Origin of the sequence: Candidatus Filomicrobium marinum, from assembly GCF_000981545.1 — a bacterium.
Classification (GTDB): Bacteria; Pseudomonadota; Alphaproteobacteria; order Rhizobiales; family Hyphomicrobiaceae; genus Filomicrobium; species Filomicrobium insigne.
The window spans coordinates 2,228,090-2,343,432 of sequence record NZ_LN829119.1 but is presented as its reverse complement, the minus strand read 5'-3'; the positions used below and the strand labels follow the sequence as shown (position 1 = coordinate 2,343,432).

General features: G+C 57.7%; 95 protein-coding genes and 3 tRNA genes (1 of these 98 cut by a window edge). 50 read left to right on the top strand and 48 right to left on the bottom strand.

Annotation, left to right across the window (positions count from 1 at the left end):
• The 3 genes in view from YBN1229_RS10985 to YBN1229_RS10975 are tightly spaced (at most 10 nt apart) and all read left to right on the top strand, a layout consistent with a single transcriptional unit that may run on beyond the window.
• Positions 1-232, top strand: partial view of a CoA pyrophosphatase gene (locus tag YBN1229_RS10985; protein WP_046480692.1) — the final stretch only. Its footprint begins 437 nt before the window's first position; 232 of the gene's 669 nt are visible here — the last part of the coding sequence; the start codon falls outside the window, past its left edge; it ends in the stop codon at positions 230-232.
• Positions 229-516, top strand: coding sequence for a DUF6111 family protein (locus tag YBN1229_RS10980; RefSeq protein ID WP_046479250.1), 288 nt, complete (start codon positions 229-231; stop codon positions 514-516). The genes YBN1229_RS10985 and YBN1229_RS10980 overlap by 4 nt, the downstream gene beginning before the upstream one ends.
• Positions 517-526: 10 nt before the next feature.
• A complete protein-coding gene (locus YBN1229_RS10975; protein ID WP_046480693.1) occupies positions 527-1,810 on the top strand; it encodes a CCA tRNA nucleotidyltransferase in 1,284 nt (427 codons plus the stop codon).
• A gap of 76 nt (positions 1,811-1,886) precedes the next feature.
• Here YBN1229_RS10975 and groL read toward each other — a convergent pair whose 3' ends face one another.
• The 3 genes from groL to YBN1229_RS10960 form a co-directional block, all read right to left on the bottom strand.
• A complete protein-coding gene (gene groL, locus YBN1229_RS10970; protein WP_046479251.1) occupies positions 1,887-3,521 on the bottom strand; it encodes a chaperonin GroEL in 1,635 nt (544 codons plus the stop codon).
• A 56-nt stretch (positions 3,522-3,577) separates the two neighbouring features.
• A complete protein-coding gene (locus YBN1229_RS10965; RefSeq protein WP_046480694.1) occupies positions 3,578-3,892 on the bottom strand; it encodes a co-chaperone GroES in 315 nt (104 codons plus the stop codon).
• A 453-nt stretch (positions 3,893-4,345) separates the two neighbouring features.
• A complete protein-coding gene (locus YBN1229_RS10960; RefSeq protein WP_244464948.1) occupies positions 4,346-4,729 on the bottom strand; it encodes an H-NS family nucleoid-associated regulatory protein in 384 nt (127 codons plus the stop codon).
• Positions 4,730-5,762: 1,033 nt separating this feature from the next.
• Here YBN1229_RS10960 and YBN1229_RS10955 point away from each other — a divergent pair.
• Both YBN1229_RS10955 and YBN1229_RS10950 read left to right on the top strand, forming a co-directional pair.
• Complete coding sequence (locus YBN1229_RS10955) at positions 5,763-6,356, top strand: superoxide dismutase (protein ID WP_046479252.1); 594 nt, start codon at positions 5,763-5,765, stop codon at positions 6,354-6,356.
• Positions 6,357-6,735: 379 nt separating this feature from the next.
• On the top strand, positions 6,736-7,971 hold the full coding sequence (locus YBN1229_RS10950) for a patatin-like phospholipase family protein (RefSeq protein ID WP_244464949.1): 1,236 nt from the start codon (positions 6,736-6,738) through the stop codon (positions 7,969-7,971).
• Positions 7,972-7,991: 20 nt separating this feature from the next.
• Here YBN1229_RS10950 and YBN1229_RS10945 read toward each other — a convergent pair whose 3' ends face one another.
• Complete coding sequence (locus tag YBN1229_RS10945) at positions 7,992-9,482, bottom strand: helicase HerA-like domain-containing protein (protein ID WP_046479253.1); 1,491 nt, start codon at positions 9,480-9,482, stop codon at positions 7,992-7,994.
• Positions 9,483-9,749: 267 nt separating this feature from the next.
• On the opposite strand from YBN1229_RS10945, the gene YBN1229_RS10940 reads away from it, so the two are divergent.
• The 3 genes from YBN1229_RS10940 to YBN1229_RS10930 all read left to right on the top strand — a co-directional run bounded on the left by YBN1229_RS10940 (position 9,750) and on the right by YBN1229_RS10930 (position 15,438).
• Entirely contained in the window at positions 9,750-11,717 is a 1,968-nt protein-coding gene (locus YBN1229_RS10940) for a methylmalonyl-CoA mutase family protein (protein WP_046479254.1), read from the top strand.
• Positions 11,718-11,835: 118 nt separating this feature from the next.
• Positions 11,836-13,998 (top strand): methylmalonyl-CoA mutase, encoded by a 2,163-nt coding sequence (gene scpA, locus YBN1229_RS10935; protein ID WP_046479255.1) that lies wholly within the window; start codon positions 11,836-11,838, stop codon positions 13,996-13,998.
• 639 nt (positions 13,999-14,637) lie between these two features.
• The gene (locus YBN1229_RS10930) at positions 14,638-15,438 is read left to right on the top strand and encodes a 2OG-Fe(II) oxygenase (RefSeq protein WP_046479256.1); all 801 of its coding nucleotides are present in this window, start codon (positions 14,638-14,640) and stop codon (positions 15,436-15,438) included.
• A 14-nt stretch (positions 15,439-15,452) separates the two neighbouring features.
• On the opposite strand, the gene YBN1229_RS10925 is transcribed toward YBN1229_RS10930, so the two are convergent.
• From YBN1229_RS10925 to YBN1229_RS10915, 3 genes are all read right to left on the bottom strand, one after another.
• On the bottom strand, positions 15,453-16,040 hold the full coding sequence (locus tag YBN1229_RS10925) for a hypothetical protein (RefSeq protein ID WP_046479257.1): 588 nt from the start codon (positions 16,038-16,040) through the stop codon (positions 15,453-15,455).
• A 104-nt stretch (positions 16,041-16,144) separates the two neighbouring features.
• Positions 16,145-16,546 (bottom strand): hypothetical protein, encoded by a 402-nt coding sequence (locus YBN1229_RS10920; RefSeq protein ID WP_046479258.1) that lies wholly within the window; start codon positions 16,544-16,546, stop codon positions 16,145-16,147.
• Between the two features lie 73 nt (positions 16,547-16,619).
• Positions 16,620-18,488 (bottom strand): alpha/beta hydrolase, encoded by a 1,869-nt coding sequence (locus YBN1229_RS10915; RefSeq protein WP_052743869.1) that lies wholly within the window; start codon positions 18,486-18,488, stop codon positions 16,620-16,622.
• 276 nt (positions 18,489-18,764) lie between these two features.
• Between YBN1229_RS10915 and meaB the strand changes: the two genes are divergently transcribed.
• The 3 genes from meaB (at position 18,765) to YBN1229_RS10900 (ending at position 21,841) form a co-directional block, all read left to right on the top strand.
• Positions 18,765-19,766 (top strand): methylmalonyl Co-A mutase-associated GTPase MeaB, encoded by a 1,002-nt coding sequence (meaB, locus tag YBN1229_RS10910; protein WP_046479259.1) that lies wholly within the window; start codon positions 18,765-18,767, stop codon positions 19,764-19,766.
• 57 nt (positions 19,767-19,823) lie between these two features.
• Positions 19,824-20,441, top strand: a complete 618-nt coding sequence (locus tag YBN1229_RS10905; protein WP_046479260.1) for a pyroglutamyl-peptidase I — start codon at positions 19,824-19,826, stop codon at positions 20,439-20,441.
• Between the two features lie 65 nt (positions 20,442-20,506).
• Entirely contained in the window at positions 20,507-21,841 is a 1,335-nt protein-coding gene (locus YBN1229_RS10900; protein WP_046479261.1) for a TIGR03808 family TAT-translocated repetitive protein, read from the top strand.
• An 80-nt stretch (positions 21,842-21,921) separates the two neighbouring features.
• Here the strand turns inward: YBN1229_RS10900 and YBN1229_RS10895 are convergent, their stop codons facing one another.
• On the bottom strand, positions 21,922-22,932 hold the full coding sequence (locus YBN1229_RS10895; RefSeq protein WP_046479262.1) for an asparaginase: 1,011 nt from the start codon (positions 22,930-22,932) through the stop codon (positions 21,922-21,924).
• A gap of 321 nt (positions 22,933-23,253) precedes the next feature.
• Between YBN1229_RS10895 and YBN1229_RS10890 the strand changes: the two genes are divergently transcribed.
• From YBN1229_RS10890 to YBN1229_RS10875, 4 genes are all read left to right on the top strand, one after another.
• Positions 23,254-25,569 (top strand): Tex family protein, encoded by a 2,316-nt coding sequence (locus YBN1229_RS10890; RefSeq protein WP_046480698.1) that lies wholly within the window; start codon positions 23,254-23,256, stop codon positions 25,567-25,569.
• 188 nt (positions 25,570-25,757) lie between these two features.
• Positions 25,758-27,167: a DUF1254 domain-containing protein gene (locus tag YBN1229_RS10885; protein ID WP_052743868.1), complete on the top strand. Its 1,410-nt coding sequence runs from the start codon at positions 25,758-25,760 to the stop codon at positions 27,165-27,167.
• 11 nt (positions 27,168-27,178) lie between these two features.
• A complete protein-coding gene (locus YBN1229_RS10880) occupies positions 27,179-28,204 on the top strand; it encodes a DUF1254 domain-containing protein (protein WP_046480700.1) in 1,026 nt (341 codons plus the stop codon).
• Positions 28,205-28,850: 646 nt separating this feature from the next.
• Positions 28,851-30,833 carry an acyl CoA:acetate/3-ketoacid CoA transferase gene (locus YBN1229_RS10875; protein WP_046479263.1) on the top strand — a complete coding sequence of 661 codons (1,983 nt, stop codon included), beginning with the start codon at positions 28,851-28,853 and terminating at the stop codon, positions 30,831-30,833.
• Between the two features lie 214 nt (positions 30,834-31,047).
• Here the strand turns inward: YBN1229_RS10875 and YBN1229_RS10870 are convergent.
• From YBN1229_RS10870 to YBN1229_RS10840, 7 genes are all read right to left on the bottom strand, one after another.
• A tRNA-Gln gene (locus YBN1229_RS10870) sits at positions 31,048-31,122 on the bottom strand.
• A gap of 167 nt (positions 31,123-31,289) precedes the next feature.
• Positions 31,290-32,240 carry a TIGR02186 family protein gene (locus YBN1229_RS10865; RefSeq protein ID WP_052743867.1) on the bottom strand — a complete coding sequence of 317 codons (951 nt, stop codon included), beginning with the start codon at positions 32,238-32,240 and terminating at the stop codon, positions 31,290-31,292.
• Positions 32,240-33,169, bottom strand: coding sequence for a sulfite exporter TauE/SafE family protein (locus YBN1229_RS10860; protein ID WP_046479264.1), 930 nt, complete (start codon positions 33,167-33,169; stop codon positions 32,240-32,242). Before YBN1229_RS10860 ends, YBN1229_RS10865 begins: the two co-directional genes overlap by 1 nt.
• A 51-nt stretch (positions 33,170-33,220) precedes the next feature.
• Positions 33,221-34,267, bottom strand: a complete 1,047-nt coding sequence (locus YBN1229_RS10855) for a 2Fe-2S iron-sulfur cluster-binding protein (protein ID WP_046480703.1) — start codon at positions 34,265-34,267, stop codon at positions 33,221-33,223.
• 86 nt (positions 34,268-34,353) lie between these two features.
• Positions 34,354-34,731: a Rieske 2Fe-2S domain-containing protein gene (locus YBN1229_RS10850; RefSeq protein ID WP_046479265.1), complete on the bottom strand. Its 378-nt coding sequence runs from the start codon at positions 34,729-34,731 to the stop codon at positions 34,354-34,356.
• 113 nt (positions 34,732-34,844) lie between these two features.
• A complete protein-coding gene (locus tag YBN1229_RS10845; protein ID WP_046479266.1) occupies positions 34,845-35,336 on the bottom strand; it encodes an aromatic-ring-hydroxylating dioxygenase subunit beta in 492 nt (163 codons plus the stop codon).
• Between the two features lie 186 nt (positions 35,337-35,522).
• Positions 35,523-36,794, bottom strand: coding sequence for an aromatic ring-hydroxylating oxygenase subunit alpha (locus YBN1229_RS10840; RefSeq protein ID WP_046479267.1), 1,272 nt, complete (start codon positions 36,792-36,794; stop codon positions 35,523-35,525).
• A 777-nt stretch (positions 36,795-37,571) separates the two neighbouring features.
• Here YBN1229_RS10840 and YBN1229_RS10835 point away from each other — a divergent pair.
• The 8 genes from YBN1229_RS10835 (at position 37,572) to YBN1229_RS10800 (ending at position 46,190) form a co-directional block, all read left to right on the top strand.
• Positions 37,572-38,708 carry a nitrate ABC transporter substrate-binding protein gene (locus tag YBN1229_RS10835; RefSeq protein ID WP_046479268.1) on the top strand — a complete coding sequence of 379 codons (1,137 nt, stop codon included), beginning with the start codon at positions 37,572-37,574 and terminating at the stop codon, positions 38,706-38,708.
• A 196-nt stretch (positions 38,709-38,904) separates the two neighbouring features.
• Entirely contained in the window at positions 38,905-39,792 is an 888-nt protein-coding gene (locus YBN1229_RS10830) for an ABC transporter permease (RefSeq protein ID WP_046479269.1), read from the top strand.
• Positions 39,793-39,827: 35 nt separating this feature from the next.
• On the top strand, positions 39,828-40,709 hold the full coding sequence (locus YBN1229_RS10825) for an ABC transporter ATP-binding protein (protein WP_090228642.1): 882 nt from the start codon (positions 39,828-39,830) through the stop codon (positions 40,707-40,709).
• Between the two features lie 27 nt (positions 40,710-40,736).
• Positions 40,737-41,603 (top strand): ABC transporter permease, encoded by an 867-nt coding sequence (locus YBN1229_RS10820; RefSeq protein WP_046479270.1) that lies wholly within the window; start codon positions 40,737-40,739, stop codon positions 41,601-41,603.
• A gap of 49 nt (positions 41,604-41,652) precedes the next feature.
• On the top strand, positions 41,653-42,540 hold the full coding sequence (locus YBN1229_RS10815) for an ABC transporter ATP-binding protein (RefSeq protein WP_046479271.1): 888 nt from the start codon (positions 41,653-41,655) through the stop codon (positions 42,538-42,540).
• 36 nt (positions 42,541-42,576) lie between these two features.
• A complete protein-coding gene (locus YBN1229_RS10810; protein WP_046479272.1) occupies positions 42,577-42,783 on the top strand; it encodes a hypothetical protein in 207 nt (68 codons plus the stop codon).
• A gap of 46 nt (positions 42,784-42,829) precedes the next feature.
• Positions 42,830-43,561, top strand: a complete 732-nt coding sequence (locus YBN1229_RS10805) for an ABC transporter ATP-binding protein (protein ID WP_052743866.1) — start codon at positions 42,830-42,832, stop codon at positions 43,559-43,561.
• 4 nt (positions 43,562-43,565) lie between these two features.
• On the top strand, positions 43,566-46,190 hold the full coding sequence (locus tag YBN1229_RS10800; RefSeq protein ID WP_046479273.1) for a Gldg family protein: 2,625 nt from the start codon (positions 43,566-43,568) through the stop codon (positions 46,188-46,190).
• A 119-nt stretch (positions 46,191-46,309) separates the two neighbouring features.
• Here YBN1229_RS10800 and YBN1229_RS10795 read toward each other — a convergent pair whose 3' ends face one another.
• The 5 genes from YBN1229_RS10795 to YBN1229_RS10775 form a co-directional block, all read right to left on the bottom strand.
• On the bottom strand, positions 46,310-46,888 hold the full coding sequence (locus YBN1229_RS10795; RefSeq protein WP_046479274.1) for a c-type cytochrome: 579 nt from the start codon (positions 46,886-46,888) through the stop codon (positions 46,310-46,312).
• A 73-nt stretch (positions 46,889-46,961) separates the two neighbouring features.
• A complete protein-coding gene (gene soxC, locus YBN1229_RS10790) occupies positions 46,962-48,227 on the bottom strand; it encodes a sulfite dehydrogenase (RefSeq protein ID WP_046480706.1) in 1,266 nt (421 codons plus the stop codon).
• 501 nt (positions 48,228-48,728) lie between these two features.
• Positions 48,729-49,637 (bottom strand): 3-methyl-2-oxobutanoate hydroxymethyltransferase, encoded by a 909-nt coding sequence (gene panB, locus YBN1229_RS10785; RefSeq protein ID WP_052743865.1) that lies wholly within the window; start codon positions 49,635-49,637, stop codon positions 48,729-48,731.
• Between the two features lie 182 nt (positions 49,638-49,819).
• Positions 49,820-50,815, bottom strand: a complete 996-nt coding sequence (locus YBN1229_RS10780; protein WP_046479275.1) for an aminomethyltransferase family protein — start codon at positions 50,813-50,815, stop codon at positions 49,820-49,822.
• Positions 50,816-50,827: 12 nt separating this feature from the next.
• On the bottom strand, positions 50,828-51,589 hold the full coding sequence (locus YBN1229_RS10775) for a sulfite exporter TauE/SafE family protein (RefSeq protein ID WP_046479276.1): 762 nt from the start codon (positions 51,587-51,589) through the stop codon (positions 50,828-50,830).
• 270 nt (positions 51,590-51,859) lie between these two features.
• On the opposite strand from YBN1229_RS10775, the gene YBN1229_RS10770 reads away from it, so the two are divergent.
• A complete protein-coding gene (locus tag YBN1229_RS10770) occupies positions 51,860-52,942 on the top strand; it encodes a LysR family transcriptional regulator (RefSeq protein WP_082101100.1) in 1,083 nt (360 codons plus the stop codon).
• 132 nt (positions 52,943-53,074) lie between these two features.
• Here the strand turns inward: YBN1229_RS10770 and YBN1229_RS10765 are convergent, their stop codons facing one another.
• The 4 genes from YBN1229_RS10765 to YBN1229_RS10750 all read right to left on the bottom strand — a co-directional run bounded on the left by YBN1229_RS10765 (position 53,075) and on the right by YBN1229_RS10750 (position 58,674).
• Positions 53,075-53,911 (bottom strand): hypothetical protein, encoded by an 837-nt coding sequence (locus YBN1229_RS10765; RefSeq protein ID WP_046479277.1) that lies wholly within the window; start codon positions 53,909-53,911, stop codon positions 53,075-53,077.
• Positions 53,912-53,972: 61 nt separating this feature from the next.
• A complete protein-coding gene (locus YBN1229_RS10760; RefSeq protein WP_046479278.1) occupies positions 53,973-54,920 on the bottom strand; it encodes a dimethyl sulfoxide reductase anchor subunit family protein in 948 nt (315 codons plus the stop codon).
• Positions 54,921-55,009: 89 nt separating this feature from the next.
• Positions 55,010-55,759 carry a 4Fe-4S dicluster domain-containing protein gene (locus tag YBN1229_RS10755; protein ID WP_046479279.1) on the bottom strand — a complete coding sequence of 250 codons (750 nt, stop codon included), beginning with the start codon at positions 55,757-55,759 and terminating at the stop codon, positions 55,010-55,012.
• Positions 55,756-58,674: a molybdopterin oxidoreductase family protein gene (locus YBN1229_RS10750; RefSeq protein ID WP_082101099.1), complete on the bottom strand. Its 2,919-nt coding sequence runs from the start codon at positions 58,672-58,674 to the stop codon at positions 55,756-55,758. The genes YBN1229_RS10755 and YBN1229_RS10750 overlap by 4 nt, the downstream gene beginning before the upstream one ends.
• A gap of 582 nt (positions 58,675-59,256) precedes the next feature.
• Between YBN1229_RS10750 and YBN1229_RS10745 the strand changes: the two genes are divergently transcribed.
• The 3 genes from YBN1229_RS10745 (at position 59,257) to YBN1229_RS10735 (ending at position 62,229) form a co-directional block, all read left to right on the top strand.
• Positions 59,257-60,933, top strand: coding sequence for a formate--tetrahydrofolate ligase (locus tag YBN1229_RS10745; RefSeq protein ID WP_046478303.1), 1,677 nt, complete (start codon positions 59,257-59,259; stop codon positions 60,931-60,933).
• A gap of 100 nt (positions 60,934-61,033) precedes the next feature.
• On the top strand, positions 61,034-61,936 hold the full coding sequence (gene folD / locus YBN1229_RS10740; RefSeq protein WP_046500801.1) for a bifunctional methylenetetrahydrofolate dehydrogenase/methenyltetrahydrofolate cyclohydrolase FolD: 903 nt from the start codon (positions 61,034-61,036) through the stop codon (positions 61,934-61,936).
• Positions 61,937-62,152: 216 nt separating this feature from the next.
• Positions 62,153-62,229: transfer RNA gene (locus YBN1229_RS10735), tRNA-Pro, on the top strand.
• A 390-nt stretch (positions 62,230-62,619) separates the two neighbouring features.
• Here YBN1229_RS10735 and YBN1229_RS10730 read toward each other — a convergent pair.
• Positions 62,620-62,844, bottom strand: coding sequence for a hypothetical protein (locus YBN1229_RS10730; protein WP_046480280.1), 225 nt, complete (start codon positions 62,842-62,844; stop codon positions 62,620-62,622).
• Positions 62,845-63,441: 597 nt separating this feature from the next.
• The gene (locus YBN1229_RS10725; RefSeq protein WP_046478301.1) at positions 63,442-64,218 is read right to left on the bottom strand and encodes an aminoglycoside adenylyltransferase domain-containing protein; all 777 of its coding nucleotides are present in this window, start codon (positions 64,216-64,218) and stop codon (positions 63,442-63,444) included.
• Positions 64,219-64,394: 176 nt separating this feature from the next.
• On the opposite strand from YBN1229_RS10725, the gene YBN1229_RS10720 reads away from it, so the two are divergent.
• Positions 64,395-65,375 (top strand): quinone oxidoreductase family protein, encoded by a 981-nt coding sequence (locus tag YBN1229_RS10720; RefSeq protein WP_046478300.1) that lies wholly within the window; start codon positions 64,395-64,397, stop codon positions 65,373-65,375.
• A 101-nt stretch (positions 65,376-65,476) separates the two neighbouring features.
• On the opposite strand, the gene YBN1229_RS10715 is transcribed toward YBN1229_RS10720, so the two are convergent.
• Entirely contained in the window at positions 65,477-66,289 is an 813-nt protein-coding gene (locus tag YBN1229_RS10715; RefSeq protein ID WP_046478299.1) for a cyclase family protein, read from the bottom strand.
• Positions 66,290-66,523: 234 nt separating this feature from the next.
• On the bottom strand, positions 66,524-66,934 hold the full coding sequence (locus YBN1229_RS19150) for a restriction endonuclease (protein WP_348270701.1): 411 nt from the start codon (positions 66,932-66,934) through the stop codon (positions 66,524-66,526).
• A 360-nt stretch (positions 66,935-67,294) separates the two neighbouring features.
• Between YBN1229_RS19150 and YBN1229_RS10705 the strand changes: the two genes are divergently transcribed.
• Positions 67,295-68,206, top strand: coding sequence for an MBL fold metallo-hydrolase (locus tag YBN1229_RS10705; protein WP_046480279.1), 912 nt, complete (start codon positions 67,295-67,297; stop codon positions 68,204-68,206).
• Here the strand turns inward: YBN1229_RS10705 and YBN1229_RS10700 are convergent.
• Together YBN1229_RS10700 and pdxH are read right to left on the bottom strand one after the other, a co-directional pair.
• On the bottom strand, positions 68,190-69,023 hold the full coding sequence (locus tag YBN1229_RS10700) for a DUF1499 domain-containing protein (RefSeq protein WP_160298703.1): 834 nt from the start codon (positions 69,021-69,023) through the stop codon (positions 68,190-68,192). The two genes, YBN1229_RS10705 and YBN1229_RS10700, sit on opposite strands and share 17 nt — an antisense overlap.
• 89 nt (positions 69,024-69,112) lie before the next feature.
• Entirely contained in the window at positions 69,113-69,793 is a 681-nt protein-coding gene (gene pdxH, locus YBN1229_RS10695; protein WP_046478297.1) for a pyridoxamine 5'-phosphate oxidase, read from the bottom strand.
• Between the two features lie 142 nt (positions 69,794-69,935).
• On the opposite strand from pdxH, the gene YBN1229_RS10690 reads away from it, so the two are divergent.
• The 5 genes from YBN1229_RS10690 to YBN1229_RS10670 all read left to right on the top strand — a co-directional run bounded on the left by YBN1229_RS10690 (position 69,936) and on the right by YBN1229_RS10670 (position 74,343).
• Positions 69,936-70,391 (top strand): RT0821/Lpp0805 family surface protein, encoded by a 456-nt coding sequence (locus YBN1229_RS10690; RefSeq protein WP_244464900.1) that lies wholly within the window; start codon positions 69,936-69,938, stop codon positions 70,389-70,391.
• A 163-nt stretch (positions 70,392-70,554) separates the two neighbouring features.
• A complete protein-coding gene (fabI, locus tag YBN1229_RS10685; protein WP_046478296.1) occupies positions 70,555-71,400 on the top strand; it encodes an enoyl-ACP reductase FabI in 846 nt (281 codons plus the stop codon).
• A 143-nt stretch (positions 71,401-71,543) separates the two neighbouring features.
• Positions 71,544-72,131, top strand: a complete 588-nt coding sequence (locus tag YBN1229_RS10680; protein WP_046480276.1) for a histidine phosphatase family protein — start codon at positions 71,544-71,546, stop codon at positions 72,129-72,131.
• Positions 72,132-72,686: 555 nt separating this feature from the next.
• Positions 72,687-73,781 carry a chorismate synthase gene (aroC, locus tag YBN1229_RS10675; RefSeq protein ID WP_046478295.1) on the top strand — a complete coding sequence of 365 codons (1,095 nt, stop codon included), beginning with the start codon at positions 72,687-72,689 and terminating at the stop codon, positions 73,779-73,781.
• Positions 73,782-73,803: 22 nt separating this feature from the next.
• Complete coding sequence (locus YBN1229_RS10670) at positions 73,804-74,343, top strand: hypothetical protein (RefSeq protein ID WP_046478294.1); 540 nt, start codon at positions 73,804-73,806, stop codon at positions 74,341-74,343.
• 3 nt (positions 74,344-74,346) lie between these two features.
• Here YBN1229_RS10670 and YBN1229_RS10665 read toward each other — a convergent pair whose 3' ends face one another.
• Entirely contained in the window at positions 74,347-75,753 is a 1,407-nt protein-coding gene (locus YBN1229_RS10665) for an ABC1 kinase family protein (protein ID WP_046478293.1), read from the bottom strand.
• 181 nt (positions 75,754-75,934) lie between these two features.
• Here YBN1229_RS10665 and YBN1229_RS10660 point away from each other — a divergent pair, with 181 nt between their 5' ends.
• Positions 75,935-76,396 carry a DUF411 domain-containing protein gene (locus YBN1229_RS10660; protein ID WP_046478292.1) on the top strand — a complete coding sequence of 154 codons (462 nt, stop codon included), beginning with the start codon at positions 75,935-75,937 and terminating at the stop codon, positions 76,394-76,396.
• A 206-nt stretch (positions 76,397-76,602) separates the two neighbouring features.
• Here the strand turns inward: YBN1229_RS10660 and YBN1229_RS10655 are convergent, their stop codons facing one another.
• Positions 76,603-78,435 (bottom strand): M3 family oligoendopeptidase, encoded by a 1,833-nt coding sequence (locus YBN1229_RS10655; RefSeq protein WP_244465065.1) that lies wholly within the window; start codon positions 78,433-78,435, stop codon positions 76,603-76,605.
• Between the two features lie 332 nt (positions 78,436-78,767).
• On the opposite strand from YBN1229_RS10655, the gene YBN1229_RS10645 reads away from it, so the two are divergent.
• The 3 genes from YBN1229_RS10645 to YBN1229_RS10635 all read left to right on the top strand — a co-directional run bounded on the left by YBN1229_RS10645 (position 78,768) and on the right by YBN1229_RS10635 (position 84,011).
• Positions 78,768-80,267, top strand: a complete 1,500-nt coding sequence (locus YBN1229_RS10645) for a sigma-54-dependent transcriptional regulator (protein ID WP_046478291.1) — start codon at positions 78,768-78,770, stop codon at positions 80,265-80,267.
• Between the two features lie 313 nt (positions 80,268-80,580).
• On the top strand, positions 80,581-82,362 hold the full coding sequence (locus tag YBN1229_RS10640; protein ID WP_052743861.1) for a L,D-transpeptidase family protein: 1,782 nt from the start codon (positions 80,581-80,583) through the stop codon (positions 82,360-82,362).
• Between the two features lie 257 nt (positions 82,363-82,619).
• On the top strand, positions 82,620-84,011 hold the full coding sequence (locus YBN1229_RS10635) for a DUF882 domain-containing protein (RefSeq protein ID WP_160298702.1): 1,392 nt from the start codon (positions 82,620-82,622) through the stop codon (positions 84,009-84,011).
• A 49-nt stretch (positions 84,012-84,060) separates the two neighbouring features.
• Here YBN1229_RS10635 and YBN1229_RS10630 read toward each other — a convergent pair whose 3' ends face one another.
• Positions 84,061-85,011: a hydrogen peroxide-inducible genes activator gene (locus tag YBN1229_RS10630; protein ID WP_046478290.1), complete on the bottom strand. Its 951-nt coding sequence runs from the start codon at positions 85,009-85,011 to the stop codon at positions 84,061-84,063.
• Positions 85,012-85,102: 91 nt separating this feature from the next.
• On the opposite strand from YBN1229_RS10630, the gene YBN1229_RS10625 reads away from it, so the two are divergent.
• Positions 85,103-86,608: a catalase gene (locus tag YBN1229_RS10625; RefSeq protein WP_046478289.1), complete on the top strand. Its 1,506-nt coding sequence runs from the start codon at positions 85,103-85,105 to the stop codon at positions 86,606-86,608.
• Positions 86,609-86,821: 213 nt separating this feature from the next.
• On the opposite strand, the gene YBN1229_RS10620 is transcribed toward YBN1229_RS10625, so the two are convergent.
• Both YBN1229_RS10620 and YBN1229_RS10615 read right to left on the bottom strand, forming a co-directional pair.
• On the bottom strand, positions 86,822-87,115 hold the full coding sequence (locus YBN1229_RS10620; RefSeq protein WP_046478288.1) for a DUF2312 domain-containing protein: 294 nt from the start codon (positions 87,113-87,115) through the stop codon (positions 86,822-86,824).
• A gap of 195 nt (positions 87,116-87,310) precedes the next feature.
• Positions 87,311-87,631, bottom strand: coding sequence for a DUF1244 domain-containing protein (locus tag YBN1229_RS10615; RefSeq protein WP_046478287.1), 321 nt, complete (start codon positions 87,629-87,631; stop codon positions 87,311-87,313).
• Positions 87,632-87,816: 185 nt separating this feature from the next.
• On the opposite strand from YBN1229_RS10615, the gene YBN1229_RS10610 reads away from it, so the two are divergent.
• From YBN1229_RS10610 to pyk, 3 genes are all read left to right on the top strand, one after another.
• Positions 87,817-89,112, top strand: a complete 1,296-nt coding sequence (locus tag YBN1229_RS10610; protein WP_046478286.1) for a glycerate kinase type-2 family protein — start codon at positions 87,817-87,819, stop codon at positions 89,110-89,112.
• Positions 89,113-89,194: 82 nt separating this feature from the next.
• Positions 89,195-89,665 carry a DUF1036 domain-containing protein gene (locus YBN1229_RS10605; RefSeq protein ID WP_046478285.1) on the top strand — a complete coding sequence of 157 codons (471 nt, stop codon included), beginning with the start codon at positions 89,195-89,197 and terminating at the stop codon, positions 89,663-89,665.
• A complete protein-coding gene (gene pyk, locus YBN1229_RS10600; RefSeq protein ID WP_046478284.1) occupies positions 89,662-91,107 on the top strand; it encodes a pyruvate kinase in 1,446 nt (481 codons plus the stop codon). Before YBN1229_RS10605 ends, pyk begins: the two co-directional genes overlap by 4 nt.
• 99 nt (positions 91,108-91,206) lie before the next feature.
• Here pyk and YBN1229_RS10595 read toward each other — a convergent pair whose 3' ends face one another.
• The 4 genes from YBN1229_RS10595 to cpdR all read right to left on the bottom strand — a co-directional run bounded on the left by YBN1229_RS10595 (position 91,207) and on the right by cpdR (position 92,876).
• Positions 91,207-91,866, bottom strand: coding sequence for a tetratricopeptide repeat protein (locus YBN1229_RS10595; RefSeq protein WP_052743859.1), 660 nt, complete (start codon positions 91,864-91,866; stop codon positions 91,207-91,209).
• Positions 91,867-91,964: 98 nt separating this feature from the next.
• Complete coding sequence (gene ykgO / locus YBN1229_RS10590) at positions 91,965-92,090, bottom strand: type B 50S ribosomal protein L36 (protein ID WP_076605315.1); 126 nt, start codon at positions 92,088-92,090, stop codon at positions 91,965-91,967.
• Positions 92,091-92,326: 236 nt separating this feature from the next.
• A tRNA-Val gene (locus YBN1229_RS10585) sits at positions 92,327-92,401 on the bottom strand.
• 115 nt (positions 92,402-92,516) lie between these two features.
• Positions 92,517-92,876 (bottom strand): cell cycle two-component system response regulator CpdR, encoded by a 360-nt coding sequence (gene cpdR / locus YBN1229_RS10580; RefSeq protein WP_046480271.1) that lies wholly within the window; start codon positions 92,874-92,876, stop codon positions 92,517-92,519.
• A 399-nt stretch (positions 92,877-93,275) separates the two neighbouring features.
• Between cpdR and YBN1229_RS10575 the strand changes: the two genes are divergently transcribed.
• The 3 genes from YBN1229_RS10575 (at position 93,276) to YBN1229_RS10560 (ending at position 96,942) form a co-directional block, all read left to right on the top strand.
• Complete coding sequence (locus YBN1229_RS10575; protein ID WP_052743858.1) at positions 93,276-94,175, top strand: N-formylglutamate amidohydrolase; 900 nt, start codon at positions 93,276-93,278, stop codon at positions 94,173-94,175.
• An 871-nt stretch (positions 94,176-95,046) separates the two neighbouring features.
• Entirely contained in the window at positions 95,047-95,871 is an 825-nt protein-coding gene (gene hisN / locus YBN1229_RS10565; protein WP_244464899.1) for a histidinol-phosphatase, read from the top strand.
• Positions 95,872-95,982: 111 nt separating this feature from the next.
• On the top strand, positions 95,983-96,942 hold the full coding sequence (locus YBN1229_RS10560) for an alpha/beta hydrolase (protein WP_046478281.1): 960 nt from the start codon (positions 95,983-95,985) through the stop codon (positions 96,940-96,942).
• 28 nt (positions 96,943-96,970) lie between these two features.
• On the opposite strand, the gene YBN1229_RS10555 is transcribed toward YBN1229_RS10560, so the two are convergent.
• Complete coding sequence (locus tag YBN1229_RS10555; RefSeq protein WP_046478280.1) at positions 96,971-97,429, bottom strand: hypothetical protein; 459 nt, start codon at positions 97,427-97,429, stop codon at positions 96,971-96,973.
• Between the two features lie 362 nt (positions 97,430-97,791).
• Here YBN1229_RS10555 and YBN1229_RS10550 point away from each other — a divergent pair, with 362 nt between their 5' ends.
• The 3 genes from YBN1229_RS10550 (at position 97,792) to YBN1229_RS10540 (ending at position 105,098) form a co-directional block, all read left to right on the top strand.
• A complete protein-coding gene (locus YBN1229_RS10550) occupies positions 97,792-98,247 on the top strand; it encodes an Hsp20 family protein (protein ID WP_046478279.1) in 456 nt (151 codons plus the stop codon).
• 575 nt (positions 98,248-98,822) lie between these two features.
• Positions 98,823-103,550, top strand: a complete 4,728-nt coding sequence (gene gltB / locus YBN1229_RS10545) for a glutamate synthase large subunit (RefSeq protein ID WP_046478278.1) — start codon at positions 98,823-98,825, stop codon at positions 103,548-103,550.
• Positions 103,551-103,658: 108 nt separating this feature from the next.
• Entirely contained in the window at positions 103,659-105,098 is a 1,440-nt protein-coding gene (locus tag YBN1229_RS10540; RefSeq protein ID WP_046478277.1) for a glutamate synthase subunit beta, read from the top strand.
• Positions 105,099-105,146: 48 nt separating this feature from the next.
• Here YBN1229_RS10540 and YBN1229_RS10535 read toward each other — a convergent pair whose 3' ends face one another.
• The 3 genes from YBN1229_RS10535 to galE form a co-directional block, all read right to left on the bottom strand.
• Entirely contained in the window at positions 105,147-106,535 is a 1,389-nt protein-coding gene (locus YBN1229_RS10535) for an SGNH/GDSL hydrolase family protein (RefSeq protein WP_052743857.1), read from the bottom strand.
• 146 nt (positions 106,536-106,681) lie between these two features.
• A complete protein-coding gene (locus YBN1229_RS10530; protein ID WP_052744118.1) occupies positions 106,682-107,953 on the bottom strand; it encodes a lytic murein transglycosylase in 1,272 nt (423 codons plus the stop codon).
• A gap of 117 nt (positions 107,954-108,070) precedes the next feature.
• On the bottom strand, positions 108,071-109,063 hold the full coding sequence (galE, locus tag YBN1229_RS10525; protein ID WP_046478276.1) for a UDP-glucose 4-epimerase GalE: 993 nt from the start codon (positions 109,061-109,063) through the stop codon (positions 108,071-108,073).
• 200 nt (positions 109,064-109,263) lie between these two features.
• Between galE and galU the strand changes: the two genes are divergently transcribed.
• On the top strand, positions 109,264-110,142 hold the full coding sequence (gene galU, locus YBN1229_RS10520; protein WP_046478275.1) for a UTP--glucose-1-phosphate uridylyltransferase GalU: 879 nt from the start codon (positions 109,264-109,266) through the stop codon (positions 110,140-110,142).
• Between the two features lie 19 nt (positions 110,143-110,161).
• Here galU and YBN1229_RS10515 read toward each other — a convergent pair whose 3' ends face one another.
• A complete protein-coding gene (locus YBN1229_RS10515; RefSeq protein ID WP_139165268.1) occupies positions 110,162-111,727 on the bottom strand; it encodes an outer membrane beta-barrel protein in 1,566 nt (521 codons plus the stop codon).
• Between the two features lie 228 nt (positions 111,728-111,955).
• Between YBN1229_RS10515 and YBN1229_RS10510 the strand changes: the two genes are divergently transcribed.
• A complete protein-coding gene (locus tag YBN1229_RS10510; protein ID WP_082101096.1) occupies positions 111,956-113,008 on the top strand; it encodes a KpsF/GutQ family sugar-phosphate isomerase in 1,053 nt (350 codons plus the stop codon).
• A gap of 63 nt (positions 113,009-113,071) precedes the next feature.
• Here YBN1229_RS10510 and YBN1229_RS18895 read toward each other — a convergent pair whose 3' ends face one another.
• The 4 genes from YBN1229_RS18895 to YBN1229_RS10500 all read right to left on the bottom strand — a co-directional run bounded on the left by YBN1229_RS18895 (position 113,072) and on the right by YBN1229_RS10500 (position 115,253).
• Positions 113,072-113,209 carry a hypothetical protein gene (locus tag YBN1229_RS18895; RefSeq protein WP_160298701.1) on the bottom strand — a complete coding sequence of 46 codons (138 nt, stop codon included), beginning with the start codon at positions 113,207-113,209 and terminating at the stop codon, positions 113,072-113,074.
• A gap of 209 nt (positions 113,210-113,418) precedes the next feature.
• Positions 113,419-113,568, bottom strand: coding sequence for a hypothetical protein (locus tag YBN1229_RS18890; protein WP_160298700.1), 150 nt, complete (start codon positions 113,566-113,568; stop codon positions 113,419-113,421).
• A gap of 140 nt (positions 113,569-113,708) precedes the next feature.
• Positions 113,709-114,194 carry an NfeD family protein gene (locus tag YBN1229_RS10505; protein WP_046478274.1) on the bottom strand — a complete coding sequence of 162 codons (486 nt, stop codon included), beginning with the start codon at positions 114,192-114,194 and terminating at the stop codon, positions 113,709-113,711.
• A 90-nt stretch (positions 114,195-114,284) separates the two neighbouring features.
• The gene (locus YBN1229_RS10500; RefSeq protein ID WP_046478273.1) at positions 114,285-115,253 is read right to left on the bottom strand and encodes an SPFH domain-containing protein; all 969 of its coding nucleotides are present in this window, start codon (positions 115,251-115,253) and stop codon (positions 114,285-114,287) included.
• Positions 115,254-115,343 lie beyond the last annotated feature (90 nt).

The window sequence follows — 115,343 nt, the reverse complement described above, 5'->3', positions numbered from 1 at the left end:
CGTCGCTCTGATCAAGCCCGGCTATACGCTCAAAGCTGATCCCGGCGAGGTGACGGACATTTTTGAAGTTCCACTGCCCTTTTTGCTGGATGTTGCCAATCACCAGCGCCACTCGAGAATATCCCGCGGCCGGCAGAAGCATTTTTATGCGATGACCTACGGCGAGCGATATATCTGGGGCGCCACCGCGGGCATTATCAAAAACTTGCATAAGAGGCTCACGGACTCATGATCCGCGTCGTTATCGAGAATATTCTGCTGCTTTTGCTGCCGACCCTCTTCTACGTGGCATATATCTTCCTAACGGTCGGCTCAAAGGGTGCAAAGCAGAAGATCAATGACGCGCCGTTCATGTGGCTCTTCGTGGCTGGCGTCGTTCTGGCTATCGCCGTTCTCGCAATATTCGGAAGCACTTCCGGCGGACGTCCGGGCGAAGCCTACCAACCTCCCGTTTTTGAAGGCGGTAAAATCGTTCCCGGCCATATCAAACGAGACGAACAGTCCTCAGGTGGATGAAGGCGCAAAAATGCAGGGTGATCGAGATCGGCCGAACTCCGACGCTGGTCTGCCCAACCTTGCTGGCGCTGACTGGTTGAACTCGGCCGGAATTCAAGCAGTGTTCGACGCCCTTGAGAGAGGAGGATATTCGGCGCGCGCCGTTGGCGGCGTTGTGCGCAATGCCCTGTTAGGTGAACCAATCCATGACGTCGATATTGCTACGACGGCCGAACCCGACCACGTGATGCGGCTGGTCCAGGCTGCAGGTCTCAAAGGCATCGCGACGGGTGCAGCACACGGAACAATTACAGTTATCTCCAGCCACGTGCCCTTCGAAGTCACGACGCTCCGGCGTGATGTGGAAACATTCGGCCGTCACGCAACCGTCGCGTTCACAACCGAATGGGAGGAAGACGCCCGTAGACGCGACTTCACCCTCAACGCGCTCTACTGCGATCGTAAGGGACAAGTTTATGATCCTGTCGGCGGCTACGCAGACCTCCTCGCACGGCGCGTACGTTTCATTGGGGATCCCGTCGCGCGCATCCGAGAAGATTATTTGCGCATTCTGCGATTCTTCCGTTTTCAAGCGACGTACGGCATCGGCGATTGCGACGGCGAAGGGCTGGCAGCATGTATCGCCGAGCGAGATGGGCTGACGCGCTTATCGGGAGAACGCGTCCGCTCTGAGATTTTGCGTTTGCTGGTTGCTGTTGGCGTGTTGCCCGTTGTCGATGTCATTGTTCGCTCGGGAATCGGCGAAATCGTTTTCGGCCGAAAGGGCGACGTCGCTTCTCTCTCACATGTCGCCGAGATCGAACGCGCCTTAGAGCGAAGTCCCGATGCTATCCTGCGTTTGGCGGCGCTCGCCTGTTCCACATTGGACGAGGCCAATGCCTTGGCTGACCGCCTAAGGCTCTCCAATTTAGAGCGCGGCCAACTTGAAGCCGCTGTGCTGACAGATCCAGCCCTTGGGCCCGAAGCTAATCTTGCGCGTGCGAAAGCCTGCCGCTTCCGGCTCTCACTCGATGCATTCCAACGAGCATACATTATGACATGGGCTCGATCCGCAGCCGGTGCGGCCGATGAAGCTTGGCACGTACGCTTCCATGAACTCTCGACGTGGAATGTTCCGGAGGTGCCTTTCAAAGGTTCCGACGTTGTCGCGCTCGGCGTGCCCCCTGGACCCAACGTCGGTATCGTCCTGCGGCAATTTCAGGACTGGTGGATCGCCGCCGATTTTCCGGATGATGACGCGCAGCTTCATCATCACCTCGCAACAGTCGCAAGGCCCTACATTGCGAATGCCTGAGTCAACAGATTGAGAAACTTAAAACATAAGGGCCGGCTTAATGCCGGCCCTTCTCAAATAGTATGACGGAGACGGGTTAGAAGCCCATCCCGCCCATGCCGCCGGGCATTGGACCTGCTGCGGGCTCCTCCTTCGGATGTTCGGCGATCATCACCTCGGTGGTGACGAGGAGGCCTGCCACGGAGGCTGCATCCTGCAGGGCGCACCGGACAACCTTGGCCGGATCGACGACCCCCGTCTGAATGAGGTCTCCGTAGCCATGCAGTTGGGCGTTATAGCCAAAACTATAGGCGTCGTTTTCCAGGATCTTGCCGATGATAACGGATCCATCTTCACCCGCATTGGTGAAGATCTGTCGCGCGGGCGCCTGCAGAGCCTTGCGAACGATATTCATACCGGTCTTTTGATCCTCGTTTTCAGGCGTCAACCGGTCAAGCACGGTAGCAGCGCGCAAGAGTGCAACGCCGCCGCCAGGGACAAGACCTTCCTCAACGGCCGCACGTGTGGCGTGTAATGCGTCGTCGACGCGGTCCTTGCGCTCTCTAACTTCCATCTCGGTAGCGCCACCGACCTTGATCACCGCGACACCGCCCGAGAGCTTGGCTAACCGCTCCTGCAGTTTCTCGCGATCATAGTCGGACGTCGTTTCCTCGATCTGGGCTTTGATCTGACGGCACCGGGCTTCGAGGTCGGCCGCGCTGCCACCACCGTCCACGATCGTCGTGCTGTCCTTGTCGACCGTGACGCGTTTGGCGGTTCCCAACATGTCGAGCGTCACGTTTTCGAGCTTGATGCCGACATCCTCGGAGATGACGGTGCCACCCGTCAAAACGGCGATATCGGCTAGCATCGCTTTGCGGCGGTCGCCAAAGCCCGGAGCCTTGACGGCGGCAACCTTCAGGCCACCGCGTAGCTTGTTGACGACCAGTGTCGCCAAGCCTTCGCCCTCAACGTCTTCAGCGATGATCAGAAGCGGCCTGGCGGATTGCGCAACAGCTTCGAGGACAGGCAGCATTGCCTGAAGACCTGAGAGCTTTGCTTCGTGGATGAGGATCAATGGATTCTCAAACTCGACGATCATCTTTTCCGCATTGGTGATGAAATAGGGGGAGAGATACCCGCGGTCGAATTGCATCCCCTCGACGATATCCAACTCGGTTTCGAGACTTTTCGCCTCTTCGACGGTTATCACGCCTTCATTGCCGACTTTCTTCATTGCTTCGGCGATAATACGGCCCACTTCTGAATCGCCATTCGCCGAAATCGTGCCGACCTGGGCAATCTCTTCGTTCAGCGTGACTTGCTTGGCCTTCTGCGCAAGTTCCGCAACAACGGCTGCTACCGCGGCATCAATGCCGCGCTTGATGTCCATGGGATTTGCGCCGGCCGTAACCGACTTTACACCCTCCCGGACAATTGCCTGGGCCAGAACGGTCGCAGTGGTCGTCCCATCACCGGCGAGATCTGCCGTCTTTGAAGCGACTTCGCGCAACATTTGCGCGCCCATGTTCTCAAACTTGTCTTCAAGTTCGATTTCTTTGGCGACCGTTACGCCATCCTTACTGATACGCGGCGCACCAAATGACTTTTCCATTACGACGTTCCGTCCTTTCGGACCGAGCGTCACCTTCACCGCATTTGCCAGGATATCGACGCCGCGGAGCATCTTTTCGCGCGCGTCCTGCGAAAACTTTACGTCTTTCGCTGCCATTTTGAACCACTCCTAAAATTGTCGCGAGTGTAAAATGATGGATGCTTGGAGATCGATCAGGCGGCCTGCTTTGCCGCTGCCGGCCCCTCGAGCACGCCAAGAATGTCATTTTCTTTCATGATCAGAAGCTCCTCGCCTCCGATCTTGACCTCAGTGCCAGACCATTTGCCGAACAGAATGCGATCTCCGACCTTGACGTCGAGCGAAACTACTTTGTTGTCGTCACCGCGCGATCCGGGGCCGACAGCAACAATCTCGCCGTGCTGTGGTTTTTCTTTCGCTGTGTCGGGAATGATAATGCCGCCGGAGGTTCTGGCTTCTTCGTCAATTCGACGAACCAGGACCCGATCATGAAGAGGACGAAACTTCATGGCGATAACCTCATTGTACGGTTCAATGTTTGCGTATTGATCGCGGCCTTTGAAATCAGGCTCGATCACGACGCTTCGTGAACCGTCAATGCCACGCAATACGAAATTGAGGTTCTCACGCGCCGCGCCAGCGATATGGCGAGCTGGATTAGCACTGTCAAGGGGAGAGTGCTAAGGCAAATTCAACCGCCTACAACGTCTTCAGGCCTGCCGTCTGGGATCCTACGGTTCCGAAGCCGCCGCGTTCTGAAACTGACTTTTCCTGTGGGGCGACCACTGCTCACGCCACACTGTTGGCGTGGCTCTCGGCCTGTTTTAGCGTTGGCGGGTACCTGCACCGGGAGGCCGGCATTTATCAAAAGGTCGTTACGTCAAAAAACAATGCCGGCCGCTTGTCGCGGCCGGCATTGTTGAAATGAACATATTAGATTCGAATAGAACCCATCATTCCTCTCAAAGCGCGAAATCTTCGAGCTTTGAACCCTTATTCAGCTTCGCGACGAGCCAATTTGGCTTACGGCCGCGCCCCGTCCAAGTTTCCGAACGATTATCGGGATTTACGTATTTGGCTGCCGAGATCGACGCTTTTCCTTTGCCACGCCCTTTGCCACCGACGAGCTCGTTGATAGAAAAACCAGCGTCTTGTGCCAGCTCTTCCATCTTGGCTAGGATTTCCTGACGCTCGCGTTGACGCGCGGCCAAAATCGCTTGTTCCACATCACTCTGAAGCGCGATGAGTTCCTTCAGAGACATTTTAGCCAGATTGACGTTGGCCATCTTAGGTGCTTTCCCCTTCTTGGTCACTGCGCGCTGTCTCGCCATATCGATCAAACCCACATCTGTGTTCCAGTTTCCATTCTAGGTCTTGCGCCAGCTGCGTGAATTAACCATTAACAATAGCGCAGATTCTATTGTGTTTTTGATCTCACCTGGAATTAGAAATTCTCTTCTTAATGAATTTCTTCAATCAAGGTCTGGCAAATAGCGAGTTATCGTATGCCAGAGCAGCCGTCAACTCGAAACTATAAGTGCTCACCACTACTCGCAACTTGTTTATTTCATTTTTTGAGTTTGGCTATTTGCTACTTCATCTCAATCCAACAATATTCTTTATGTTCTCAAGTCCGGGTTCGAAGAGTTTTCAGAGGGCGGAGATCACGGCGCCCCATCAGGCGCGAACACCAGTCGATGAATGGTAGATGAACAAGTCAAACAGGGAGCGTTCAGAGAGCGACACCTATGTTGGCCAAACCCTGAAGCCCATCTTCCCCGGCGTGATCAGGGGGTGCAGTGCTCAGGGTCGCTGCATCCCCACCTCTTCTTCTCTCTGATCTTAAAATTCCAGCTCAGTTCAAGCGCCTATTCGTAACGCCTAAATTTCTCAATTACAGGCATTGCGACAACCGGACGCGGAATATGCGGTCTTTTGCTCTCTCATGTCACGTCGTCAATTTCAATCATTCTAAACTTTAAGCTCGACTGTTGGCCCGCATTTACGAAGGCCAACTGCAATATCCCGCACTTCTCGTTTGTCAGTCTTCGCGTTATAGGCGCTTTCTATCCTAGACCCTAAAATCTCATAATGACTTCACGTTGCAGACCGGCAGCTGTAGCGACGCCAAAATCTCGCTGAACGGATTCCCCGGCCGACAATCTCTTGCTGATGCTGTCTGGTGCACAAGCACACGTGCGTCATACAGGACTAAAGTCAGACTTCCGGCTTTTTCATTTGTACGTATTTCGAGAATTTGCGGTTGCTGCAGCTCGGAACTTGGCGCAGCACGGCGCGTTGCACCCGCGCGTCCAAAGATATACGGTCTGCGCGCAAATCACCTATCGGAATGACCGACCAAGCCCCGGAGGCCTACTAATGTCGTTTTCCTTGCCCGCTCTGCCTTACGCGTACGATGCGCTTCAGCCATACATGTCGGCAGAAACCCTTCAGTTCCATCATGACAAGCACCACCAAGCCTACGTCGACAAGGGGAATGAGATCGCCGGCAAGGGTTCAAAGTACGACGGCATGAGCGTCGAAGATATCTGCCGCAAAGCCTTCGCTGATGGCGACCAAGCGGTCGTTAACCAAATCGGCCAGCACTATAATCACATTCATTTCTGGCAATGGATGAAGCCCAACGGCGGCGGCAGCAAATTGCCGGGCAAACTGCAAAGCCTCGTCGACGAATTCGGCGGCCTTGAAAAGGTACGTCACGAGTTCATTGAGGCCGGTAAAGGTCAATTTGGGTCGGGCTGGTGCTGGTTGGCTCTAAAAGACGGAAAGCTCATCGTCAGCAAGACGCCGAATGGCGAAAACCCGCTGATGCATGGCGCCCAGCCCCTGTTGGGCTGCGATGTCTGGGAACACAGCTACTACATCGACTATCGCAACGCGCGTCCGAAGTACCTTGAGGCTTTCTTCGACAATCTCGTCAATTGGGAGCACGTCGAATCCCTCATGGGGTGACGCATAGATTTTTCGGCCCTGGATAAGGCTGACTGACACTCATTTGATGGCGTGGGTTTTTCTCTCTCGAGAGAGATCCACGCCATTTCAGTTTCGGCACGGCAGAGGCGTTGGATATACCGTTTAGTTGTAGGAAGGCTGCGAAGTTCTGCCCAATATTTGAGCACCAAAGATCTTTAGCATCGAATTTCTGACAGATGATGCTGCCAAACTCTCGACGGAAGCTTGGCTTTAAGCCATAGATCATTGGCTTACGAAGCAAAAAGAACAAAACGGCTGCGTTGAGTTCTTGAGGGGCTTGGAAGCTGGCTGCGCTCGGCACGAGGTTGTGAAACGAGTTCAGTTTGTAACGGGGATTGCATGTCTTGGGGGCGTGCTCTTGCCAGATCGATTGTATGTCGTGCCGCTTTGGCGAGCTATCGGCGTCGCGCTGCTGATGATGGCAATCGCGGCCGCCGCGGGCGGCTGCGCTACGCTTGATTTGCGCGATGGCATCGATGATGCGCGCTTAGCCCGGCAAGCTGTCGTAGCCGGACTACCAGGCGTCCGCTTCTGGGGTGATGAAGTTCCCGCGGATATCGGTGCGGAAGTCAAACGACGCCTGCCCAATATGCCCGGTTTTTCACTCGCATCGGTGAAGCTGAAGGAACGTCCTGTCGTCGATATCCTCGCATTGTCGGGTGGTGGCGGTGACGGAGCATTCGGCGCTGGCCTGCTTGCCGGCTGGACGGCGCGAGGGGATCGCCCGGAATTTGAAGTCGTCACGGGTATAAGCGCCGGTGCGATCATTGCACCGTTCGCCTTTCTGGGCCCGCAATACGACAAAGACCTCGAAGAGATCTGGACCGGCTACAAGACCTCGCAGATCGCGACCGCGCAGATTCTGCCCGGCCTTCTTGGCGGCCCGGCGCTTGCAGATACCGCGCCGCTCAAGGCACTCATTGCACGCTACGTCGACCATCGGATGATGCGAGAAATCGCGCACGAATATCAGCGCAGGGGGCGTATCCTGCTCGTGGGCACGACGAACCTCGACGCCCAGCGCCCGGTGGTTTGGAACATGGGTGAAATTGCCGCCAGCAAGCACCCAAACGCCCTGCATCTTTTCAGAGACGTCATTCTCGCCTCAGCCGCCATTCCCGGGGCATTTCCGCCGGTCGATATCAAAGTGCAGGTCGACGGCAAAATCTATTCGGAGATGCATGTTGATGGCGGTACGACGCAGGAGATTTTCGTCTCACCGGTTAAAGTGCCTTTCCGAGCCTTTGACAGACTTTACAAGAAGCCTCCCGTGCGCCGCATCTACATCGTCAACAATGCCAAAATCGACCCCGAACAGAAGGTGATCCGCTCGCAAACGATACCGATTGCTTCTCGGGCAATCTCGACTCTTATCAAGAGCCAAAGCCAAGGCGAGATCTACCGCATCTACCGCATGGCTAAGGACGCTGGCGCCGATTTCAATTTCATTGCGGTACCCCGCGAGTTCGAGGTGCAGTCCGAGCAGTTCTTCGACCCGGTCTATCAGCGCGCATTATTTGACGAAGGCTACAAGGTCGGCAAAGCCGGAAACCGGTGGCTTAAACAGCCACCGGATACAATTGCGCAGAATTAAGAACTTTATTCTCGATCGGGTCAGCGCCCTCGCATGATCGAGCGCACCAGCGTATTTACGAGCCGACGCATGATCGACTTGCTTGCATAGCTGACGGCTTGTTCACCAAGCGACTTACCACCGCGTGGGCCGCGACCGAAAATGACGTTCCCCAGCCAGCTGCCTGTGCCTCCGGAGTTCGCCTGTTTTTGCAGTTCAGCCTCCTTGGCCGCGAGCTCTTCAGCACGCTTCGCCAAGATCTCATGGGCGCTTTCGCGATCAACCGCCTCATCATATTTGCCGTCGACGGGACTACGCTTCATGAGCGTTGCGCGTTCCTCGTCTGTGAGTGGGCCAATCTGACCTTCCGGCGGACGGATCAATGTCCGCTGCACCATTGACGGTTCGCCCTTATTTTCAAGCATCGAAACGAGCGCTTCACCGATGCCGAGATCAAGGATCGTGCGCTCGGTATCGATGTCCGGGTTTGGCCTGAAGGTTTCTGCCGCTGTCTTGACTGCCCGCTGTTCCTTAGGAGTGAACGCGCGCAACTGATGCTGAATGCGGTTGCCGAGCTGCGAAGAAACGCTGTCAGGGACGTCGAGCGGGTTTTGCGTAATGAAGTAAACGCCGACGCCCTTCGAACGAATGAGACGCGCGACTTGCTCAATGCGCTGGAGAAGGGGTTTTGGAGCTTCATCAAACAGCAGATGCGCTTCGTCGAAAAAGAAAACCAGCTTGGGCTTCGGCTGATCGCCAACTTCCGGCAGCGTCTGCCAGAGTTTCGTCAGCATCCACAGCAGGAACGTGCCGTAAAGCCGGGGCTTTTGCATGAGCTGATCTGCAGCCAGCAAATTCACTATACCGCGACCATCCATGCTGACGCGCATGAAGTCGTTTATATCGAGCGCCGGTTCGCCGAAAAATTGGTCGGCCCCTTGCTCCTCCAAAACCAGCAGACGCCTCTGGATCGCACCGATCGATGCGGTCGCAACGTTCCCGTACTTCATCGAGAGCTCTTTGCCGCGCTCGCCGATGTTGTGTATCTGCGCGCGCAAATCTTTCAGATCGAGCAGAGGAAGTTTCTCTTCTTCAGCGACACGGAACGCGACATTGAGGACGCCTTCCTGGACTTCATTGAGTTCCAGCATGCGCGAGAGAAGCAGCGGCCCCATGTCTAGGATGGTCGTGCGGATCGGATGCCCCGATTTGCCGAAGACATCCCAAAAAACGGTGGGATAGGCTTGATTCTGGTATTCCGTCAGGCCGATCTTTTCATTGCGTTTGACAATGAAATCCTTCGGCTCACCGGCTTTTGCTATGCCAGATAAGTCGCCCTTGATATCGGCAGCGAAAACAGGGACGCCATTCTTGGAGAAGCCTTCGGCCAACACCTGCAAGGTCACCGTTTTACCGGTACCCGTCGCTCCAGTAATCAAGCCGTGGCGGTTCGCCAATTTGAGATCGAGATACTCGGGCTTAACGCTGGTTCCGAGATAGATCTTGCCATCCTGGAGAACCGATTGGCTCATTGTTCATGACCTCGCGGGATTAGTGACGGTATCGAAGCGACTCAGCTTACGGACAGATCTGACCTCTATGCACGTACATCCGCGCTTTGCAAACCCAGTTGCATGACCGACTAACATCTTTGCAAGATATCTATTTGTGTGACACCACAATGACTATGCTGTGCTGCACAAAAGTGGTTGGAGCGACCAAACACCCAATTCCGCTTCGCTGCTTTTTCGTGCGAATTGAGATCTGCACTAAATCACTGGAATGGAGAGACACGCCCAATGACAACTGAAGCTCGCCCCCTCGCGGCCGACTTCGAGCCGGGAACACACGATGCCTGGGTCAAGCTGGTGGAAAAGGCGCTCAAGGGCGGCGACTTCGAAAAGCGTATGGTATCGCATTCCGCCGACGGTCTCCGCATTTTGCCGCTTTACGGGCGCGCCGGTGACAAGCCACGGGTCACGCGAACCGAGACGGAACGGCCATGGCGGATCTGCCAGCGTGTCGATCATCCTGATGCGCACGTGGCCTCGCAACTGATCCTCGATGACCTCCAGGGTGGAAGTGACGCGATCGCTATCGTGCCGCACGGCAGCCGCGCGGCACGCGGGTTCGGGCTGACAGCACAAACCGTCAGTGATCTTGATGCTGCTCTTGCCGGCGTGGCGCTAGACATGATCACGGTTCGGCTTGAACCTGCGCATGGCGGCCGAGCGAATGCCGCAATGCTGGCGGCCTTGATTACACAGCGCGGACACACGCCATCAGAATGTGCGGTCGACTTCGGACTAGATCCGATCGGCACCATGACCGCGACGGGAGTAATGTCGGCGCCTTGGGCGGCCATTTCCAAGCGTCTAGGCGATGCCGTAGTGGCACTCAAAGCGCAGGGCTTCACCGGTCCATTCCTCACATGTGACGTACGCGGGTACCATGAGGCCGGCGCCTCCGAAGTCCAGGAGTTGGCCATCGCGCTCGCTACGGGTGTTGCCTATCTTCGTGCGCTTAGCGATACGGGCCTGGACATTGATGATGCGACACGTGCCTTATCGTGGACGATCGCTGTTGATGCCGACCAGTTCCTAGGAATTGCGAAACTTAGAGCGTTGCGACGTCTCTGGGCGCGTGTCGAGGAGGCTTCCGGCCTCACTCCGCGTCCGATTAAAATCCACGCAGAAAGCGCTTGGCGCATGCTGACCCAGCGCGATCCCTGGGTGAATATGCTGCGTGGAACCATGGCTACGTTCACGGCCGGCATTGCAGGCGCGGACACCATCACCGTGCTTCCCCACACGGCTGCTCTCGGATTGCCGGATGGCTTCGCACGGCGCATCGCGCGCAACACTCATCTTATTTTGCAGGAAGAGTCGAATATCTGGCGTGTCGCCGACCCCGCCGCCGGATCAGGAGCCTATGAAGGTTTGACGGACGAGTTGGCTCAGGCCGCATGGACGCTCTTCCAGGAGATTGAAGCTGAAGGCGGTATCGTCGAGAGCCTCGTTGCGGGCAAAATCCACGATCGCATCGCTCAGGTTCGCGAGAAGCGCGCAAGCGATATCGCGACGCGTCGTGCCGCGGTCACGGGAACGAGCGAGTTTCCTTTGCTCAACGAAGCTCCAGTGAAAGTTCTCGATGTCGAACCTCGAGCAACCACACCGCCAACGGCTCTGCGTGAAGGCGATAGCGAGCTGACATTCGCGGAACTCATCTCAACCTTCAAGGAGCACGCGACGCGCAGCAAAGTGGTGCAAGCAGAAGTCGGCGCAACAACAGCAACCCCGTTACCCTGCGTTCGGCTCAGCGAGCCTTTCGAGGCATTACGCGATGCCTCCGATCGTTATCTTTCGGAGAAGGGACAGCGCCCACAAATCTTCGTAGCTGCTCTTGGTGCGATAGCGGAACACACGGCACGCTCATCCTGGATCCGAAATCTGATGGGCTCGGGCGGCATCGAAGCATTGATCTCAGATGGATATGCCAATGCCAATGAAGCGGCGGAAGCATTTGCGGCAAGTGGGGCTCGCTTGGCCTGCATTTCATCTAGCGATGCGAAATACGCTGATATGGGTGAAGCCGTCGCAAAAGCGTTGAAAGCGCAAGGTGCCAGCCATGTATACATGGCGGGGCGTCCGGGCGAACAGTCCGCTGCACTCGAAGCCGCCGGGGTCGATGCCTTTATTTATGCCGGCCAAGACGTCCTTAGCCTATTACGCAAGTTGCACGATCATCTCGGCATCCCTACCCAATAGGGTGTTCTCCGTTTGCGCAAACGCGTGTCAAATAGCTTTGCCAGCGGTACACTGTGAATTGTGCTAATTAATAACGAAGGCGACAGCCGTAGCGCTCGACCTCTCAAGGCCAAATAAAATGACGCGAATTCCTGATTTTACGAAGATCGATCTTGGTGCCGCTCAGGCTGCCGATGCCGCCGCAGGCGGCCCCGTCTGGCAGACGCCCGAGGGAATTCCCGTCAAGCCTGGCTTTTCCAACGCCGATATCGACGGGTTGGACTTTGTCGACAACGCTTATCCTGGGATCGCGCCATTTTTGCGCGGCCCCTATCCGGCGATGTACGTGACGCAGCCGTGGACTGTTCGCCAATACGCGGGCTTTTCGACAGCTGAGGATTCCAACGCATTTTATCGGCGCAATATTGCAGCCGGGCAGAAGGGCCTTTCGGTCGCTTTCGATCTGGCGACGCACCGCGGTTACGATTCCGACCATCCGCGGGTGCGTGGTGACGTCGGCATGGCGGGCGTTGCGATCGACTCCATCTACGACATGCGCACGCTGTTCTCGGGCATCGACCTGTCGCAGATGTCGGTCTCCATGACCATGAATGGCGCGGTCCTACCCGTTCTGGCTCTCTTTATTGCTGCGGGCGATGAACAAGGCGTTTCCCCGGACAAGCTTTCGGGAACGATCCAGAACGACATTCTCAAAGAATTCATGGTGCGGAACACTTACATCTACCCTCCCGCACCTTCGATGCGCATCGTCTCCGACATATTCGCTTACACCAGCAAGAAGATGCCGAAGTTCAATTCCATTTCGATCTCCGGCTATCACATGCAGGAAGCTGGAGCGACGGCAGATCTGGAGCTGGCCTACACGCTTGCTGACGGCATCGAGTATGCGCGCGCAGGCGTGGCGGCGGGTCTCGACATCGATGCGTTCGCGCCACGGCTGTCGTTCTTCTGGGCGATCGGCATGAACTTCTTCATGGAAATCGCCAAGATGCGCGCCGCCCGTTTGTTGTGGGCCGGCTTGGTCAAATCCGAGTTTGCGCCGAAGAATGAGCGCTCGCTTTCGTTGCGTACCCACTCACAAACCAGCGGATGGAGCCTTACGGCGCAGGACGTTTTCAACAACGTCGTACGGACAGCCGTAGAAGCCATGGCGGCGACGCAAGGGCACACGCAATCTCTGCATACCAACGCCTTCGACGAAGCGATCGCGCTGCCGACCGATTTCTCAGCCCGCATCGCGCGCAATACGCAGCTATTCCTGCAACAAGAGTCGGGTACAAGCCGGATCGCCGATCCGTGGGGCGGCAGCTATTACATTGAGCGGCTGACTTACGATCTGGCGCAACGCGCACTGAAGCACATCGACGAGGTCGAGAGCCTCGGAGGTATGGCGAAAGCCATTGCCGCCGGTATTCCCAAAATGCGCATCGAGGAAGCCGCGGCACGAACGCAGGCACGCATCGACTCTGGTCAGCAGACCATTGTTGGCGTCAACAAATACACAGTAGAAACAGACGCTGAGTTTGAAGTCCTAAAAGTCGACAACAAGGCGGTCCGTGAGCAGCAGATCGCCAAACTTGAGCGGTTGCGGGCCGAGCGAAGCGACGCAGAAGTCGCCGCGGCCCTTGAGGCCCTGACGTCCGGCGCTGCCGGCAACGCCAATCTGTTGGAACTCGCCGTAAACGCAGCCCGCGCAAAAGCGACCGTCGGCGAAATTTCGGACGCAATGGAAAAGGTGTTCACGCGACACCGGGCGGAGATCCGCGCAATTTCCGGCGTCTACGGCAAAGAGGCAAAATCGATGAACAAAGATGTTGGCCGTGTGCTGGCATTGGTTGAAGATTTCGAAAAGCACGATGGCCGCCGGCCACGTATTCTCATCGCCAAGATGGGCCAGGACGGACATGATCGCGGCCAGAAGGTGATTGCCTCTGCATTCGCGGATCTCGGTTTTGACGTCGACATCGGACCTCTTTTCGCCACCCCTGATGAAGCAGCGCGACAAGCCGTCGAAAACGACGTCCACATCATCGGTGTCTCTTCACTCGCCGCTGGCCATCTGACATTGGTACCGGAACTGCGTACAGCGCTAGAAAAGGAAGGACGCGGCGACATCATGATCGTCGTGGGCGGTGTCATTCCACCAGCGGACTACGATGAATTGTTCTCTTCTGGCGCCAAGGCTGTGTTCGGTCCAGGCACGAACATTCCGCAAGCGGCTGCGGGGCTCATTGCAAAGCTCAGTCAAAGCCTGGGTTATGCAAAGGAAGCGGCTGAGTAGTCGGCAACAGTGGGGCGTGCGGGCACTACGTCAGTCTGCTTTTTGATACTGGCGTGGTTGGCTGTCACGGCATCTCCAGGTGGGATACTCGTGTGGCACTCTTGGCCACGGCCTGCGCCCAATCACAATAAGCCGGTGCTCTACTGCACCTATTTTTCTGGGACCGGCTTTTTTGAGCGCGCCTTCCTGCACAATCGGTCTGACCAAGTCGGATATCGCATATGTCCGCTGTGGTCCCGGCCGATAGCTATTCCGATCCAATGAGGGAGGTCGTCGTTCAATTCTAATGCAAAAACGAGCTCCAGCGTTTCTGAGCATTTATCATGTCTTGCATATAGAATTTCAGCCGCCGCCTCAGCTTTATGTGTTCAAATTGTTGCAGCGATAAGCTCCCATTTTCGGAACTCCCTTGCCTGGCGCTTAATTGTGCGGCTCGCGTCCTTCCGCATATCTACGTGATATTTCTACTCTTTCCCTGTTGCGTCTCCATGATCGTCGCTTGCTATTATCGACCGCATTAGCACAACCTTGCTGTTGTGAACGCGCCGGAATGATCCGTCTTGAAACCATCGGCAAGGGAACCAATCTGCGCTAGAATGTTTTGAGTGATTTGTTCGCGACTTGAGGAGCCTTAACGTGATGTGGCTTACCCTTGCTGTGGGCTTTCTCTTATTCAGTGCCACTTTGGCCTATCTGCGCTACAGCAGAGTGCAGCTTTATAAGTCGCTGGAATCCGAAACCTCTGCTGTTTCAGAATTCCTCACTGGCGATGTGCTCAACTCCCGAAGCCAAGAACGCCTTCCGTCTTTCGACAGAAGGCTTGTCTACCTTGATGACGTATTGCCAGCCGACCAATTCGCGGCTCTGCGGTCTGAAATCGAGACGCTCGTCGAAACAGAGCGCAGCTATCTGCCCGCGCACAAGAAGGGTGGCACCGTTGCCTACGAGACGTTGATGGTGAAAGCGCCGCGTGTGGTCGCCCTCTACAGATCCCCTGCTCTTTCAAAGCTCGTATCTTCGGTCCTAGGCGATACTGCTCGTCCCACACCAATCAACGACCAGAGTTCCTGCTCCATCCTTTTTTATGACCGTCCCGGCGATCATATCGGCTGGCATTACGATCACAATTTCTACCGAGGGCGCCACGTCACCGTTCTCATTCCAATCATCAATCGGAATGCAACGGGCGATGGTCTTTCTGCCGCGCGCCTGGAAGCACGCTTTGGGCGGGACATCGACGTGGTCGAAACTCCACCGAACCGTTTCGTCATGTTCGAAGGGCAGAAGGTCCTGCACCGCGTGACGCCGATCGCCGCCGGAGAACGCCGTGTCATGCTGTCGATGACGTTCGCAACCGACACGCATTCGAGCGTCGCCCAGGGCATCAAACGCCGTATCAAAGACACAGCGTTTTTTGGCCTTCGTGCGCTTTGGACCTAAAGGAGACTCCGATTTTATCGGGGCTCAGTGCCTTGGATGCGATCGTACCAACGGGCTCCCGTCTGCGCTGACGGCTTCGACGCCTTTGGCTCGACCGTCGTCAGCCAGTTCATGGCGTCTGATCCAATGTCGCCTCCCGCAAAAGCCATTTGGGGTCCTGCATCGGTGTAGCATCCGCCGACGCAGACTGCTGCATTGCTCAGAAGCTCTATCATGGGTATTTCGCCGTTGCCCGCTGCTGGTTGGGCGGGACGACGTGGCGTGAGATCAACGACCCCAACGCGTCCGGAGCTACAACCGGCTTCGCACACGACAGCGAAATCGTTGGGGTAGTTTTCAGTCAGAGGGTGACGTTTGAAATGGACTTCGTTTTCTAGTTTGCTTCGCGACCAATCGGCGTAAGGGTCGCTTTCATCCCTATCGCCTGGACCCTTGGCGTTTTGGCTCGCGTCGGGAACCTCAGCCACTGCAAAGTCGCGTTCTGGAAATTTTGAAGCCTTTAGCGCCGGGTCGGCCTTTACAGGCTGAATTCCTGCGCAAAAACTCAAGAAGAAAACGCTTAGAGCCAGCCGCATTGGGCTCGCTGAGAAAACAGAACGCATGAAACACCCCCGCAGTTCGCGTACCGCTCAAGGCACGGCTCCTACGGACTTTGGCATATCCTACTTAACTGACAGTTTATCGGCGTATCGATGCCAAGCAAAAGCTAACGCTTGTGTTCAAAGAACTGCGCGGAACCGGGGCTTGCGTTGATGATGTGAACGTTCCGGTAGTCGGATTCGACTTCTTTCTTCGCTTTTGGTGCTGCGGCCTCTTGCCCCTCGGGAACGGCGAAGCCCGCAATTTCAACTTCTGGCTTGCGATCGGGGAGCGGCGCCTGCATCGGGGCCCAAGACGGTTGTGGTGCAGCTGGTTGCTGAGGCTGTGGCACGCCCCCGAAGTGGCGCGCGACACAGGGGTCGGTGCGCTTCATCAACTCCAATTGCCCGGGCAGAACCGTGACCTGGCTGCCATCTTCGCAGATAAAGGTCTGATTGGCGCGGGCTTTCGTCGCCGCTCCGATCAGTATGAGCGAAAGCAAGGTCAGCGCGCCAATTGCGCGAAACATGGAAGTCCTCCTAACGGGCGTACACTCGCAGGTCTGGTGTTAAACTGCACGACAGCCCGTCGAAACCCATCCCTTATTTCCCCGTTCCGGCTACGTCTGGGACGGCGATGGCCGGATAGCGCCAGTAGGTGCCACGGTCGATGGTTACGCGCTCAAGCGTCGGCACCCGTTTTTCTGGCGGTCGCAGGCCTGATGAGATCAATCTGCCAATATCCTCCAACAGCGCATTGTTCTCAGCGTAGCCGGAGTGGTTGATGCCGATGCTATCCATACTGCTAGCTGTCGCATCGATTGTGTCTACTCCTTCCAGGATAATGGGGCCATCATCGGGCACGTCTCCCGCACGCGGAACACCACCGTTGACGCGGCGGGAAATCTGCAGCGCCTGATCATTAGCAGCCGAATAAAGCGTGATCCCCTCTGCAATCCCCTGGATCGATCCTACGATGTATTCAAAGCTGTCACGGTCGACATCTGGTGCGGCCAATACCAGCTGACTGATTAGAACACCGTCGGGTAGAGAACGCTTGAGATCCTGCAATACACGGAGCAGAAGTTGGTTCCCCATTGAGTGGGCGATGATACTGACCTTCTTCGCGCCGGTATCGCTGACGACCATTTCAAGGAACTTGCGCAGATAGGGCTCCGCCTGCGCCGTGCTCTCCCGGTCATACGTATAACCTTGGAGCGTACCGCCGGACGGCCAGCTATAGAGGAACGGCGCACCGTCAAACTTCAGATCGTAAGAGATTTGAGCGGTACGGAAGATGGCGTTCTCGAAGGTCGTTTTATAGCCGTGCACGAAAACAAGAGCGTGCTCCTTGAAGCGCGTTGACCCAGCAAGGCGCATACGCACGAGATCCAGAAATTCTTCACGGGTGAGCGCCTTCAACTCCTTGATCGTGAAATGCTCTTTGGGGTCTTCTTCTGCCTCGTACAGAGTGACGTTGATGTAGGGAATACGGATGGCCCACGGCCGCTCGACCATCGGCACGACGTGATCCTTGGGGATCGTGACAAGCGCACGCCCCAACTCGAGACGTCGCCCCCGCTGCCAGTCGTAGGTAATCTTTTCCGTGGCCTCAGTGTTTGTGCTTTTCCGTTCGCGATCGGTTCCGTAGAAAACGGGAACAACACTCCAATCCTCGCTTTCAGATTCCGTTGCCGACTCTCTCGGTACAACGGCCATTTCAGCTTCTGGAGCAGCCATCTCCGTTTCGGGAGGGGGGGCAATTTGCGGTGTCGCCGTCGGCGGCGTCGCACTGGGAGGAGGCACGGCGGATGGCTGAAATTCCGGTCGGGCAGGTCTCGCCATTTTAGCACCAGGTGGTGCTCCTGATGCTTCAGGCCTACGGAAACTGCGGCTATATGATTTCTTCTGAGAACTTTCGCCCGTTGCTCGAGATCCGCGTGTCGCACCGCCAATTTCCGGAAGTTGGGTAAGTCCACCGGAGGAAGGCGCGGCCCCTGCACTGGGCTCTCTGCGCTCTTGTTCAAGTACTTCGCTTGATTGCGCCGTCGCGCCTTTTTCCGCCGCACCGCGCTCCATCTCCCCCTTCCTTTCTGCGGCCAGTTCCCCAATCCGGCGCTCGGCTTCCTCTTCTACGCGACGCGCCTCTGCGCGCGCCGCCTTTTCCTGAGCGGAAGCGGTAGCTGTGTCTTTCTCCGGTTCTACGCCTTCCGGTTTGGCAGCCTGCTTTTTCTCCGCAACTTCTGGCGTCTGCTGCGTGGGTGCCGCGACTTCTGGAAGTGGCGCGCGGAGCTCCATCTCGCTTGCTAAGAACAACAGTGCGAGGGAGACGAGAGAGGCGGTGCCAACAACAATTCTTGTTGCGATGCGTGCCATGGGAGGCGCGCGGCGGACAGCCCACCAAACCATGGCGCACAGAAAAAATACTGCGACGCCTAGCGCGATCATCGTGGTTGGAGAGAAATCCGACATCTGCAATGCTCCTCGGCGCCGGAAAATCCGATCGGCGCTTCGTCGTTAATACGTTTCGCGTGCGGCACCCTGATCCCAATACAGGCCATTTGACATGGTGACACGGGCCCTTTCTTGACTGAAACAGCCTTGGTAAGAGAACCGGGCGGTTTCGGGGCGTGGCGCGGCTCGTATGCATCACATTGTACACGAAGCGTCGCGCCTGATGCCGGGGTCACCGGTCCCTTGAGCCGCAGATCAAGGAAACGCAATGCAAGGTCATGGAAGGCCGTAGGAATGTTGAACCAGACGGCCAAGAGCCAGCCCAGCGCTGAACAATTTGCCGAAGGCGTCGCCGCAGGTGATCGCGCTATGCTGGCGCGCACCATCACGCTGATTGAAAGCACCAAGGCTGAACATCAAGCTCTCGCGCAACGGGTGCTGCAGCTTTTGCTGCCTCGCACCGGCGGTGCCGTCCGGCTTGGCATCACTGGTGTGCCGGGTGTGGGTAAGTCGACCACCATCGACCAACTGGGCATGAACCTCGTTAATAGCGGGCTGAAAGTCGCGGTGCTCGCGGTCGATCCGACGTCGCGGCGAACCGGGGGCTCCATCCTTGGCGACAAGACCCGCATGAGCCAGCTTGCGCAGAGCTCACAGGCCTTCATCCGACCGTCGCCGTCCTCGGGCACGCTGGGGGGCGTTACGCGCAAGACCCGTGAAACAATGGCTGTGGTCGAAGCGGCCGGCTTCGATGTCGTGATCGTCGAGACGGTGGGTGTCGGACAATCCGAAACCGCCGTTGCCGATATGGTCGACTTCTTCCTCGTGCTGTTGCTGGCCGGTGGTGGCGATGATCTGCAGGGGATCAAGAAGGGCATCATCGAGATTGCGGACATGATCGCGATCAACAAGGCCGATGGCGACAACGTGTTGCGCGCGAAGAATGCCGCTGCCGAATACCGCAACGCACTGCATATCCTCGCGCCGCAATCGACGACATGGTCGCCGCCGGTTCTTACGATTTCAGGCGCCACGAACAATGGTCTTGATGAACTGTGGGACAAAATCAAACAACATCGCGAATTGACGACGGCTTCCGGTGAGTTCGCCGAGCGGCGCCGTCATCAGGCTGTTGGCTGGATGCGTGACATGCTGGAAGCGCGGCTGATGGGAGCATTGCACTCCAATGCGAAGGTCGCTGCTGAGCTGCCTCAGATCGAAGCTGATGTTCGCAATGGACAACTGCTGCCAACGCTCGCTGTTGACCGGATCATGGCGCTGATGGGCATGTCCTGAGCCAATAGAGCCGTTCGGTAGCTTGTGAGTCTGCCCAAGCGGACTAAGTTTGCGAGAATGACCCAGATAGCGACGGCTCGCGTGCTCATTACCGGTTTTGGTTCGTTTCCAGGTGTACCTGAAAACGCCTCCGCGGTCGTTGTAGAGCGGTTGGCGCTCTCGATCGCAGCACTTCCAGGCGTGCGGCTGACTTGGCGTATCCTCCCCGTCGATTGGGAGGTTGCTCCCCGACAGGTCGCTGAATTGATTGCAGACGAAAATCCGCAAGTCATTTTGCATTTCGGGGTGTCACGCCGCGCGGAGGGGCTTGTTATTGAAACCCTCGCTCGCAATCATTGCCACAGCAGCGTTGATATCTGCGGGAGCTTTCCGTTGGCCCCGAAAATTGCGGCCGACGCGCCGGATGCGCTCCCTTCGACCTTTCCGGCGGCCTCCATCGTCGATCGGCTCCGCGCGGAGGGGTTTCCCGCGCAGCTCTCCGAGGATGCGGGCGGCTATCTGTGCAATAACGTGTTGTATACCTCGCTCAACCGTCTATCTGGAAACAACAGTTGCATCGGCTTTGTTCACCTTCCGGTCGACCTCAGCGGCAAGAACGGCAGGCTTTCCGTAGACGACATCGTTAACGGTGGCGTTGCGATCCTGCAGACTTGCCTCGAGGAGAGGGGCTTCTGAGGGTTTTATGGCCCGCTGTTTGCATGCTCATCCACGACTGATCATGACCGCGGAGCCGCTTCCCTATGGATTTCAATCGCAGAGCCGTTCTGGCGACGAGTACCGGCCTTGCCTTCGCTCTTGGCGCCACCTCGGTTGCCGCGCGCCCGACACAAGCGGCTGCCGTCGATGACGGATCTGCGCTCAAGTTGCGGTCCGGCTCCGCCCGAGATCAAGCCGCTGTTCTACAAGATGCAATCGACGTCGCGTACGCCGCGGGTCGCCCTGTCCTGCTTCCCGCTGGTCGCTTTGTCGTAGGCGGGCTGGAATTGAGAGACGGCACGCGGCTGATTGGAGCTCACGGCACGACGGCGCTCGTGGGCGCTAACGCCGAGAGCATCATCTCCGCACGCAACGTATCGAATATTGTCATTGAGGGGATACGGCTTGAGGGCAGTGGACAGGTTCAACACGTCGTATCGCTGGAGGACTGTCAGAACATACGGCTCGAAAATCTGGAGATTCAGGGAGCTTCAGGCTCAGCGCTTCGTGTTCGGGCCTGTGCGGGCCGCATTGAAGGTTGCATGATCTCAGAAATCGGCGCCGTCGGCATTTTCGCTTTGGATTCCGCGGGGCTTGAAATCACCCGAAACACCATTGCCCATTGCGGCAATAACGGCATTCAAGTTTGGCGCTCGCATGCGGGCGATGACAGCACGATGGTCTCCGGCAATCGCATCTCACACGTTACGGCCAGAGACGGTGGCGACGGGCCGAACGGCAACGGCATCAACGTCTTTCGCGCAAACAACGTGACTGTCGCCAACAACAAGATCAGCGATTGCGCGTTTTCCGCTGTACGGGGCAACGCCGCGTCGAACATTCAGATTGTCGGCAATACGTGCCAAAGGCTCGGCGAGGTCGCGCTTTACGCGGAGTTTGGCTTTGAAGGCGCGGTGATTTCGCAGAACCTCGTGGATACGGCGGCCACCGGTATCGCCGTCACCAACTTCAATGAGGGCGGACGGCTTGCGGTGGTGCAGGGCAATCTTGTGCGCAATCTATTCCGGCGTGAGCACGAGCCGGTCGACAAACGCGGCGAGGGCATCACCGTCGAGGCCGACGCGACCGTAACGGGCAATACGATCGAGGAGGCGGCGACCGCTGGTCTCGCAATCGGCTGGGGTGCTTACATGCGCAACGTCTCGGCGACGGGGAACGTAATCCGGGAGGCGAGCGTCGGCATCATGATTTCCGCAGACAAAGACGCCGGAGCCTGCCTTGTTTCCGGCAACATGATTTCAGGCTCGCGAAACGGGGCGATCCGCGCAATGGATCATGGCCGTGTGATCGGACCAGATCTTTCGACAACGACCACGCAAACGGGGCGCGTGTCGATCTTCGGCAATCTGGCCGTCTAGGGGCTTTGTTTGGTTGTGCTTCTTATCGGAAAACGTGTTTCCACTTTTCCGGAAGCACTTCGATTTGCCTGCTCGTGCTTCTAGATCTTCAACTGATCAAAGGCGCGCTCCAGCGCGGGGGCTGTGCGGATCGTTCCAACTTCAGCGCCCCGCCAGCTCTTCAAGACATTGCGCTGCATCAGGTCGGGCGTCTCGGGAATGACGCGTTCGACGAGCGCCAATGCCGTACCGGCTGACGCGCGTGTCGTGCCATCGTCGATCTTCAAAGCAAACCCTAGCCCAAGCTCAGGGAAGCCGCCGCAATACACACCTTCGGCGCCTGTCTTCATAAAGACACGTCCGGAGAGCTTGCGCATGACGACGCTATCGGCCCGCCCGGGACCTGCGACCAGTTCAGGTTCGCTCCAGCAGGCCGACATGATCGTACGAAAGGCCGAGGCGCGCTCGGAGGACAGACCTTCTCCCGTCACCAGCCGCGCAAACATGCCGGCCAAGGTCGACAGTGGCAGGGCCCAGTTCGGAACCGAACAACCATCGATTCCCATGACATCATTGCCCAGCGGAAGGTCGCTCATGCTTGCCATGATCTCGTGCACGCGTTTCTGTACGGGATGTTCCGGCAGCCAGTATCCGGTTATGTCCTCTCCGAGATGCTTTGCGGTCGCGAGCATGCCTGCATGCTTGCCCGAGCAGTTGTTATGCAGCTGATTTGGTTCGTTGCCTGATCGCCAAAGGGCTTTGGCGGCGGATGCGCCAAGCGGTGAATGCACGCCGCACCCAAGCGCATCCTCCCCCAGGCTGATCTTCTTCAGCATCGCGGCCGCCAGGCTGGCGTGACGCTCACTGCCGACATGGGACGCGCAGGCCAGAGCAATATCGGCGGCATCGAAGCCATAGTGTTCCGCCGCCCCCGATTCTATCAACGGCAGACACTGGATCGACTTGATGGATGAGCGTGGAAATACGGGACGTGTCACGTTCCCCAGGCTCAGGGCCAGGCTCTGATCCGTGCGGGCGATGGCCAACGCACCCGTGTGCGTGCTCTCGATCAAGGCACCACGGGTGACCTCGATCAGGATGGGATTGCTCATTGATGCCTCAACACTTTGAACGGCCGCTCGTGACATGGCAGGCTCATTTTGCCCGCAAACTCGCAATTCTCCGGGCCATGTCAAATGTTTTTGCCCCGTTCTAGGCCTTTCGCACTACGGCCAGACCGCCAATTTCTTGGTCAGGGACACTAAACCCCATTTTTGCTTCCGCCAGACCCGCTTATGTTCCGCGTCCGCGTGCCATCGATTCGGCTATATGAGCGCACCATTGTCGTGCCGCGGCCAGCCCCTATTTGGATCTAGGGATAACCGCGCTACTCCTTCGCGATCTCTCGTCGTTTGCTTGTTAAGGGACAGCTCTTGAACGCTATTAATGCCCGTATCGCCAAAGAACTGGATGTTCAACTTGCCCAAGTCACCGCAGCCGTCGACCTGCTCGGCGAAGGGGCGACTGTGCCATTTATCGCACGTTACCGGAAAGAGAAGACCGGCGGTCTCGACGACACGCAATTGCGCAAGCTTGAGGAACGCCTCGGTTATCTCACTGAGCTAGAGCAACGCCGGGCAACCGTGCTGAAAAGCATTACAGAGCAAGACAAGCTGACGCCCGAGCTTGAGCGCTCAATCCGCGCTGCGGAAAGTAAGGTCGAGCTGGAGGACCTTTATGCGCCCTTCAAGCCCAAGCGGCGCACGAAAGCCCAGATTGCACGCGAGGCGGGGCTTGAGCCTCTCGCCGACATGCTTATCAACGATCCAACACGCGATCCCTCGCAGGAAGCCACGAAATTCATCAACGCTGAACAGGGCGTCGTGGACGCCAAGGGCGCGCTCGATGGCGCGCGCGCTATTCTGATCGAACGCATTGCCGAAGACGCCGCGCTTGTGGGCGATTTGCGACAATGGCTGTGGAGCAACGGCGTTCTCACTTCGAAGGTCATCAAGGGCAAACAGGACGAGGGCGCCAAGTTCTCGGACTACTTCGATTTCAGCCAGCCTGTCCGTGACGTTCCTTCCCACAGAGCGCTGGCCCTTTTACGCGGTCAGAATGAGGGATTTCTCAGCCTTAACCTCGACGTTTCTGTCGAAGGGCGACAGCCCCACCCGGCGGACATGAAGATTAGGGCGGCGGCCAACATCGCCGACCGGAACCGTCCCGCTGATAGCTGGCTTGTCGAGACGGCCCGCCTCACCTGGAAGAAGCTACACGGCTCGCTTTCCACGGACCTGATGGTGCGACTGAAAGAAGATGCCGACACTGCCGCTATCGGAGTTTTCAAGTCCAACCTCAAGGATTTGCTCCTTGCTGCGCCTGCCGGCGCGCGGGTGACGATGGGGCTGGACCCCGGCATTCGCACGGGCGTCAAAGTTGCCGTCGTCGATCATACGGGCAAGCTGCTCGATACGGCCACGATCTATCCGCACGAGCCCCGCAACGATTGGGCTGGCTCTCTGGCGGTGCTCGCGGCGCTTTGCGCCAAACACAAAGTCAATCTCATCGCGATTGGAAACGGCACGGCCAGCCGGGAGACCGATAAGCTTGTCGGCGACCTGATGAAGAAACATGCGGAGCTCAAGCTCGCAAAAATCATGGTCTCGGAAGCTGGCGCGTCGGTTTATTCGGCATCCGAACTCGCTAGCCAAGAATTTCCCAATCTCGACGTGTCCCTGCGCGGCGCGGTCTCCATTGCGCGGCGACTGCAGGATCCGCTGGCGGAACTGGTCAAGATCGAGCCCAAGGCTATCGGCGTCGGCCAGTATCAGCACGACGTCAATCAGACCGCGCTTGGCCGCTCGCTCGACGCTGTCGTCGAGGATTGCGTGAACTCGGTGGGCGTCGACGTCAACATGGCCTCTGCTCCTTTGTTGGCGCGCGTTGCCGGTCTCAATGCCACCATCGCGCAAAACATCGTGCTGCACCGGAACGAGAATGGCGCCTTCAAGAAGCGCTCCGAGATCAAGAAAGTGGCGCGGCTCGGGCCCAAGGCCTTTGAACAAGCGGCCGGGTTCCTGCGCATCATGAACGGCGCGAACCCGCTCGACGCCTCTGCTGTTCACCCCGAGGCCTATGCCGTCGTGGAGCGGATCGCTGAGACGACCAAGCGGCCCCTCAAAGCCATGATCGGCGACGGCGCATTCCTGAAGTCTCTCGATCCCAAACAATTTGCTGACGAGCGCTTCGGTACGCCGACTGTCATCGACATCCTCTCGGAACTTGAAAAGCCGGGGCGCGATCCACGGCCAGAATTCAAAACCGCCGAATTCAAGGAAGGTGTCGAGAAAATCGCCGACTTGCGCCCGGGCATGGCTCTTGAGGGCGTCGTGACGAACGTCGCGGCCTTCGGTGCATTCGTCGATATCGGCGTGCATCAGGACGGGCTCGTGCACATCTCGGAATTGGCCGACCGGTTCGTGAAGGACCCGCGCGAGGTGGTGAAAGCGGGTGATGTCGTGCGCGTACGGGTAAAGGACGTCGATGTCGACCGCAAACGCATCGCGCTTACCATGAAGTCTGGTGCAATCGATGGGACATCGTCAGGACCGTCCTCGCAGGCGGGCCGTGATACGTCGCGAGGCGCGCAGCGCTCAACCTCACGGCCCCCGCAGACCGCTCCCTCCGGCGGCGAATCCGCATTTGCCGCTGCGTTCAAGCGTGCGCAGGGGCAGGAGAAGGGGTGAGGGGTGGCGGCGCGCTCTGCTCAGTTATGGCGGATCTTTCAGGGTTAAAGCGGACTTCATAATCCGTCGCCGCAAATTCTGCCTTTGCCCCAAGGCGGCTGTTGCTGGGTCTTTTAGATGCGGCGATGGCCATGTATTGGGGATTGTTCTAGGTTGGAAATTGCAACCGAACGGAGGGAAGTCGCGGGATGCAAAAAATGGTCCGCCGCATCTTTGGAGCCAGTCTGGTCTTCGGGGCATTGGTATTCACCGGCTCGGCGCTGAGCCAGACGATTTCGCCGAAGGAAACGCGGGCCATTGCAAAGGAGGCCTACACCTGGGGCGTCCCGCTGGTCGACAGCTACCGCATCCAGTATTCGTATTTCGTCGACAATGGCGGCGCTGAATTCAAGGCGCCCTGGAATACGATCTATAACAACGCCCGGGTCTACACACCCGAGGACAAGGCGATCCAGACACCTAATTCCGATACACCGTATTCCTATGTCGGCGCTGACCTTCGCGCCGAGCCTATCGTCCTGACCGTCCCGGCTGTCGAGGAGGCGCGTTACTACTCGCTGCAGTTCATCGATATGTACACCTTCAACTTTGCCTACGTAGGCAGCCGCGCGACCGGTAATGAGGCCGGTAGCTTTCTGCTGTCGGGGCCGAACTGGAGCGGCGAGACACCGTCGGGCATCAAGGCAGTCATCCGATCCGAGACGGACTTCGCCTTTATCCTGTACCGCACCCAGCTTTTCAGTCTGGAGGACATCGGCAGCGTCGAGAAGATCCAGGCGGGGTACAAGGTTGAGCCGCTCTCGGTCTTTGTCGGTGGGTCCGCGCCCCCGGCGGCACCCGCAATCGATTTTCCAAAGCCCATCTTGGCCGAAGAGGAAAAGTCCTCGCTCGCCTTCTTCAACCAGCTCAACTTCATCCTGCAGTTCTGCCCCACCAACCCCGCCGAAGTGGAGCTTCGGAAGCGCTTTGCCAAGATTGGCATCGAGCCTGGCAAGGCATTTGATGCGGCAGCGCTCTCGCCTGAGATGCGGAAGGCGATCGAGGACGGGATGGCGGACGCCTGGGCGGAGTTCGAGAGCTACAAGAAGAACGAGATCGACACCGGAAAAGTGTCGAGCGCCGATGGTTTCGGCACCCGCGCGTTCCTCGACGGCCGCTATCTCGATCGCATGGCAAGCGCTGTGCTCGGAATCTACGGCAACTCGAAGGAGGAGGCTCTTTATCCGGCCTACTTCGTCGATGCCGGCGGTCAGCCTCTCGCCGGATCCGATCGATACACGATCCGCTTTACACCCGGCGAGCTGCCGCCGATGAACGCCTTTTGGTCGCTCACGCTATACGAGCTTCCCGCAAGCTTGCTCTACGCGAACCCGATCAACCGCTACTTGATCAACTCGCCGATGCTTCCGAGCCTTAAAACGGATGCTGACGGCGGATATACTCTCTACGTGCAACACGAGTCTCCCGGCACGAGCGAGGAATCGAACTGGCTTCCCGCTCCCGCGGGGCAATTCTTCTTGGTAATGCGGCTCTACTGGCCGAAGCAGGAAGCGCTCGACGGTGCGTGGAAAACCCCGCCGCTCCAGCCGGCAAACTGAAGGAGTCTGAAGTGAAACGGAACATATACATCGCCGTGCTCGGCGCCGCTGCGCTTCTTGCTCTGCCTGCGGCGGCAGCGGAAGACGAACCAATTCCCGTCAGTGTCGATAACTTTGCCCGGGCCGAATCGGACCTTTATTTCAGCAACGTGGTGAAGGAGGGTGGCTTCGGGCAATTGACGCACCGCCGCGAGCCAGCCGACATCGACAATCAGTCCGTCATCCGGCTCAATCGCGATACTCTCTATTCCTCCGCAGTGTTCGATCTCGACGCCGGGTCGGTCACCGTTACCATGCCCGATGCCGGCAGCCGCTTCATGTCGCTCATGGTACTGACCGAAGATCACTATGTGCCGATGGTTCACTACGGCGCCGGGCCGGTGACGCTTGAAAAGGAAACAGTCGGCACCCGATACGCTGTCATCGCCATCCGGACGGTGGTCAATCCCTCAGACCAGGAAGACGTTAAAACTGTCCACGCGCTTCAGGATGCGATCAAGATCGATCAGGCGAGCCGCGGCAGCTTCGAGATCCCGAACTGGGATCAGGCCAGCCAGAAGAAAGTACGCGATGCGCTTCTGATTCTTCAGTCGACGCTTCCCGATTTCAAAAAGGCCTTCGGTTCCAGGGAAGAAGTCGATCCAATCCGGCATCTGCTGGGCACGGCCGCAGGGTGGGGCGGCAACCCGGACAAGGATGCTTTCTATCTAAACGTCACGCCCGACGGGAACGACGGCAATACCGTCTACAAGCTACAGGTGGGGGATGTGCCAGTGGACGGGTTCTGGTCGGTGAGCCTTTACAATGGGGACGGCTACTTCGAGAAGAACCACTACGACGCATATTCGGTCAACAACATCACCGCCGAGAAGAACGACGACGGGACGATCGAGATTCAGTTTGGCGGCTGCGACGGAAAGATCCCCAACTGCCTGCCGATTATGAAGGGCTGGAACTACACTGTTCGCCTCTATCGGCCGCGCGCTGAGATTCTGGACGGCTCCTGGACCTTCCCGGAGCCGCAGCCAGGCGGTTGAGATGTTATCGATTCATTGGCCGCGCCAACCTTTCGCGGATGAGCAGGCCCCCAGCCGATGGCCGCTTATGGCGCAAAGCGGACCGCGGCTCCGCTACATGAATCCGACGCTGCTGGTAAGATCCGATTTCTCGCCGTTTGTCGTCACGGATCGGAGCGGCTCCCTTACACCGCCAATTGACGATCCTCTTGGGCCAGGCCGCCATAGTCCCGGGCACTTGCAGCAGCCTCATGCACGACGACATAGGTGGCGACAGGCAGGCCGGTACCGCGCACGCTTCTCAAAAGGTCGTTTGCTGCCTTTACGAAGCGTGCCTTCTCAACGCGGACATAGAGCCCCAGCAGAGACGGTTTGACCTCTGGCGTCCGCCCACAACCCTGGCATGTGGCATGCCACTAAAGGCGCAGATTTTAGCAACTGCTACGCGAAACCGCACTCCATCAGAGCACAGACATGATCTATTCTTGACGTCCGTTTCATCGGCCTCGTTATCCTGCCCGGAGGACAAGCGCCGTGAGAATGGCCAGCGATGCATTATGTGTCGTTGGGAAAAAATGGGCGCTTGATCGGCTGCTAAAGACAAACGCGCGCGCCCTATAAAAAACGACCGCCGTGCCGACAGGTTGTGTCAGGGGAAACGCGAACAGTGTTGAAAAACAAGGTTATTACTGCTGAAGATGCCATTGCTCTGATCAACGACAACGATGTGGTGACCACCACCGGGTTCGTGCAGAGCTGCATTCCCGAAGCGCTGCATGCGGCGCTTGAAAACCGCTTTGTGCGTAGCGGCGGCCCACGCGGCCTCACTCTCATCATGTGCGCGGGCGCCGGAGACAGCAAAGGTCTCGGCACCGGCCGCCTGCACCACGAAGGGCTTTTGTCGCGCGTCATCGCGGCCAACTTCGGCCGCATGCCGAAGGTCGCGGAGGCCGCCCAGAACAACAAGATCCAAGCCTATAATCTGCCGCAAGGGATCATCGCCAAGCTTTACCGCTCGTGTGCTGCAGGTTCGCCCGGTCTCTTCTCCAAGGTCGGGCTGCACACCTACGTCGATCCGCGCCTTGGCGGCGGTAAGGTCAATGACGTAACGACTGAGGACATCGTCAATTTGATCGAGGTCGCCGGACAGGAGTGGCTCTTCTATAAGGCGACGCCCATCAACGTGGCCTTGATCCGTGCCACCAGCGCCGACCCCTCCGGCAACCTGAGCATGGAGAAGGAGGCCCTGACGCTCGACGTTCTCGCCCAGGCCATGGCTGCGCACAACAATGGTGGCCTCGTCATCGCGCAGGTTGAACGCATTGTCGCCGAAGGTTCGCTCAAGCCGAAGGATGTCAAGGTTCCCGGCGTTCTCGTGGATTGTGTCGTCGTCGCCGATCCGCCCGAGATGCACCGCATGAACTACGGGGTTGTTTACAATCCCGCACTCTCCGGCGAAACCCGCGTCCCCGTCGAGAACATGGCCAGGATGCCTCTCAATGAGCGCAAGATCATTGCCCGGCGTGCCGCGTTCGAGCTGCCGCCGAACGGTGTCATCAACCTCGGCGTTGGTGCACCTGATGGCGTCGCGTCGGTCGCCAACGAGGAAAAGGTCACCCCCTATATCGTCATGACGACGGAAGCCGGCGCTGTCGGCGGCGTGCTTGCCGGCGGCTCAAGCTTCGGCTCTGCGGCCAACGCGCATGCAGTCATCGACCAGAACCAGATGTTTGACTTCTATCACGGGGGCGGTCTGGACCTCACGTGTCTCGGCATGGCCGAATGCAGTGAGAGCGGAAACGTCAACACGAGCCGTTTCGGCGGCCGTCTGAACGGCTGTGGCGGCTTTATCGACATCTCGCAGAACTCCCGTGCTGTCGTGTTTGCAGGGACGTTTACGGCGGGCGGCCTGAAGATCGCGATCGAAGACGGCAAGCTGCGCATCCTGCAAGAGGGGCGCGCGCAGAAGTTCGTAAAGCGAGTCGAGCAAATCACGTTCTCTGGCACCTACGCCGCAATGCGCGCACAGCCCGTGCTCTATGTTACGGAGCGCTGCGTCTTCCGACTCACGCTCGAAGGGTTGGAACTCATCGAAGTCGCACCAGGCATCGACATCGACAAAGACATCCTGCCTCACATGGCGTTCACGCCCGTGATCAAAGCGCCGATCCTAATGAACGCGCGCATCTTCCGGGATGAGCCGATGGAATTGTTGGCGGAGCTCACCAACAGGAACCTGCCCGAACGGGTCAGTTACGATAAAGCCCGGAATATCCTGTTCCTCAACCTTGAGGGCTGGGCCATGCGCAAGCAGAGCGATCTGGCCGACCTCAGGCAGGTTCTGGTGGATGGGTGCGAGAAGGCGGGCAAGCGGGTTAATGCCGTCGTCAATCAGGATGGCTGCCGCATCGCGGACGACCTGCAAGATGATTATGCCGAGCTCGTCGATTTCATGATGAAGCGCTACTACGCGACCATGGCGCGCTATACCACGAGCGCGTTCATGCATCTCAAGATGCAGGATGCCGTATCCAAGCGCGGACTGCAGCCTCATATCTTCGAGAGTGGCGATGAAGCTCACGCCGCAAAGTCACCCGCCGGTCTTGAAGACGATTGGGATGGGCTCGTGAATTGGAAGGCTAAGGGGTAGGTCGCGAGGTGTTAGCTGGATCGCGGAGATTGCCCTGGCCGTCTCCGCATCCCCTGCCTCGGCACTGTGCGCAAAGCAGACAGAGCGGCAACGTCTGACGCCCTGTCACTCTTCATCCGTACGCGTGGCGTGAACAGCTGTGCAGGTTGGGGATGGCTGCCTGAAAGCGCTTTGGGAATGCGCGGCGCAGACGGTCGGGACCGACTGCAAATATTGGCTGGGGCGCCAGGATTCGAACCTGGGAATGGCGGTACCAAAAACCGCTGCCTTACCACTTGGCTACGCCCCATCAGACCGGATGGTCTTTTACAGCGTTTTCGCCGGGTTTCAAGTGCGGCAAACGCGAGGCTGGGCGCTAAAAAAGGGGAGAACTCCCAGCCTGTACTTCGTGTCGCACCTTGGCAGGCCCTTCGGCCGGCCCGCCAAGATGAAACCAATCAACTCGCCTGTGGCTTGTTAGTGACCCGACTTTCGGAAGACCATAGATGCGCCGATTCCTGCGGCGGCAGCCAGGGCAACGGCGAGTATGCCATACAAAAGCTGATGCGAGAATGCGAGCTGGTGCATGAGACGCATAAGGCCTTGGCGTTCCATCCTGATCTTTGAGGTATAGCTCGCCAGCATTTCCTCATCGCGGATCAAGTAGACACGAGCGATGAGATTGCCCACCAGAACGCTCGGCGGCAGATCGATCGTTGAGCGGAAAAGTACGCGCCCGTTGAAGGTGACGCTGTTTTCACGCTCAACATACAGGCCGTTTTTCTTTTTCAACCGCAGCAATGCTTCCGCATACCCTTTCCTCTCAGCCGCCGACAAGGCGCCGGCTCCGTTCGACGGGCTGCTGAGTAGGTTCTCGATGCCGATATTATGCTTGCTATAAAATGCACTTCCCGCAATCTCCGCTAGCGGGCGTGACGACTGAAGTGCATAGAAGCTAGGAACATCTTTAAAGCTCGCGGATTCCGTATTGATCCACATGCCCGCGACGTTGTTCTTTTTACGCAGAACGACCTGTTCGTCCCGGCCCTGAATGGCCACGACGACATCATAGGGCGCGTTGCCAATACGGGAGAAGTTGGAGTCGTCAATGGCACCGAACAGAACGATCTCCGCGCCATGGAAGGATGACGTCACAGCGACACTGCGAGCCGCGACATCGGCTTCCACGGAGATGCCTTCCACGTAGCTGCGCTGGACACCACGGGCAGCTTCAGTCGTGTCGCTGACCGCCGCTGGGGGGGTAGAAGGTTGGCTGATATTGGCGCGGTTCTGGGACCACCAGAAATAGAAGGCAGCTGCAAGAGCAGTCGCCCCCAGAACAAAGCCAACGACAGCATAAACCGCATAGCGGGAGAACGGGCGTCGCTCCGCTTCCAATCCGCTTGCCATATTCTGTGCCCGTTGCATCAGTGTCCCCCTCCGGCAATACCGCTCAGTGAGTAGAGCTCTTCCGGCGGGATAAAGAGATCCCAGCCCATACGGACACCCACAAGCAGCACGAGGCCCGCCAACAAGAAGCGAAGCTGTTCGCCCTTGAGCTTCTCGCCGGCCACCGCGCCGAACTGCGCGCCGATCACACCACCCGCCATCAGAAGCAGAGCCAGAACGATGTCGACGTTCATGTTGGTGATGGCGTGCAAGATGGTTGTCGCAGCCGTCACGAACACGACCTGAAAGAGTGAAGTACCCACAACGACCGAGGTCGGCATCCGCAGCAGATAGATCATCGCGGGAACGATGATAAAACCGCCACCAACGCCCATGATTGCAGACATGAACCCGACAAGGATACCGATGAGCAGCGGTGGCACCGCGCTGATGTACAGCTTCGATCTATGGAAGCGGATCTTGTAAGGCAGGCCGTGGATCCAGCTGTGCTGGCCCGGACGACGGGCCGAAACCTGTTTGCCCGCCTTAGCTTTTCGCATCGTGTTGAGGCTTTCGATCAGCATCAACGAGCCGATCAGGCCTAGAAACACAACGTATACGATCGAAACGAGTAATTCGAACTGGCCCTGAGCACGCAGGATCTTGACGACCTGTACGCCGACCATCGAACCCATGATACCGCCGACCAGCAAGATGACGCCCATCTTGATGTCGACATTCTTGCGTCGGTACTGGGCAATTGCACCAGATGCCGATGACGCCACGATCTGTGCGGCTTCCGTTCCAACAGCCACAGCCGGAGGAATTCCGGAAAAGATCAGAAGCGGGGTCATCAAGAACCCGCCTCCAACTCCAAACATTCCAGAAAGAAAACCGACTGCGCCCCCCATACCCAAGAACACAAATATGTTCGCGGACATCTCGGCGATAGGCAGATAAATGTTCATGTCAGCTGGTCAATCTCGATCCCCGACAACGAGTACGCAGCCTCCCCACGACTATGCGAACTTGTCGTAACGTATTGATTGCGGCGGTAGCCGCGCCTCTGTAAGCAATAATCTTAGTGCCCCGTCAACCATGGGTGGCGGTCCGGCAACATAGCCCATTGCATTGTCGCCATAACGCCCTTCCATGGCCCGCTTCGCTGCCTCATGGACAAATCCACCATCCAGGCGAACCTGCGGGAATTCAGGATGCGTCGGAGAAGCGGGGGCCTCATCCGACAGCGCCAAGGTTACTTCCAGAGCTCCTTGCGCCTTATCGACGTAATCGGCAAGCTCCTTGACGTAGAAACCATCGGCAAGCGTACGGACCCCGAAGAATATATATCCCTTATGCTTCCGGAAATGCTCCGTTAGTGTTGCCCGCTCGAGAATGGACATAATCCCGGCGATCCCCGACCCACCAGCGATGCCGATGAAGTCCTTCTGGTCTTCCGGACCGAAGGTTGCAGCTCCTAAGGGTCCAAAAATCTTGAGCTCCTTGCCCACCAACTCGTTGGCAAACAGCCATTCGGAGAATCCACCGCCCGGCTTACGCTTCACGACAAACGACAACTCGTTCGTCCCTTCCACGTAATTGACCATTGAATACGCCCGGCCACCGAGAACATCTGGCGTCTCGACCACAGCGAACTGGCCGGCCTTGAAGGTCATGGGACTCGAAAGCGTAAGGTCAAAGTGGATTACATCCGCCGTAAGCTGACGGGCCGCAGCGATACGCGCGACACGCCATTTAGGGGCAGCGCTCAGATCGGTTGCTTGCGTAACGTTCGCCGGCACCCGCAGCACGCAATCGCTGTTGGCGCGCGCCTGGCACATCAAGACGTCGCCCTTGTCGCGCTTGAGCTTCGCAGCGCCGGGCGCTTCCGGCCAAGCCATCTCCACCGAACCATCCATGACACGAGCGCGGCAGCTTCCGCACGTGCCGGTCGCACATTCGTAAGGAAGGCTGAGCCCGGCAGACAGGCCCGAGAAAAGTATGGGTTCAGAGCAGTCACCTGTGTAGGTGAAGACGCCCGATTTTGTTTCCAGTTTTATTTTCATTGGCCATCCAGCACTTGTAAAAGTGGGAAGCGGAAGAAAAGGCTTGAGCACGCACGCAGCGCGCTGTCCCTCAAGCCCCGTTCGCGTTAGGCGTTCGTGAAGAAGGAGTCGTCGTCCATATCGTCTTCGTCGTCGAACTCATAGACGATCTCACCCTCGATGAAGGCATAGACGTCGCCGTTTTCTTCCTTGACGTCATAGGTCTTCAACGGCTTCTCAGTCTCGCTACCGTCCATCTCGAGCGTGCGCAAGTCCCACGCCCACAGGTGTTTGGTGCATGTGAGCACACAATTCGCGACGACACCGGACTCTTCCAGCGGTTCTTCCATGTGAGGGCAAATCGGCGGCATAACCCGGAACCCCTCTCCATAGTTGACGACGAGCACCGAGATGCCCTCAACCCACACCTTGTGACAGGTGTTTTTTGGTACGTCCGAAGCCGCACACACTTTGATCCAGCTCATAAGTTTTCCCTTTCGGACACGAGGCGCCTAACGGGCAGCTTTGTTCGCTGCCCGATACGGACGGTGTCATCCCAGAATAGTAGCTTTTTGCTCTAGGGCGTAGGATCGCGGCCTTAGATTGGCCAGTGCGAACCCTTATCGAGGCGGCGGTTGTCGATTTTGACTTCCCGCTTCACAAACTTGGCCTCACCGTTGTCCAGCTTAAACGTATCGTAGTACTTGCCGGTCAGGAACAGGCGGCTTTCACCGGCCTCGATATGCGAATTGAAGCCATCCAACACGTTCATATAGACGACAAACGAGCTAACCGCGGTCGCCTTATCATCTTCGACATCCACGGTGTAGACGGACGTGTGGCGACGCAACCAGGAATGGTCCGTATTGTGCTTCGGCAGATGGCTTACGAGGGTTTCCATCTCCTTCCGGCTGCCCTGCAGGTAGATCATGTCCTTATTGATTTCAGGGCTGAAGGCCGTGATGGCATAATGAAAGCTCTCGTCGCAAAGACCGAGCCAGTCGTTCCACTTCTCATCATCCAGCGCAACAGTCGCGCGATAGATCGTATCGCGCACTTTCGATGCGGCGTCTGCGCCGTTCTTATTCATTAGTGGTCCTCCCAAGAAGCCAAAGTGCCGACAGTCAATACCCGTATCCCGGGCGCGTAGAAGAGATCCGTCAATACGGGCGTAGATCTCTGCTGACTGTCATCTTTCAAAGTACGCTTGCGGTGATCAATACGGGCGGCCCAATGCCGGGCCGCCCGATGCAGGCGGGCACAAGCCCGCCTGGGATTACTCAGCCGCTGCTACTGCAGCGTCACCAGCAGCCCCGGCGCGCGGCGTGTAAGGCTGCGTCGGGTTCGTTGGCGAACGGTTGATCCAACGGCCCCACTCTTCGTAGTAGTGACGCATGCCGTTCTCGTCGTGGATCGTCTGGTTTTCCTGACGACCATGGAGAATGCGACGGGGCTCAGACTTTGGAGCCATCGTAGCGCCCTGACCAACAACACCAACAAGGTCTTCGTGCAGGTTACGACCGAACGGACCCCAGATGGAGTTGTGGTGGTTGATACGCGTCATGCGCTCTTCCGGCGTATCACGCTTCAAGCCAAGCCCACGGAACTCGATCAAAACCTGATTGGGACCCAAGGGCGTAACAGTGTCACAACGCAGCGCAGAACCGCGCAGGTTGAAGTTGAAGCCCGGGAACAAGTCGATCATGTACCACTGGTTCGGCGGCAGATGCGGGAACGACAGTTCCGCGCGGCTTTCGAACCCTTCGTAGTTCTCGTAGTTCACGGTGAACGTACCAACAACAACGTGACCGTTATCGAAGGCTTCGTTTTTGCGTGCGAAGTACGCATCGTTAAAGCCGGTCACGCGGTTATGGTAGTGCATGAAGTCGTGATAGAACTCGCTGTTGGTGTCATGCCACAGCTTGTAGTTCGTATTCACGATCGCCTTGTGATAGTGGAAAACCTCGAGCGGCTCGGCATCGAGCGTCTCGCGGAGGCATTCGAATGCGGGGCCAGCCCACTCTTCGAGCGACACCTTTGGGCTATCATCCAGGTTGACCCAGACAAAACCACCGAACTTAACTTCGCAACGAAGACGACGGAGACCGACGTTCTCTTTGCAAAGACGATCCTGATAACCTTCCTGCTCACGGGCGACGTATACGCAGTTGCCCTTCATGTCGAACTGCCATGCGTGGAACATGCAGGTCATGCGCTTGGGGTTACCGGACGGCTGCCCCTCGAGGAAGCTACCTGACGGGCGACGCTCAATCATCATGCCACGGTGCGGACAGACGTTCAGAAAGGCGCGAACTTCATTGTCGGCACCACGAACGATAATAATCGGCTCACGCGCGATGCTCGTCGTGCGGAAGTCGTAAGCATTTGGCAGCTCAGACTCGTGACAAACGGGCACCCAAATATGCTTAAAGAGCTTTTCGTTCTCTTCCTCGAAGATCTCCTGGTCCGAGTAGATCCGGCTATCAACCCACTCACCCTGTTGGAGCGGTGGTTCCGCGGTCCACTGACTGTGATTCCTTGCTGGCATCAGTTCCTCCTCAAGCGTCCGGATGTTAATTCCTGTCGCGCGGACGCATGTCGCAGACAAATCCTTCGGAAGGCCGACTATCGGCCGCCTCCGCCGCCGCTCCGTGTTTTCCAGTCTCCAAGTATCAATCACTGCAGACACTTGGCGGATACACGGCCGGTTCATGTCTATCTTAAATAACAAAGAAGAGTGGGAGTCGCCATATCGATGGGATTAAAAGTTCCTATCACATGATCGAACTTGCAAATCAGATATTAGCTGGTTCGCCGAGGGTAATTTGGGTTTGCAAAGCCCCGCAAACCGGGCTCATTCTACGGGCTCGCGCCTCCGCAGGGGCGAGCGACGGAAGGCTAATCATATTCGGCAATATGGATGTTGGCCCAACCTTGATAGGCTTGAGATATGAGGAGATCAAAACGAACAATTTTACAGGTCATGGTTTTACACGGCGCAATTGCACCACGTTGCGGGATTCACTTTGCGAGTTCTGATCAGGAATTGCTTTGCAGTGTCTCAGTGTCGTTAAGCACTCGTGCAGACACTGAAAACACGACCGAATAGAGGCGGTATTTATCGTTTAAAAACAATAAGATGGCCGCCACGTTGAACTCAACCGCATCGTCGGGGATGCATAGAAGGGAGAACTGCACAGAAAGGCAAAAAACAAACCGCCCAAAGCTGGGTGACGGGCAAAGCGCAAACCGCCGTCATCCGAAAAGTTGAATAAAAAAATAAAGAAGCTTTGGCGCTGTCACACAATGTTTCTGGAGGAAACGAATGAAATTGTTTGCGAAAAGCGTTACGTCAGCTGCCCTCGCGTCGGCAGCTATGCTGCTTGCGTCGGCCCCTAGCTCCGCCGATGTTCAGTTTGGCAAGGCCGGAGAACCGGTTAATCTCGTCGTAGGCTATCAGCCGTACTACACGGGTTCTTGGTCCGGTATTGTCGTCAACGGCAAAGAACTCTGGAAGAAATACTTACCTGAAGGCTCTACGGCTGATTTCCAAGTCGGTCTGCAGGGTGCGGTTATCGTGAACGCGATGACCGGTGAAAAGCAGCACATCGGGTATGTCGGCGATATGCCGGCGATCGCTGCCACATTCCGCAACCTTCCCAACCGTGGCGGCACCGATATCCGCATCGTCTCCACGCTGGGTACCTCGAAGCAACAGTGCAACATCTTTCTCGTCCGCAACGACGCCCCGGAATTCAAGTCCGGTACGGATGCGGTCAAGTGGATGGATGGCAAAACCATTTCCGCACCGTTCGGCGCCTGCACCGACCGTTTTGCCCGTCGCGCGTTCGACATTACGGGCATCAAACCAAAGCGGTACCTGAACCAGAGCATCGAGGTAATCACCACCAACTTCACAGCGAAAAAGCTTGATGCCGCCGCCATCTGGGAACCCACAGCCAGCAAGATCGAGCTGAAGGGTATCGCCCGCCGCGTGGCTTCGGGTGAAGATTTCGACATTGTCGACGGCGGCTTCATGGTCATGCTCAATGACCTGATCCAACAACGCCCTGACGTCGTTAAAGGTTGGCTCAATGCCGAGCTTGACGCGCAGCTCTTTCTTGCTGACCTCAACAATGCCGACGCCGTTTCGAAGATGGCAGAGCAGCAAACCGAGCAAATCGACCGTAAAATTTTGTGGGCTGCTCTTTACGGCGGCGCTGAGCCCCAGGTGGGTCAGACCAAGATTCGGCTCGATTTTGTTGCAACGGATCGCGTGAAAAAGCTTCTTGATGATGCGACTGCGTATCTGTACAGCCTGCCTCAAAAGCCCGCAGCCGAAGAGAAAATTCGGCCTGACGCCATGCAGTTCCAATTTGCCGAGGAACTGATGAAAGAGCGGGGGCTGTCGGCGCCTCTCGGTGAGATCAAGACGCGCCCCATGTCGGACTTCAAGCAGTAAGCCGAAGCCGATTGTCGGAGCCTTTGCGGAGGCTCCGACCTAAAGTGGCCGGATTGGGTGAAAAAGACGTCGAAGACGCGCGACACTCAATCCGGCTCACAAACCACCCCTAAGACACAGAAAGAAACCGGGCCGCATTACGCCCCAAAAGCTCGACCTAAACGGCGAGTCCTAAAGCTGGAAAGTGCGCTTCACCATGGCTCAAGCAGCATCAAAATCAAAAAATACGCGGCGCACCGCCCCTCCCAAGGGGTTCGCGCTATTTCTTTACCGGCTGAAGAAATCTTTTTCTACTCCGACGCCGTACCTCACGATCGCCGGTGTCGGCCTGTGGATCTTCGTCTACTGGTTATTGTGCGAGGGACTACGCGTAGACCGCTTTGACAAGATCCCCGGTCCAGTCGCAGTCGCCCGCGACTGGTTCTCGCCCGAGCCCTTCCAGGGTATTTCCATCTTCACGGAAGCCTACTGGAATCACATCTATGTGAGCTGTCGGCGCATCGCGATCGCTTTCGCAATCGCCACCGGCGTAGGTGTTCCTCTGGGGCTCTTCATGGGCTGGTCTAAGAAGATCCGGGATTATATCTTCCCAATTCTTGAGACGCTCCGGCCAATTCCTATCCTTGCTTGGGTTCCATTGGCTATTCTCATGCTCCCAGGCTTTGAGGCACCCGTTATCTTCCTGGCAACGCTGGCTTCGCTCTTCGTTACCACGCTCAACACGATGCTTGGCGTGGAGTCGATCGACGAAGAGTATTTCCGCGCCGCCGGCTGCCTTGGTTCCAGCAACTGGGACATCTTCAAGAACGTCGTCGTTCCCGGAGCTCTGCCATTCATCTTTACGGGCCTTCAGATTTCAATCGGTGTGGCTTGGTTCTCGCTGGTTGCTGCTGAAATGGTCTCCGGTGATCACGGTCTCGGCTATCTCATCGTCGACTCCTACGTGAACAGCGTCACCATTCCGATGGTGATCGGCATGCTCACGCTAGGCCTCATCGGCTGGCTTACCTCCATCCTGGTACGCAGCCTGGGTAACTATCTCATGCAGTGGCACGTGCGCGAGCTCGCGCTTCAAGGTCGCTGATCGAAAACATAAAAGTCGAAAGGCACAGAAATCTCATGAACGTGTCCGCTCCATTTTCCGAAGCTGGAACGCCGCATAAGAAGCCTGAGCAAGCTTTGAAGGGCGCTATCAGCATCCGCAACGTTACCAAGATTTACGATCCCGAGGGCGTCAACGTGATGGCCGTTGACAATGCCTCCATGGAGATTGCAGGCGGTGAAGTCTGCATGATCGTCGGGCCGTCTGGTTGCGGGAAGACAACCCTACTCAACGCGATCGCCGGCTTCCACTCCATTACCTCCGGTGAAATCCGTCTGGATGGCGAACTTCTTTGCGGTCCAGGCAAGCCAAAAGCCAAACAGGGCGCAGATCGCATGGTCGTGTTCCAGCACGGTGCTCTGTTCCCATGGAAAACGCTGGCTGAAAACGTTGCCTACGGTCCTATCGTGCAGGGCGCGCTGTCCAAGTCCCTCGCGATGGAAAAGGCTCGACATATGCTTGCCGACGCTGGTCTCGGCGACGTTGGCAACAAGTATCCGGGCGAAGTGTCATCAGGTATGGCACGGCGTGCCGAAATCGTACGCGCATTGATCAACGATCCCAAAGTTCTGCTGCTCGATGAGCCGTACCGAGCGATGGACGCGCTGACGAAATCTATCATGCACGAGTCACTGCTCGAGACCTATGACCGCACGAAGGTGACGATCTTCTTCATTACCCACGACCTCGAAGAAGCAATTTTCCTTGGCGACAAGGTGCATATCGTCACGACACGTCCGTGCCAATTGAAGAAGACGGTTAACGTCGACATTCCACGGCCACGTTCCTACGCCGTGCAATCCTCCGAGCAATTCCGGGTGCTCATGGAAGAAGTCAACGAAGCCGTCCACGAAGAAGCAATCAAAGCGTTCGAAGCCGGCGAACGCGAGCTTGCGTAACTAAGAGCGGGGAGTCGAAACAAAGTCATGACTGATGTCGCACAATCCAGCTCAGGCGCCTACGCATTGCCGCGTCGCCGCTCGAAGCTGGAGAAACTTATCCAAAATGTTTCTTTCTGGCGCGGTGTCACCGCCGTCATCGTGTTCCTGTGTGTCTGGGAAGTTGGGTCCCGGATGGACGAATGGCTCGGTGAAGCATGGACCGTTCCTTTTGTCGGTCTCATCCCTCCACCAACGGATGTCGCAGTTGCCTGGCTCGAGGTTCTACCGAAGGCTGGTTACTGGAACAGCTGGTATGAAAGCTTCCGGCGCGTTTTGTCGGGCTTCTTGGTGGCTATGGCCCTCGGTATTCCGTTCGGCCTGCTTCTTGCCGTGAACAAGTACTTCCGCGACTTGTTCTTCCCACCCTTTGAGATCCTTCGTCCAATTCCGCCGCTGGCGTGGGTTCCCGCTTCTCTGATCTTCTGGCCCACCAACGAAATGTCGATCGCATTCGTTACGTTCCTTGGTGCGTTCTTTACGATCGTGATCAACGTGCTTGGTGGCGCAAGATCTATCGATGTTCGCTACCTGCGCGCCGCGCAGTCCATGGGCGCATCGCAGTGGCACCTGTTCTCGCGGATCGTCCTGCCCGCTACGCTGCCTTCGATCTTCACCGGTGCTGCAGTCGGCATGGGTATTACGTGGGAAGTCGTTCTTGCGGCCGAGATGATCTCGGGCGGTGGTACGCAGGGTGGCGGCGGCCTCGGGTTCTTCATCTGGAACTCGTACATGGGCGGCTCGCTTACGCAGATCGTCGTCGGCATGATCTCGATCGGTATTGCGGGCTTCCTGTCATCATCCGCGATCCGTGCGCTCGGAGACTGGTTCATGCCCTGGAAACGGATGTTCTGACCTCGTGTCCATAGTTCGTGACCGAGTGTTCAAGAAAAGGTAGCAAAAAATGCAACAAGAGAACTCCAAAGGAGCAGCCGCCGCGTCCAAGGACTATGCCATTGGTAAGTCCAAGGTCGAGTTGCGGAACGTTTCCAAGTCCTACGGTGAAGAGTGGGACGAGCAGACCGTTATCGAGGACATTAGCTTTGAGCTAACGCCGGGCGACCTCACCGTTGTGGTGGGGCCGTCAGGTTGCGGCAAGTCCACGTTGGTCAATCTCATCGCCGGTTTCGAACGGCCAGACAGCGGTGAGATTCTACTGGACGGCAAGCGCGTAACGGGACCTGGCAAAGACCGCATGGTCGTTTTCCAGGAAACGGCTTTGATGCCGTGGCAGACCACGTACGAAAACGTTGTATTTGGTCCCAAGCTGCGCGGAGACATGCGGGGCAAGGAACTTAAAGACGAAGCCGAACGCCTGCTGGCGAAGGTTGGTCTTTATGAGTTCATGCACAAGTATCCCCTTCAGCTTTCGGGCGGCATGCAACGCCGTGCAGAACTTGCACGCGCGCTGATCAACAAGCCAAGCATCCTGATCATGGACGAACCGTTCCGTGGTCTGGACGCCATGTCTCGTGGTCTGATGCAGGAATTCTTCTTGCGGTTGTTTGAAGAAAACCACCGTACGAACTTGTTCGTGACTTCAGAAATCGATGAAGCGATCTTCCTCGCAGACCGTCTGGTTATTCTGTCCAACCGGCCAGCGCAGGTCCGCAAGGTGATCGACATCCGGTTGCCGCGCCCACGTCACTACTCGATGCTCAACTCGCAAGAAGCTTATGACTATAAACGCGAGGCTATGAGCATCCTGCATGACGAGGCGATGCGCAGCTTCTCGTCGACGGGTGTATCTTCGGACTTCACCGAGAACTACACTGCACAGCCGAATGCCTAGTCGGATCGGTAGAAGAAGTTACGGAAGTAGAAACACGTGCTAGAGTTTCTAGCTCTGATAACGCAGCGCCCGGTGGTCATCGCATTGGCGATCACCGGTGCGCTTCTCGTTACGGCCGGCAGCTATATGGCGAAGCCGGACGAACCCACAAAAGCATCACGCTCCTTGACGGTGGTGGGATACGTCCTCACTGTGCTTAGCGTGGTGTTTTTCATAATCGCGGGTTTCATGTCCGATCAGTGATATCTCGCCCGCGATTGCTGCTGATGCAGAGGATACGTACTCCTATATGCAGATCGAGGCCCGGGGACTTTGTAAGAGCTTCGCTGCGCATGATGTTGTCAAGGACGTCAGCTTCAGCGCGGAACCGGGAGCGGTAATTGGCTTTTTGGGCCCTAACGGTGCAGGTAAGTCGACCACCATGCGACTTCTCACCGGATGCTTGGCGGCCGACCGCGGGACCGCAAGCATTGGCGGCTATGACATTGATCGCAATCCGCTCGAAGCACGCGCATGTCTCGGCTATCTTCCCGAAGCCGCCAACGGATTTACCAGCCTCACAATCTTAGAGTTTCTCATTTTCGCTGCTGAAGCTCGCGGTTTTCATGGAAAGCCGTGTCGGGACGCCATCTCCCGAGTCGTGGATATGATCGGGCTTGGGCCCGCGCTCGGACAGACACTCGGCCAGCTCTCCAAAGGATGGCGACAACGCGCCTGGCTGGGGCAAGCGCTCATACACGATCCACCGGTGTTGATCCTCGATGAACCGACAGATGGCCTGGATCCCTTGCAGAAGACGCACCTGCGCAAATTGCTCGCGGAACTCAGCTCACGTAAAACCATCCTGATGTCGACACATATTCTCGAAGAGGCCGAAGAGTTGTGTGATCATTTGATCCTCCTCGCTGAGGGACGCGTCGTTGCCGATACCCGAAAAGCCGACGTGGTCGATGCGTCCGGCCGGCTTGCGCCCGCGTTCTTACGCCTGACGCAACCCGGCGCCGCGCACGCTGTGCCGTGATGCCATGACGAGTGCAAGCTTACCCTCCGAGAGCAGGCCGACCTCGAAGTCCGGACGCTGGATCAGCGATGTCTTCGCGGTGTACCGCAATGAATGGCGGCAGTTCATCTATGCCCCTGTGACAGCGATCTTTCAGGTCGGTTTTCTAATCGCGCTCAACGCCTGTATCTTTCTGATCGCCAACTTCTATGCAACGGACGTTGCGAGCATTGCCCTGCAATGGACGTTCTTGCCGTGGGTTGCGCTCGTCTTCGTCCCCGCGCTCGCCATGCGCGCCTTTACCGATGACCCGGGCGATCGCGCTCTGGAATTGACGCTCAGCATGCCGTTGGCACGCTCGGCTATCATCGTGGGCAAATGGGCAGCAGGCCTCAGTGTGCTGTGCGTCTCGCTTCTCTTCACGTTTCCATTCGTCCTCACGATCGCCTATCTCGGTGATCCGGAATGGGGCGTCGTTGCTGCAGGCTATTTCGGGGCACTCGGCCTTCTGGCGGTCTATTTTGCGGTCGCCCTCTTCGCGGCTGCTCTCGTTCGAGAGCCAGTCAGCGCCTATGTTGTTGGGCTCGGGTTTCTTGTACTGCTATCCCTCTTTGGTTGGGACGTTTTCGGCAGATTGCTGAGTGGCACCTTTGCTGAGCCCTTATCCGCTCTCTTAGTGTTCCTGAGTCCGAAACACTGGCTGGATCGTATGGCGGCCGGGCGGATAGAGCTCGCCGCCGTTCTTTACTTCGTCCTCACAACGGGGCTTGCGTTATTGGCAACGACGCTAGCGATGGCTCGTCGCCGTCTCGCCGGAAAAGCTAAATTTGTTCGGGCGGGCCGTGACACTGCGATTGTCGTACTTCTCGCAGGGGCTGCTGCCGTCGTCATTGCCGTAACATTGCGCCTACCGACTACTCTCGACCTAACGGATGCCCGCGAGTTCACGTTGCACGATGAGACGCGTGTCATAGCCCGCAACACGCCTGAAGGCGTTGCCGTCGACTTCTATTGGAGCGAAGGGCAAGCAAGCGTTCCGGCAAGCATTCGCCTCCACGCGGATCGCGTCGAACGGATTTTGTTCCAGTTGGCGTCCCTGTCCGACGGACACATTACAATCCGAACCCATGACGTAAGTCCCGATAGCGACGCCGAAGAAACGGCGCTCGCGGCCGGGGTGCGGAGGGTGCCCATGTCATCGGGCGACAACTTCTTTTTAGGCGCTGTATTTCACCGTGGAGATCGGCAGGGCGTGATCTCGTATTTCGACGAGCAGCGCAGCGAACTTCTTGAGTATGATGTCGCGTTGGCTATCGACAACCTCTCTCGCGACAGGACACCACGCATCGGCATCATCTCGCCTGCGTTGACCCCGAGCAATGCAACCGAACCGCGGCCGGGCCTGGCATTCCTGGAGGACGTGAAACGCCAATATGATGTGGCGATTATCCCGCATTTCTCAGACACGCTTCCTGAGGATCTCGATGCGTTGATCGTCATGGACGCGACGATACTCAAATCGGACCTGCTCTATCAGATCGACCAGCATGTGATGGCGGGCAAGGGGCTGATCGTGATGATCGACCCACATGCGAGATTTAACAGCGGGAATGCCGCAGTGGTCCCGCAGCCATCAGAAGTGATCAACGACATTTCGGATTTACTTCTGACGTATGGTGCCCGCTTTCTCGGTGAGGGCATCGTTGGCGACTCTCAGCTGGCCTCGCCTGTGGTCGGCAAAGATCAGCAGCAACTGAATTATCCGTTCTGGCTCCGCGTTCCGAGATCGCGCGTTTCATCCGCTCATCCCGTCACTGCGAGCCTCAATGATCTCTTATTCGGGGAAGCCGGCTCATTCGAGCTCACAGGCCGCGACAACGCCGTCGCCTTAATTACGACGACCGAAGATTCCGGGACGCTGCCCAGAGAGGATTTCAAGAATGGCGATCCCGCTAGATTGGAAGCGCAGTTCAAACCCGACGGGAAGCCACGCGTTATCGCGGTGGCTCTAGGTGGCCCGTTCAAGAGCGCGTTCGGCGCCACTGGGGGAGACGGCAAAGACTCCAAGCACCATCGTGCTGAAACCAATGCGGCAAGCGTGTTTGCCATTAGTGATGCAGACTGGCTATACGACCCAATGGCCCTGCAAAACGTTACTGTCGGCGATCGGAACTTGAGCCGTCCTCTGAACGACAACGTTACGTTTCTGCTTAACATGATCGAGCATGCAGCAGGAAATCCTCGGCTGATCGGGATCCGCTCACGGGGCCGTCTTGCTCGGCCGTTCACACGTGTCGCTGAAATGCTGCGCGACGCCAGCGCACGATATCAGGAAGAGGAGCGCAAGCTCATCACGCGCATCGCGCGGGTGGAAGGTGATATTCGCAAAGTTCTCGAACTTGCCAGTGCTTCGCGCACCGAGCAACTACCTGACGAGATTCGCGCGCGTGTAAATCAACTCAGTCAGGCGTTGTTGCCATACCGGCGTGATCTACGACGCATCCGCGCAAGCATGCGTGATGACGTCGAGCGGTTGGGTCAGAAAATTACGGTGCTCAATCTGGCTGCCGGGCCACTACTCGTGGCGCTGTTCGCGGGCTTGATGTGGTCGCGGCGGCGGCGCCCAACCTTATTTTCCGGGAAGACGTGAGCCGGTAAGGCTCAAGTTGCTCTAGACATCAAAGGGCTGCGCTTACCGGCAGGCGCGGCGCAGCCCCCAGGACCCTTTAGCGCTGTCTTCCCCCCGATCAGACAGCGCACATCAGGGCCTTAGCGATAGTGCCTCACGTCCGGACGCGGATCTGGAATGAAGCCGTCCTTATTAGGCATCTCGACCTTGGGCAAGGTCTCCGCATTCATCACTTCATCCTCTTTTATGATGTTGGCGCGGTTGAGGATGTAAGCGGTGACAGAGTAGATCTCTTCGTCCGTGAGCGACCCTGGCTCATTGAATGGCATTGCCCGCTTGACGTAGTCGAACACCGTGGACGCATAGGGCCAGTAGCTTTCGATCGTCTTGACGGGTTTTGCCGTATTCAGCGTGCCTCGACCGCCGATCAATTTATCGCCGCCGGCCTCCTTGATGCCCTCGAGGTTTTCCCCGTGGCAGGCGGCGCACTTTTCGGCGAAGACTTCCTTGCCTTTGGCGACTGTTCCTGAACCCTCCGGCAAGCCGCGACCGTCCGGCATTGCGTCGATATCGATCTTCGCAATTTCCTCTTTTGTCGGCGTCGTGCCGAAGCCCAACTCATCGGCCCTGGCGTCGTTCCCCAATGCACTCACGGCAACGATCGACACGCCCGCAAGAAGTGCCAAGAAGACTTGTGGTGTGCTGCGTTTTTTCAGCATATGAAGTTCTCCCTGACCGCTTTTCCGCACAGGAAATCCCGCACGAAAAGCAGTCCTTTAATCCTTGCAGTTGTCAGACCTGATGTGCCGCGTTCGTTACCGAACCATCGGCGCCGATGGCCCACGCCATGATGCCGTTGAGGTGGTAGACCGAGTTCAGTCCCCGCACAGCGGTGATGTCGGCGATCGTCGGCTGGACGTATCCCGTCTCATCACTGCAACGGCATGCGATGAGCGCCGGCTTGCCGTCCCACACCCACGGGAAGCGGAAGCGCGTATGGCAAATAGGCAGGACTGGACCTTGCAGCGAAGCCAGATTCCATGTTTTGCCGCCGTCCACCGTGACCTCGACATCGCGGATCGCGCCGCGTCCCGACCAAGCAAGTCCAGTGATCTCGTAGAAGCCCGGTCCTGGCAGCTTCATATCGCCGGACGGGAACGTGATTACAGACTTCGCTTCCATCGTCATGGAAAACTGACGCGCTTTGCCGTCAGCGAGAAGGTCCGTGTACTTGGACGTTTCTTCACGTGTCATGAAGGGCTTGTCGCTGATTTCCAAGCGGCGGAGCCACTTAATGTGTGTGTTGCCTTCGTAACCAGGAAGGAGAAGACGGAGCGGATAGCCCTGTTCGGGGCGTAGGGCCTCACCGTTCTGCCCATATGCGATGATGGCGTCAGACCACGCCTTGTCCATTGGGACACTGCGCGTCATGACGGCAGCGTCGGCGCCTTCCGCGAGAATCCACGCGGCCCCATCTTTAATGCCGACCTCACTCAAGATTGTCGACAGAGGTACGCCGGTCCACTCAGATGTACTGGTCAGGCCGTGCGTGCCTTGCACGGTTTTGAGCGTCGGCTGCTTGAATTCGGTGAGGCCGTTACCCGAGCACTCGATGAACATGGTCCGCGAAACCGACGGGAACCGCTTTAGGTCCGCCATGGTGTACTTTTTCGGCTTGTCGCACATGCCATGGACAATGAGGCTGTGGTTAGCCGGATTGATTGTCGGGATACCGCCGTGATGGCGTTCAAAGTGCAGACCCGATGGGGTGATAATCCCCAAGCCGCTGGCCAGCGGTGTCATCGTCCAGGACGATTCCTTTGTCGCAGTGCCAAAGCGCCAGCGTGCCTCTGTTTCAAACTGTGATCGAGTGCCGTATCCTCCGTCGTCGTTGGTCAAACGACCTTGCACTTTCGTGGGATCTTCGGGAACAGGGAACTCAATAGCGCCTGCAGGAGCTTCAGCTCGGGCCAATTGGGGCAACGTGCCGGCCGCTGCAGCCGCGGCGGCAGTCGCCAGGAAAAACGAGCGTCTGGTCGGCTGCGGGTTTGGGAACATCCCCTCTTTACATTCGCAGTCTTCGAGTTCCGCCCTTTGCGCTTCTAGCGCCCGCTTTTCCGCTTCGATCATGCCTTCGATCTGACGGCGCGTTCCATCGTCGACATCCCAATCGGAAATGTCGGGATAGTTGAGTTCTGTTGTCATGCGATTTCCTCCAGAAAACGTTTTTTGTACCGTTCACCCGGATTGACGGTCGGGTCGGGTCTTTTTTTTTGGGCTCGCTATGAATCCGCGTAGCCAAGCCTACAACTTCGAGAGACAAGTTGCGCTTTAGGACCTTTGCGTTCGCGGTTGGCTTCTCTCCTTGCTTTTGACACTGTGCCCGCGGCTAAGCGCCTCAGCTTATTCTGGCAAAATACTGCACACTAATAAATGATCGTTATGTACCAAGAGCCTTTGCCTATCGAATACTCCAAAAAGACGCCCGGCGGTTGAGGCCGGGCGCTCAAGTTTCTCAAACAATCTGCAGAGCGTGATCGAGTGAGGAAAGGCGTTTTTTTAGCCGGCTTTCTTTGCGCCTGACTTGATTTCTTCGAGCTTGCGCTCCCACTTCATTTCGCGAGCGAAGGTCTCGAGCTCTTCCGGTGCCATGTGAATGGTCTCTGCCGGGCCCGGATAATCACGTTCGACAACGTCCTTCATGTAACGCGTGATGACGTCTTCCATGATCGGGATGAGGTCGGTGTAGATGCGCGAGTGCTTCGGAACGTGTTCTTCCCACAGATGGAAGAGGTCCGAAGAAATGATGTGGACGCCGTCAGCGCGGTTGCCGGCACCGAGGCTGATCACGGGGATCGGCAGGGTTTCAGCGAGGTATTCGGCGACTTCGTGCGTCGTCACTTCGCAGAGGAGCGAGAAGCAACCGGCATCGTACATGGCTTTCGCGTCGTCGATGAGTTCCTTAGCGCGCTTTGCGGTTTTACCCTGAGCGATGAAGCCACCAAGCTGAGGCATACGCATCGGCGTGATGCCGATGTGGCCCTGAACCGGGACACCAGCGTTGACGATCGCTTCGATATTCGCAGCGTGGTGACGGTTACCTTCGCACTTCATGACTTCGGCATTCGCCTCGTGAACGAAGCGGCCTGCGTTCTCGATCGCCTGCTCCTTGGAGACGTGGAAGCTCCAGTAGGGCATGTCGACCATGCGAAGACCGTACTTCGAACCACGGTCGATCGCCTGCGACATCATCATAACTTCGTCGAAGCTCACCGAGACCGTGCTCTGGTGACCGAACAGGATCATGCCGCCGGTGTCTGAAACGCACAGGATGTCCATCCCGAGACGGTCAGCCACAACTGCCGTGCGGTAGTCGTAGGCGGCGAGCTGGGTAATTGGCTCACCCCTCTTCTTTTTTGCCATCAGCGTATTGATGGTCACTTTTTTGCGTGCTGGCTTATCCGCCATGGCGTCTCTCCGTTCGGAATTCTTCAATGGTTTTTTTTCGAGCGAGGTAGCTTGCCGTGGACGGTCTGCCGGCAAAGAACTCCTCTGCCCCTAAAGGGCGTCTTCTGGCCCCCAATAGTCAAATCCGCAGAACCTATCATGGGTTTGCCAAAACCTATGAGCGTGGCCGCAACTGATGATTTTCAACGCCATGGCGCTCGTGGACGAAGTTTTTGGGGGTCATAATAGGGCCGCTCTATCCGCCGAATTTCGTGAAATACGCCATTCTCGTCTCGCAAAGAGGCCCCCTCGTCGGTCGTGCACGCATATCCCAACCCGAGAATCGCACCCACTAAAGGACTCCAGCATGCCGAGGTCACAGTGATTTCTCCTGGGCGTTGGGGTCTCCTCACTTCGGCGTGTGGTTGCCAGAGAACAGGTCTTGTGTCGGCCTCGGCCGTAAAGGCCACCAATGATATGGGAACGTTTTCCCGCACCTCAGCCTCACCTGAGAATGTGGCAAGTCCCAATTCGTGAGCTTTTACGGGCAGGCTTAGTTCGTTGGCGAATAAGATGAATCCGGCCTCTATGCGCAAAATATCAGCGGCTGCAAAGCCGGCAGGGGGCACACGCTTCGTCAGTGCGTTCCATAACTCTGTGGCGCTCTGCTTCGGCGCAATGATCTCGAAGCCAGCTTCCCCGGTATAGCCCAGGCGCCCGACGAGGCATGGCACCCCTATGACGTGGATCTCAGTACAGCCAAAGTAGGGAAGCTCGGCGAGCGCCGCTCTATCAGCAAACTCGCTGAGTACGTCCAGGCTATTGGGCCCCTGAAGGGCGTAGATAACGCACGCGTCGCTGAGATCCGTGGCTGCTGGGGCCAATGCGAGCAGATTGGCGATATCCTGATGCCGACCGCTCATCACCTCGAATGTGTCGGTCCCGACGCGCCATATGGTGAGATCGACTGCAACGTGTCCCGACGATGTCTGGCGCAGGCAGTAACGCAACCGACCGACGGACAAATCGGATAAATTGCGCTGCGTCAGTGTCTGTACTGCAGCGAGCGCATACGGTCCGGCGACTCGGACTCGGGACATGAACGAGAAGTCAAAAACTGCCGCGCTCTTTCGGCATACGGCAGCTTCCCCAATAATGTCACCATAGTCTCGGGCCAAATCTGTGAGACTGAAACTCATCTCACGGCCTTCTCAGCTTGTGAAGGCAAGGGCGAGTTTTATCAGGATCATTCCGCCAACAACTACGAGAAGCGCGGACACGAAGGCCTTCAGCGTTGCGCGCGGCAACACATGAGCCAACTTGGCGCCAGACCACGTGCCGAAGACGATACCGAAACCCAAGATTGATCCAAGCAGGGGATCAAGTGTCCCCGCCACAATATTTCCGCTGGTCGCGAGGACGGCGATCGGCAACTGAATAGCCTGAGCCAATCCGATGGCTGCAAGCACCGGCATCTGCATCCACACTAATATCGGAATTAGTACGAGGGGGCCGCCGGTTCCCGTCAAAGCAGAGGTAAAGCCCGTGACTGCGCCGATATTCGCGAGAATGGGCTTAGAGATAATTCCGCCATCGGCGGGCTCTGCCGCCGACTGGATTAAGAGCGCGTGTACTCCTGACGCGGCCGTCAACGTTCCTACGACGAACTCAATAATCGATGCCGGAATAGCGTTTGCAGCCAATGCTCCGATGAAGGCGGCAGGCATAGCACCCGCCCACATCCAGGCGGTCATATCCCAACGGATGGAATTACTCCGGGCGAAGACAAGCGTTCCCACTGCTCCGGACAGCAGAAAAGCAAACATGGCGGCCGCTATCGCCACATGAATGGGTACGTTCGCCAAGTATACGAGTGCCGGAACGACGATAACGCCGCCGATTCCGACGCAACCTATCAATAGTCCTGCCCCCATGCCGAGACCGGCAAAGAGTAGCAATTGCGCGAATTCCATGCGTTTGGCCCCCTGATGACCAAATCCAGGTCATCGCTTGCTCAACACATGGACATTCAATGAGGCAAGCGACGCAGGCCATAATCGCTGACGCACAAAAATGCGCCATAGGGTTGGCGTTCGAAAATACCAAACCAATAATAGATGACACCAATAATTGATGAAACTTATTGAACTAGAACTTTTATGAGCATGTTACTATTATTATTCCAAAGCCCATGTCAGAGCCATGACAGGGTATAGGTCTGGAAACCCTCAGGAAGTGCACCGATGTTCCTACGCCAGTTCAAATATCTCGTAGCGGTCGTTGAAGAGAAACACTTCGGTCGAGCAGCGAAACGTTGCAACGTTACCCAACCGAGCCTCTCGAGCGGCATCAAGCAATTTGAGCTGGAAATCGGTGTGCCGATATTCTTGCGCGGCCGTGGTCAGCGCTTCCATGGTCTGACACCCGATGGTGAACGGATCGCCAAATGGGCACGCCTCATCCTCTCGCATTGCGAAGCGATGCGCGACGAGATCAAGGAACGCCAGGACGACCTGCACGGCTCATTACGGATGGGCGCTATGCCCTCAATGTCTCCTGTTCTTCCTGTCCTTCTGGAAAAAGTGCGCGAGCGCTATCCGAATGTCCGCATCGACGTCCACTTCATGGGCAACGAAGCGATGAAGCTCGGACTTGATAACTTCAATCTTGATTGCGCGCTGACGTACATCGACCAGGCAGATCTCGGTCGCCGCAATGTTATTCCGATCTATTCCGAAAAGCTTAGCCTGTTGGTTCCGGACACAGCCGAGTTTGAGGGCCGTACTCAGATCACTTGGAAAGAAGCGGCAGAACTTCCTCTCGCGATGCTTCGCTCTAGCATGCATGAGCGCCGGTTTGTCGACAGCATCTTCGAACAGGTTGGCTGCGACGTCGTTCCAAAGGTTGAATCCGAATCCATTCTTCACCTGATGTTCCAGGTTCAATGCACGGAACTCTCGACGATCATTCCGGCACACTTCAAACGCATGCCCGGCCTGCATGCCGGCACGAAGGCGCTCGATCTCGTCGAGCCCGTGATGAGCCAGGAGGTCGGGCTGTTCTGGGCTGAAGGCGAAATCATTATGCCGATGGCCAGCGCGCTGGTCTCGATCGTGAAGAAGCTAAACAAGTCTGGCGAACTTCGCAGGCTGCTCGGCGACGACGAGAAATCCCAGGGCTCAAGAAAATCAAAGACGACTGTCCAGGCACAGCCACAGACACCCTGTGCGATCAACGCCGCACGTGTGCCAGTCTCCAATGGCGACACTGAAGAGCAGCAGCGCGTCGCCCGCCATCTGCGCCTAGGCGATCACGATATCCTGTGAGTTTATAGAACGTGCCACCGACACCTCGGGGGCACGTTTTTTTTCTGGTTCTCGTATTCAGCAAAAAAATCGGGGCAGCTTGGTTTCCAAGCCGCCCCGTTTTCAGTTCTAAATATCGACCTTTTTTACATCTTAGTGCGCATGTGGTTTGCGCTGTGCGGCGATCGATTTCTGCAAGAAGGCGACCACTTCCTCCGGCGACATGTTGTCGGAGATGATACGGCGCGCCATCAAAATGTAATTCGCGTTGAAGTTTCCGCTGGAAGCCTGCTCTTCCGTCCCAACGAAGAAATATGGCTCTGGCCTAGATGTGTTGCTGATCGCCATGCCGACTCTCAGAAGTCGTCCACCGGAGGCTTGGATCGGCATTTCAATGCCGATCTGGAAGCTGTTCGGCCAGCATTTGATTGCGGGCGGCTGTGCCGTCGACGTGCCTGCAATCGAAATGGTTCCATCCTCGGCATGCTTGCTGGCAAGCTGGGATAGGATCTGGCCTGCGTTCGTGTACCAGTTATTCAGGACCGCTAGCTCTTCCTGGTAGGATTCAGGAGCGAACTCTTCATTGTCACCCGACATGAGGTTTTCAGGCGTATAAGGGAGGTTCTTGGAGAACCGGTCGCGGTCCAGGCCGCGATGGAGAAGTTCAACCAAAGCCCACGCTTCCACATGCGCCGGAGAGCGATCCTCGAAGTAGAGGACGTGCGGAACAAGCTTGTCGCCTTCCCGGAACTGCATCTCCATATGGGGCAGACGCAATTCCACACGGTACTTGTCCTCGAAGGCTTTCGTGGAGAAAGCACCGTGTTCGGTATCCCATATCAATTCGACCTGCCGGTTGCCGTTTTCCGGCGCCCGAAAGCTGTTCGCGAAACGGGCAAGCCAATGAATGCCATTGTGTGCTTGGCGCCGGGCCTCATTCAGCTTTCGGCTATCTATTGTTTCAATCGTTTTCCACGCGACCGCGGTCATTTTATTTCCTCCGGAAATTTCGCCGGTTGTTTAGCAACGAGGTTCTTATCGCCTGACGAAATTACGCTTTATCCGCACCGTAGAACAGCATCACAGCGTGATCCGCCTCGGCGAAAAATAGCCAACGTTCAACGAGCAAGCCCGCACCGGCGCTGACAGCCGCAGTAAGAGCGACCGGCAAGGCTACCAGCGTGGACAGCATGGGAAGCAGAAGCAGACAAATCGGCGGCACCAGAAAGATCAGGTAGGTTGCCACAGTGCGCAGCTTCTTTGCGTGCTTGCGGGCCACATGGTACCCCATCTCGCGCATGACGAAGTTCGGACGCGAGTGCGGCGCTTCAATCATTCCAACCTTGCCGAACCGACCGAGGCCCGTTGCAGACTCTACGGTCAGTGAACGCTTGGCGCCATCTACGGTTTGCCACCACATGGTCTTGAGAATGAAGGCTACAACGACCAGCGCCACTGCGAGACCCGCCGTCCACCACGTCACTCCGGTTGAGGCCGCGAGGATGACATGGAAAAGAACGCCGCCGCTGGCGAGGGCCAAACCGACATAAACCGGTGCAGTCCAAGGCTGGTGCCACGAGCGAATGGGGGGCAGCGATGCGTAAATCATCCCCGTTGCCCAGACCGTGCAGAGCGACAAGATCACTGTGCCGATCGCGAAAACCACCACGATGCCGGACAGGTTCTCAAAAAACACCCACGAAATCCCGAGCAGGCCAGCCGGAGCATACGTTGCGACGGCGAGCACGCCTTCGCGCGATAGCCATGACGAGCGCCATTGCGAAAACGCCCGCCAAGAACGCTCAGGACGTCCAAGGTGGAAGGTTGATGACAGCAGGCCGGCCGTAATCAGCGCCAGCGCCAAACCGAGGCCTGCGAAGCCGATACCCCAGTGGGGTGGGACGACACCAAGGGTGCCAGCAATCGCCATCCAGATGAGCAGGCCGTAGCCCGCTCCGGATGCGGTCGTGAAGAAGATCACCGAATAAGCAGGATGCATGGTCTTGTTTGTCTCGTTGTCTCGTTGGGGCGCGGTTCCCGCCCAGTGCTTGGCTTATCCATTTGCCTGCGGCCTACCGCAGACGGTGATTACCGTGACAGCATCTGATCTGCCCAGGCGAAGAGGCGTTCGGTCACACTGCCGTCAGTCTTTGCAGGCGGTGGTGCCGTATAAGACTGTGTGGAAGTGGCCGAGTTCCGCTTCGGCCGAGGCGGGAGATACTTGTTGACCGGCTTGTAGTTCATCTCTGGCAGGAGATCGTAACCACCGCGTTCGGCAACGAGTTGCGACACATCACTGTTGGGATCGCCGAGATCACCAAAGTGGCGCGCCCCGGTTGGGCAGGCGCGGACGCATGCCGGGATCCGATCCTCTTCGGCCAAGTGTTCGTTATAAATACGGTCAACGCATAGCGTGCATTTCTTCATGACGCCGTGGGCATAGTCGTATTCACGTGCGCCGTACGGGCAAGCCCACGAGCACAGCTTACAGCCGATGCATGTGTCCGGATTGACGAGGACGATGCCGTCCTCGTCACGCTTATAAGACGCGCCGGTTGGGCAGACCGTGACGCATGCCGGCGTTTCACAATGCAGGCACGAGCGCGGAAAGTGTACCGTCCGGCCTTCAGCACCGTCGTCGACCTCATAGGCATGGATACGATTGAGCCAAGCGCCATGGGGATCGGCACCGTAAGGGTCCTGATCGGACAACGGGGCCGAGTAGCCGCCTGTATTCCATTCCTTGCAGCTCGTGGCGCAGGCCTGACAGCCAACGCACGTATCAAGGTCGATGACGAGACCAAGCTTCCGCTCGGTGGTCTCGGGTAGCATGGTCATGAGTTGTTCCCCCTGAACTCAACTCCGAATGTAGAAACCTCAGCGACCTCGCGCTTCAGAGGGCTCTTGAGCGGCTCGAAACGCGGGCTGGTTTGTTGTTCTTCTCTTTCTAGCGCGCGCTCGATCCTGATCCTGAGATCGTACCAGGCGGCCTGCCCAGTGATCGGGTCCGAGTTGGAGAAGCGGTAGCCACCAGCTCGCTCGGGCAACAATTCCGAGATCAGGTGGTTCAACAGGAAGCCGTGGGTAGCTTCAGGTGCATCGTTATCCAGGCCCCACGCGCCGGAACGCTTGCCGATGGCATTCCAGGTCCAGACAGTGTCGGGATTGACACCATCCATTAGTCGGACCTGAGCTTTCACACGGCCCATAGCGCCGTGAATCCAGACCCAGTCATCGTCCTTAACGCCCAGGGCTTCTGCGCGGCCCCGATGCATATAGAGACGGTTCTGCGCCGTGATCTGCCGAAGCCACGCGTTCTGCGATCCCCACGAGTGATACATATGCATCGGCCGTTGCGTGACCGCGTACATCGGGAACTCATCGGTATCGAGAACCGCTCCTTCGAAGGGCGCGTACCAGAAAGGAATCGGATCAAAGAACGCCTCGATCCTCTTCCGGTGAGAATCCGGTGGCTGGATTTCGCCGTGACCACGCGCGGCCAAGCGGAACTTCTGCAAAGGCTCGACGTACAGCTGGAAGATGATCGGATCAGCCGAGCCGATGAAGCCAACTTCCTTCGCCCACTCCAGGTAGTCCTTGTTAGCGTGCTTGAAGTAGCGCTGCTCGGGCTTCAAGTGGTGCATGTAGAAGCAGCCGTTCTTGATGTACTCATCGAGCTGGTTGGGGTTCGGTGCCCCCTTGCCGTACTGATCGCCATTGTTGCCACGGAAGCCTGCCAACGGGCCGACGCCCGGGCCGCGCTCGTGGTTGACGATATAATCAGAGTATCCGCCAGGATACTTCGGCGAACCATCATCGTTGACGAAGCCCGGCAACCGCAAGCGTGCACCAAGATCGATCAAAACGGTCTGGAACGGACGGACATCGCGGTCCGGCTCGACAACCGGCTGACGAATTGAGTCGGCAGGTCCATCAGGATCGGAAACCGGACGGTCCAGAATCGAGATGCAGTCCCAGCGCTCGAGATAAGTTGTATCCGGCAGAATAAGATCGGCGTAGGGCACCATCTCCGAGTAGTAGGCGTCGGAATAGATGATCTTCGGGATCTTATATTCGCCGGTATTCTCGTCTTTCGCCGTCAAATGCTTCAACACGCCTGGAACGTTCATCGTTGAGTTCCAGCTCATGTTGGCCATGTACATGAACAGCACGTCGACCGGGTATGGATCGCCCATCGCGGCGTTGGTGATGACCATGTGCATGAGGCCGTGAGCCGCAATCGGCGCGTCCCACGAATAGGCTTTATCGATGCGTTCCGGACCATTTTCCGGGCTAAGCAACAGGTCTTCTGGGCCTGTCACGAAGCCAAGCGGCGCACCATTAAGCGGCGTGTTCGGCTTAACGGTTCCGTGCTTGCCTGCCGGCTTGTTGTGCGGCGGGGTCGGACGCGGATATGGGGGCTTGTAACGGAAGCCACCTGGGCAGTCGATAGAGCCGATAAGGATCTGCAGCATGTGGATCATTCTGCAGGTCTGGAAGCCGTTGGAGTGCGCCGAAATTCCGCGCATCGCATGCATCGAGACTGGCCGCCCGATCATCTTGTCGTGGCGACGCCCAGCCCAATCGGTCCAAGCAACGTCGAGCGTGATTTCCTGCTCGAATGCCACTTCGGCGATCTCCGCGGCGATTCGACGAATCGTATCCGCCGGTACGCCGCAGGCTTTTTCGGCTGCTTCCGGAGAATAGGACGGAGACAGGAAGCGCTCTGCGATGGGTTGGAATGACGGACGTGCCTTGCGACCGTCAGGCAGAGTGAACTCGCCTGCCAAAGCCGGAACAACGTCGGCCTGAGTGGCATCCGCCAACTGGTTTGTTTTCTTGTCGAAGCACAGCGGCTTTCCAGCTTCGTCGCGCGCAAACAAACCATCGTCAGCGTCGCCAGGCGAATTGATGACCAGCCAGGGTGCATTAGTGTAGCGCACGAGGTAGCCGACATCGATCTTTTCGGTGCGCAGAAGTTCGTGGATCAAGCCACCGACAAACATGCCGTCGGTGCCGGGCTTCACGCCGATCCATTCATCCGCGATTGCCTGGTAGCCAGTGCGAATCGGGTTGACCGATACGACCTTGGCGCCGCGCCCCTTGAGCTTTCCAAGCCCCGCCTTGATCGGATTGGAGGCGTGGTCTTCGGCAACGCCGAAGAGAACAAAATACTTCGTGAGGTCCCAGTCGGGATCGCCGAACTCCCAAAACGATCCGCCGAACGTGTAGAGACCTGCTGCAGCCATGTTAACGGAGCAAAAGCCGCCGTGCGCCGCGAAATTGGGTGTTCCGAATTGCTGTGCGAACCACCCTGTCAGGGCCTGCGACTGGTCGCGACCGGTGAAGAACGCGAGCTTTTTGGGGTCCTTATGACGAACGTCACCGAGCCAGCGCGTTGCCAGACCCAGCGCTTCTTCCCAGCTGATTTCCTTGAATTCACCTGAGCCGCGCGGACCAACCCGCAGCAGTGGCGCCTGCAGGCGCGCAGGTGAATAATGCTGCATAATGCCGGCAGACCCTTTGCCGCACAAAATGCCTTTGTTCACGGGATGGTCGCGGTTGCCCTCGATATACCGGACCTTGCCGTCCTTCAGGTAAACCTTAATTCCGCACCGACACGCGCACATGTAACAGGTCGTGGTCTTGATCTCGTCAGCCGGATTTGCCGACAGGTCAATCTTGACTCCGTTCCCGTTAGATCCATTCGAACCCACGATCTTTGCTCCACCCTTTGCGCCGTGTTGGACCATTGACCCAGGATTAAGGTCCGGCCACAGGCTCAGATTTGTCGTTTTGTATCGCCCGCTGCAACGGGGCACCGCAGGCTGCCGCTCGCTCCGCTTAGCCGTGAGCTGAGCATTACCAGCACCTGAATACACTATAGCAGCACCCGTCGACACCTTAAACCGTGGAGGTGAGCGAGGCGCAATGTAAAGTCATTTTGGTCTATCGATAGATTGATCAAGTTTACAGCTTGCGAGCCCAAGTGTCGGCAGGCCGACATGAAATTTGTCGCAGTGACACTCAAGAATCGCTGAAACGACAATTGTTTCGACGCAGCAAAATCAAACATATTGATTTCGTCTACAAACCTATCCAATCAAACAATCCCGCCAACGTTTCTCTCTGTGCTATCGACTGCATCGTGAGGCCAAATAAACGTCGGCGTCTGCCCGATCACGGCCTCTTGAGGGTGATCAGAGCGAGCGCCGTTAAATTCCATGACTTTAGTCGTGTGGATACGGATCCCCTCGCGCCAGGATCGAGATCAAAAAACCGGGGTAGGGACCCTTTAACAAAAAAAGCCGCTAGGCGGCGGAGGAAGACAACGCATGACCGTCAAGTCAGACATTGAGATCGCACGCGAAGCCAAGATGAAGCCGATCTCTCAGGTGGGCGAGAAGATCGCGGTGCCGGGTGACGCGCTGCTCAACTACGGACCTTACAAGGCGAAGATCTCGGCCGAGTTCATCAACAGCGTCAAAGATCGCCCCGATGGCAAACTCATTCTGGTGACTGCGATTTCGCCAACGCCGGCTGGCGAAGGCAAGACGACGACGACGGTCGGTCTGGGCGATGGTCTGAACCGCATCGGCAAGAAGGCGATGAGCTGCCTGCGCGAACCCTCACTCGGGCCCTGCTTCGGCGTGAAGGGTGGCGCGGCCGGCGGCGGTTATGCCCAGGTCGTGCCGATGGAAGACATCAACCTGCACTTCACCGGCGACTTCCACGCCATCACGTCGGCGAACAACCTGCTCGCCGCGATGATCGACAACCACATCTACTGGGGCAACAAGCTCGGCCTTGACGAGCGCCGCATCACCTGGCGCCGCGTCATCGACATGAACGACCGGGCGCTGCGCTCGATCGTCAACTCGCTCGGTGGCGTTTCCAACGGCTTCCCGCGTCAGGACGGCTTCGACATCACGGTGGCCTCGGAAGTGATGGCGATCCTGTGCCTTGCCAGCGACCTCAAAGATCTGCAGCGCCGCCTCGGCAACATCGTCGTCGGCTATACGCGCGACAAGAAGGCGGTGCTGGCGCGGGATCTGAAGGCGGACGGCGCTATGACCGTGCTGCTCAAGGACGCGCTGATGCCGAACCTGGTGCAGACCTTAGAGAACAACCCCGTGTTCATCCACGGCGGTCCGTTCGCCAACATCGCGCACGGCTGCAACTCGGTGCTGGCCACCAAGACGGCCTTGAAGCTCGCCGACTATGTCGTGACCGAAGCCGGCTTCGGCGCGGACCTCGGCGCTGAGAAGTTCCTCGACATCAAGTGCCGCATGGCCGGTCTGAAGCCGGATGCCGCCGTCATCGTGACGACGGTGCGCGCCATGAAGATGCATGGCGGCGTCGCCAAGAACGATCTCAAGGGCGAGAACGTCGCGGCGGTCGCGAAGGGTTGCGAGAACCTCAAGCGTCACATCGAAAACATGCGCAAGTTCGGCCTGCCGCCGGTGGTTGCCATCAACCAGTTCATCACGGACACGGATGCGGAAATCGATGCGGTCCGGGAAGCGGCTGAATCGGTCGGCGCCAAGGCGTTCCTGTGCTCGCACTGGGCAAACGGCGGCGCCGGTATCGAGGACCTGGCCCGCTACGTCGCGGAGCTGGCGGATTCGGGCCAGGCGGACTTCAAGCCGCTGTACCCCGACGACATGCCGCTGTGGGACAAGATGAACACCATCGCCACGGAAATTTACCGGGCTTCGGGCATTACCGCCTCGGCGTCGGTCAAGGCGCAGTTCAAGGATCTGCAGGACGCCGGTTACGGCCATCTGCCGATCTGCGTGGCCAAGACCCAGTACTCGTTCTCGACCGATCCCAACCTGCGCGGTGCGCCAACGGGCCACGAAGTGCCCGTGCGTGAAGTGATCCTGGCGGCGGGTGCGGAATTCATCGTCGCGGTCGCGGGTGACATCATGCGCATGCCCGGCCTGCCGAGCGTGCCCTCAGCGGAAGCCATCCGCCTCAATGATCAGGGCCATATCGAGAACCTGAGCTAACCCAAAGCCGGGGAGGGGCGCAGCAGCGCCTCTCCCCGGCATCTTACACTTATTTATTTCCGGTGGCGTTCGGCGACGAATGCCGAAAAGAGGTTCGGAGATGACAGCAAAAATTATCGACGGAAAGGCAGTCGCCGCCTCAGTACGCGAAGAGTGCCGCACGCGAGTCGACGTCATCAAGGAGCGTTACGGCGTTACTCCTGGACTGGCAGTGATCATGGTTGGCGAAAACCCAGCCTCAAAGGTCTACGTCTCCAATAAAATCCGTGCTTGCGAAGAGGTCGGCATTAATTCGACCAAGTATCTGTTTCCCGATACGGCTTCCCAAGAGGAAGTGCTGGATCTCATTGAACAGCTCAGCATCGATCCAACTGTTCACGGGATCCTCGTTCAGCTGCCGCTGCCCAAGCAGTTCGACATCGAACGCGTTCTGGGTGCTATCAGTGCACAAAAGGACGTTGACGGCGTCCATATTTATAATGTCGGCGGCCGTGTCGTCGGCAATACGTTCTTCCAGCCTTGCACACCCTTTGGCGGGATGCGTCTCCTCCAGCACGAAGGCATCGAGGTTGCCGGACGTAACGCGGTTGTAGTTGGCGCCAGCAACATTGTCGGCAAGCCGATGGCGCTCATGCTTATGCAGAATGAGGCCACGGTTTCGGTTTGCCACGCGCGCACCCGCGACTTGGCACAGTTCACGATCCTTGCGGATATTCTGGTCGTCGCGGCCGGTTGCCCGAATCTGATCCTTGAACAGATGGTCAAGAAGGACGCTGTTGTCATCGACGTGGGGATTAATCGTCTGCCAAATGGCCGTCTCGTCGGCGATTGCGACTACGAAGGCGTGCGGAAGCGGGCTTCCTACATCACGCCGGTACCAGGTGGCGTGGGGCCGATGACGGTCACGATGCTTCTGGTCAACACAATCAGCTCGGCAGAACGTTCATTAATGGCGGCTTCTTACCGGGCCTCAACAAACATTCACGAGGCTCACGGAGCATAATACATAAGGGCGTCGGCACCTGTTTCTTGACTTGACGGCCGGCGGGCTCCCCGCCGGATTGTCGTAAGTACATGTACAAACGGCTGGCGGGTCTTGGCAAAGCGGCTTGCGAGGTCCCGCCCCTGGAGCTATAAGGTCGCTTCGCTTGGCGACCGACCTCCGCGCAAAGTTCCTTTGCCGACGTTCGGCGGCAGCAATCACATATCCTCGGTCGGGCGGAGCGTAGCGCAGCCTGGTAGCGCACTTGCTTCGGGAGCAAGGGGTCGGGAGTTCGAATCTCCCCGCTCCGACCATTATTTCGGTTGTGATTTGCCACGCACTCCGTCCACATCATCACATACAGCCCCGCCAGACCGATGCGCGTATTCGTAGCCGAGCGCTCTATGGACCAGCCTCAGAGTCACCTCAAGAAGGTGACGCAGAGGATAAAGATAAATGCGCCCACCATTAGTGTGGCGTGGAATGACATGAGCAGGCGTCGAGCCTCAGCTTCAGGCATAAAACTTGAGAGTATCAAAGCCATAGTGGTTCATCTTTCTGCTCGCCGAGCTATGTGCTCGGCGTAACTGGCGCGCCCTGCAAACACGAGACAGCTGTGATTTATGCCGTATCACCGGTTCGCCGCCCCGAAAGTCTCCCGGAGCGGCGGACATGTCAGTTAGGTAAGGACTTTTTAGAGCTGGTTAGAGCTGGCGCCCGTTCGCAAAGGCATCAACCTCACGTTTGGCTTCCTCGTGATCTAGCGAGTATTTTGACTGAACCTGGCTAACCAAATCCGCATTGTCTTTTAGGGCTCTGATTTCCTGATGTGAGAACTTGCCCCACTTCTGCTCAATCTCGCCCCTCATACCGCTCGGTGAAGCTGTGTTGGTCTGGGTGTTTTTCTGGGCTTGTGCGTTGTCAGTCATGATGTATCTCCAAATTATACAATATTGAAAATCTAGATTTTGAAACTCGATGAATTCGAACTTCCAAACATACATATGGATAATACATTCGACAAAACAATGCCGATCGCAGAAATAAAAGCTTAAATACTAAATTTGTCAGCACTGACACAAATATACTTGCAAATATTTTCGATTAAATATTTTAAAGATACTTATTCTTTCTACAAAGTCTATTTAACAACATTTGCTGTGTCGACTGATCCGCTACGAGCTTTGCCTTGCCTCGGTTACTGGTGCACAGCCCAATCCCAAAAGATTGCTTGCTTGAAGTCGCACCCTTACCACCCCTGATTGTTGCAGCCTCAACGACGTTGCTTTCGCGCTACTTGGTAGGGCGCTTGCTTCGGGAGCAAGGGATTGGGAGTTCGCATCTCCCCGCTCCGACCATTATTTATCTTTCGGATAGTCAGGGCAGCCCCTTCGCGTCATAAGTTGTCCCGTGAGGGCCGGGTACCGCCCTGGCTCGGTTTGCTCGCCGTTAGAGGGCATTGCCTGCACCCGCTGCGCGGGGCACGACTTCATTAAATTGGTGCTTCGGCTTTTGAGCTATAACGGTCACAAAAGCTCTACGACGTACTCGCGCAGACGCTCCGCCAGCCGCCGCGCATCGCCGCTCCGAATTCCCCGTTCATCGACGGTTTTGCCCAGATACGCCCTGCGCACATGCTCGAGTATCGCGGCATCCTGATTCCGGATTTGTGGGATGGCCCATTCAGCGGCTGCATCTTTCGTGACGAACTCACCCGTGCTGGCGGTTCGCCACATCCTCGCAAGTGTCAAAAGGACGTTCCGCTCGTCTCCTTCAAAACTGTCCAGCAGCGCCGGGAGTGCATCCCGCATGGCCTGCCGGACCTGCTCTGGGGGGATTACAGGCAGCAGCTCGGGTGCGCGCGGGCCGAACAGGGGCAGAGCCGCCTGACGGGCTTGCGCGAGAACCAGCGTATGTTCGGGATCATGTGCGAGCATCGGTCTATCACCAGCCTCGAAAGCGTCCCGCAACCATTCGCCATAGATGAATTCTGCCCGCGCCGGGAAGGCCACTTCAGTAAAGTCGGATAGGCGGAATACCATGACCTCAAGGCAGCGCGGGCCTCCCGGCGTTGCGGGATGGCGGCCGGATAGTCGCAGCAGCGCCGTCAACAGTTCATCACGCTGATCGTCGGTCAGGTCGCGCTCCACGACCGCCAGAAGGTCAATGTCGCTCTGCCGCTGAAGCCGGTTTAAACCCGCCGACCCATGCAGATAAACAGCAAGCAACGTCTCCCCAAGGATGGCGCGCAAAGCCGCTACCGCTCTTTGTGTCTGCTCGGCTTGTTCTGGTCTCGTCTGCATTGGTCGCCTCGCTTCTCGTGAGGCGCTTAGCACCCAAAAGGTGGCTTTGTCCCGCATAGCCGCCCTCAAGAAGATCGCAGCGTCGCCACTCCTGGTTTCAGGACTTGCGCTTTTTTCCTCGCGCTATACGACGATCCGTTTGGTTCCAGTTCCGGATGAGACCAGGAGATTGCTGCATGCCAACCGCCCGCAGAATCGTTGTCGAGGCCCACGGTGGGCCAGAGGTTCTATCGCTTGTATCCGTAGACGTGCCACCGCCTGCCGCGGGAGAGGTGACAGTCCGACACTCCGCGATCGGCTTCAATTTCATCGACACCTACCAGCGTAGCGGCAGCTATCCGCTCGACTTGCCGAGCGGTCTCGGCTTTGAGGCGGCCGGGCGCGTTGAGGCGGTCGGGGACAGCGTGATCGGGATCAAAGTCGGCGACCGGGTTGCGTACATGAACGCGGGCGTGGGCGCCTACTCCGAACTGCGCAATGTCCCCGCAGCAAAACTCGTCGTCTTGCCGGACAACGTGAGCGATGAAGCTGCCGCTTCGCTGTTGTTCAAGGGAATGACTGCGCAGTATCTCGTCCGCAAAACGCATGCTGTCCAGCCGGGCGACCTGCTGCTTGTTCATAGCGCTGCTGGCGGCGTTGGGCAGATCCTGACCCGCTGGGCTACCGCGCTTGGTGCGACCGTGATCGGAACGACGAGCTCTCCCCACAAGCGCGATCAGGCGCTGGCGGCCGGAGCCGTCGCGGTCATCGACACGAATGATGAGAATTGGCCAGAGGCATTTGTGAAAGCAGCAGGCGGCCGCAAGGCCCGCGTTGTCTATGATGCCGTTGGCAAAGACACGCTTCTCAAGTCCCTGGACTGCGCTGCGCCTTTCGGTCTCGTCGTCATTTACGGTGCCGCCTCGGGACGCGCACCTGCCATCGATCCCGAATTGCTGAACAAGAAAGGCTGCCTCTTCCTGACGCGCCCGTCCGTCTTCCCGCACAATGCCGATCCGGAGACGTTCCGCGCTAACGCGGCCGATCTGTTCGATGCCATCGGCAAAGGACATGTCACCGTCGACATCGGTGCGCGCTTTCCACTTGAGCAGGTCGCCGACGCCCATAGAGCCGCCGAGGCACGCAGCGTAACCGGCGCTATCGTGATCACGCCGTAGGCAACGTTCGTATCAACGTACGCCTCATGGGCGGGGTTCGAACTTTCCCCGCTCCCGGCCAAAGGGGGCTCCGACACGGCGGGTGAGCGTTGATGCGTCCGCTATGGCACGAACGCGATTGCCCGCGCGGGTGCGCCGGACCCCTTCGCGATCTTCATCGGCAGCACGATGGCCCACGCTCCGGTGGCGGGCAGTTGGTCGAGATTTGTCACATTTTCCAAGCCGACCACATTGGCGGCGCCTGCGATGCGGTGGACGAGGAAGTCCTTCGAAGGCCCGTTGTCAATGCTGGCGGTGTCGACGCCCAAGACCGCGACGCCGCGGTCGACAAGGAGGCGCGCCGCCTCAGGCCCATAGGAGGGAAAGTGCAGGTTGCTGGCATCGCCCGGCGTGTCGTCGCCGAGATATGCGCGTTTGTTGGGCCAGCGGCTGCTCCAGCCCGTCCGCAATAGAACGATAGCGCCGTCTGGAATCTTGCCGTGGGCATGTTCCCAGTCGCTCACATCCTGTGCGCTTAACGTGTAGTCCGTATCCTCTGCGGCCTTTGTCGACACGTCGATAACGACCGCTGGCCCGCTTAAGCGATCGATGGGAATTACAGCGGTCGTCTGGCCACGTTCGGCAAAGTGAAAGGGTGCGTCGACGTGCGTGCCCCCGTGCTCGGGTGAGCAAAATCTGTAGGACGCATAAAAGAAGCCCCGCTCGGTGACGCCTTTGTGTACTTCGTCGAGTTGAAAGGTTTTCGTCTCCGTCGGCCAATAGATTGTATTGGCGTCGATAGGATGGGTGAGGTCGACGATCGTCGCCTTGGTGACATCAAGGGCCTGCGCCGCTGGAGCTGAACTGAGTGAGGACGACGTGACTATCAGCACTATGAACGCGAAGGTGGAGTACAAACGGAGGAATATGGTCATTGCCGCCTCCCGGAATGATTGCGGTGAGGAGCGTAGATGAACGCTAGCACCGGAGCCTATACCGACTGTTTTAAGCTAGCTTACCCCGTTTGCGCGCGCTGCCCACGCGATCAAGTTGCTGAGGCCTACAGGGCGCCCGAGACGTAAGGGGTATCCGGTTCTATGGTGATTACGCCGTAGGGCTGGGACGATAGCTGTGCTGAGATGCAGAACCCTAACGTTAAGAGTTAGGAGTTAGGATCTCCGCCGTTCGATCATGTTTCCGTGACGATCGCGGACTTCGATCTCTAGCGAAACGGTGGCGCGAGTGGCAGCCGCTAGCCCAACGTGTACGAACTCCCCGATCTGCGCGATCCATTGCTCACGTGTGCTGTCAGGTCGAAGCTGAACGTGCTCGATGCGGCTAGCAGCCGCCACCTTGGCGGCACCCTGCTGCAATGGGAATGGGCTGACCGTAATGCCACCGTCTGTGCCGATGTCGTCAATCCTGTAGGCGACTGCGGCTAATGCCTCTTGGTTGAGACGGCGCTTGTATCGGCGGCACTCCACGAGGACGATTGCGCGATTGCCTTCGCGGATGCCCTTCGCATCGATTTCCCAGTCTGTTCCGCTCTTGCGGCCAGAAGCCCTCTGTTTGCCTTCGATTTCCGCGAGCCCAAAATGTTTGCCGATCAGCTGCAGAACGTATACCGCAACTTCCTCGTAGTTTTCCCATGCTTTATCGCGCTTGGTCGGACGGTGCGGTGGTGCGATGGACTTTTCCTATTGGCTAGACTTTCACTGTCAAAGTAACCGCGACTTTAATGTCCACCCGGGCGGAAGTCGACACTGGCTAGTCTTCCTTTGTCATCAGCTAAGTTCCCTTAGGTCAATCGTCCAACAGATCCGTCGGCTTCGCCCATTTATGCTATGTTAGAGCGCGTTAGATCGCAGCGCACCATTGCGCGGCCTTCAATCGCCGAAACAGAACCAGCGGGTAACCGCTCACTCTTAGCTTTTCCGATCATGAGCGCCAAACTGACATTCAATACAGACATGACGTTTTCGTACGGCGAGCCGGCGCCAATGGCACCGGGCGTGCAGCGGATCGTTGCGAACAACCCAGGCCCATTCACGTTCAAGGGGACGAATACCTACCTAGTGGGGACCGAGACTCTTGCCGTCATCGACCCGGGCCCGGACGACCCAGCCCATCGCGACGCCATTCTTGCGGCGGCTAAGGGACGGCCGATCACGCACGTTCTCATTACCCATACCCATCGCGACCACGTAGATGGTCTTGCCGCATTGCAGGAGGCGACGGGCGCGAGGAGCTATGGCTATGGCCGCCGGCAGTTTGCGACGCAGATGAAAGGCACAAGCCCTTCGGGCACTGAATTCATCGACCAGGACTTTGCGCCGGATGTGGTGGTGCAAGATGGCGATGTGATCTCGGGACCCGATTGGGCTTTGCTGGGGCTCTACACGCCCGGCCATGCACCGGACCATCTCTGTTTTGAGCTCCGCGACCAAGGCGTAATCTTTTCCGGTGACCACGTCATGGGCTGGAACACGACGGTTATCGCACCACCCGAAGGCCATATGGCGTCATACTTGGCGTCTCTGGAACGTCTGCTTGAACGGCAGGGCGAGATTTATCTGCCGGGTCACGGCGGCCAAATCGAAACGCCGCAACGCGCCGTGAAAGCCTATCTGCTGCACCGGCAATGGCGCGAGCAAGCCGTGCTCCGCGCCGTGCGCGGTGGAGTTGGCAGCATTCGCGATATCGTCCGGCTTATCTATCCCGACCTTTCGGACAAGCTGATTACCGCAGCCTCGCTGTCCGTCCAGGCGCATGTCGAGCATCTGATGGACAAAGGTGAAATCGAAAAGCAAACGCCGCTCGATTTCGATACGCCGCTCAGCGCTCGCGCCTAGCGCTGCTGCGGCGTGGCGTGTCGCCCTCCGCAGTCGGTACTGTCGCTTCCAGCCGAACAACGATCTCCTTCAGTATTCGCCGGATGCGTTCCGTATTGCGTCCGAGATCATGGGCGCCGTAGCGCGAGGCCGACCGCACATCGATTTGCGCAGTCTGGCTGTTGCCGGTCACGCGGATCGCGACGTCATCGTAAAACCCCCAGATAGGTGTGCGGTCATAGGCTTCAATCAATCCGGTAGCCGGAAAATCCTCGCCAGGCGGTTCTTCATTAACGAGGGACAAACGCTGACGGCGCAGGGCGTCAGCGGAAATTTCGTAGGCCTCCGCTACGGAGCGATTGATCTGCAGTGGGCGCAGGTCCGGATAAGCCCGCATCTGCGCTTCCGCAAATGCCGCCCCTGGATACTTAGGGTTGTTTGCATCACGCGCGCGGGCGGCAGCCAACTTCTTGAAGGGGGGTGGTGACTTCGTATCCGTCGTCAAATCATTGATTTCGGGCTTGTCTCTGATCGTCGCCAACTGCGGCAGCGGCCAGCCAATGACGGCCAGTGCAATCAGAACCCCCACAAAGACCCGCGCGCCCCCGGCAGCGCCGACCCGCCATATTCGAACGCTGGCGATGAAAGCCAACGCGAGCGAGATAAACCCGCCGAGAATTGAAAGCTTGACGAGATTGAGCGCCACGGGTGTCGGAATAGAAAACAGCCTGTGAAGGAACAAGGCAGACAAAACAAGCGCCGCGCTGAAGAGCGCGATGCGCGTTGTCCAGCGTGCTGACACTGGTGTGGTCTCACTCGCATCCTCAGTAAGCGGCATCGTGAGGTCATTCCCCTTGCGAAGTGGTCGCGTGACGCACATCGTCACCGTGCAAAATTAGCTCATGACGACTGAGCCTGCGCGCCGCTCTATGGGAAGAGGCACTGCTTGTGCCATTCCACATCGGCTGTGGCTCGACGAAACACCAGACGATCGTGGAGACGGTAAGGCCGCTCGTGCCAGAACTCTATCTCCAGGGGGACCAGGCGGAAGCCCGACCAATGGGGAGGACGCGCAACGTCGGAGCCGGAAAACCGGGCTTCCTGTTCCGCAACGCGACTTTCGAGAACCTCGCGCGAGGGTAGCCTGCGCGATTGATCAGACGACCATGCCCCGATCTGACTCCCCCGCGGGCGCATTGCAAAATAGGCGTCGGCCTCATCGGGCGTGACGGTTGAAAGAATACCGCGCACGCGGATTTGGCGCTGCAGAGATTTCCAGTGAAACAAAAGCGCGGCCTGCGGGTGTGCCTTGAGCTCTTGGGACTTTGCACTGGTGAGGTTGGTGTAGAAAACAAAACCTTGGTCTGGACCGACCTCGTCATCGAGACCCTTAAGCAGCACCATGCGCACATTCGGCATGCCGCGCTGATCGACCGTCGCCAGCGCCATTGCATTGGGATCGGCTGGCTCGCTCGCTTCCGCTTCCGTCAGCCACGCGGAGAACAAAGCAAAAGGATCATCCGCTCCGAGAAAGTCTTCACTGGCCGCTTGCCCCGGCTCCGTCTTGAAATTGCCGTCCTCTTTCGATTTCACTTCGCCACCGATCATGGTTAACGCCTCAATTTCCCGAATCGCACGAATGACGCGACCGTTTAGTTGCTCTTAACGCGTAACGTGCACACTTGGAATCTCGCGGCTTAAGTTTGTGGGCCGATTGTCTTGTCTTTGCGTTCTGCTTGATGTGAGCGTCATGCGTCATTGTAATTGCTTGCCTTCATTGCTGGCCATATTTGTGGTCATTGCCGCTGCCTCTATTATGGGCGCGGCTTCAGCAACTGCTGCGGATGCGCAAACATCATCTGCAAACACCGAGTGCAAAGATACGCAAAACGGTGGGCAAACGCTGCGTCCAAAGTTTGCTGGGCTTTCCGCTCCCGCAGTTACCGTATTCGATGTCTCTGATCAGCGCGCGGCGCTCGAAAGTGTGCAGTATGCCCTGACTGAAATCAGTGACGGGGCTAGCTATGTCTGGCATCGTGGTCATGGTAAACTCTCCGGTGTCGTGCAGCCGACCCAGTCATTCAAGGACGCGAATGGCAAAATATGCCGTCATTTCGTCGTCATGCTCGCCTCGGGCACCTATACAAAACGCACGGAAACTGTCGCGTGTCGGACGGAGGATGGCATCTGGCAGCTCGACGGCTAAGAAATCATTGGCTTTTTTGATATTTCGGCGCTCGCCACCCCGCGGGCGCCCCTTCGTGTCACTTAGCCGCCGACTTCCTATCACATGGCCATCTGGACCACGGGGCCCTTTTGTGTAGGATGCGCGCGAAACATCATAGAAACTTAAAAAGGGCTTAGGGCTTATGACCGAACCTGCGCCGGGCACGGGCGCCGCCACTGGCACTCTGATGACTGGCAAGCGCGGCCTTATCATGGGGGTTGCCAACAATCGTTCAATCGCCTGGGGTATCGCCAAAGCATGTGTGGCGCAGGGCGCTGAAGTCGCTCTGACTTATCAAGGCGACGCGCTTAAAAAACGCGTTGAGCCGTTGGCTGCTGAGCTTGGCTCCAACCTCGTGCTCCCGTGCGATGTCACCAATGCGGCTTCGATGGATGCCGTATTTGAATCTCTAGGCAATGCCTGGGGTGGCCTTGACTTCCTGGTCCACGCCATCGCGTTTTCCGACAAATCCGAGCTCGACGGCCGTTATGTCGACACCACGGAAAAAAACTTCTCACAAACGATGCTGGTGTCGTGCTTTTCGCTCACGGCATTGGCCCAGCGCGCTGAAAAGTTAATGCCGTCAGGGGGATCAATCCTCACGCTTACCTACTATGGCGCTGAAAAGGTCATGCCCCATTACAACGTGATGGGCGTTGCCAAGGCCGCCCTAGAAGCGTCCGTCCGCTATCTCGCCGCCGACCTCGGGCGTACGGGAATCCGCGTCAACGCTATTTCTGCCGGGCCGATCAAAACGCTAGCGGCATCGGGAATCTCGGACTTCCGGTATATCTTGAAGTGGAACGAGTATAATTCGCCGCTACGCCGGACTGTAACGATTGAAGAAGTGGGCTCTGCGGGGCTCTATCTTTTGTCGGATCTCTCACGTGGCGTAACCGGTGAGGTCCATCACGTCGACTCCGGCTATCACGTGCAAGGCATGAAGAACGAGGACGCGCCCGATATTACAGTGGCTAAAGGGGATTAGCTGGTTGCGGCCTTCCGCGGCCGCCTTTATCCCGCTTTTCGGATCATTCAGGGTCTACGGCATCAGCCTATCGATGCATTGCGCGCGTGTTGTGAGCTACCATATGCCTGAGGTGGCGGGCACGAAGCATTACGATGGGGACCATGCTTGAAGATGTCACAATATACTGCATCCGACACGGTGAAACGGATTGGAATGCAGAGTCGCGCTATCAAGGCCAGGCCAATATTCCCCTAAACGCGCGAGGGCGCGCGCAGGCCAAGCGCAACGGCGAAGCACTTCGGCAATTTCTGCCCCAGATCGCCGACGCGGACTTCGTCGCCAGCCCGCTCGACCGCGCGTATGAGACCATGCGTATCGTGCGCCGTGCGCTGGAGCTTCCAGAAGACGACTTCCGTCTCGAAGACAGATTGCGCGAAGTTCACTATGGACATTGGGAAGGTAAGCTGCTCACCGAGCTTCCTGAGCTCGATCCGGTGGGCGTGGCGGACCGGCGGGCCGATCCCTTCAAATGGCGTCCCGACGGGGGCGAGAGCTATTCAGACCTCATGGAGCGTGTGGCGGAATGGCTGGAGACCGTTAAGCGGGATACAGTTATCGCGGCGCATGGCGGCGTCAGCCGATCGCTCCGGGGGTATCTACTCGGTGCGGACATGGGCGGTGTCTTACGTGTGCCCGTGCCTCAAGATCAGGTCCTGATTATCCGCAACGGTGAAATGCAGTGGCTCTAGCGGCCATGCGCGCTCCCACACCTCTACCGTCTCATAAAAGCAGAAAGAGCTGAAGCAGCGGCCGCCTCAGCTCTTTCCAACGCTGGTTAAAGAATCGCTCCTACGGGTTGCTCAGACCCACAAGAGAAACTCCTTTTGCATGGTAATCACGACGCTCCCTTCGTTGTATGTCGTTCAGCTTGGTTGAACAAACGAAGGCGCGACGGACTCTTTACCTACGCGGCTGCGTGTTCCGGCTTAGCGTTCCTCATCCTAAGCATGTAAATGCCAGCCGGTTCCCTGTGGAATCTTCGGCTCGGTCATTGAGGTTGAAAACCCGGAGTTTGCCGAAGACACGCCTTGGGTGGGCTGTGTCGACGGGAATCACGCTGTTACTGAATCTGAGTCATAAGCTGCGTTGCGGGGCATTGTCATCCAGAATGCCCGCTACGGGTGGGTTGCGACGCGCTTGCCGGCCCCGTAAATGTCTTTTGCAACACACTCCGCTATAGAATCAGCGGGCAACCGACACCGAGGATGTATCATTCTCGTCGTCCCTTTTGCCGTACGAGGCCCATGTCACACAACTCATTCGGTCATCTTTTCCGCCTTACGACCTGGGGCGAAAGCCACGGTCCGGCGATCGGCGGCGTCGTTGATGGCTGTCCACCAGGAATTCCCCTTGAGGCCTCGGAAATTCAGACCTACCTCGACAAACGTAAACCGGGGCAATCGCGCTTTACGACGCAACGTAAAGAGCCGGATACAGTCGAAATCCTTTCGGGTGTTTTTCAGGATCAATCCGGTCGACAGGTCACGACCGGAACACCTATTTCCCTGATGATCCGAAACGTCGATCAGCGGTCGAAAGACTATGGTGAGATTGCCCGCACATTCCGCCCGGGACATGCCGACTTCACATACCAGCAGAAGTACGGAATTCGCGATTATCGCGGCGGCGGCCGTTCGTCTGCGCGCGAAACGGCTGTGCGGGTCGCGGGGGGTGCCGTCGCGCGCAAGATCCTCGACGGCGTGACATTCAAAGGCGGATTGGTCCAGATCGGCCCACACAAGATCAATCGTGACCGGATTGACTGGGGGACCGTCGATGACAACCCCTTCTTCTGCCCCGATCCGAGCGTGGTCGACTTCTGGTCGACCTATCTCGACGGCATCCGCAAGGATGGTTCCTCCATCGGCGCAGTCGTCGAGGTGATCGCGGAGGGTGTGCCGGCGGGCCTCGGCGCCCCGCTCTACGGAAAACTCGATCAAGATCTCGCGTCAGCGATGATGAGCATCAACGCCGTTAAGGCCGTCGAAATCGGTGACGGCATGATGGCGGCGACGCTTACGGGAGAAGAGAACGCTGATGAAATCCGTCTCGACAGGGATGGGCAACCAGTGTTCCTATCAAACCATGCAGGCGGCATTCTGGGCGGTATTTCAACGGGGCAGCCCATCGTCTGCCGGTTCGCGGTAAAACCGACGTCGTCAATTCTCAAGCCGCGCTTGACGATTGATGCCGACGGCAACGAGACGGAAATCGTCACAAAAGGCCGGCACGACCCGTGTGTTGGAATTCGGGCCGTGCCAATCGGGGAAGCCATGATGGCAATCGTACTTGCCGACCATTTGCTGCGTCATAGGGGACAATGCGGACCGGGCGGCTAGCCAAACAGTACTTGAGGGCAGAATGGGCATTCCCGCGCGAGATATTGAACACGCCGAAGGTTACATCGTCCGCTACGATAGCGCGAAAGCGGGTACCCGCGTTTATGCAATGGCAGCGATCGGCGTGGGCGTGTGCGCCGCCGCTATTTTGCTGGGCAGCGAAATTTTGATTGCCCTTGGCCTCGGCGCTCTCGCCACGGCTTATTATTTCTATCCGTTTCTGGAAGCACGCCGCGCCCGGCTGGGGGCCAATGAATACGGCATCTTCATAGAGGGTTTCGGCCTTATCGACTGGCGATCCATCCGGCGTATCGAGCTCGTTCCCACTTCCGTGAGGAGTATCATCCTCCACGAGTTGCAAGTCCAGCTTAGCCAACCGGTCTCAAGAGCACTGCTCGTCGATTGGCGCCGCATGCCACTTTACCGCCGGCTGATGCGCCTTCCCTGGGTTATAACTCCTGATGACAACACGCTCCACGTCGAGTTGGACTCATTCAAGCAGTCCCCCGAGACGGTGCACCGCACTCTGCAAAGCATCTGGCAGCACTATCGCGGCTGGTGAGCTTCACTTGGGAACCGGTGTGCTCTCATTCTGTACCCGGGTCTTCGCGGGCAGAGGTACACCTGCAGTTTTGAACGCTTCTGCCTGACGCGCCTCGACGACTGCAGGGTCGAAGTCTTGAATGGTTTCATTAAACAGCTCGTACCAGTTGAGCTTGGCGCCAAGATGCAGGAATACGCCACCTAGGCCAATCGCAGCGCGATCCATGAAGACGAACTCGCGCGGGACGGTCACTGGCCCCTTTTCCTTCAGCATCTTGCTCACAGTGAAGGCTTCCTTGCGGCCATACTCGCCCGGAGCGGTATCCTCGGCGATGGTGCGCTCGCGATCATCGAGTAAGGGGCCGTAGATGAACCGCGCCCAGATCGTCAGCGCCTCGATTAGTTCGTCGTTGAGGCCCCGAAAGCCCCACCTCTCGTAGGCATGGACGATGAGGTCGCGGTCGTTGCGTTGCAATCCCGTATAAAGATCGATGACGCCGCTGATGAACGAGATCGGAAAGGTCCGGATGCATCCGTAATCCAGGAGGTTCACGCCGCCGGGTTTCGCGTCAGCCTCGGAGGATGGGAAGATCGTGTAGTTGCCCAGATGCGGATCGCCATGAATGGCCCCGAAATGACTGAAGGGGTACCACCATGCTCGGAACATCGCGCGCGCAATCGTATTGCGGTCTTCGAGTGCGTGCTCCTTGAACTCCAGCAGTGGGCGCCCTTCCAGCCACGTCATGGATAGCAGCCGTTTGGTCGACAGCTCCGGCACGACCTCGGGCACCCGGATCGCCGCGTCGTCTCGGAAGATCAAATCGTAGAGCGCGATGTGGCAAGCTTCGAGTTCGTAATCGAGTTCCTCGCGCAGGCGCAGTGAGATCTCCTGATAGATTTCTTTCGTATCGATGCCTGGATCCATCCGGGCGTGAAGCTGGAAGATGACCCAGAGCTGATTGAGATCCGCCTCCACGGCCGATTGCATATCGGGATACTGCAGCTTGACCGCCAGATCGCGGCCATCGGCTGCGACAGCGCGATGGACTTGCCCTAGCGAGGCCGAAGCTGCTGCTTCCGTCGAGAAGTCCTTGAACCGGTCACGCCATTCCGGCCCAAGCTCCGCGACCATGCGCCGACGCACGAATCCGGGGCCCATCGGCGGTGCCTGGCTTTGAAGCTGCGCCAGCTCTCTGGCATATTCCTTTGGGAGAGCCTCTGGAATGGTTGAAAGCAGCTGGGCCACTTTCATAATCGGTCCCTTAAGTCCTCCGAGTGCCGCGGCAAGATCCTGCGCTGCCTTTGATCGGTCAAACTCAAGACCAAGAAAGCGTTGCCCCGCAAACCGCGCGGCCACGGAGCCGACGTTGGAGCCAACACGGGCATATCGCGCAGCGCGCGCTGAAAAGCGATTTTCTTCGTTGCTCATGTAGCTTTCCGGTTTTGACTTCAGGACTTCTCTCAACGGATATCGCCACGCCCGTCGCGCGCTTCAACATGATGTTATGCCAACGTGAGATCGGCTTCACCGGCATTTCATGCTATCGCAGACCCAATACAAGAGGCCGCCTTTTATTCAACGTGCGAAGCGATAGAAACGGATTACACCTATGTTCTTCCGAGCCCCCGTCTTAGTCGCCATCATGGGCCTGGTTTGGGGCGGCGTTGCTCTTGCCGCCGAAACTCAAGCCCCGCCATTGCAGGTCTTCAAGTCCGCCACATGCAGCTGCTGTTCAGCCTGGATCAAGCATATGACCCAACACGGCTTTACAGCTGAGGCGCAGGACGTTGCCGCAGGTGAACTGGCGCGGATCAAGCAATCCGCTGGCATCGGACCGCAGCACGCCTCCTGCCACACGGCCAAGATCGGCGGCTATTCCATCGAAGGTCACGTACCGGCCGCCGATGTGAAGCGGTTGCTTGCGGAAAAGCCAGATGCCGTTGGGCTTGCGGTTCCGGGGATGCCGATCGGATCACCCGGAATGGAAGCGGGCGACACGCGCGAGCCGTACGAGGTGCTTCTCATCAAGCGTGACGGCACGAGCGAAGTCTGGTCGAAGCAGAACCAGTAGTTCTCAGCGGTTCATTGTGCCTTCGTCGAGGGTAACGCTGAGCGAGATCGCCGAAGCTCCCGCGAACAAGTCGCGGGATGACCGATGTGTGGGGGTGCGAGCGCGTTACCCCCGCAACCCGACGTCCCAGGCCACACCGGGCCGCATCTGATCGAGAGTGACGGCGGAGGCATAGGCTCATAGGCTCCCGCCGTCCTCGTATACTTCTAAGCCGCGCGATCCATCGCCTCGAGTTCGTCGATCATGCCTTCGATGACCTTGAGGCCCTTCTTCCAGAATTGCGGATCGCGGGCATCTAGGCCGAAGGGTGCGAGCATCTCTGAGTGATGCTTCGAGCCACCGGCTTTCAGCATGTCGAAATACTTTTCGACGAAGCCCGGATGCGCTTCTTGATACAGACCGTAGAGCGAATTCACGAGGCAGTCGCCGAACGCATATGCGTAAACGTAGAACGGCGAATGGATGAAGTGTGGCACGTAGGTCCAGAAGACCTCATATCCATCCTTGAATTCGATCGCAGGCCCCAGGCTTTCGGCCTGAACTTCCATCCAAATGGCGTTGATCTGATCCGAGGTCAGCTCACCGCTGCGTCGTGCTTCATGCACCTTACGCTCGAATGTGTAGAACGCGATCTGACGGACGACCGTATTCAACATGTCCTCGACTTTGCCGGCCATCATCGCTTTGCGCTCTTTCGGGTCGGTCGTGTCGGCCAGCAGTTTACGGAATGTGAGCATCTCGCCGAAGACCGATGCGGTTTCTGCAAGCGTCAACGGTGTCGGTGCGAGCAAGGGACCCTGATCGCGCGCGAGCCACTGGTGAACACCGTGGCCTAGCTCATGCGCCAACGTCATGACGCAACGCGGCTTGCCGAGATAGTTCATCAGCACGTACGGGTGGGCTGAGGGAACCGTGGCCGCAGAAAATGCCCCAGGAGCCTTGCCGGGCCGGACCGGCGCATCGATCCAATTATTCTCGAAGAAGCGGTCGGCGATCTCAGCCATCTCGGGCGCGAACCCGCCATAGGCAGAGAGCACCATCTCACGTGCCTCCGGCCATGAAATCACACGCTCAGGACGGTCCGGAAGCGGTGCGTTGCGATCCCAGTGGGCCAACTTGTCGAGACCGAGCCACTTCGCTTTCATCGCGTAATAGCGGTGGGACAGTCTGGGGTAGGCCTCGCGCACGGACTGTACGAGGGCGTCGACCACAGGGGCTTCAACGCGGTTGGACAGATGGCGGCTGTCCGCAACGTCCTTGAAACCGCGCCAACGATCCGAGATTTCCTTGTCCTTGGCGAGAGTATTCGTGATCAGCGTGAAGACACGCACATTGTCCTTGAAGACTTTCGCCAGCGCTTCCGAGCCAGCTTGCCGGCGCGCCCGATCTGAATCCGACATCAGATTGAGCGTCGGTTCCAATGCTAGAGGCTCGTCTTCGCCTTCGACGTCGAAGCGGAGGGCGGACATCGTTTCATTGAAGTGACGCGTCCAAGCGCTCCGTCCAGTCTGGCCCTTTTCGGTGAACAAACGCTCGATGTCTTCGGAGAGCTGATATGGCTTCTCTTTGCGCAGATCCTCGAACCACGGTTTGTAGTGCGCCAGGTCCGGGTGTGTCAGGGCCTTATCAAGAACAGCGTCATCGATCTGGTTGAGTTCCAGCTCAAAGAAAATGAGATCCGTCCAAATCGCGGTCAGCTTCTCTGAAACATCACCGTAGAACTTCGCAATTGTCGGGTCGGACTGGTCGGCGGCGTAAAGCAGACCGGCATAGGAGCCCAGGCGTCCCAAAACATCCGCCAAATCTTCATAGGACTTTACCGCCTTCGCTAGAATAGCGCGGTCGGCAGCCATGGTCGCAAGCTTGCCTTGGCACGTCTCTTTGATGCGTGCCGCGGCCGCAGCTGCTGCTTCCAGGTCGCGCTGAACCTCTGGCGCAGTTGGAGCCGTATAAAGATCATCAAGTCTCCAGTTCGGCAGATCGCCAAGCTGGGCCGTCGCCGCGGACGCGGCCTCAGGCGGAGACATCGTTACAGTCATCAAGTCGGCGAATTTCGCACGCGGCGTCAACGTCATATCGTGCTCCGGCAAATGGCAGGGAAATCGGTGTTAATGTGCCGATCATGGTGTCGAACTTCAAGGTCGACGTTTCACGGCGGGACAACATAAGGGGCATGCCCTTGTGCCACTTTCGAGAAAAAAGCACCAAGACGGCAAATTCGGAAACGGCTTCTTTACCCTTATCGGGCAATTCTCATCCCGCAAGTCGAGTAGCTGCTTGCTGCGTTGGTACTCGGAGCGCCTGTCCATGGCGCCGATGTGTATCGCGCTCTGCAGCATCGTTTTAGTCGAGTTTGAGTACGAGTGCCCCCATGGCAAAACGCGTCCTTGTTGTCGATGACGACCCAGTACAGCGCCGTCTCCTTGAGGAAGTCATTAAACGCCTCGGTTATGAGACGAAGACCGCCGCATCCGGCGAACAAGCCCTATCCCTTCTTGATGACCGTGAAACGAACGCCATTGGGCTCGTTCTGCTCGATCTGGTGATGCCGGAAGTAGACGGCATGGCCGTTCTTGACCGGATGCGCGAAAAGCCAGGCATGCCGCCGGTGATCGTTCAAACGGCTCATGGTTCTATCGATGCAGCCATCAACGCCATGCGCGCCGGCGCCGTCGATTTCGTGATCAAGCCGGCAAGCCCGGAACGCCTTGAGGTTTCCATCAAGAGCGCGCTCAAGATTGAAGCCCTTTCGGGTGAAATCTCCCGGATGCGCAAGACCGTCGAGGGGACTATGACTTTCGCCGATCTGGTCATGCGTGGCGATGCCATGAACCGCGTAGTCGCACTCGGTAAGCGTGCCGCAGCTTCCAACATTCCGGTCCTCATCGAGGGGGAGTCGGGTGTCGGTAAAGAGTTGATCGCACGGGCCGTGCAGGGTGAATCCGATCGCGCAGGCAAGCCGTTCATCACGGTCAACTGCGGCGCAATTCCCGAGAACCTCGTAGAATCCGTCCTGTTCGGGCACGAAAAGGGCTCGTTCACGGGTGCCGTCGATAAGCGCATCGGTAAGTTCCAAGAAGCCGACGGCGGAACGCTGTTCCTGGATGAAGTCGGTGAGCTGCCACTTGAAGCTCAGGTCAAACTCCTCCGCGCTCTGCAAGAGGGCGAAGTTGACCCGGTCGGCAGCAAGCGTCCAGTCAAGGTGGACTTCCGCCTGATCTCGGCGACCAATCGCGACATGATCCAGCTCGTCAAGGAAGGTAAATTCCGCGAGGACCTGTATTACCGGCTCAACGTCTTCCCAATCTGGGTGCCGCCCCTGAGAGAACGTGCGGATGACATCCCCGAACTCGCCCACCACTTCCTGGCCCGGTTCGCGGCTGAAGAGGGTAAACGGGTCACCTCGATCAGCGAAGACGCGCTTCGTCTGCTCAAATCCTATTCCTGGCCGGGCAACGTGCGCCAGCTCGAAAACGCCCTGTTCCGCGCTGTCGTGTTGACGGATGGCGCTGAACTTACGGTCAGCGAGTTCCCGCAGATTGCTGCCCACGTCGAAGGTTTCAAGGTTCAACCGCCGGAAGCTCCGGCAGCACCGATCTCAACCACGCCCACTTATACGGGCCCGGCGTTGCTCGGAGCGGAGAACACGATCCCACAGACTATCGAAGTAAAGCCAGGCGCGCTCGGTATCCCGGCGATGGACCCAGGCGGCAATGTGCGGCCGCTTGATGAAATCGAAGCCGATATGATCCGCTTGGCACTCGGACGCTATCGCGGTCACATGACGGAAGTTGCTAAGCGGTTGAAGATCGGTCGCTCGACGCTCTACCGGAAAATGCAGGAATACGGACTGGAGCCCAGGGCCAACTAGGGCACTCCAAACTCCCAGAACTCTCGAAAGCCCTCTTTCGAGTTTGCCAGAAGGGCTCGGCCACCTGTGGGTTGCCGGGCCCTTTTGGCATGCATGCGCGGTCCCGTGTCGAAATTTGAGCGCAGAACAATCCATCCGTGGGCGCAGCTTCGACTATTTGCGGTCAAATTCAGCTGTAACATCCTTGCGAATGGCATTATCGCCACACGTTCTGCACGACGTTGCATCAACAGACCCATCTCTGCCCGCTTAGTCTGGCCATCGCCCCTCAGGTCAATTATTTTCCGGCGGCCTGAGATTTTGGAGATTCATAATGCGCGCCCGCCTGGTTGCCCTCAGTATTGCTACCTCAATTTTTTCACTCACGCCTGCGCTCGCCATCGAACCCAACGCACCGGAGCGGTTGATTTCGGTTGATCAGGCGGCCGGAATTTCAGCGCGTCAGATGCTGGAAAGTGGCTCAGGAGTCGCCGCGCGTGCCGATAAGTCCGACCGCGAGGCGCTGGTCGCGTTTTATGCCGCTCGCGAGAGCCGCCCGCTATGGATCGACGGTGACCATCTTTCCTTGAAAGCGCAGGCGGCGATCGCGGAAATCAAAAAAGCCGAAGACTGGGGCCTTGACCCTACGGAATTCACGCTGCCGCAGACGGTGGATCAAACCGGTAGTGACAGCGAGAAGCGCGACCGTCTCGCAGAAGCCGAAATGGCGCTATCGCTTGCTGTTTTGAAGTATGCACGGCATGCGCGTGGTGGTCGGATTATGGATCCGGCGGGGGATCTGAGTTCCTACCTTGATCGTAAGCCCCAGCTTAAAGACCCGGCTGCTGTCCTCGAAGAGATTACGGCTGCATCGGAAGCGGATGCCTACCTGCGCGGGCTGCATCCTCAGCACCCGCAGTTTGCCAAGCTTCGCGCTGCGCTCTTGAAGATGCGCGGTGGTGGGGCGGAAGCTGAAGAAGAAAAGATCGTTCGCCTGCCGAGCGAAGGCCCCCTCTTGAGTGTTGGCAAACGACATCCCGATGTTGCCCTGCTTCGTCAACGCCTTGAAGTGCCCCCGCCAACAGGTGATGGTGAAGAACCCCCTACGGAATTGTTTGACAAAGACGTCGAAGACGCGGTCGTCGCGTTCCAGCGCGAAGCAGGCATCTCCGCCGACGGTGTTGTCGGTAGCGGGACGCGTGCAGCGTTGAATGGCGATACGCCAGCGGAAATAACCGAAGCCGCGATTATCGCCAACATGGAACAGTGGCGCTGGATGCCGGAAGACCTCGGGCGCTTTTATGTGACCGTGAACCTCCCCGAGTATACGATCCGTGTGGTGCGCGACGGTGATGTCATTCACAGCGAGCGGGTCATCATCGGCGAAATCGCAAAGCAGACCCCCATATTTTCAGATGAAATGGAAACGGTGGTGTTCCACCCCTTCTGGGGCGTGCCCAATTCCATAAAGGTCAATGAGATCCTTCCTAGCCTAGCGCGCGGCGGGAACGCTATGTCTCGGCATAATTTGCGGCTTCAGTACAATGGGCGGGACGTCGATCCTAATTCCGTCGACTGGAGTCAGGCGGACATCCGTAGGTTCCATGTGTATCAGCCTCCGGGCGGTGGCAACGTGCTGGGTCAGGTGAAATTCCTGTTCCCCAATCATCACCAAGTCTACATGCACGATACGCCGACGAAGAACCTGTTCAACTCTACGCAGCGTACATTCAGCCATGGTTGCATGAGAATTCGCGATCCGCTGAAACTTGCTGGATTCATTCTCGCGGAAGACAATGGGTGGGACGAAGCAAAGGTCCAGAGCATCGTGCGTGGTGGTCCGCAGAACAATCACGTGAGCCTGGAAAAGAAGACGCCCGTGCACATGACGTACTTCACGGTTGTTGCGAACGATGATGGTAGCGTCCACGCGTTCAAGGACATTTACGGTCACGAGAAGCGCATCAAGCTTGCACTCGCTGGCAAGTTTGACCAGATCGCACGGCATCGGGATCATCTTGCGCCGGTCACCTACGACCGCGCGAAATATGCCGGCATGAAGAAATCCTATGAGCCTGTAACGGATATCTTCAAGGCCGTGTTCGGCGGCTTCTAGGGACCGGCAGCCGTACTATTCATAGTGAGCCAGAGCCATCGCGTGCTGGAACAAATGCACGCGATGGTTTGCCATGCTCATGCCGCAACTCGCTTCTAGATTCACCCTTACGACATTTTAACGGTTCCACGTTAATCGTTAATTTGCCGGTATTCGGGAGACGACGCTTCGCCCACCGGCACAATTCCGGTGGACCTTGACTTCGCTAGGGGGCGAACGGGGGCGCGACGTCGAAAATCGACGGGGCAAATTTACTCGTGCAATTCAGCTTGAGACTGCGCGCGACTTGCTTGCTTGGCGTTCTGGCCTTAGCCGGTCTCGCAAGCACGCATCTGCTGGCTGACCGCAAAGATGAGCGGCGGATCGCGCTGTACAATATTCACACCAAGGAAACGCTCGACATCGTCTATATGCGCGATGGCAAGCGCATTCCGGAAGCCATGACCAAGATTAACTGGATGTTGCGGGATTGGCGCCGCGACGAGGCCACCAAGATGGACCCAGAGTTGATCGATATCCTCTGGGAATTAAAAACCGAACTTGGCGCCACGAAGCCGATCCACATCATCTCCGGTTACCGGTCTGAAAAAACCAACAAGATGCTTCGCCAAACTCGGGGTGGCCAGGCGAAGAAGAGCCGACACATCCTTGGCATGGCCGCGGACGTGCATTTCCCGGACGTCCCCCTGAAGAAGTTGCGTTATTCGGCGCTCGTGCGTGAAAAGGGTGGCGTGGGATATTACCCCACTTCGGCAATTCCGTTTGTACACGTCGATACTGGTCGGGTTCGGCATTGGCCGCGCATGCCGCGCTATGAACTCGCGCTCTTGTTCCCCAATGGACACTCAAAACACGTACCGGCCGACGGGCACGAGATTACAAAATCCGATGTGCAAATTGCGCGGAAGAAAGAACCTGCACTCGCGACGCAAATCGCAGCCTTTCACGATTTCCGCGCGCGGCCCCATGCCCCGGCTCCGGTGCTCGTGGCCAATGGCTGGAACGCAAACGTACAAGCTCATCAACACGATACGCCTGAGATGCCGACGCGGCCCTACCAAGTGGCGTCTCTGGGTCCTATTGCGCCCCCAGCGCCGAGATTGGCAGAGCGACCCTCGCACTTTCGGTCTGGTCCTGATGAAGCCGACCGCCGGCAGCTTGCCGATCTCGTAGCGCGCGCGTCCGTCAATCCTCTGATGGGATTGTTCAGTGCTATGGGTAAAAAGGAGCCGGCGGAAACACGCGGCATCGGGGCCGCGTTGGCACGCCCGCCAGCGAAGCCTCAGGACGAAACAGCTCGACACGCCGACAGTCGCTTTGGTTGGAGCAACGGCTGGGTGACCGCGCCGGCTTACGATGAGGAGCATCCGGACGAGTTGTTCTACCGACCCTTCCCGCTTGCTCCGTTTCTTACGGCATCAGAATCAGCAGACGATCCGGCTTTGGCTCAGATGCAGCATCCCGACGTCTCGGCGACTCTTGAGTTCGTAAGCGATGAGATCAGCGCCTTACCTATGCGTTTCACTCCCGGCGGGGGCATTGCGGAACTTCTCTGGACTCAACAGTTCACACCCGCTCCCGGTGGGTCCCCAACCACTATCGGTCGCGGCGGCCTTGAGAACAGACGTGTTCAAACCTCTATGAGATAAAGGAAGACATGCGGCGCGAGCTTGCGCCCTGGATGCATATCGGGGGTGTTTAGGCTGCCTCGTTGCCCTTGCCCTTTGGCACGAATGTCCCTGCAGCTTCCAGCAATTGCGTCGCCGACTTCTTCACGATTTCGCCGAGTTCGATGAAATCCTGCTTGCGTGGCGATGTCGCGCGCCAAACCAATCCAAGCGTCCGGCTCGGTTCGGGTTCGACGAAGCGCATCAGCTTAAGTGAGCGCCCGCGCGTTTCAATGCCAAGGCTAATCTCAGGGAGCAGCGTGATGCCATATCCGGCGGCGACCAGTTCAACAATTGTGGCCAGACTGGAAGCTCCAAAAGTATTGATCTTCCGGACTTGCTGCAGGTTACAGTAGGTCAGTGCCTGATCACGAAGGCAATGCCCTTCCTCCAGCAACAAGAGACGCTGCTGTTCGACGAAGTCTGGCGTAGCACGCACGCGCCCTGACAGCTCGCGGCCCGCAGGCAGCGCCAGGACGAACCGATCTTCGACCAAATCCATCGTCTCGATATCAGCATGCTTGACGGGTAATGCGAGCAGCAAAACGTCGAGTTTGCCGTCGACGAGTTCCTGCAAAAGCGTGTGTGTCTGCGTCTCGCGGACTGCCAAAGTCAGGTCGGGATAGCTCTCGCGCAAAGCCGGCAAGACGGGCGGCAACAAATACGGCGCCACGGAGGGGATCACCCCCAATCTCAATTCACCGGTAAGCACTTGATCGCCGTGTTGTGCCACCTCAATGAGTTCGCGAGTATCCGCGAGAATCCGTGCAGCGCGCGCGGCGATTTCAACGCCGTGTTTGGTGAGCTGAACACCTGATCTCGTCCGCTCAAGAAGCGTGAGGCCAAGATTATTCTCAAGCTCCTGAATCTGCATGGAGAGCGCAGGTTGGGTGACGGAACATGCCTCAGCGGCGCGCCCGAAATGCAGCTCGCGCGCCAACGCATCGAAGTAGCGCAACTGTTTCAAGGTGATGTTGATCATAAGCCAACCTGATAGCCTCGGCCACAACTTCATATTAGAACTTATCTAAACAAGTGTCTAGTTTGAAGGCGTTCTAACTTGAGAGGTAGTCATGACGAAAAAGACCCTAACGACCTCCGCTGGCGCGCCAGTGGCGGACAATCAAAATTCCATGACTGCTGGTGCACGTGGCCCGGTGCTGCTGCAGGACTACCAGCTTATTGAAAAGCTTGCGCATCAGAACCGGGAGCGGATTCCTGAGCGCGTCGTGCACGCCAAGGGTTGGGGGGCCCATGGTACGCTCACAGTCACGCACGACATTTCCAAGTACACGCGCGCCAAGCTGTTCTCGAAGGTCGGGCAAAAAACCCCGATGATTGCCCGCTTCTCAACGGTTGCCGGTGAGTTGGGCGCGGCAGACGCCGAGCGCGACGTTCGCGGTTTTGCCCTGAAATTTTACACAGAGGAAGGTAACTGGGACCTCGTCGGCAACAACACGCCTGTCTTCTTCGTCCGTGACCCGTTGAAGTTCCCTGACTTCATCCACACGCAGAAACGCCACCCCAAAACCAACCTCCGGTCACCCACCGCCATGTGGGATTTCTGGTCGTTGTCACCCGAAAGCCTTCATCAGGTGACGATCCTGATGTCGGACCGCGGTATCCCAGTCGCTCCGATGTACATGAACGGTTACGGCAGCCATACCTACAGCTTCTGGAACAATGACGGCGAACGATTCTGGGTGAAGTTCCACTTCAAGACCCTGCAGGGCCACAAGCACTACACCAACGCTGAAGCTGAAGCTCTGATCGGTAAAACCCGCGAGAGCTATCAGGAGGAACTGTTCGGCGCCATCGAGCGCGGCGAGTTCCCGAAGTGGCGCGTGTGCGTGCAGATCATGCCGGAAACGGATGCTGAGAAGACGTCCTACAATCCGTTTGACCTGACCAAGGTCTGGCCGCACGGGGACTATCCGCTCATTGAGGTTGGTGAACTCGAACTCAACCGGAACGCAGATAACTATTTCGCGGAGATCGAAATGGCAGCGTTCTCGCCTTCGAACGTCGTTCCGGGCATTTCGTATTCCCCAGATAAGATGCTGCAGGCGCGAATCTTCTCGTATGCGGACGCGCACCGCTACCGTCTTGGTACGCACTACGAGGCGCTTCCGGTCAACGCTCCGAAGTGCCCGGTTCACCACTATCACAAGGATGGGGCGATGCGCTTCTTCCCCAATGATACGGGCAATCCGGACGTCTACTACGAGCCGAACAGCTTCAACGGTCCAACGGAAGATCCTTCCGTGAATGAACCGCCGCTCAAGATCTCTGGCGATGGCGACCGTTATAATCACCGCATCGGCAATGATGACTTCTCGCAGCCACGCGCGCTGTTCGAACTCTTCGATGCCGGTCAGCGCGCACGTCTATTCAGCAACATCGCAGCTGCGATGGGCGGCGTTCCACCAGTCATCAAGGAGCGGCAGTGCCGCCTCTTCGACCAAATCCATCCTGAATACGGTGCAGGCGTACGGAAGGCGCTTGAAGCCGCTGGCGAAGGGTATGATCCCAACGCTATTCCTGTGACGGACGCCACGCCACAGGAAGCCGCAGAGTAATCTGAGGCTTATGGCTTAGAATTATGGGGCGCTCCAACTGTTGGTTGGGGTGCCCTAATTCTTTTTGCCGCTGCTACGCCATGTCAGCCGCAAACGGCCCGCACAGACGCTCACCGGCTGGACTATTTTCCCAGCGGTCGCACCTGTTGCAGGCGGAAATCGGTTTGGTCGCGGAAGCTGAACCGAATCAGGCTCAGGCCGCAGGCACCCGGCCTATTCGGCGGCCATCAAGGCGTCTACAGCTTCATCGGAAGGCAACTCATCGAGCATTCCTAGAGCATGCATGTAGACTTCGAGGATGCCATCCTCTTCCTGGCGCTCGGTCTTCGATTTCTTACGCAGAGATATAATCTTGCGCATTGCTTTGACATCGAACCCCGTCGCCTTGGCCTCTAGGAACTTGTCCTTGATGTCGCCAGCGATGGCCTTTTTCTCTTCTTCAAGCCGCTCGATCTGTTCGATGAACTGGCGCAATTGCGCCTGCGACGACGCTTGCAGCGTTGTCATGGCTCAAACCCCACTGAATGCTTAAACGATGAACGCGATGTACTGGAGGTCAATGCACCGCCCCGCCGAAGCGGCACGGTGCTTGCTGCCAAAAACCCTCTCTTCTGGCGCATGACTTCACGCTAACGGGGGCTGGCGGCGCTATCAAGGCACAGTTGAAAACCATCCAAAGGTTTCGAGGGGTCCAGAATAAAATCAGTGGTCCTTCGGGCGGTTTTGCTCGAAAGCGGCCTTCTGGTCTGAAGAGGCCTCAATTTGATGTTTGGCCTGCCACTGCTTGTAGGGTTCGCCGTAGATGATCTCTCGCGCCTCGTCCTTACTCAACGTAATCCCGTGATTGCTTGCCGCCTCCATATACCAATTGGACAGGCAGTTACGGCAAAAGCCAGCAAGGTTCATGAGATCGATATTCTGGACATCGGCGCGTGTGCGGAGATGGCTGACCAAGCGGCGAAATGCAGCAGCTTCCAGCTCGGTGCGGGTTTTGTCGTCGAATTCTTGCGAGCGGTCGGTCATTAATCCGTTTTCCTTGTTATGATTTCGCACTTCTAGATATGGTTATGGTGCTTGCTGGATATCAGGATAACGAGGGTGCGGCCTGCGGCCAAGACGCGGACAGCGGCGGAGCGACTTGACGGCCTCGCGCCGATCCCGCAAACCAGCCCGGCAATTCGACTAAACGCTAACACGAAGGACCGCCCATGGCCGCCAGTCCCGTCCGCGACACGCGGGCGTTTCTCATGCAGCTGTTCGATATCGCCGTTAAGGCCGCGCATCCACATGCTTGCGTTCCACCACATCTTCCAGAAGTTCCTGAAGGCGGCCGCATCATAGTTGTAGGAGCTGGCAAAGCCGCTGCCGCCATGGCGCAAGCCACGGAACGGCATTACGAGGCCAAGGGACAGATCGATCGCGTCAGTGGTTTTGTTGTAACGCGGCACGGGTACGGCCTACCCACGAATGCCATCGAAGTTGTCGAAGCTGGACACCCGGTACCTGACGCCAACAGCGTAGCCGGCGCCAAGCGCGCCATGGAGCTGGCAAAGAGTGCCGGGCCGAACGATCTCGTGTTGTGTCTGCTTTCCGGCGGCGCCTCTGCACTCTGGTCGGCTCCTGTCGATGGAATCGATTTCGAAGCCAAGCAAATGCTGACAAAGCAGCTCTTGGCCTCGGGGGCCCGGATTTCAGAAATCAACTGCGTCCGTAAGCACCTCTCGCGCATCAAGGGCGGACGACTTGCCGCTGCAGCCTATCCAGCACGTTTCATCACGCTGGCCATCTCCGACGTTCCCAAGGACGATCCGGACGCTATCGGTTCGGGGCCGACTGTCGCGGACAAGACCACCCTGGCTCAGGCAAGGGCGGTTATCGAACATTATCGGATTACGCCGTCCCCTCAGGTCATGGCGGCGTTAAACGATCCTGCCAATGAAACACCCAAGCCAAACGACGAGGCATTGTCGCGCTCGGAATACATTCTTGTGGCGGCTCCCAAGGCTTCGCTAGAAGCAGCCGCAGCCCTTGCGCGTGACCAGGGATTCCGCGTCGATATCCTTGGCGACTCGCTGGAAGGCGAGGCACGCGACGTCGCGCGTTTTCACGCGGAAATGGCTATGGATGCGAAACGCCGTGGCGAACGCTTGGCGCTCATGTCGGGTGGCGAACTGACGGTCACGGTACGTGGCAACGGTAAAGGCGGCCCCAACCAAGAATATGCTCTGGGGTTGGCCGCCGCCCTCAATGGCGCAGAAGGAATAGCCGGCCTCGCGGCAGATACCGATGGCACTGACGGTGGCGTCGGCTCAGCAGATGATCCGGCGGGCGCCCTGGTTTTGCCCGATATTCTGACACGGGCTAAAGCGAAAGACCTCGATCCGGTCACCTTTCTGCAGAACAACGACTCTACAGGCTTCTTTCGCACGACCGACGATCTCATTTTGTGCGGCCCGACCCAGACGAACGTGAACGATTTTCGCGTGATACTTGTCGAGCCCTGAGACCGGCGCGGCTGCGACCTGCCTTTTACTCCGCCGCTTTGCGGCGGAGACAGCGCTTTTCGATTGGTGTCCGCGGGGACCTATGACTGTGTCATATGAGGGATCGGTCCGTTTTCGTGTGCCGCGCTCTGCGCGATGGCTGGTGATCTTAGCTGTTGCCATGGTGGCCCTTGGCAGCATAAGCAGCGCAGCGCGCGCGGATCTCAAACTCTGTAACGGGACAACGAGCCGCGTAGGCGTTGCTGTCGGCTACCAAGATGACACGGGCTGGACCACCGAAGGATGGTGGAACATAGCGTCGCAAACATGTGAGACACTGCTCAGAGGTGCAGTGCCGAGCCGCTTTGTGTATGTGCATGCGGTCGACTACGATCGCGGTGGCGCTTGGGTCGGCAAGCACTTCATGTGTACGCACGACAAATCGTTTGCGATTCGCGGCGTGCAGAATTGTCGTAGCCGAGGCTACAAGCGGACAGGATTCTTTGAGGTGGACACCGGAGAGGCAAAAGAATGGACGATCCGTCTGGCCGATCCGGAAGCGGAGGGGGAATGAGGCGCAATAGACGTGTAAAGCTGGTTGCCACTGTAGGACCGGCGTCTTCATCACCGCAAATGCTTGAAAAGCTATTTCAGGCCGGCGTCGATGTCTTTCGTATCAACATGAGCCATGCCAGCCATGAGTTGGCGCGCGAGCTGCATCTGCGGATTCGCGAACTATCGGCAAAACACAGCTTCCCAATAGGTATTCTTGCCGACTTACAGGGTCCCAAGTTCCGCCTAGGCGCTTTCCAAGATGAACGCGTGAAGCTGGAGCCAGGCTCAACATTCACATTTCTGCGCTACGAGAGCCCCGGGAAGGCGGATCAGGTCTACCTGCCGCATCCTCAGATTTTCGAAGCTGTCGAAGCCGGACACACCCTGCTCCTAGACGACGGCAAACTCAGGATGCGCGTCGACAAAGCCAGCGACGACAAAATCGTCGCGGAAGTGCTTGTCGGCGGCATGCTGGCCAGCCGTAAAGGCATTTCTCTTCCTGATACGCTTCTCCCTGTCGGTCCGCTGACGGACAAAGATCGTCTGGATCTCGATTTTGCTTTGCAGCTTGGTGTCGATTGGGTGGCATTGTCGTTCGTGCAACGCGGTGTCGATGTCGAGGAAGCAAACGAGATCGTCGCCGGGCGCGCTTCGGTCATGGTCAAAGTCGAGAAGCCTCAGGCCATCGACGACCTCAACGCTATCATCGCTGCCGCTGACGGCTTCATGGTGGCCCGTGGCGATCTCGGCGTCGAGATGCCGATCGAGAAGGTGCCCGGCCTGCAGAAGAAGATCACCCGCAAGGCTCGCGCCGCGGGTAAGCCCGTCGTAATCGCGACGCAGATGCTGGAGAGCATGATCTCCTCGCCGGTCCCAACGCGTGCCGAGGTGTCCGACGTGGCAACGGCCGTGTTCGAGGGCGCAGATGCCGTCATGCTCTCGGCGGAGTCTGCCGTCGGCAAGTACCCGGTCGAAGCAATCGAGATGATGAATCGGATTGCCGTCGAGGTCGAAAACGATAAGGGCTATCAGGCGATCCTCTACGCTTGGCAAACCGAACCACAGCCAACCGCGGCGGACGCCATCGCTGCGGCCGCACACGCCATCGCCAACACGGTGCAGCTCGCAGCGATCGTCTGCTACACCGCAACGGGCTCGACAGCCCGGCGGGTCGCGCGCGAACGTCCGAATTTGCCGGTGATCGCATTGACGCCTGTGCCAGAAACGGCGCATCAGCTATCCGTCGTTTGGGGGCTGCACTCCATTGTGCTCGATGCTGATCCGGATACGACGTCAGACATGACGCGCAAGGCGTGTCAGATCGCATTCAGTCAGGGCTTTGCAAAGCCTGGAGAAGGTGTGCTGATCACGGGCGGCGTACCGCTGGGGACGCCGGGCACCACGAACATGATCCGCATCGCATACATCAATGAGGATGGTGAGCCGATGGCTAAAGGGTAATCCCTTGCACGCGTCCTAATCGGCGACATGAATGCGGCCGTGGAGATGGAAGCTCCCACGGCCGCATTTTCTTTCAGTGGAGACTAACGGGGCGCCCGCTTAAATTCCCTGCCCCTCGACTTCACGCTCAAGCTCTTTCACAGCATCACTGGCACCGGGCCAGTAGGGATTGATGCTCATAATCTGACGATAGGCCTGCAAGGCCTGCTTATCTCGATCCAGTTCCCGAAGAATCTGGGCGAGCCCATCAAGCGCCTTGTAGTGGTTGGGATCCAAAGCCAGCACCCGGCGCAAGTCTCCCAGCGCTCGCATGTAATCGTTGTTGGCGTAATAGACGATGGCGCGCCGATTCCACCCTTCCGCATAGTCCGGAGCCAAATCCACAACCGCGTCGAGCAGCTTCAAGGCAAGGCCGCTGTTCTTTTCCGCCATCGCCTTTACGGAACGATCCATGAGCACGGCGATGGTATCGCTGTAGGACAGCGACCATACCTGTTCGATGGTTTCGGTTATCATCGAGGCCGACTGCGCATCCGGCGCGGCTGCCAAATGGGCGTAGAGGTTTGCTAAAACCTTCGCGCGGTCAGCCGGCGTCTTTGGCAGCCCTTCACGGACCTGCTTGAAATAAGGCTTCTCAGCTTTGGGCTGATCTTGCGCGAGCTCCTGCGCCGAGGCTGTAACGCCTGAAAAGGCGAGCAGGATCACCGCGAAGAATGTGGAGGTTTTGATATGCATCCCGCCACGATAGGCTTGCGCCATGCGCGATGTCAAAGCTGATATTTCAGCCTTAATCGCGCCGGCTTCTCGCCAGCGTATACGCGAAATCTAGCTCGCGCGACATGCAGGAGATCAGTGGCTTAGCCCTGACGCGCCTTGAACCGACGCTGCGTCTTGTTGATCACGTAAAGCTTACCCTTACGGCGAACAAGACGGTTGTCGCGATGACGCGAGCGAAGCGATTTCAGAGAATTGCGGACCTTCATGGTGACACCGGTATATTTATAAAAGCTGCTCTTCGATATGGCCTTACTACGGGGCCATCAGGAAAGGACCGCCGCACCGATACATCAACCGATGCGGTGTAGTCAGCCGCGCGCCCTTTCGAAAGATTGCGCGACCCTATTCATCCCAGCGCATATGTCAACAGTGGCAATGCTTTCCGGACGGCTGTTACCGCCTCGGTTGCTTCGTGCCGCCCTACTGTTGGCCGCGGTTGGGATGGTGGGCACTAGAGGGATCGAACCTCTGACCCCTACCATGTCAAGGTAGTGCTCTACCGCTGAGCTAAGTGCCCGTTGGCGCTCGGCGCCTGAGGAAGGCCTCCTATATCGACATTGCGGCCGGGAGGCAAGCCAATCATAGACATTTCGATGGCGGCAAATAGATCTGAGATCGCGGCCGAAGAAAGATCAAGCCTCCAACAGCGTCTCGACCTGCGTGACCAGGTCTTTGAGATGGAACGGCTTGGAGAGGACGCGGGCATCCTCAAGCGCATCCGCTGCATTATTCAGCGTGACGGCAGCAAAGCCCGTGATGAACATAATTTTTAGGTCGGGATCCAGTTCACTGGCACGGCGGGCCAGCTCGATCCCATCCATGTGCGGCATCACGATATCGGTCAGCAGCAGAGAGAATGGCTCTTCCTTCAAACGCTCATACGCCTCGGCGCCGTTTGCGAATGAGGCGACGTCGTAGCCGGCTTTCGTCAATGCGCGTTCGAGAAAGCCCCGCATAGAGTCATCGTCTTCAGCGAGAAGAATGCGGCTCAGGGGAAGGCGCGATGGCTTGGCGGTCATGTTCGATTTTACCAGACTAATCTGCTACGTTTGTGAGGCATCCGATGCTCGGACAGGCGACAGTCCATACCCGCCATCGGTCGAAATTACGGCCACGCAGCTCGCATTTTTCCCGGCATCGGGAAATGTCCACAGCGTCTCGCATTCAGAACCAATAGCGCGTTACCTGCCAACTTGTCGCGAGTTTGGTAAAGGTAAGGTTGAGGCGGAGACACTTCCGCGACGAGCGTGGCACGGTAAAGACACTTGAACGTGCATAGCTTTGCCCAGCGGGCTCAACGAGCATAGACATACCGCAATGGCGTTGGCAGAGTGTGGGCGGCCGCAACCCGCCACCCTGCTTCAATCGAACAACACGGAATTACGCCTACGATGCCCGCAAACGAACGGAACGCAATTCTGGCCGAATTGACGCCTGCATTCACTATTGATCCGCCGCAGGAACTGAATTCGCCGTTCGTATTTTGCTCACCGCACTCGGGGCGCGTGTATCCGCGCAACTTCCTGCGGCAGTCGCGGCTCAGCCCTCACGCATTACGCAAGTCCGAAGATTACTATGTCGATGAGTTGTTTGCTGGGGTCCCCCGGCATGGTGCGCCGCTGATCGCTGCGCGGTTCCCGCGTGCGTATCTGGACGTTAACCGTGAGCCGTATGAGCTTGATCCGTACCTGTTTACCGAACCCGTACCCGATTATGCCAACTGCCAGTCAACACGGGTTGTCGGCGGGCTGGGCACTATCGCACGTATCGTCGCTGACGGCGAAGAGATCTATGCACAGCGGATGTCGCTCGCCGCAGGGCTTGAGCGGATCGAAAGATTGTACAAGCCATTTCACCGTGCATTGAACGGCCTTATCGACGATGCGCGGGAAAAGTTTGGGCACTCAATCCTGATTGATTGCCATTCAATGCCGTCTTCTTCGATGACAGCCGTCTCTGGACGCCGACCGGACATCGTTCTTGGCGACCGCTTTGGCGCGTCTTGTGACGGTCGTATCACGGCCTTTACCAAGGAAACATTTGCCAACCTTGGGTATAACGTACAGATCAATCGGCCTTATGCTGGCGGGTTCATTACCGAACACTACGGCCAACCGTTGCAGCGCTCTCATGCGTTGCAGATAGAGATCAATCGCGGCCTTTATTGCGACGAGGCGAAGCTATCGCCCACGAGCGGATTCGAAGCCTTGCGTCGGGATCTCGAGGTGGTGACGTCGCGGCTTCTCTTTGCGTTGCCGCTCCTCCTCGAAAGCCGGCAGGCGGCCGAATAACTGCACCGCGGCAATAATATGCTGCAGCGCAACATCAGAACTCAGACGGCACGCATAAGTCTGCCTACGCCAGCGCGTTGGCATACCAGCGAGCAGTAATTTTCTGAAATCACCCGGGTTTAGTGCGCTTTGTCGGCTTTGGGTTGCGCCGTAGCGTCGATGTCGCCCCAAAAAGAAAAGGGGCCGCTCGAAAACGAACGGCCCAAGTCTAGGGAGGAAACGCCCAAGGAGGGCTGCGGCATCGAGAGCATATGTCATCGATGTCGCATTGCACAAATAGCGCTGCACCGCACAACAATCAAGCGCCTTTTTTGCATTGCTGCCCTGCGGAGCGCGGGCATCTCGTGACCGGTAAAGCTCATCAATGAACCGCAGTGTCACGAAACGCCTTGAGCGCTTTGAGATATGGGGCGTTTTTGAACGTCTGCAAGGTGCGAGCTCGATCGCTGACGATAAAGTCGGGCCGAATTGCCGCAGGCTGAAGTTTATAAGGTTTAAGAAGCGATCAGCTTCCGTCTACGCGATCCAAGCCAATTAAACAGGCTATACGCAGCGTAAAAGGGGCCGTGCGACGCCGCAGCGGCCCAAGTCTAGGGAGGAAGCACCCGAAGCGGGCAAAAAACGGCAGATGCGAAAAAGTTCAGCTTGCCGTTGCATGCTGTTATGCGCTTATTCGTGGGATCGCGCAATTCGGTCATTCCATCTTTGCCTAACACGCAGGATTTCGTTGCCGTTGAGCCACTCCGCCGTTGCGTATGAGCAAATCCGATCATCCTGGTGACTTTCGTAGACTTTCCGGCTACGCAAGCACCGATGTAGCGCCTAATCCGCTTTCACCTCCTCTAGCTTCATCCACAGGTACTTTATCGCTGTGCCCATAACAACACACTCTACTGCACCCTCCCCAGATGAATTTCTGGAATTACTAGCCTGTGCGCATAGCCTTGCGGACCTCGCTGCTCCGCTCACCCTCCAGTATTTCCGTACCCCTATGTCGATCGACAACAAGGCGAGCGAGAGCGATTTTGACCCTGTGACGGCCGCCGATCGGGCAGCGGAAGAGGTGATGCGCCAGGAAATCTCCCGGCGCTTTGCGAGCCACGGGGTTATCGGAGAAGAGTTTGCCGACACAGGCATCGAGGCGCGATTTCGCTGGGTTATAGATCCGATCGATGGCACCCGCGCCTTCATTATGGGTTGGCCAATGTGGGGCATGCTGATCGGACTTATGCATGACGACATGCCCTACCTGGGCCTCATGGATCAGCCGTTCACCAAAGAACGCTTTTGGTCCACGAAGGACGCGGCACACTTTCGCTATGGCGACGGGACGACCGGCGAACTGAGAACGAGGGCCTGCGGCGGACTGGGAACCGCAGTACTCTCCACCACGCACCCAGACCTGTTCGCCCCCGGAGAAGAGGCCGATGGTTTTGGACGGATCAAGTCTGAAGTCCGCATGACTCGTTTCGGGGGAGACTGCTACGCCTATGCGATGCTGGCGGCAGGTCATTGCGATCTCGTTGTCGAGGCGGGGCTGAAACCGCACGATATCGCCGCACTTATTCCGATCATAGAAAGGGCCGGCGGGGTGATCACGACGTGGGCGGGTGATCCAGCCAGCAACGGCGGCAACATTGTCGCTGCCGGAGATGCAAAAGTGCATGCAGAAGCCGTGGCCCTATTGTCGCGCTGACCGCTCCAACGCTGGGCTCTGGATTCAACGCCACGTGGCTCACACAAACTCCATGTCATAAGGTGGCGCTCGGCGATCCCGAATCACAGCGTGGCAATCCGCGAGGGCAGGATGGAGCTTAAGTCCCAAGCAAAGAACCCGGTCCCAAGCGGTCCCGTCGTCGGCGCCTTTCGGGGATATGACGGACAGCCCCTGCGCTTTGCCCGCTGGGACGCGACCCAAGGGCCGCGACGTGGCACTGTTTGCCTATTCCATGGCCGTAGCGAATTCATAGAGAAGTACTTCGAGACGGTTGCCGATCTCCGGCGCCGCGGCTTTGCCGTCGCGACCTTCGATTGGCGTGGCCAAGGCGCTTCCTATCGCAGCCTCGACAATTTCAGGAAGGGCCATATCAACGACTTTTCCGAATATGAAAGAGATGTTCTGCGGTTCATGAAGGATGTTGTGCTGCCGGACTGTCCACCGCCTTACATCGCGTTGGCTCATTCCATGGGTGGCAACGTCATGATGCGTATGGCGAGCATGCAGGGTTCGTGGTTCGAGCGGATGGTCCTTGCCGCGCCCATGATTGCCATTTCAGAGGAAGAACTACGCCACAGGCGCCGATTGGTACGCCTTTATGCCGAACTCAGCGTGCTGGCTGGCCTTTCGACATCATATATCTACGGCGGCAGCGACGCGATCGTCGGAACGGAGAGGTTTGAAGGCAATCCGCTGACCTCGGACCGGGAGCGGTGGTCGCGCAACAAAGCTATCATCGAAGTTGCTCCGCAGCTTGGGCTCGGCTCTCCCACCAACGGCTGGCTGCGCGCTGCTTTGCGCTCTTGCGCCAAAATCTCCAACCCAGATTACATTCGGCGGATTAATCTTCCGATTTTGATGTTTGCGGCCGGTGAAGACACCGTTGTCTCAACTCGGGCTATCGAGGAGCTTGGCGTGCGGCTGAAGATGGGCAGCCATATTCTCATTGCCGGATCACGTCATGAGATTTTGCAGGAGCAAGACCGCTTCCGTCAGAAATTCTGGGCTGCCTTTGATGCATATCTTGGAGTGGCGAGCGCCGCTGCCTGATAGCGCAGCGCTCGCCACTCATGAGATCTTAGTAGCGAGAGCCATACCGCCGAGCCCAACGGCGGTCTTCGGGTTTCGCATCGACGATGTTTCCTGAGCAGGCGTCGAGCACCAAATCAAACTCTCGATCAGTGTCCACGCGCCGGGCCTCCAGCTGCATGAACCGGCCCTCGAACTCAACATCTTCGATGTCGTGCCAGCCATCCTCATACAGCACCCGCTCGATCTCTTGAGGGCTCAGACAGGGCGCTGGCTCGCTGACATAGCGCGAGCGCACGCGGTAGTGCCGCTCCTCTCGCTCCTCGTAATGGCGAACTTGAGCTCTAGGCGGCGGGTACTCATAGATCTCACGATAGCGCTGATCTTCGTAAGCGTACGGCCTGCGCTCACCACCATCATATAAGTCTGCGGCAGTGGCTGGCACGGTGCCCACCGCGGCAGCGGCCAACATCACGGGCGGGAGGAAGAAACGCGTTAAGTGCGTCATGTTCGGGTCACTCCATAAACTGAGGCGCGCGTCCCCCCGGCCCCTTAGCGCTCCATCCGCCAAACTCTCCGGACTATAGCCCGGACTAACTGCAAACAGCCCCATCAAATCCGTCTACAGAAGCGTTGACCGTAACACGGCTTACCCGGGATCGCATCCGTATAATTTCAATGAAAACAGTGCCCTGGGTTAAATCTCAGGAAAGAGAGGCATGTGTGCTTCACCCCTCTTGAAAGGGGCGTATGGCCTCCTAAATCAAGCTCGTGCGCTCGCCGCTTGTTGGGTGTGCACGGTTATGTCTCCGGCCGGCAAAAGCAAATGCGGCCGGGAGTTCACATGTCGCTTCTTCAGGAGGATATGTCATGCGACACATCGATTTTCCGTCTCTTTATCGTTCTACCGTTGGCTTTGACCGGCTCGCACAGTTGCTAGACCAGGTTTCCGGAGAGGACAGCGGGTACCCCCCTTACAACATCGAACGTCTCGCCGAGAATGAGTACCGCATCTCGATGGCGGTCGCCGGCTTTACGCGCGATGAATTGGAAGTAGAGGTCAAGGAACAGACGCTTAGTGTGCGTGGCCAAAAGGCTGCGGAGAGTACAGAACGACAATTCCTACATCGCGGCATCGCCGCCCGGTCCTTTGAGCGCCGTTTCCAGGTTGCTGACCATGTTGAGGTCACCGGGGCCGATCTGAAGGATGGCATGCTGCACGTTGACCTTGTCCGCAATCTGCCGGAGCGGATGAAGCCGCGTACCATCAGCATATCGGACGGCAATACCGGTGACACCGCAAAGCAGATTGAGGCTCACGCCTAAATCTGGTTCTTCCGTTCGTTCCCCTATCTTCCCAACTCGGCCGCCACCGTCATCAGTGGCGGCCGATTTTTTTTTATCGTAAACGGCCTTAGCCCAATGCCGGCGGGCACAGCGCGTCCGGAAGGTTTGGGCAGTTAGATTTTTTCTTGTGCGATTTTCCGAAATCTGCAACATAAGTGCATTAGGTCAGCACTCCTGTCCTTCTTTTGCAGAGAGTGTGCGACCTGAGTGGAGATTGTTTTGCGTGCTTTCCAAGGGCTGTTGCGGTGAACCCGAGCATGGTTTGTGCCGTACGACCAGGGAAGTTCGAGGGGCAGTAACCAGGGGAAACCGGGCGGTGGTCGCGGTCGTCATGTTGGATGACCTCAGACCATTATAATGCGGCGACACGCTTGCCGTTTCCGGCTTACTCCTCCACTCTGACTATCGTCAAATACGGGCGACGTGTGCCGTGACCTTTTTGAGGCCGGTACTCGGGTGGCCGCCGGTGTTGTCATGCCTGTGGCCTCTTACGTTTCGGCTGCCGCAGCCGACGTAAGCCTTCTCAATAACGCCACGAGAGACAAGGCCGAACCATGAACGAACACACCCTGGCAAAGAGCAGCGCGACGAGACAAATTGAGCTCGCGCCTCCAGACGCCGAGGGCTTGTTTGATCCCAAACGCGAGTTCGATGCATGCGGCGTTGGTTTCATCGCCGACATGAAAGGCCGCCGCTCGCATAAAATCGTACAGGATGCGCTACAGATCCTCGCTAACCTCGAGCATCGCGGCGCAACAGGCGCCGATCCTCTGGCTGGTGATGGCGGTGGCATCCTCGTACAGATTCCGCATGCCTTTCTCGCGCAGGAATGCCAGCTCCAGGGCTTTTCGCTACCGCAACCCGGCAACTACTCCGTTGGCCATGTTTTCATGCCACGCGACGAGCGGCTGCGCGCGCATTGCGAGAGGGTCTGGGCCCGCATCATAAAGGAAGAAGGGCTCAGCCTGCTTGGCTGGCGCTCTGTTCCTGTCGACAATTCATGCCTGTCCGAAATGGTCGTCGGGACCGAACCGGTACACCGTCAGGTGTTTGTCGGGCGCGGTTCGTTCAGCGGCGATCAAGACGATTTCGAGCGCCGGCTTTATCTGGTGCGCAAGCGCGTGTCGAACGCGATCGAGAACGCGTACAAGGGCCGTGACATCGGTCATTACACCGTGTCGCTTTCAACGCGCACGCTCGTCTACAAGGGCATGTTCCTGTCGTATCAGGTGAAGGCCTACTACAACGACCTTTCCGACCCGCGCTTCACCAGTGCGATGGCGGTGGTTCACCAACGCTTTTCGACGAACACCTTCCCGTCCTGGAAGCTCGCACACCCTTATCGAATGGTCGCGCATAACGGCGAGATCAACACGTTGCGGGGCAATGTGAACTGGATGGCGGCGCGGCAAGCTTCCGTTTCCAGCACGCACTTTGGCGACGACATTACGAAGCTCTGGCCCATCTCTTATGAAGGGCAATCCGACACGGCCTGCTTCGACAATGCGCTCGAATTTTTGGTGATGGGAGGTTACAGCCTCGCCCACGCAGCAATGATGTTGATTCCTGAAGCCTGGGCCGGCAATCCCCTCATGGATCAGAAGCGGCGCGCTTTCTATGAGTATCACGCCGCGCTGATGGAGCCGTGGGACGGCCCCGCCGCCGTCGCCTTTACCGATGGCCGGCAGATTGGCGCGACGCTCGACCGCAACGGTCTGCGGCCCGCACGTTATCTCATCACCAAGGACGATATCGTCATTATGTCTTCGGAGTCGGGCGTGCTGCCCGTGGCTGAGGAAAACATTGTACGCAAGTGGCGCTTGCAGCCCGGCAAAATGCTTCTGATCGACCTTGAGCTAGGACGCATCATCTCCGATGACGAACTCAAGGCCGAGATCTGCGGCAGCCATCCGTATGAAGGCTGGCTCAAGCGCACCCAGATCATGGTGTCGGACCTCCCTCTGCCGCAGAGGCCGGTCGTTGCGCGCCGCACCAACGTCGCCCTCCTCGACCTGCAGCAAGCGTTCGGCTACACGCAAGAAAGCGCCAAGTTCCTCATGTCGCCGATGGCGGCTACGGGACAAGAAGCCATTGGCTCGATGGGAACCGATACGCCTATTTCGGCTCTGTCATCGAAGTCGAAACTGCTGCACACCTACTTCAAGCAGAACTTCGCACAGGTGACTAACCCGCCGATCGATTCGATCCGCGAGGAACTAGTGATGAGCCTCGTCTCGTTCATTGGACCTCGCCCGAACATTCTCGATCTCGAGGGGACATCACGCCAGAAGCGGCTGGAGGTCTACCAGCCGATCCTTACCAACGAGGACCTTGAGCGCATTCGAGGTATCGGCGAGGTCAAGGACAACAACTTCTCATCGATCACAATCGATATTACGTACCCGGTCGAACGCGGTGCCGCGGGTATGGGGCCGGCTGTCGATTCCGCCTGTGCGGAAGCTGAGGAAGCCGTTCGCTCCGGCGAGTACAACATCATCATTCTGTCTGACCGCAGCGCCGGACGTGACCGGATTCCGGTGCCGTCTCTGCTGGCGACTTCGGCGGTACATCACCACCTGATCCGCCAAGGCCTGCGGACCCGCGTCGGGCTCGTGGTGGAAACGGGTGAAGCCCACGAAGTCCACCAGTTCTGCACGCTCGCCGGCTATGGCGCAGAAGCCATCAACCCCTATCTCGCGTTTGAGACGCTGGAAGCAATGCTGCCAGATCTCGACGAGGAACTGACCGAGAAGGAAGTCAAGAACCGCTACATCAAGGCCATCGGCAAGGCGATGCTCAAGGTGATGGCGAAGATGGGTATCTCCACCTATCAGTCGTACTGCGGCGCGCAGATTTTCGATGCCGTGGGCCTCAAGTCTTCGTTCGTGGATCGCTATTTCACCGGTACGCATACTCAGATCGAGGGTGTAGGCCTGAGGGAAATTGCGCGGGAGACAGTGGAACGGCACGCGTCTGCATTCGGCGATTCTCCTGTGCTTTCCAGCATGCTCGATGTTGGCGGCGAATATGCCTACCGCACGCGTGGCGAAGCACACATGTGGCGTCCTGGTACGGTTGCCGACCTGCAGCACGCCGTACGCGGCAACCTGCCCGATAAGTATCGCTCCTTCGCGAAGGCCGTGAACGAGCAGTCGGAGCAGCTTCTGACTATGCGGGGTCTATTCCGCATTAAGTCTGCCGATGAAGCGGGACGCAAGCCCGTGCCGCTGGATGAAGTTGAGCCTGCATCCGAAATCGTAAAGCGGTTTGCGACAGGCGCGATGAGCTTTGGCTCCATCTCACGCGAGGCTCATACGACGCTCGCGATCGCCATGAATAGAATTGGCGGACGGTCGAACACCGGTGAAGGCGGTGAGGAACCGGATCGGTTCAAGCCAATGCCGAACGGCGACTCCATGCGCTCAGCCATCAAGCAGGTGGCTTCCGGCCGGTTTGGCGTGACGACCGAGTATCTCGCCAACTCGGACATGATTCAGATCAAGATGGCGCAGGGTGCTAAGCCCGGTGAAGGCGGTCAGCTGCCTGGTCACAAGGTGGATGCGACTATCGCCAAGGTCCGGCACGCGACCCCAGGCGTCGGCCTGATCTCTCCACCACCACACCACGACATCTATTCGATCGAAGATTTGGCTCAGCTCATCTTCGACCTGAAGAACACCAACCCGGCAGCGGACGTCTCCGTCAAGCTGGTATCGGAAGTCGGTGTGGGTACGGTGGCGGCTGGTGTGGCTAAGGCACGTGCCGACCACGTCACTATCTCGGGCTTCGAAGGTGGCACCGGCGCGTCGCCATTGACGTCTATCAAGCACGCGGGGTCGCCATGGGAAATCGGCCTGGCGGAAACGCATCAGACTCTCGTTGGCAACCGGTTGCGCGGGCGTATCGCGGTGCAGGTTGATGGCGGCTTGCGGACAGGCCGGGACGTTATCATCGGCGCACTTCTGGGCGCGGATGAATTCGGCTTCGCCACGGCTCCGCTTATCGCGGCGGGCTGCATCATGATGCGCAAGTGCCATCTCAACACCTGCCCGGTCGGCATCGCCACGCAGGATGAGCGGCTCCGCGCGAAGTTCACGGGCACGCCAGAGCACGTCATCAACTATTTCTTCTTCGTCGCTGAGGAAGTGCGCGAGTATATGGCGGCGTTGGGTGTGCGGACGTTCAACGAACTGGTCGGGCAATCTGACCTCCTCGATAAAGAACGAGCGATTGCGCATTGGAAGGCCAAGGGCCTGGACTTCACCAAGCTCTTCCACAAGCCGAACGTGCCGAAGTCCGTCGCGATCTACAATTGTGAGCGACAGGACCACGGGCTTGAGAAGCTGTTGGACAACAAGCTTATCGAGTTCTGCCGCCCTGCTATCGACTCCAAGGAACGGGTGTCGAAGGAGATCGCGGTCAAGAACACGGACCGGTCTGTCGGCACGATGCTCTCGGGCGTCATCGCGAAAGCGTATGGTCATGCAGGCCTGCCGGAAGACACCATCTGGCTAACACTCAAGGGCACCGCCGGACAGAGCTTCGGCGCGTGGGTTGCCCGTGGCGTGACGTTAGATCTTATCGGCGAAGGTAACGACTATGTCGGCAAGGGGTTGTCGGGCGGCAAGCTGATCGTACGTCCGGATGCGCTCTCAGGCATCATTCCGGAAGAGTCGATCATCGTCGGCAACACCGTGCTTTACGGCGCAATCGAAGGTGAATGCTATTTCCGCGGCATTGCGGGCGAGCGCTTCGCCGTGCGCAACTCGGGCGCTTATGCGGTTGTTGAAGGCACGGGCGATCATGGCTGCGAATACATGACGGGTGGCGTGGTCGTGGTCCTTGGTCCGACGGGGCGTAACTTCGCGGCGGGCATGTCCGGCGGCATCGCCTACGTCCTTGACGAGGCTGGCGACTTCGAAGCGAAATGCAATTTGGCCATGGTCGATCTGGAACCCGTCACCGCAGAAGATGCCGTGATGGCACGCCTGACAGATCAGAAGGGTGAACTTGAGAGCCACGGCCTCGTCGAGGTCATGGAAGACATGACCAGCCACGACGTCGAACGGCTACATCAGCTCATCACGCGGCACGCACACTACACGAACTCGCAGAAGGCTCAGCAGATCCTCGCGAAGTGGTCCGAGTATCTGCCTAAGTTCCGCAAGGTGATGCCCGTCGAATATCGCCGCGCTCTGGCCGATATGGCCAAGGCTCAGCAAGCCGATAAGACGGGACTTGGTGTGCTTGAGATCGGTGTAACACGCGCCAAAGCGGATTAAGCCGTTACACGGCTAGGGCCGGCTGGAAATGATCCCGGCCGGCTCCTCGAATGTTCGACGCAGGCAGTAAATAGAACGCCACGACAGGGCAGAGAAACGGACTGAAGAATGGGCAAGGTTACGGGTTTTCTGGAATTTGCGCGCGCTGAGCGGAAATATGCGCCAGTCGAAGAGCGCATACAGCATTGGCATGAATTCGTGCTGCCGATGGCTGAGGACGAAACCAAAACTCAGGCCGCACGCTGCATGGATTGCGGGATTCCGTATTGTCAGACGGGCTGCCCGGTCAACAACCAGATCCCTGACTGGAACGACCTCGTCTATCATAGCGATTGGCAGAGGGCGGCAGTCAACCTGCACTCAACCAATAACTTCCCTGAAGTGACGGGACGCGTTTGCCCGGCACCCTGCGAAGCAGCCTGCACGCTTAACATCGATGACACGCCGGTCACGATCAAAGCGATCGAGTGCGCCATTGCCGATCGCGGCTTTGAGGAAGGTTGGATCGTACCGAAGCCGGCCGACAAGAAAACCGGAAAGAAAATTGCTGTTATCGGCTCCGGTCCGGCTGGGCTGGCTGCCGCGCAGCAGCTGGCGCGTGCGGGTCATGATGTGCATGTCTATGAGAAGAACGCTCGCCCCGGCGGACTTCTCGTTTACGGCATTCCCGATTTCAAAATGGAAAAGAGCGTGATCGCCCGACGCGTTCGCCAGATGGAAGCCGAAGGTGTCACCTTTCACTGCAACGTCAATGTTGGCGTCGACGTGACGGCGAAGAGCCTGGATAGTTCGCACGACGCCGTCCTGCTCGCCATTGGCTCGGAGCGCCCGTTTGATTTCTTCGCGGATGCGCCCGGCCGGAACCTCGACGGCATCCACTTCGCCATGGATTTCCTGCCTCAGCAGAACCGGCGCGTTGCCGGCGAGACTATCCCGCCGACGATCAACGAAATCTCGGCGAAGGATAAGCATGTGATCGTTATTGGCGGTGGCGACACGGGCTCGGACTGCATTGGCACGTCGATCCGTCAAGGTGCGAAGTCCGTCACTCAGCTTGAAATTATGCCGAAGCCTCCTGTGAAGGAGAACAAGGCGATGAGCTGGCCCAACTGGCCGATGAAGTTGCGGATATCGAGCAGTCAGGCGGAAGGTGCGGAAACCGTTTACTCCGTTTCGACGACCGGGTTTTCCGGCGAAGACGGCAAGGTGAAGAAACTCAACTACGTCCAAGTGGACGAAAAACTGCAGCCGATCCCGGGCAGCGAAGCTTCACTCGATGCGGATCTCGTGTTGCTCGCGATGGGCTTTTCCGGCCCCATCGAGGACGGTCTCGTCAACGAACTTGAGCTTTCTGCCGTGCCGCGCGGCCGCTTCAAAGGCCTCGATGCCGACGAACAGAACTACAAGCTTCCTGGCGACAATGCTCTGTTTGCTGCCGGGGATATTCGCCGCGGTCAGTCTCTGGTCGTCTGGGCGATCCGCGAAGGCCGCCAGGCCGCGCACGCCATCGACAAGTTCCTGATGGGCTCAACGGTCCTGCCGCGCTAAACGCAGCGTCCTGATTTTAGGATTTATGCCGAGATATTTCGGCCTGGGTTAAGCCCTGGGCCGGAACGGGCTGACGTCCGGCAGCGGCGTTCCGCCATTCTCTCCGTCTTGGTCCGGTTTGGAATCGCTTGGGCGCTTCAAAGGTGGCGGCTCAGGGCGCGGCCATGCAAAGTCATCGGCGCGACCCGCACGCGCTTCGAGCCGTTCTCCTTTAACGAGTACACGGAAGAAGGGGGCTTGCGCCGGCGAGAACTTCCGCATTTGACCGTCGATCGAAGCATCGCTGGCAGCTGTCACGGAGCTCATGATGTTGAGGCCTCCGGCGATCTGATCGACGAGCACCGCACCCATAGGAGTCGGACGATCCGGGCTCTGCTTGCGGGTGACAAGGGCAACCACGGAGCCTGGAATAGCGGGACGCACGATCTCCAACGGCACGATGTTTTCGCGACCGTTGGGTCCGATGGTCTTCAAGTTGATGCGGCTGTTGTCTTCCTTCTGTTCGCCGCCCCCGGCGCGCAGGAAAAATGAGCCTTCGCTGCTTTGCGTGGCGGCTTTGGCCTTTGCCCGATCAATAGAAGCGCGCCACCCTGTCAGGTTGGCCTGCTCGTCCTGTTTGACCATGGCGCTCACGCGCTTTTGCTCTTCCTCAGCGCCCGCAAGTGGAATGGACCGATCAGCTTTGGCCTGCGCCAGATCCCGCTTGAGTTCGCGCTCCAAGAAGTGCGCGAGCTTCTCATAACCGCGGTAGGTAAAATGGATGCCATCGCGCCAACGCAACAAGCTGATCTTACCGCTAAGGTCGGGCCCATAAGCGCTATAGCCTTCTTCACCGTCTGAGAAATTTGCGACCGTGTCGATAAATTTCAGGCTGTTGAGGTAGGCCCGCTCACGAATGATTTCGTTGATGATCTGGGTTTCAGCATCGGCACTCGTGGAGCGCATGGTCGGCGCACCCATCCAATAGACAGCGATACTCTTGTTTTTCAGTTCTTTCATGAGTTGATCAACTCGGCGGCCGTACTCTGTGCGCCAATCCTGCGAACCGAACCGATAGCTATTGCCATTTGGCGCGCGGACGGACCGGCGGTCGTTCACGCCGAGCATGATGACCGCGATGTGCACCTTGTCTCGCTCAAGATCAGAGACCAGCTCCTTCAACTCGGACGGGAAGCGATTGGTCGTTATTCGACTCAGGGTCCACAATTTACGGTTGACGTTTACGCGCGCTTCCCTCGCCAGGGTGTCGGAGTCGACCATGGCTCCCAACAGCCCTTCTGCGAGCGTGTCTCCCACAACCCGGATCTGATACGTGTCGCCTTCCGGAAACGGCGTGATGTAGCTCGCCCCTGCGCCCATTTGCGCACGCACCGCCATCGGCGTCATGACCGCAATGGTCACGCAAAACGTCAGTGCCCAAGTCAAACGCTTCGACATTGTCACGTCGGGGTTGCTCCATCGAATCGGCGCATGCGCCACCTGTGTCCCTGACCCGGCACGGGTTGGCACGGAACCGGCGGATCGCGGGTAAGATACCGCGTGGTCGTCTCGCGTTAAAGCTGGATGTTAGCCAACTCTGCGCGTCATCCGGAAGTCTTTTGCAGGTGGTTCAAAACAGCATCGGACGGCCAGCAGTCAACGCGCAGGCCATTGTCTTTCTGGTATCGCCCAACCTGACGCCGCGTATTGGAGCCGATAAAGCCATCGACGGTCTCGATGCCATAGCCGCGGTCTTTCAATCCCTGCTGTATACCACGGATCAATGCCGTGCGTTGCGGTCCGATCGCTTCCCACCGGGTATGGAAATCGCCGCCTCCAGCAATGCGGTCGGCCAAATTACCGACGAATGTCGCGTAGAGGTCCGATGTGTTGTAGCGACGAATTACCTGGAAATTTTCCAACGCCAGGAAGGACGGGCCATGAGCGCCCGCCGGTGACATGAGATACGCATTTTCATTCAGCATGGCGTCTGGAAATTCGCGGCCGCCCGTGCGGCGGTATCCCAACGCCACCCACTCGCGCAGCGGACGCAGGCCGGGAGGGCCTTCGAGGGAACAATCTGACGTTTCTGGGATGGCGACCTCATAGCCCCACGTCTGACCACGCTGCCAGCCCTTGTTCTTTAGCTGGCGTGCAGCGGAAGCTAAGGCGTCGGGAACGGAATCGAAGAGATCTGCATAACCATCGCCGCCCATGTCATGCACATGCGCGAAGAATTCCGAGGGCATGAACTGAGTCAGCCCCATCGCGCCAGCCCAAGAAGCGCGCATTTTGTTCCGGGGCACGCCCTTTTCCAGCAATTTCAAAGCGTAAAGGAACTCGTCGCGAAACATTTCCTTGCGCCGGCCGGTCCAGGCTTGGGTGGCAAGCACAGTGATCGCATCATATTTTGGTGTGTACGCGCCGAATGCTGTTTCGCGGCCGAAAATCGCCAGCACCGAATAGCGATCGACACCGAATTCCTGCTCAATGCGGTCAAGCGCGGCCTTGTGTTCAGAGGCTAGCCTCTGTCCCGTGTTGGCGAGACGGGCAAGATAGGCCGCATCGATGTAGTCGCTTGGTTCGCTGGTGAACTCAGACTGGCGCACCTGCGTTTTCTGGCGGCCTGGGATCTCCAAATCGGGCAGGGACAGATCCGGCTTCAGGCTTTTGACCACCTTGTCGAAGGTCTGTCGCGAAACTCCGTATTTATCGCGCGCTTCCGGCCAGAGGTTCTCCAGGAAGGTCTTGAAATCCTCACGGGCTTGAGCCGGAGCTGACCAGCTCCAGAAGCTGGCGAGCATCATGCATACGACCAAAGCTTGGAACGCGAAGGGGCGCGCGCCAAGCTTGTCTGCCGGCCTACCGATTGTCATGCGTTGCACCGCATCTGCCTTTATTTGTCGGGCCCAGTTTCAAAAACGCTTTCGGGCACTCCTACTGGCTAGGCAGTCTGCGAGGATTCGCGGCGATTTTAGGACTTTTGAGCCCAACTACGAGGCCTCGCGGAGCCCAACGAGATGGCGTTCCCAGGCGAAGGCCTGGGCGACAATCACATCGAGGTCATCATATTCGGGCTGCCAGCCGAGTGCTTCGCGGATTTTGGCGGATGCCGCAACGATCGCCGCGGGATCTCCGGGACGCCGCGCGGTCATTCGCACGTCGAAGTTCGCTCCGGATGCACGCTTTACGGCCTCAACCACCTCGAGCACCGAAGCGCCGCGCGAGTAGCCGCAGTTGAAGATTTCCGACGCGCCGCCGCTCCGCAAATGCGCGAGCGCCTTCATGTGAGCGCGCGCCAGATCCTTCACATGGATAAAATCGCGGATGCAAGTGCCATCTGGGGTCGGATAGTCCGTTCCAAATACTTGCATGTAGGGACGCATACCTAACGCCGTTTCACAGGCGACCTTGATCAAATGCGTCGCCTGCGGAGTGGATTGGCCAGTGCGGCCGTCCGGGTCCGCACCAGCCACGTTGAAATAGCGCAGCGCCACGTAGTTGAAATCGTGAGCCCGCGCAACATCAGCGAGCATAAATTCCGTCATCATCTTGGACGTGCCGTAGGGCGACATCGGCCGCAGCGTCGCGGTCTCGCTTACAGGGTTTTCTTCCGGCATGCCGTATACGGCTGCTGTCGAGGAGAAGATGAATTTGTCGATCCCTGAACGTACGGCGGCCTCGATGAGATTGCGCGAGTTGCCAGTATTATTCTGATAGTACTTCAGAGGATTGCTGACGGATTCAGGAACGATGATGGATCCAGCGAAGTGGATGATCGCTTCTACGTTCCACTCTTTCGCGATCCGGCAAACGAGATCCATGTCGCCGACATCGCCGACGATCAAAGGTACGTCGTCGGGAACGGCCCAGCGGAACCCGGTTGAAAGGTTGTCGAGTACAACGACGCTTTCGCCCGCGTCGCGCAGCTCAAGAACCATGTGACTCCCGATGTAACCCGCCCCGCCTGTTACCAAAATCGTCATTTTCGACTCAATCCTCTTGCTAATTAAGGACTATGTTCCCGGCGATCAGGAAGTGCAAAAAAATCGACACAATGTCCCGCCTAGTAACCGCCGGCGTCCTTTAGCCTTTGATATCAAGGCGCAGCAAATTCCGAATTAACGTGATATCAGCGCTTCGGTTGTCCTTTTCAACTCATTAACAGAACTACGGGAATCCGCGAATGGCTTCACCACACCGCCCAATCCGAAAGGCCGTACTCCCTGTCGCTGGACTTGGAACCCGATTCCTACCGGCTACGAAAGCGGTTCCAAAGGAGATGCTGACGGTCGTCGATCGTCCCGTTATCCAACACGTGGTGGACGAAGCTCTCGCGGCGGGCATCGAGCATCTGGTTTTCGTAACTGGTCGCAATAAAGCAGTTATCGAGGATCATTTCGACAGCCAGTTCGAGCTGGAATGGACGCTACAGGATCGCGGTAAAGAGCGCGAACTGGAGAAATTGCGCGCGGAAATGCCCAAGCCCGGACAGACGAGCTTTACGCGCCAACAAGCGCCTCTGGGTCTTGGCCATGCCGTATGGTGTGCACGGAACATCGTCGGCGACGAACCCTTCGCTTTGCTCTTACCGGACATGCTTCATCTGGCCGATACGCCATGCCTCGCGGACATGATCACAGCCTATAACGCGTGCGGCGGGAACCATATCGCGGTGTCGCCAGTCCCCGAGGACCAGACGCAAAACTACGGCATCGTCGGTGTCAAAGACGCATCGGCTCCCGTGAGCGAAATCACCGCAATGATCGAGAAGCCCAAGCCGGGGACTGCGCCCTCCAACCTGCACATCACCGGCCGTTATATTCTGCAGCCGGAAATTTTCAGCATTCTCGCCGATCAGGAACGCGGCGCCGGCAACGAAATTCAGCTCACGGACGCGATGATAAAGTTGCAACACGAACAGTCTTTCCACGCCGTGCGCTTCGACGGGACGATTTACGACTGCGGCTCGAAGATGGGCTTTCTGCTCGCCAACGTCGCCTACGCCCTGGAGCGTGAAGATCTCGCCGATACGTTCCGCGCAGAGCTCAAAAAGTTCATATGATCTGACGGCTGATCAACCTCTAACGCCTCAGCCGCAAGCCAATCCGGAATTCGTCAGAATTGTAGTTGCTATCGGGGAAATCCGAGCGGAACGCGACGTGCTCATAGCGCGAGAAGACAATCGCTTCTCGGGTCATGAAATATTCAAGCCCCAGCCTCAGTGCCAATTGGCGCTCATCGACATCTATACCGGCGTAGCTTCGGCGGGTTCCCTCGATACCCGCTGAACCAACGAGGCTTGTCATGAAGGCATGACGCATTTCTACGCCCGCACGGTGTTCCAGGACGCCGCCGGAGCCAACGGTCGTGGTTTCCGAAAAATTGGTTCCCGCCGTGAAGAGGAAAGACGTTAGTGCGTTGAAACGGTAAGCGAGGTTGGCTTCCAGGATCGTACCGTCAACATCTGCGAGATCTGCGGCGTCAAAATCCTGGCTGCCGTATCCGACGCTGACCTCGCCGCGCAGAACCTGCCCCGTCTCACCGAAGGAAATACCGCCGCGGTAACGGCTACCATGGGAATCCCGGCTCAATCCGTCGGTCGTCGCGACTTGTTCGAACTTGCGCGTATTGCCGTCAACCGCGGCAAACACGGACAGCGTCGGTTTGAACTCCCATGATACACGCGCGCCCGCGGCTCGCTCCGTAAAGTCACGATCGTCAGGATTGCTTATGCCGGGCGTGTCGTACTGAGTATCGGTGAGCGTTCCGTTCAATTGAACGGTCAGGCGGTTGAACCGGTGGGTGAGTGTCGAAGCCGCCAGGTCCTGCGTGACGTAAGAAGCGGGACCGACCGACGAAGCGTCGATGGCAGACCGGCTCTCTTTTGCATGTTGCCGGGTCAGGACGGCCTGCAGGTTCGTCCGACGTGTGACATCCAGGCGACCACGTCCCTCTAAGAGATAGCCACGGTCGTTCTCGCTCGTGAACTCGTTGTAAAAACTGAAATCACCAGCTGCTCGCAGTTCCAACGCGTGGTTGGACCAATCGGACACCAGGCGCCCTGTCGGCAGAATGTCGAGAGCCCAGTCCGACTCTGCGTTGGGCGAGGCGAATACGTTGGAAAATCTTGCGCCGCTGAGCTCTACCTCCGGGAACAGCACGAAAGATCCCAGCCGGATACCGATGGGATCGTAAGGCTCGATCTCGAACAAGCGGCGAGGCCGCCGGTTGAGGATAGGGTTTGAGGGGGCGATGTCCTCAATCTGAAACAATAGCGGATCGTAGCCAGCCGGCGGGTTTTCAAATGCCGCTATAGCTTCCGGCGCACGCTGATCCACAAGGGCTGGGTCGTCAACAGCGCCAGCCTCCTCGGGCGCAGGCGCCGTTAAGATGCCATCTTGAACATCTTGGGGCTCGGGCGGGTAGTTAAGATCACCATCTTGTACGATAGGCCTGCCGGAGGGAATTGTGCCGCGTAATCCCGCACTTGGAATAATTGTGTCGCTGGGATCACCCGCAGTTTGATCTCGGGAATCGACATTCGGCGCCTGGCCGAACGCTGGCGTGGCGACAAGCACCATCGCAGCCGCACAGGCGACTAGCGCACGACCGGCTCGAGGTCGGACGACCTGTGCAAAATGACGCACTGCAGCAACGCTCCTGGATCAAGCAACGAAAAACGCAATACGCCAGCGCCAAAGCTAGGAGGTTGTGGTTAACCATCCGTTTAGCGTTGGTCACATCACCGCCCGCATTGGCGGATCAAAATGTGTCTGATACACAGACATGACCCAGAGGGATTGGGACCTAAAAGGGGCTGCAGCCGCGGGCAACCATCGGCTGCGAAAGAGGGAGCCGCCACGGGGGCGGATAGGATGGCGCAACAACGGGTCAAGCTGAGGGCTATCGAGGGCGGCGCCGGGCGCGCACCTGCGAAAAAGCCGACCAAGTCGAAATCCAAGACCTTGGCATCGGTGGAAGCCGCTACACGCACGGTGCGGCTAGAAGTCGAAGGGCTTGCCGCTCTTGATGAAGCGCTGCAGAACGGACTTGGAAAGCCGTTTAGCCAAGCGGTGAAGCTGCTCGCCGCCGCACGTGGCCGCGTGATCGTTTCCGGCATCGGCAAATCAGGGCATGTCGGCCAGAAAGTTGCCGCGACGTTTGCCTCGACTGGTACGCCATCGTTCTTCGTGCATCCGAGCGAAGCCTCCCACGGTGACCTTGGGATGATTACGCCAGATGATGTGATCCTCGCGATCTCATGGTCTGGCGAGACCGTCGAACTCAAGAATATCATTACGTATTCGCGACGCTTTTCCGTGCCGTTGATCGCGATTACATCACGGAAAACTTCGGCGCTCGGCGGGCAAAGCGATGTCTGCCTGGAGTTGCCGCGGGCTAAAGAAGCCTGCCCACACGGATTGGCTCCAACCACGTCCACGACCATGCAACTGGCGATGGGTGATTGTCTGGCGGTTGCGCTCTTGGAGGCCAAGGGCTTTACGGCCCATGACTTTAAGGTGTTTCACCCGGGTGGTTCGCTCGGTGCGTCGTTGAAATACGTCGGCGACCTGATGCACAGCGGCGAAAAGCTTCCACTGGCCCGCAGTGACGAGCCGATGGCCGCCGCTCTCGTTACGATGACAGCCAAGGCGTTCGGATGCCTTGGGATCGTGAACGGGAAGGGTAAAATGGTCGGTATCGTCACCGATGGTGATTTGCGGCGCCACATGGGGGCAAGTCTGGTCGATGCGGTTACCCGCGATGTGATGACTAAAAACCCCAAGACCGTCGAACCAGGGATGTTGGCCTCTGCCGCGCTTGAGCTTATGAACTCAAAACGCATTACGGCATTGTTCGTCGTCGAGAAGGGACGGCCGGTCGGGATCGTGCATGTCCACGACATGCTGCGCGCAGGCGTTGTCTGAGCGCAATAACGGCGGCCCGCAGGGGACCGCCGTTCGGTAATTCGTTCTATTGTGTCTCTAAACTCAGTCGCCCTGGAAGATGGGGTTATCGCATCCCTGACCGCTGTACGACAGTGGAGCTGCTTGCGCTGCACCGAATGCGCCAGCGAGAACTACGAGGGAAAGAGCAGCCAGTCCGAAGGTCTTTGCGATCATGTTCATCTCATTGTCTCCATGTGTTTACGTCACCCGTTGTGACTGAAGGGACAATGCTCCGAGCTCCGCCATTCGCATGTTTCTCAGGGAACATTCTCTGGTGGGTTCACGAGAGTGTGACGTATCCCGCCCAACTCCAACGTCATTCTCAATGAATACGGCGGTCCCAATGGAACCGCCGTACCGTCTCCGATCGATCTATGCGAAGTCCGGGATCAGTTGCCCTGGAAAACAGGACTATCGATGCCCTGGCTTCCGAAGGGTGCGTGCTTGGTATGCGCCTGAGCAGCCCCCATGACGCCCAGCGACATCGTCGTTATGGCAGCTGCTACGATCAGTGTCTTTGCGATGGCTTTCATCATCATCTCCACTTTTTAAAAGCGCCTTTTATTCTGACGCTTATCTGGATTTAGGCAGTGGAGATGATCCGCCAAGAGCGAATACGCGCGTTTCACCGGGGTGTGACGCACCGTGATTTTTACGGAGACTAATTAATTTGCGAGGGCTACTCGGCGGTGCGCTGTACGATCAAAACAGTCGCATTGACGCCGACAACCTTCACTCTGGTTCCGGCAGGTAAATCTGGGCCTTCCGCTTGCCACAAGCTATCTCCCACCTGGACCTTGCCGCGCCCATCAACGATGGGTTCGACGACAGTGAAGGTGCGTCCTACGTAACGAAGCGCGCGCGTATTAAGGCCAGGCTCATCGCTAGGGTCCAAATCGGGACTCGAATAGCGCCGGACGAAAAGTACGGCTGCCATTGACAACAATGCAAACGCAACGAGTTGAAGTTGCCATGTAAAAAGCTCGGCGGCTTCTGGAACAAAATTGGCAAATGCCAACGTGACCGCGCCGATAATCATCGCGGCGAGCCCGAACCAGATCAAATAGACCCCTGGCAGAAGGGTTTCCATGACGAACAACGCAACGCCGAGTATCACCCAATTCCAAGGACCAAGGCTGCCGAAGAAATCTGTTAATCCAGCCATCTTGGGTTACCCCCATTGCACCCGAACACAAGTCTAGATCAAACGGACGAAGGCACAATCTCCTTCGTCCGTGCGCGAGCCTGCTTAGCCTCAGGTGCGGGGCACCGAGCCGCGTGACGCAGGCGTGGACGGAGGAGACTGATCCTTCTTGAAGGCCTGTCCTGTAATCTCCGCGAGCCCGGCGATGGAGCCAATCACCGATGACGCTTCTAACGGCATCATGATCACTTTCTGGTTCGGAGAGGCCGCCAACTTCTCCAGCGCCTTCACGTAATTGTTGGCGACGAAGTAGTTGATGGCCTGGACGTTGCCATTGGCAATCGCTTCAGACACCATCTGCGTGGCCTTGGCTTCGGCCTCGGCTTGGCGCTCGCGTGCCTCGGCGTCCTTGAATGCAGCCTCACGGCGTCCTTCCGCCTCTAGCACCGCTGCTTGCTTCTCGCCTTCGGCTTCAAGGATGGCGGCTTCCCGTGCGCCTTGAGCTTCCAAAATCTGGGCCCGCTTTTCGCGTTCGGCTTTCATCTGGCGGGCCATCGAGTCGACGAGGTCACGCGGGGGATCGATATCCTTGATTTCGATGCGGGTGACTTTGATGCCCCAAGATTCAGTCGCCGCGTCCACGACGTGGAGTAGCTGCGCGTTGATGTGGTCACGGTTGGACAGGAGTTCATCGAGGTCCATCGAACCCATAACGGTACGAATGTTCGTCATCGTCAGATTGATGATCGAATGTTCGAGCATATCGACTTCATATGCGGCGTTAGCAGCGTTGATGACCTGATAGAACGTGACGCCGTTGACGCGCACCATAGCGTTATCGCGGGTGATGACATCCTGCGAAGGAATATCGAGCACCTGTTCCTTCATATTCATACGGGTACCGATACGCTCCATAACCGGAACCAGAATATGCAGTCCCGGCTGTAGCGTGCGGGTGTAACGTCCAAAACTCTCGACAGTATAATTGTACCCCTGAGGTACGATCTTCACAGTCGACCAAAGCGCCGCAATGGCCGCCAAGATCAAAAGGGCTCCAAGGAGGCCCAGTCCGTCCAACATGCTTTTTCTCCAAAACGAGGCGTCGTGAGGCGACTTTAGCTCTGCAGTCAGAGCTTTTTTACGGCACGGCGTGCAAAGTCTTGGTTAATA

Coding starts and splice junctions, on each gene's coding strand:
- YBN1229_RS10980 (WP_046479250.1), top strand. CDS start 229: ATGATCCGCGTCGTTATCGAGAATATTCTGCTGCTTTTGCTGCCGACC.
- YBN1229_RS10975 (WP_046480693.1), top strand. CDS start 527: ATGCAGGGTGATCGAGATCGGCCGAACTCCGACGCTGGTCTGCCCAAC.
- groL (WP_046479251.1), bottom strand. CDS start 3,521: ATGGCAGCGAAAGACGTAAAGTTTTCGCAGGACGCGCGCGAAAAGATG.
- YBN1229_RS10965 (WP_046480694.1), bottom strand. CDS start 3,892: ATGAAGTTTCGTCCTCTTCATGATCGGGTCCTGGTTCGTCGAATTGAC.
- YBN1229_RS10955 (WP_046479252.1), top strand. CDS start 5,763: ATGTCGTTTTCCTTGCCCGCTCTGCCTTACGCGTACGATGCGCTTCAG.
- YBN1229_RS10945 (WP_046479253.1), bottom strand. CDS start 9,482: ATGAGCCAATCGGTTCTCCAGGATGGCAAGATCTATCTCGGAACCAGC.
- YBN1229_RS10940 (WP_046479254.1), top strand. CDS start 9,750: ATGACAACTGAAGCTCGCCCCCTCGCGGCCGACTTCGAGCCGGGAACA.
- scpA (WP_046479255.1), top strand. CDS start 11,836: ATGACGCGAATTCCTGATTTTACGAAGATCGATCTTGGTGCCGCTCAG.
- YBN1229_RS10930 (WP_046479256.1), top strand. CDS start 14,638: ATGTGGCTTACCCTTGCTGTGGGCTTTCTCTTATTCAGTGCCACTTTG.
- YBN1229_RS10925 (WP_046479257.1), bottom strand. CDS start 16,040: ATGCGTTCTGTTTTCTCAGCGAGCCCAATGCGGCTGGCTCTAAGCGTT.
- YBN1229_RS10920 (WP_046479258.1), bottom strand. CDS start 16,546: ATGTTTCGCGCAATTGGCGCGCTGACCTTGCTTTCGCTCATACTGATC.
- YBN1229_RS10915 (WP_052743869.1), bottom strand. CDS start 18,488: ATGTCGGATTTCTCTCCAACCACGATGATCGCGCTAGGCGTCGCAGTA.
- meaB (WP_046479259.1), top strand. CDS start 18,765: ATGTTGAACCAGACGGCCAAGAGCCAGCCCAGCGCTGAACAATTTGCC.
- YBN1229_RS10905 (WP_046479260.1), top strand. CDS start 19,824: ATGACCCAGATAGCGACGGCTCGCGTGCTCATTACCGGTTTTGGTTCG.
- YBN1229_RS10900 (WP_046479261.1), top strand. CDS start 20,507: ATGGATTTCAATCGCAGAGCCGTTCTGGCGACGAGTACCGGCCTTGCC.
- YBN1229_RS10895 (WP_046479262.1), bottom strand. CDS start 22,932: ATGAGCAATCCCATCCTGATCGAGGTCACCCGTGGTGCCTTGATCGAG.
- YBN1229_RS10885 (WP_052743868.1), top strand. CDS start 25,758: ATGCAAAAAATGGTCCGCCGCATCTTTGGAGCCAGTCTGGTCTTCGGG.
- YBN1229_RS10865 (WP_052743867.1), bottom strand. CDS start 32,240: ATGCAACGGGCACAGAATATGGCAAGCGGATTGGAAGCGGAGCGACGC.
- YBN1229_RS10860 (WP_046479264.1), bottom strand. CDS start 33,169: ATGAACATTTATCTGCCTATCGCCGAGATGTCCGCGAACATATTTGTG.
- YBN1229_RS10855 (WP_046480703.1), bottom strand. CDS start 34,267: ATGAAAATAAAACTGGAAACAAAATCGGGCGTCTTCACCTACACAGGT.
- YBN1229_RS10850 (WP_046479265.1), bottom strand. CDS start 34,731: ATGAGCTGGATCAAAGTGTGTGCGGCTTCGGACGTACCAAAAAACACC.
- YBN1229_RS10845 (WP_046479266.1), bottom strand. CDS start 35,336: ATGAATAAGAACGGCGCAGACGCCGCATCGAAAGTGCGCGATACGATC.
- YBN1229_RS10840 (WP_046479267.1), bottom strand. CDS start 36,794: ATGCCAGCAAGGAATCACAGTCAGTGGACCGCGGAACCACCGCTCCAA.
- YBN1229_RS10835 (WP_046479268.1), top strand. CDS start 37,572: ATGAAATTGTTTGCGAAAAGCGTTACGTCAGCTGCCCTCGCGTCGGCA.
- YBN1229_RS10830 (WP_046479269.1), top strand. CDS start 38,905: ATGGCTCAAGCAGCATCAAAATCAAAAAATACGCGGCGCACCGCCCCT.
- YBN1229_RS10825 (WP_090228642.1), top strand. CDS start 39,828: ATGAACGTGTCCGCTCCATTTTCCGAAGCTGGAACGCCGCATAAGAAG.
- YBN1229_RS10820 (WP_046479270.1), top strand. CDS start 40,737: ATGACTGATGTCGCACAATCCAGCTCAGGCGCCTACGCATTGCCGCGT.
- YBN1229_RS10815 (WP_046479271.1), top strand. CDS start 41,653: ATGCAACAAGAGAACTCCAAAGGAGCAGCCGCCGCGTCCAAGGACTAT.
- YBN1229_RS10805 (WP_052743866.1), top strand. CDS start 42,830: ATGCAGATCGAGGCCCGGGGACTTTGTAAGAGCTTCGCTGCGCATGAT.
- YBN1229_RS10800 (WP_046479273.1), top strand. CDS start 43,566: ATGACGAGTGCAAGCTTACCCTCCGAGAGCAGGCCGACCTCGAAGTCC.
- YBN1229_RS10795 (WP_046479274.1), bottom strand. CDS start 46,888: ATGCTGAAAAAACGCAGCACACCACAAGTCTTCTTGGCACTTCTTGCG.
- soxC (WP_046480706.1), bottom strand. CDS start 48,227: ATGTTCCCAAACCCGCAGCCGACCAGACGCTCGTTTTTCCTGGCGACT.
- panB (WP_052743865.1), bottom strand. CDS start 49,637: ATGGCGGATAAGCCAGCACGCAAAAAAGTGACCATCAATACGCTGATG.
- YBN1229_RS10780 (WP_046479275.1), bottom strand. CDS start 50,815: ATGAGTTTCAGTCTCACAGATTTGGCCCGAGACTATGGTGACATTATT.
- YBN1229_RS10775 (WP_046479276.1), bottom strand. CDS start 51,589: ATGGAATTCGCGCAATTGCTACTCTTTGCCGGTCTCGGCATGGGGGCA.
- YBN1229_RS10770 (WP_082101100.1), top strand. CDS start 51,860: ATGTTCCTACGCCAGTTCAAATATCTCGTAGCGGTCGTTGAAGAGAAA.
- YBN1229_RS10765 (WP_046479277.1), bottom strand. CDS start 53,911: ATGACCGCGGTCGCGTGGAAAACGATTGAAACAATAGATAGCCGAAAG.
- YBN1229_RS10760 (WP_046479278.1), bottom strand. CDS start 54,920: ATGCATCCTGCTTATTCGGTGATCTTCTTCACGACCGCATCCGGAGCG.
- YBN1229_RS10755 (WP_046479279.1), bottom strand. CDS start 55,759: ATGACCATGCTACCCGAGACCACCGAGCGGAAGCTTGGTCTCGTCATC.
- YBN1229_RS10750 (WP_082101099.1), bottom strand. CDS start 58,674: ATGGTCCAACACGGCGCAAAGGGTGGAGCAAAGATCGTGGGTTCGAAT.
- YBN1229_RS10745 (WP_046478303.1), top strand. CDS start 59,257: ATGACCGTCAAGTCAGACATTGAGATCGCACGCGAAGCCAAGATGAAG.
- folD (WP_046500801.1), top strand. CDS start 61,034: ATGACAGCAAAAATTATCGACGGAAAGGCAGTCGCCGCCTCAGTACGC.
- YBN1229_RS10730 (WP_046480280.1), bottom strand. CDS start 62,844: ATGACTGACAACGCACAAGCCCAGAAAAACACCCAGACCAACACAGCT.
- YBN1229_RS10725 (WP_046478301.1), bottom strand. CDS start 64,218: ATGCAGACGAGACCAGAACAAGCCGAGCAGACACAAAGAGCGGTAGCG.
- YBN1229_RS10720 (WP_046478300.1), top strand. CDS start 64,395: ATGCCAACCGCCCGCAGAATCGTTGTCGAGGCCCACGGTGGGCCAGAG.
- YBN1229_RS10715 (WP_046478299.1), bottom strand. CDS start 66,289: ATGACCATATTCCTCCGTTTGTACTCCACCTTCGCGTTCATAGTGCTG.
- YBN1229_RS10705 (WP_046480279.1), top strand. CDS start 67,295: ATGAGCGCCAAACTGACATTCAATACAGACATGACGTTTTCGTACGGC.
- YBN1229_RS10700 (WP_160298703.1), bottom strand. CDS start 69,023: ATGCCGCTTACTGAGGATGCGAGTGAGACCACACCAGTGTCAGCACGC.
- pdxH (WP_046478297.1), bottom strand. CDS start 69,793: ATGATCGGTGGCGAAGTGAAATCGAAAGAGGACGGCAATTTCAAGACG.
- YBN1229_RS10690 (WP_244464900.1), top strand. CDS start 69,936: ATGCGTCATTGTAATTGCTTGCCTTCATTGCTGGCCATATTTGTGGTC.
- fabI (WP_046478296.1), top strand. CDS start 70,555: ATGACCGAACCTGCGCCGGGCACGGGCGCCGCCACTGGCACTCTGATG.
- YBN1229_RS10680 (WP_046480276.1), top strand. CDS start 71,544: ATGCTTGAAGATGTCACAATATACTGCATCCGACACGGTGAAACGGAT.
- aroC (WP_046478295.1), top strand. CDS start 72,687: ATGTCACACAACTCATTCGGTCATCTTTTCCGCCTTACGACCTGGGGC.
- YBN1229_RS10670 (WP_046478294.1), top strand. CDS start 73,804: ATGGGCATTCCCGCGCGAGATATTGAACACGCCGAAGGTTACATCGTC.
- YBN1229_RS10665 (WP_046478293.1), bottom strand. CDS start 75,753: ATGAGCAACGAAGAAAATCGCTTTTCAGCGCGCGCTGCGCGATATGCC.
- YBN1229_RS10660 (WP_046478292.1), top strand. CDS start 75,935: ATGTTCTTCCGAGCCCCCGTCTTAGTCGCCATCATGGGCCTGGTTTGG.
- YBN1229_RS10655 (WP_244465065.1), bottom strand. CDS start 78,435: ATGACTGTAACGATGTCTCCGCCTGAGGCCGCGTCCGCGGCGACGGCC.
- YBN1229_RS10645 (WP_046478291.1), top strand. CDS start 78,768: ATGGCAAAACGCGTCCTTGTTGTCGATGACGACCCAGTACAGCGCCGT.
- YBN1229_RS10640 (WP_052743861.1), top strand. CDS start 80,581: ATGCGCGCCCGCCTGGTTGCCCTCAGTATTGCTACCTCAATTTTTTCA.
- YBN1229_RS10630 (WP_046478290.1), bottom strand. CDS start 85,011: ATGATCAACATCACCTTGAAACAGTTGCGCTACTTCGATGCGTTGGCG.
- YBN1229_RS10625 (WP_046478289.1), top strand. CDS start 85,103: ATGACGAAAAAGACCCTAACGACCTCCGCTGGCGCGCCAGTGGCGGAC.
- YBN1229_RS10620 (WP_046478288.1), bottom strand. CDS start 87,115: ATGACAACGCTGCAAGCGTCGTCGCAGGCGCAATTGCGCCAGTTCATC.
- YBN1229_RS10615 (WP_046478287.1), bottom strand. CDS start 87,631: ATGACCGACCGCTCGCAAGAATTCGACGACAAAACCCGCACCGAGCTG.
- YBN1229_RS10610 (WP_046478286.1), top strand. CDS start 87,817: ATGGCCGCCAGTCCCGTCCGCGACACGCGGGCGTTTCTCATGCAGCTG.
- YBN1229_RS10605 (WP_046478285.1), top strand. CDS start 89,195: ATGACTGTGTCATATGAGGGATCGGTCCGTTTTCGTGTGCCGCGCTCT.
- pyk (WP_046478284.1), top strand. CDS start 89,662: ATGAGGCGCAATAGACGTGTAAAGCTGGTTGCCACTGTAGGACCGGCG.
- YBN1229_RS10595 (WP_052743859.1), bottom strand. CDS start 91,866: ATGGCGCAAGCCTATCGTGGCGGGATGCATATCAAAACCTCCACATTC.
- ykgO (WP_076605315.1), bottom strand. CDS start 92,090: ATGAAGGTCCGCAATTCTCTGAAATCGCTTCGCTCGCGTCATCGCGAC.
- YBN1229_RS10575 (WP_052743858.1), top strand. CDS start 93,276: ATGCCCGCAAACGAACGGAACGCAATTCTGGCCGAATTGACGCCTGCA.
- YBN1229_RS10560 (WP_046478281.1), top strand. CDS start 95,983: ATGGAGCTTAAGTCCCAAGCAAAGAACCCGGTCCCAAGCGGTCCCGTC.
- YBN1229_RS10555 (WP_046478280.1), bottom strand. CDS start 97,429: ATGACGCACTTAACGCGTTTCTTCCTCCCGCCCGTGATGTTGGCCGCT.
- YBN1229_RS10550 (WP_046478279.1), top strand. CDS start 97,792: ATGCGACACATCGATTTTCCGTCTCTTTATCGTTCTACCGTTGGCTTT.
- gltB (WP_046478278.1), top strand. CDS start 98,823: ATGAACGAACACACCCTGGCAAAGAGCAGCGCGACGAGACAAATTGAG.
- YBN1229_RS10540 (WP_046478277.1), top strand. CDS start 103,659: ATGGGCAAGGTTACGGGTTTTCTGGAATTTGCGCGCGCTGAGCGGAAA.
- YBN1229_RS10535 (WP_052743857.1), bottom strand. CDS start 106,535: ATGTCGAAGCGTTTGACTTGGGCACTGACGTTTTGCGTGACCATTGCG.
- YBN1229_RS10530 (WP_052744118.1), bottom strand. CDS start 107,953: ATGACAATCGGTAGGCCGGCAGACAAGCTTGGCGCGCGCCCCTTCGCG.
- galE (WP_046478276.1), bottom strand. CDS start 109,063: ATGACGATTTTGGTAACAGGCGGGGCGGGTTACATCGGGAGTCACATG.
- galU (WP_046478275.1), top strand. CDS start 109,264: ATGGCTTCACCACACCGCCCAATCCGAAAGGCCGTACTCCCTGTCGCT.
- YBN1229_RS10510 (WP_082101096.1), top strand. CDS start 111,956: ATGGCGCAACAACGGGTCAAGCTGAGGGCTATCGAGGGCGGCGCCGGG.
- YBN1229_RS18895 (WP_160298701.1), bottom strand. CDS start 113,209: ATGAACATGATCGCAAAGACCTTCGGACTGGCTGCTCTTTCCCTCGTA.
- YBN1229_RS18890 (WP_160298700.1), bottom strand. CDS start 113,568: ATGATGATGAAAGCCATCGCAAAGACACTGATCGTAGCAGCTGCCATA.
- YBN1229_RS10505 (WP_046478274.1), bottom strand. CDS start 114,194: ATGGCTGGATTAACAGATTTCTTCGGCAGCCTTGGTCCTTGGAATTGG.
- YBN1229_RS10500 (WP_046478273.1), bottom strand. CDS start 115,253: ATGTTGGACGGACTGGGCCTCCTTGGAGCCCTTTTGATCTTGGCGGCC.